The organism is Actinoallomurus sp. CA-142502, from assembly GCF_050936355.1.
Classification (GTDB): domain Bacteria; phylum Actinomycetota; class Actinomycetes; order Streptosporangiales; family Streptosporangiaceae; genus Actinoallomurus; species Actinoallomurus iriomotensis.
In genome coordinates this window covers 6,994,483-7,106,306 of record NZ_JBNJMY010000001.1, presented here as the reverse complement: position 1 = coordinate 7,106,306, position 111,824 = coordinate 6,994,483, and the positions used below count along the sequence as shown (strand labels likewise).

Genomic DNA, 111,824 nt, shown 5'->3' with positions numbered 1-111,824 from the left:
GTCGTACGGAAGGTCAGGTACGCCCCGTCCTCGTCCTGCGTGACGCCGGTGCAGCGGTGGTCCAGGGCGACGGCGCCGGGGCCGAGCCGGTCGCGTACGGCGGCCAGGAGCACGGCGTGCAGGCGGCCCCGGTGGATGGAGTACTGCGGATAGCGATAGCCGGCCGCCCGTCCGCTCGGCTCGCGGTAGATGAGCTGGCCGAACCGGTTGAAGAAGACCGACTCCGCGGTGAGCACGGCCTCCGCGGTCAGCGCCTCCTCAAGCCCGAGCCCGCTGAGCACCTCCGACGCGTGCGGCAGGATGTTGATGCCCACGCCGAGCGGCTTGATCTCCGGGACCGCCTCGTACACCCGGCAGGGGACACCGGCCTCGTGCAGCCTCAGCGCCAGGACGAGTCCGGCGATTCCCGCTCCGACGATGGCGATGTCCATGCTGGGCGACTCCTCGTGTCCGCGAGCCCCGGACGCTCCGGGCGCACCGGTGGCGATCATGTCACCGCCGCGTTGCTACGTGAAGGCGCCGATCTCCGTCGTTCAGGATCCGGTTCGCCGGATCTCCAGCGGTGTCCGGCCGAACTCGCCGCGGAAGGCGCGGCTGAGGTGACCGGGTTCGGTCATGCCCCAGCGGGCGGCGATGGCGGCGATCGTCCGGTTGGCGAAGGCGGGGTCCGTCAGGTCGCGGCGGATACGGTGGAGCCGCTCCCGCCGGACCCAGGCACCGAAGGAGACACCGCGGTCACGGAGGAGTTTGTGCAGGTAGCGCGTTGAGATGCCGTGCCGGCGCGCGACCTTCTCGGCGCAGAGCCCGGGGTCGGAGAGGTTGGCCGCCGCGTACGCGAGGATCCGGCCGGCCAGGTCGCCGGTGTCCGTGCGTTCGGGCGTGGTGTCGGTGAAGGCCGAGATGATCAACGAGACGAGGGCGTCGGAGAGGCGGAGGCCGTTCAGGCCGGACAGGGCGTCGACGTCGCGGCCGAGGCCGTACAGGAAGGCCGCGATCACCGCCTGGACCCCGCGGTCGCCCGGCAGCGCGACCGCCGTGCGCCGGCCGATCAGGTCGGCGCTGGGGCCGAGCATCGCGCGCGGGACGCCGGCCACCACGAGGTCGCACACGTCCGTGCCGATCAGCCGGTACGGCCGAGAGGTCTCGTACGCGACCAGGTCGCCGGGCCGGACGCGGCACTGCCGGCCGTCCTGGATGACGATCATCGAGCCGCTGAGGTGGAGGGTCACCTTGAGCAGTTCGGTGTCGGTGGACGTCACGCACCGGGCGTCCCGGTTCACCATCGCGGGCGTGCTCGTGATCCGCGCGACGACCACCGATCCCATCCGCGCGCTGTCGCCCCCCGCTTCGAAGCGGTCCTCCGCCGGTACTCCGATCCTCAACGGCACGAAGATCGACGAGGTGGCCTTCTGGGGTTCCTGCGGATCGTCCAGAAGAGCCGGGGCTGCACCGACACGCATGACCAAGCTCCTTGTTCTCCATCGCGACAGGGGGAGCGGGGCTTCCTTCATAGTGCGCGCGTTGGTCCCGAATGCCGTGCTGGGACGAGGATGGGACGCGCCGCAGGCCGCTTCGACGGTGAAACGCGCAGGTCAGCCGGTGGGGCGTGCTCCGCGCCGGGCGACGGGATGAGACGGGCTGGGACGCCTCGCGGGAGCCCGGGTCCGGTGGAGGCGCCGCCGCGGCGACCCGCCGTACGGACGCGTAACGCCAGGTCGGCCGCTGGACGATGCCATGGCACACTGATACCTGGTCGTCGGTGAGCCGAGGTGACATGGCTGGCGGAGAGCGTCGGGCCGCGGGTGCGCTCGAGGCCGAGGTGATGACCGTCCTCCAGCGGGCCGGCCGCCCGCTGAACGCCGCCGACGTGCAGTCCCTGCTGGCCGATGACCTCGCCTACACGACCGTGGTGACGATCCTGACCCGGATGCACGCCAAGGGCCTGCTGACGCGTGAGAAGGACGGCCGGTCGTTCCGCTACGCGCCGGTCAGCGACGAGCCGGGCCTGGTCGCCCGCCGCATGCACCGGACCATGGCCGCCGAGCCCGACCGCCAGGCCGTCCTCGCGCGCTTCGTCGACAGCCTGTCCGACCAGGACGAGCAGCTGCTGCGCGACCTGCTGGACGGTCGTTGACCGTGGACCTCGACGCCTACCTGCCCTTCGTGGTCCCGGCGGTCGCCGCGCTGGCCGCCCGCCCGCTCGCCGAGCGTCTCCCGCCCCGTACGGCCTCGTGGGTGCTCACCGTCCTCGCGGCCGGGCTCGCGATCGCCTCCCTCGTTCCGCTGTTCGCCCTGGCCCGGGGCGATCTGTTCGCGGCCCTGCTGTTCGCGGCCGCGGTGGCCGGAGGGGCGGTCGCGGCGTACGGCCAGGGGCGCGCCCTGCGAACGGCCCGCCGGCAGGCGCGTGACCTGCCCGGCGACGGCGTGGTCGCGGTGGTCGCCGACGACCGGATCGACGCCTACTCCGTTCCCGGCCGGGTGGTCGTGTCGACCGGCATGCTGGGCGCCTTGGACGCCGGCGAACAGCGGGTGCTGTTCGCGCACGAGATCGCCCACCTGAGCGGCCGGCACCATCTCCTCCGCGCCGTCGTCCGCGTCGCGTCGGCGGCCAACCCGCTGCTGTGGCCGATGCGGCGTGCCCTCTGGTACGCCACCGAGCGCTGGGCCGACGAACGGGCGGCGGCGGCGGTCGGCGACCGCGTCATGGCGGCGCGGGTGATCGGCAAGGTCGCCCTGGCGTCGGGCACGGCCCCGTCCGTCCGGATGGGCATCGGCACCACGCGCCCCGGACCGGTGCCCCGCCGCGTCGCCGCCCTGCTGGGCCCGCCGCCCCGCCGCGGCGCCGTCCTGACCGTGGCCGCCCTGGGCCTGCTGCTGTGCTCCGGCCTCACCGCGCCGGACCTCGTCGGCGACCCGCACCACGCGCCCGTGAGCGGCATCGTGGTGGTGGCGGGCCCGCGACGCTGAGTCGGTGGTCCAGTCTCACCGGGTAGGTCGGGAAGCACGCAAGCGGGCTTGGAGGCGGTCCAGGATGCGTTCGGCCTCGCTGTCGGCCAGTGACGATCGTTGATGGACGCGTGGGCCGAGCCGTTGGTCTTCGACAGCGGACGATCCCACGCCCTGTTCATGGCCCAGGAGCACGAGTGTGGCCACGAACTCATCTGATGGAATCAGGGTCTCATGGAATTTTCCAGCCGGAATATAGTGCATATCTGACGCGTCAACCTCGCGATCCTGCTCCTGTCGAATGTACAGGGTGCCATCCTCGGGTGTTATTCTTCGTTTGTTCCCGGGCAACACCTCGACCCGGTAAGGGGCGACCGGACGCCAGTCTCCGGGACCTGGGTGTTCCGCACTGTCGCTGTAGAGCACGTCACGGTAAGTGCCGGTCAGTACCAGGCTCGCAAGATGCCAGCCGTGGCGATGGATACGTGGCCCCCACGGCCGGGTCTTACGGTTCTCGTCGGGCCAGACGTGTAACCGTAGCTTGCCGAGTTGGGGCACGGTGTGGAGATACCAGATGGCGAAACCATAGGGATGCCAGGTGCCGCCTGAAAGGGTCTTTGTGACGCTAGGTAACGCGCTTCGCGCGAATTCTTTGAGTGTAGGCTCGGCGGATTCCCTGAAACGTCGGAATTGATCATCTTCTGGAGAGTCGCTCACGACGGTCAGCCCCTTTCACGGTCAGTACTCGGGACCGGGTGCGCGGATGCTGGAGGCGACCGCTGAGATGGCCAGTAAGCCATCCCTTGTCGGCCAGGTCTTCATTGCCGTGTCGCCATACTGGAAGTAGCTTCCCTTGAACGACTTTATTAGGGCATCGAAACCCCGTCGCACCACATCTTCGTGATCAAAATATGCGGCGGATGCCATGCCGGCCAGCGCGTGTGCATCGCCGAATCGGATGATGGAGTGCCCGGTGGGCCGATCAATCGTCGATTGCCAGCCGCCTTCGTCATTTTGCTTCTGGCGTAAGAAATCACCGGATTCCGCGGCGAATTCGCGTAGGCCGATCTCGGTGAGGCAGAACATCGCCAGTCCAGAGACCGCCGGTTGAGAGGCTCGTCCGGCCTGGGAGCCCCAACCGCAGTCATCGTTGCGCGTGTCACGCAGCCACGACAGGCCCGAAGTGATCGCGTCCCTGAGTCCGGGGCGCTCGCCGAGAACATCGTTCGCGACACTCAGTGCGTGCAGCGCATACGCCGTGGAGGCGGTCCAAGCGTCTTCGTCGCTGGTCCGCCAGGCCCATCCGCCTGAAGGCTGTTGCCGGTTCAGTAACCAGTCGATCAGATCGTCACTGGTCGTCTCCGGCTCCCAGCCGGGAATGACCCGCTGCATCTCCGCGCATGCGAGTAACGCCTGAGCCGTCGCGTCCGTGATCGACGGGTCACCCGGGATGACAAGAGGAACGCCGCCGTCCCGGTTGCGATTGTCCAGCACCCAGGTGAGTGTTCGCCTGAGCCAGTGAGCGCTGGCGGGCGTGCGCTGCCGGCGATTGATGGCATACACCATTCCCGCGCTCGTCCACGTGCAGCTCGACGTGCCGTCGGCGTCGGATGGAAGACCGCCGTCCCGGTTCTGTATGGAAGAGACCCAACGCTCGGTGACCCGGAGAATCGAATCTATCCGCGACAGAGTTCGCCGTTCCCATGGGCTGATCTCACGTGGTGCGGAAGATGTGGTGGTGAACGGTCGGCTCGTACGAAGCCCGCCCGGCGGCCCAGGCGGTTCGCCTCGTATGCCGGCGGCGAGACGATCAAGCTGATGGGGGGTGATTCCGGACCGGAGGTCGATATAGGTGAAACGGCGTAAGAACTGCGGGATGAGGTTGTTCGCATCTGGTCCTGCTCCCGGCAGTAACAACGGGATCACGCGTCGTTCATCGGGTTTCTCCGCGAACAGGTCGATCGCGGTTCGAAATTCCTCGTGGTGCCACGCGCCGACGCCATGCTTGCCCAGGGCCACCAGCATCACATCGCAGTTCGATATGGCGGCCTCTATTTCGTTTTGCCACGCTCGCCCCGGAATCAGGGACCAGACGTCGAGCCAGCAGAAGATTCCCTTGTCCTGGACAAGCCGCCTGGCTATTTCGTGAACGATCTCGCCGTCCTGCGAGTTATAGCTGATGAAAGCGTGGTGGCTGACCATCTAGGTCTCACAGAAACCGAGTATCATGTCTGAGTCCAACGTTTCGACGACGATGTCAGCGGCTTCATTCAAGCCTTGTTTGGCCTGCGCCGACCTTGCGATGCCGACCACGAAGAGCCCGGCGTCGCGGGCCGATGCGGCGCCGACCCGGCTATCTTCGATGGCGAGGCAGTCGGTTGGCTCTCGTCGCAGCTGCCTGCACACTTCCAGGTACAAGTCCGGGGCGGGTTTCGGCCGCGCCACTTCGGTGCGGCAGACCGTCGTTGTGATGAGCCCGTCTAAACCGGTGACGGCCAGAGCGCGATTGAACTCCGGGCGTGGGGTCTGGGTGGCGATCGCCAGATCGATCCCGTTCTTCTGCAACTCCTGTGCGCAGGTCACGGCGTCGGGAAAGCGAACGATCTCCGCTTGGACTCTGACGGGGAAGTCCTTGCGGAATTCGCGCTCGACCTTTTTGGGGTCGACCGAAAGCCGCTGCGAGAAGTGGTGAAGCACATCGGGGAACGCGCGGCCCACGGCGTATTGCAGTTCACGGCCTGTTATTTTACGCCCTGCGGCGGCCAGCGCGACGCGCCAGGAGTCGAGGTAAGCACATTGCGAGTCCACCAACGTGCCGTCCCAGTCGAATACCACTGCTTTCACGCAGGCTCCCCATCGAACGCCGGTTCAAATATGCATCTCGCTCCCTCGTGCAAGCAGAAGAGGATGCCTTTTTAATCCGTTAGCGGGTTGCTATCGTAACAGCTTGCCGTCTATCGGACCATCGGCAGCGGCGATGGCTTGACCGAAATGTCGTGTGCCGCCTCGGTGTCACCTGAAGTAGAGCGCACTGGTCGAGTAAAGGTCTGGCCGATATCGATCGATCTGCACAAGGTGCGTGCCGCTCCTGTTCAACTCATGGCGCATTGTCACGCTCCATGCGTCGAGTTGATCTTCCCCGAAGCAGTACACATCTGGCCTGAATCGCAACGTGCTCCGCATGTCGACGTCGGGATCGGGAGCGCCGACGACCACATCGTGGACGAGGTCGGTACGCAGAATATTGGCCTTGCGCATCTGATGCGGCATGATCGGATCGCGTAGCTTGAGTCTTTTTACGGTAATGTCGTGCACCAGGAATACGGTCAGTCTGCCGTAGTCGTTGCATCGCTCGAGAAAGTGTAAATGTCCAGGGTGTAACGGGCCGTCAAATGTTCCCCAGGTGGCTACCCTCCTGCTGGTCATGGCTGATCCTACGACGCGACCCCCGATCTCCGTCCGCGCTCGCTGAACCGCATCGGCGTCGACGGTCCGCTCGCCATTTCGTTGATCGGTCCCGAGACCCGTGGACTGCTTGCGTCGGCGTGCTCATCGTTGTCGGCCGGCACGGACGGTTCTCAGACGCCGACGAATCGCAGCAGCACGTGCAGGTCGTGTACGGCGTCGGACAGGGACCAGATCGCGGTGCCCAGCACGGCCGCGGTCGCCAGGGCCGGGATGGCGCGCATCGCCGCCGGCGGTCCCAGCAGGGCGGCGACGCGGCGGGGGACCGGGCCGGCGCCGCGGATGCCGAGCGCGGCGTTCTCTGGGCGGCCCCGGCCCCGGCCGGCGGCCAGCGCGGCCTTGCCGACCGCGTGTGCGACGCGTCGGCGGTCGCCGGTGACCGCCGCGGCGCGCTCGTCGGCCCAGCGTTCGACGGTGTAGGCGACGGCCGTGGCGAGCGGGCGCAGCAGGGGATTGGCGGCGGCGCCGAGCTGGGCGAGGGCGACGAAGGCATAGTGGTGGCCGGCGAGGTGCGTGCGCTCGTGCGCGAGCAGGATGGCGCGTTCGCCCGGGTCGAGGGTGTCGAGCATGCCGGTGGAGACGACGACGCGGCCGGGCAGCCCCGGGAGCGCGTACGCGTCCGGCACCGGGTCCTCGACGATCACCAGGTCGTCCGTGGCGGCCAGGCATGCGGCGTCCATGGCGGCGCGCGCCAGGGTCCGGCAGCGGAGGGTGAACAGGCGCACGGCGGCGACGGTGGCCAGGGCGAGCAGCAGGCCCGCGGCGACCGCGACGGACAGCTCGACCGGATCCCGGCGCGCGGCTAGGCGGAGCGACCACTGCCCGAGGGCGGCCAGCGGTGGGACGCGCAGCAGGCCGGTGAGGGCGAGCAGCCCCAGAGAGAAGGTGCCGGCGGCGGCCAGCACGAGCGCGGAGAGGGTGAGCAGCCAGGTGGCCAGGCGAGGTTCGCAGCGCGCGGCCAGCAGCCGGGCGCCGGGCGCGGCGAGCAGCGTGAGCAGCAGCGGCAGGTAGACGGCGACGCGCATCGCGGGTCCTAAAGGTTCCGTCCGAGGGCAGGGACGCGACCGCCGCGGCGAGACGTCACCCGGACGCCGTGTCGCAGGACGGCGGGGCGGTGGGACAGGTCTTGGGGGTGGGTCAGGGGGCGGTGCGGGGTGGTGGGGTGGCGTGGCTCATGGTCGCGGGAGTCGGCTTGGTTCGCCCGGCGATCGGCGGGGCGGTGCGACGGGTCTTGGGGGTGGGTCAGGGGGCGGTGCGGGGTGGTGGGGCGGTGTGGCTCATGGCGGAGGGGGCCGGCCTGGTTCGCCCGACGACCGGCGGTGGCGCGGCGAGGCGGCGGATGGGACACCGCTAGCGGCCGGGGTCGAGAAGTTGCCGGATCAGGTCCTCGTCGTCGGGCGTCAGGTCGCCGACGAAACGGCTGAGGACGGCCGCGCGGTCCGGTCGCTCGTCCAGATACCCGCGCATGCGCCGGGCGGCGAGTCCCGCCTCGTCGGCGACGGGTGCGTACGCGTAGGCGCGGCCGTGCTGCGTGCGGGTGAGCTGACGCTTGGCGTGCAGGCGCGTGAGGATCGTCACCACGGTGCTGTAGGCGAGGCCGCTGCCGAGGCGTTCGATGACCTGCCCGGTGGTCATCGGCCCGTCGGCCTGGTGCAGCACGGTGAGGATCTCGGCTTCGAGCTGTCCCTTGGCGCGTCGTCGGCCCTGATCGGGGGGATAGGTCATGGTTTGTGCTCCCCTGGGAGTACCTTCTACAGTGCTGTAGAAATTCTATTGCATTGTAGAAGACGGAAGTCCGAGTGTGCCACGGGCCCGGGAGCGCGGCGCGGGCGGGGGAGGACGGGAAGTGCAGATCACTTTTTTGATCCACAACGCCTACGGCATCGGCGGGACGATCCGTACGACGTTGAACCTGGCCGCCGCGCTCGCCGACCGCCACGACGTGGAGATCGTCTCCATGCTCCGCCACCGTGCGCGCCCCCGGTTCGCGGTCGATCCGCGCGTACGGCTGGTTCCGCTGGTGGACCTGCGCGAGGGCTCGCCCGACGCGGCGGACCCGCGGCTGCATGAGCCGGCCGTCGCCTTCCCGGCCGCCGAGAAGCGGTACCGGCAGTACAGCCGGCTCACCGACCTGCGAGCCGAGGAGTACCTGCGCCGCTGCACGGCCGACGTGATCATCGGCACCCGGCCCGGCGTCAACGTCTACCTCGCCCGGTTCGGCCCGCGCGGTGCGCTGCGCATCGCGCAGGAGCACCTCACCCACGACGCTCACAGCAAGAGGCTGCGCGCCGAACTGGCCCGTCACTACGCCGACCTGGACGCGGTGGTCACCACGACCGAGGCGGACGCCGCCGTCTACCGGGCGCGGATGCCGTTGCCCGGCGTCCGCGTGGTGGCCGTGCCCAACGTCGTACCGGAACCGCCGGTCCCGCCGTCGGACGGCGCCGCGCCCGTGATCGCGGCCGCCGGGCGGCTCGTCCGCGGAAAACGCTTCGACCTGCTGATCGACGCGTACGGGCAGGTCGCCGCCAAGTACCCCGAGTGGACCCTGCGGATCTACGGCGCCGGGCCGGAGCGGGAACGCCTGACCGAGCTGATCGGGGAGCGCGGCCTCGACGGGCAGGCGAGGTTGATGGGGGCGCGCTCGCCGATCGAGGCCGAGTTCGCCCAGGCCGCCATCGTCGCGTCCGCCTCCACCGCGGAGTCCTTCGGGATGACGCTGGCCGAGGCCATGCGCTGCGGGGTGCCGGTGGTGAGCACGGACTGCCCGCTGGGTCCCGCGGAGATCATCACGCCGGGTGTCGACGGCCTGCTCGTCCCGGTCGACGACGGTCAGGCCCTGGCCGGCGCGCTCCTCGAACTCGTCTCCGACGAGACGGTCCGCCGCCACATGGGGCAGGCCGCGCTGGTCTCGGCCCGGCGCTTCGACCCCGGACCCATCGTCGGGCGGTACGAACGGCTCTTCGCGGAACTGGCCGAGAGCCGCCGCACCCGGAGCCGTTCCACGGTGTGGCGCCGGCGTCTCCGCCGCGTCCTGCGCCGCTGACGGGAGCCCGTACGACGGTCGATCAGCGGGCGGGCGGCGGCGGTGGCGGCGTGCCGTACGGCGGGACCGGCGGCGGGGGAGTGGCGGTCGCGGGGCGGGGCCGGTTCAGTACGTCGGTGATGCCCTCGATTCCCCGGCTGACGCCGAGACCGACCAGCGCGGCGAGGCCCACGACGAGCGTTCCGACCCAGGAGGTGGCGCCGTTGTAGGCGATGATCCACTGGAGCAGCGCGATGATCGTGACCGCGAACAGGGTGCCGAACACCCCGGCCCGGCGTCCGAAGACGCTGACCCCGCCCAGCAGCACGGCGGCGAGGGCGAGCGTGGTCAGGCTCGCGCCCTGCGAATCGGCCGCCTGAAGACGGATGAGCATCGGAACGGCGGCCAGCCCGGCGAGGAGGCTGGATCCGGTGAGCCCGGCGACGACGCCGAGACTGCCGCGCGGGTCGGTCCACCGCGCGGGGTCGCCGGTCCTGCGGGCGGTGCCCAGCGCGGTGCGGACCCCGGGGACGAGCCACAGCGCACCGCCGCCCACCGAGACCACGAGGAAGATCCCGTACCACATGGCGGTCGAGTACGAGCTGTGGAACGGCATCGGGATCAGCACGCCATGGGTCAGCTTGAGCACGATCGCCTGGATGACGGCGGCGGCTCCGAGCGTCAGCGCCCAGGACGGCACCGACAGCACGGCGACCAGGACGCCGAGCACGAACCCGATGAGCGTGGCGAGGACGATCGCCACGAGCACGGCGGGAAAGGTGCCCCAGCCGTGCGCGGTGGCGAGGTAGGCGGCCAGCGTGCCGGTGAAGCCGGTGATGGTCCCGGCCGCGAGGTTCGGCGAGCCGGTGCGAAAGGAGAACGCCAGCCCGGCGGCCAGCAGGCCGAGATATCCGGCCTGGCCCAGGGCCGAGGTGACGCCGTGCGGGGAACTTCCGGCGGCCACCCCGATCATCAGGAGGACGGCGATGACCAGGAGCACGCCCTCCCAGATCAGGTGGGGGAGCAGCCGGTCACGGCCGGCGGACGCGTCCGGTGCGACCGGTGCGGTGGACGGCCGCGGCGGCGGACCGCCCGGCGCCTGATGCCCGTAGGCCCAGGCCGGCTGCGGAGGCTGGTACGGCGGCGGGGGCGGTTGCTGCGGCATCCCGGGCGGCGGAGGCGCCGCCTGTCCCTGCGCCCACCACGGCGCCGCACCCTGCCCTGGGGGCGCACCCGGCACCCCCGCAGGTGCCTGCGGCGCGGGCTGCCCGCCCCCACCGAACCCAGGTTGTCCGGTGGTGCCGGAGGCGGGTTGCGAGGGTTGCCCGGTCCCGCCGGAGACGGGTTGTCCGGTCCCGCCGGACGTGGGTTGCCCAGCCCCGCCGGACGTGGGTTGCCCAGCCCCGCCGGACGCGGGTTGTCCGGTGGTGCTGGAGGCGGGTTGCGAGGGTTGCCCGGCTCCGCTGGAGGCGGCCTCGTGCGGGCGGTCGGTCCGGGTCGCGTCGGCCGGGCCGTCGCCGGGGCCGTCCGGACGGCCGGACGTGGGCTCGCTCTCCGCGGATCCGCCCGACGGAGACTCGTCGGCCGGGGACTCGCCGGGGGGTTGACTCACTGCCGCCTCCTCTGGAGCACGTCCATCCGCGGACATGATTCCACCCGGGCGCGCCGATGATCGACAGATCGGCGGAAAGTGGACGCACGCCGGAAAGCCCGCCCTGGCCGCGGCGTCGGTCACGGCGCCGGCGGCGTCCGTAGCGGGTCGCTCAGTGGGGCAGTTTGACGACCGACACGAAGAAGTCGTCGATCTGGCGGACGATGCGGATGAAGTCGTCGAAGTCCACCGGCTTGGTGACGTACGCGTTCGCGTGCAGGTCGTAGCTGTTCAGGATGTCCTCGTCCGCCTCCGACGTCGTCAGCACGACGACGGGGATGGAGCGCAGGTCCGGGTCGGCCTTGATGTCGCGCAGGACCTCCCGGCCGTCCTTACGCGGCAGGTTGAGGTCGAGCAGGATCAGGTCGGGCCGGGGCGCGCCGGCGTGCGGACCCTGCCGCCGCAGGTAGGCCGTCGCCTCCTCGCCGTCGCTGACGACGTGGAGGTTGTTGCTGACCTTGTTGTCGTCGAACGCCTCCTTGGTCAGGAGCACGTCACCGGGGTCGTCCTCCACGAGGAGGACCTCGATCGAGCGTGCGCCGTCAGCCATCGTTCTCTCCAGCGGGAAGGGTCCAGCGGATGGTCGTGCCGGTACCACCGCCGGCGGTGGTACCGGAGTCGTTCGGGTCATCGGAGTCGTTCGGGTCATCGGAGGCGGACGCGGAGGTGTCGAGCCAGATCCGGCCGCCGTGATGCTCGACGATCTTCTTGCACATCGCCAGGCCGATGCCCGTCCCCGTGTAGACGTCCTGGGGATGGAGGCGCTGGAAGATGAGAAAGATGCGTTCACCGTACTTGGCGTCGATCCCGATGCCGTTGTCGGAGCAGGAGAACTCCCAGAACGCGCCGTCCCGGCGGGCGCCGATGTGCACGCGTGGCGGCTCGTCGCCGTGAAACTTGATCGCGTTGCCGATGAGGTTCTGCAGCAACTGGGTGTACTGCGTCTGGTCGCCCGGCAGCCGCGGCAGCTCGTCGGCGGTCACCTCGGCCTCGGTCTCCTCGCGCAGCTGGGCGAGGCTGAACAGCGCCCGCTCCAGGCACACCCGCAGGTCGATCGTTGCCTCGCGGCGCTCGATCCGTCCGACGCGGGAGAAGCTCAGCAGGTCGTTGATGAGCACCTGCATGCGCTTGGCGCCGTCGACCGCGAAGTCAACGTACTGCTTGCCGCGGTCGTCCAGCTTGTCGCCGTACTTCCGCTCCAGCATCCGGCAGAAGCTGGCGACCTTCCGCAGCGGCTCCTGCAGGTCGTGGCTGGCGACGTACGCGAACTGCTCCAGCTCGGCGTTGGACCGGCGCAGCTCGGTGGCCTGTTCGTCCAGCCGGCGCCGGGCCTCGGAGGTGAAGCGCCACTCGTCGATGAGGCGCTGCCGCATGCCGTCGACGATGGCGGCCAGCTCGACGAACTCCGCCGAGCCGCGGAGTTCGAGCGAGTGGGTGAGGTCGCCCTGCGCCACCGCCCGTACGTTGGTGGCCAGTGACGACAGCGGGCGGAGCACGCCCCGCCGGATCAGCCACGTGAGACCGGCCGCCGACAGCACGGTGATCAGTACGGCCAAGGCCAGGGACCAGTAGACCTCCTCGACCCGATCGTCCAGCCGGCGGGCGAACCTCTGGTACAGGGCGGTCTGGTCCTTCTGGAGCGACGCGTTGGCGGCGCGGATCCGCGAGAAGGGCGCCTCTCCGGTGTCCGGCGCGGAGCCGCGCCGGGCGGCGAGGGGCTCGGCGTACCCGGCGCGCCAGTCCGCGGCGGCCCGGTCGAGGGCGGCGATGTCGGCGACGGAACGGCCGGAGCCGCCGACCTCGCTCAGCAGGCGCCGCATGGTGGCGGACGCACGGGCCTGTTCGGCGATCTTCTGCCGGTACGTCGCGAGCGCGGCGCGGTCGCCGGAGGCCGCGTACTGGCGGATCGCCGTGTCCTGCTGGCCGATGGCGCCGCTCAGCTGCGACTGCAGCAGCGCCGCCGGGACGATGTGACCGGTGATGAGCTCGCGAGTGTGCGACTGGCGGTAGATCGCCGCGCCCGACTGGGCGAGGGAGGCGATGAGGAGGATCCCGAGGATCAGCCCGCCGAGCCCGAACCACTGACCGATCCGTACGCGGCCGAGCCGGCTCTTCGGCACCGTGGGCACGAACGGAGCGATGACCGGCGGATCGGCGGGCGCGGAGTCGCCCGCGTCGGGCCGGGGAGACGCGTCGTCGGTGGTCTCGGGGGCGGCGTCGCCGTCCGCGGTCACGGGCGTTCTCCGCTGAGCAGGAGGATGGCGAGGTCGTCGGTGAGCCCGCCGCCGTTGAGGTTCTCGGCCTCGGCGACGAGGGCGTCGAGGAGGTCCTGCCCGGTCAGGCCGTCGTCCAGCGCGTCACGGGTGAGGCCGAGCAGGCCTTCGGTGTCGAGCCGCTGGGGACCGTCGCCGACGCGTCCTTCGATGAGCCCGTCGGTGTAGAGCATCAGGGCCCAGTCGCCGGGCAGCGCGACGGTGGCCGCGGGCCACTCGGCGTCGGGGAACAGGCCGAGCGCGGGGCCGCAGTCGTCCTCCGGGAGCGCCTCGACGGTGGCGCCGCCGAACAGCAGGGGCCGGGGGTGCCCGGCACGGTAGACGGTGGCGTGGGTCTGGTCGGGCGCGATGGTGATCATGCAGAGGGTGGTGAAGATCTCTTCGGTCCACCGCTCCAGGGTCAGGACCTCGTCGAGAGTGGTGAGCAGGTGACCGCCCGTGAGACCGGTCAGGACGAGCGTGCGCCAGGCCATGCGGAGCCGTACGCCGAGCGAGGCCTCATCGGGGCCGTGGCCGCTGACGTCGCCGATCATGAGGTGGACGGCGCCGTCGGGGGTCTGGATGGTGTCGTAGAAGTCGCCGCCGAGCAGGGCGCGGCGGCGGCCGGGACGGTAGCGGGTGTGGTGGCGCAGCCCGCCGTCCCGGAGCCGCGGGACCGGGAGCAGGCCCTGGGCCAGGCGGGTGTTCTCCCGGCCGAGCAGACGCGCCTCGACGAGTTCGCGCTCGGACGCCTCGGCGCGTTTCCGCTCGAGCGCGTAGCGCAGCGCCCGCGCCAGCAGCGCGGGCTCGACCTCCTGCTTGACCAGGTAGTCCTCGGCGCCGGCGGCGACCGCCGCCACCCCGACCTGCGCGTCGTTCAACCCGGTCAGCACGAGCACGGCGGCACGCGGGGCCAGGGAGAGGACCTCCCGCAGCAGGTCCAGGCCGTCGGCGTCCGGCAGCGACAGGTCCAGCAGCACGCAGTGGAAGTTCGGCGCGCCGGCCAGCATCTCGCGGGCCTCGGCGAGGCTGCGGGCCACGGACAGGCCCGCGTCCAGGTCCGTCTCGTCGAGGAACTCCTGGACCAGCACCGCGTCGCCCAGGTCGTCCTCGATCAGCAGGATCCGCAGCGCGTCACGCCCCACCACCGGAACGTCCGCCGCCGACGACGCACCAACGGTCCTCACCGGGCTCCCGGCCTTTCACGAGACGTGTGCGGGGCCGCGCCCGAGGGTCCGTCCGCCCCACGAACCATGGTCACTCGCACACTCCCGCTTCTTGAGCGGGAAGCCCGCTTCGATGGTGGTGTGCCACGATACCGGCCGTAATTGCCGAGCGACAACGGACCGCCCCGTATGCGCCACACGGCTCATCGGCGCCACCGAAGGACCTCACGGGCGCCGTGCGTCTGCGGCCGTGTCCTTCGGCGGGCGGAGGTCACCGCTGTCCTGGCGGACCTCCGTGGCCGGCAGGCCCTCGGCCGCCTCGTGGCGCGTGGCCCCGATCCGGGCCGGGGCCACGCGCCGGAGTCACGACCGCACCGTCAACCGCATCGCGCCGATGCCACTGATCGATGTGTCGATGAGGTCGCCCGGCCGGATCGGGCCGACGCCAGGAGGCGCCCCGGTGAAGATGAGGTCGCCGGGCACCAGCGTCATGACCCGGGAGGCGTAGGACACGATCGCCGGTACCGGGGTCAGCAACTCCTTCGTCGTCACGTGCTGGCGGTGGTCGTCGCCGTTCACGACGAGGTCGATCTGGAAGGCGGTCGGGTCGGTGGCCTCGTCAGCGGTGGTGATCCACGGGCCGACCGGGCTGAAGGTGTCATAGCTCTTGCGACGCGAGCGGTCGCCCGTGCTGCGGACGGTCATGTCGAGCCCGAGCGTGTAGCCGAACACGTGGGCGAGGGCGTCCTCCTCCGGAATGTCCTTGCCGCCGCGGGCGACGACGATGACCAGCTCGGACTCGTGGTGGATCTCGTGACCGGCGGCGACCTCCGCGGCGGGCAGGACGATGGCGTCGCGAGGCCCGCTGATCGACGACGGCGCCTTCAGGAAGACGTCGAAGTTCATCATCCACGACTCGACCTTGCCGAGCGTCCGCTCCTGGACCCCGTGCATCTCCTCCACGTGCGCCGCGTAATTGCTCGCGCACGCCACGATCTTCGACGGGTTGAGCGCGGGCGCCAGCAGCCGTACCTCCGCCACGGGCACGGCCGATCCCGCCGCGGCGGCCTCCTCCAGCGCCGGTCGTACGGCGGGGAAGTCCCGGCACAGCCGGCGCCACCACCCGGCCGTCAGCGGGTCGGTTTCGTGCGGCCACGGCAGGGCGCCGGTCACGTCGGTGACCGTCTCACCGGTGACGACGCCGAGCCGGTGGTCGTCGAACAGGGCGAGCTTCACAGGACTCCTTGCTGGGGGACGAAGGTGGACGTGACGGCCTGCGCCGCGGCGAGCGTCTCCTCGCGGTAGATGCCGAGCGCGCGCAGGACCGGGGCGTCACTGATACCGAAGAGGTCGGCGTTCTCGGCGGCGTGGTGCTCCACGGCCGACCACGACGGCACGACGAACATGTCGCCCGGTTCCCAGTCGAACCGTTGTTCGTCGATCACGCTGTGCCCGACGCCGCGGTGCACCACGAAGATCTGGTTGCCGGACCGCCGGCACGGCGTCGTCGAACGGCCGGCGATCAACCGACGCACGCCGCAGGCGAGCGTGGGCAGCACGCTCGCGCCCGACCGCGGGTTGGCGAACTCCACCGCGACCGTGGGGGCGTCGGGGCGTTCGGCCGCACGCCGGTCCAGTTCGGCGGCAGTGTCGTTCCAGCGGTAGATGAGCAGCGGCGAGGGCTTCGGATCGAGCGCGCCGGTGACCTGTTCGTCGGCGAACCGCCCGGACGAGGCGCCGTAGGCCGCGACAGACCGGTTGCGCTCCCCGTCGACCGGCTGGCTGGTGGCCGGGTGCGGCTCGAAGAAGATGCCGTCCAGCGCTTCGATCATCGGCAGGTCGAGCCCGTCGAACCACAGCATCGAACCGTCAGTGGTGCTGGAGTGGTCGTGCCAGGCCCAGGCCGGGGTGAGCACGAGGTCGCCGGGCCGCATGTCGCAGGCGTCGCCGTTGACCGTGGTGAACACGCCCTCGCCTTCGAGCACGAACCGGATCGCCCCAGGGGTGTGCCGGTGCGCCGGTGCGGTCTCGCGTCCACCGAGGCACTGCACCGCTCCCCACAGCGTGCCCGCGGCGTACGGGCGTCCGCCCAGCCCGGGGTTGCGCAGGCTGAGCACCCGGCGTTCGCCGCCGCGCTCGACCGGGATGAGGCCGATGGCACGTTCGGCCAGTGGCCGGTAGGTGCGCGCCGACCACAGCCACGGCACGGCCTTCGGCCGTGGCGTCGGCGTGAGCAACTCGCCGGTCACGGTCCACAGGGGGGCGAGACCGACCGCGTCGACGTCCCGGTAGAACGCCTCCAGCGCCTGGTCGATGTTCACGGTCACGAGGATTTACCTCCCTCTCAGGTGAGCGAGTCGGCGGCCACCGGCGCGGCCACCATTCCCGGGCGGCGGCCCAGGCCGAGCGCGACCAGCGCGCCGAGCGCGGCGGCCACGGCGACGGCGACGAACAGCACCGTGTTGTCGTCGTGGAACCAGCCGAGCAGCCACCCGCCGGCGTACGGGCCGAGGATCGCCCCGACCCGTCCGACGCCGAACATCGCGCCGGTCCCGGTGCCGCGCACATGCGTCGGGTACGACTGGGCCGCCAAGCCGTTCAGCACGAACTGGCCGCCGACGATGCCGAACCCGGCGACCGCCACGAGCACGACGTCCACCACCGTGCCGTCGACGGCCGCGATCAGCGCGACCGCGACGGTGCTCACCGCGAGCAGGTAGACGAGCCCGCGTCGCATGCTGGTCCACCCGCGGTCGTCCAGCAGCGCGACGAACAGGCCGCCGACGACGCCACCGATCTGCAGCAGCGCGCCGAAGGAGAACGAGGTGCCGAAACCGTTGCCGCGCGCCTCCATGAGCGTCGGCATCCAGCCGGACAGCCCGTAGATGTCGAACAGCACGAGGAAGGCGCAGGCCCACAGCGCGATGGTCGTCCGCCGGTACCGGTCCGACAGCAGGATCGCGACGATCTCCACGGTACGGGCACGGTCGCGAGGCCGCCCGAACACGGCTCCGGCGTACGCTCCGGCCCGGTCGGGGCGTACGCGGCCGAGGACCTCGGCGGCGTCCTCGTGCCGGCCGCGCATCACCAGGAACTGCACCGACTCCGGCAGGGTGAACCACAGGACAATCGCGATCGGTACGGACAGGCCGCCGAGCCAGTAGAGGATCTGCCAGCCGTGGCCGGGGGTGAGCCAGATCCCGGCAGCCGAGGCGAGCACGCCGCCGAAGGCGTATCCGGAGATGCCGAGCGTGCCCATCCGGTTGCCGCTGGCGGCCGGGGTGAACTCGTTGATGTAGGCGGTGCCCAGCGGCATGATCACGCCGAGGCTCAGCCCGGTGACGCCGCGGAGCGCCACGAACGTCGTGAACGAGCCGGCCAGTGCGGCGGTCAGCACGCTGAACACCCCTGCGAACAGCAGTGCGGACAGCAGCACCGGCCGCCGGCCGTACCGGTCGGCGACCGGCCCGTGGGCGAGGGCGCCGACCGCGAAGCCGATCAGTCCGGAGGAGACGAGGAACCCGGCCTCGCTGTGACTCAGGCCCCACGGCTTGACCACGTAGTGGATGACGTACGACGGGTTGAGCGTGTCGTAACCGTCGAAGACGGTCGCTGCGATGATCGAGGCGATGAGCGTCCAGTGGAACGGCGTCAGTGACGCGGACCGGAGTTCTTCGCGGGCGTCCAGCGGCGGGCCGGACTCGATGGCGGCCATGGGAGCCTCCTGGGCCGAGGGGTGAGGGTCAGGACAGGGAAGGTTCGGCCAGTCGGTCACGGAGTTCGGCGGCGGGTACGCCGATGCCGAACCTGCGCACGCTCTCCAGCAGCGAGACGCGCCGCAGCCATACACGGGCGCGGCCGGGATCGGCGGCGATGGCGCGCAGTTCGGCCTGGTTGCGGCGGCGGAGCGTCTCGTCGCGCTCGCGCATGCGCTGCGTGTTGCGCTCGGTGTCGGCCTGCACGTACTCCAGCGCGATGCGGCGGCGACACTCGGCGAAGGCGTCGAACTCCTCCTCGCCCGCCTCGCCCCGGCGGACCCGTACCATCCGGCGCGTCAGGTCCATGGCGTCGTGGATGCCGCTGTTGAGCCCCACACCTCCCATCGGGCTGTTGATATGCGCCGCATCGCCGATGAGGAAGGCGCGACCGCGCCGGAAGACGCTCGCGACCCGCTGGTGCACGCTGTAGATCTGGTGGTCGACGATCGGGTAGCCCTCCGGGCGTGGCGCGACGCCCCGCAGGCGCGCCTGCATCACGTCCGGCCGGGTCGCCTCCTCGGCCGGCACCCGCGCCGGCACCGGCCACAACACCCGCCACGACTCCGGGGTGCGCAGGATGAACAGCCACTCGTCCGGGTCGGCGATGTAGTTGACCTCAGCGATGCCGGGGAGCTGTTCGCGCATGTCCACCGGGGTGCTGACGATCAGGAAGCGCTCGGTGTAGGTGTGGCCCTCGAACGGGATGGCCAGGGACCGCCGGACCGTGCTGCGCGGGCCATCGGCACCGATGAGGTAGGCGGCGCGCAGTGTCCGCGGCCCTTGCGGGGTCTCGATGGTCACGGTCACGGCGTCGCCGTCCTGCTCCGCGCCGATGAACCGCGACCCGAACAGCAGGTCGGCGTCCGGCTCCCGGTGCAGCCGCTCGTACAGGAAGCGCACGAGGTGCTGCTGGTTGAGCTGGAGCCGGTACGGATAGCGGGTCTCGTCGGCGAGGAGCCCGAGGTCGAACTCGGCGACGAGACCCTCGGCGCGGTCACGGAACTGGTACCTGGGCACCACCAGGCCCTCGTCGTGCATCCGCCCGGTGATGTCGATCTCCTCCAGCAGCTCGAGCGTCGCCGCGTGGAAGGTGGAGGCGCGCCAGTCCGGGCTCGGCCGCGGGGCGGTCTCGACGACGACCACGGGCACGTCCTGCCGTACAAGTGAGGCGGCGGCGGTCATCCCGACCGGGCCCGCTCCGATGACGACCACCGGGAGATCGGTTCTGTTCGGCATGTCCGGGACACTACGAAATCGTTCTTCCTATGGGAATAGTTCTCTATATAGTTCCGCTATGTCGAATTCTTCGGTGGACAACGCACTCCGGCTGCTGCAACTGGTGGGGGAGCGGAAGGTGATTCGCGTCGCCGAGGCGGCCGAGACCCTGGGCACCGCACGCTCGACCGCGCACCGGCTGCTCGCCGCGCTGCTTCGGCACGGGTTCGTGGTCCAGGACAAGCCGAACGGCGTCTACCGTCCCGGGCCGGCGCTGACCGAGATCGGTGCCGCCGCCATCGGCGGTATCGACATCCGCCGTGTCGCCCGCCCCGTCCTGGAGGACCTGCGCGAACGCACCCAGGAGACGATCAGCCTCAGCACGCTGGAGGGCCGCGACGTCCGGTTCATCGACTGCGTGGAGAGCCCGCGCGCGGTCCGTGTCGGCAGCCGTACAGGTGTGGTGTTGCCGGCCAACTGCACGGCGGGCGGCAAGTCGCTCCTGGCGGCGATGCCACCCGCCGATCTGAGTCGCCGTTACGCCGGTCACGACCTGCCCGCGCGCACGTCTTCCTCGGTCGCGGACTGGGAGGACCTGCTGGCAGAGCTGGCCGAGATCCGGCGTACCGGCTACGCGCTCAACGTTGAGGAAGGCGAGAGCGGCATCTGCGCGGTGGGCGCCGCGATGCGCGACCTGACCGGAGCCCCGGTCGCCGCCATCGCCGCCGTCATCCCTTCGAGCCGGATGCCGACCGTCGAGGCCGGCCGTGCCCTCGCCCCCCTCGTGACCGAGGCGGCGCGCGCCGTGGAGGACCTGCTCCATGCCGCGGTGTGAGTCCGTCTCCACGTGCCGTCGGTGCACGGTGTGGCCGGGTGCGAAGCCGGTTCGGCGAAGTACTCCCCTGGACAGGCCGCCGGTTGACGACTTTCCTGATCTCGGCGGGACACGGGCCGAGGCAGAGGGGAAGGCGATCGGGTGGACGCGGGTACGGAGCTGACGCGTGAACGGTGGGAGGCCAACGCCGCGTACTGGGTGAAGATCATCCGGGAGGGGCGGGACCGCTACCGGACGGAGCTCACCGACGACGCCCTGCTCGGCGCGGTCGGGGAGTGCGCCGGGCTGCGGGTCCTCGACGCCGGGTGCGGCGAGGGGTATCTCACCCGCCGGCTCGCGGGACTCGGCGCGCACGTCGCCGGGATGGACGTCTGCCGGGGGCTGGTGGAGGCGGCGGCCGGGCTCGGCGGCGCGTACGCGTCCGCGAGCGTCGACGCCCTGCCCCTCCGCGACGGCACCCTTGACCTGGTGGTCTGCAACCACCTGTTCAGCCACCTGCCCGACCCGTCGGGCGCGATCGGTGAGTTCGGTCGGGTGCTGCGGAGCGGCGGGCGGCTGGTCGTCCTCACGCTGCACCCGTGCTTCTACAACGAGGCCTCCGAGCGCGGCGCCGCCGACAGCGTGCCGGCGTCGCGGTACTTCGCCGCGCGTGGCATCGACCAGCACTTCGTGGTGGACGGGCTGGAGTCGCCCTCGGTCATCACGTCATGGCTGCGGCCGCTGGAGTACTACTCCGCGACGTTGCGCGACGCCGGGTTCGTCATCACCGACATCCGCGAGCCCCGCCCGGACGAGGAGCAGGTGCGCGCCGACCCGTGGTGGCACGAGGGCTTCCCGACCGCCCTGTTCATCCTGCTGACCGCCGAACGGCGGTGAGCGCCGCCTCCGGAGCGCGGCGGGGTTTTTGAGACGGGCCCTACGGCTTGCGGCCGACGCCGCCGGCCATCCAGATGCCCTTCGGCGGCGCGGTGTCCACCGGTCCGTCGGGACGCCAGTCGCGGAGCGGCACCAGGCCCGGCTCGGCGAGTTCCAGGCCGTCGAAGAAGGGACGCACCTCGTCGAGCGTACGGGCGGCGTTGGCGCCGGGCCGGTCCAACAGGGCCCGGTAGACGTCCTCGACCGGGGTGACGGCGTCGGGGCGGTTGTCGAACACGGCGTGGGACAGGACGAGGTGGCTGCCGCCCGGCAGCAGGTCGCGCAGGAGGGCGACGCTCTTGAACGGCTCGTCCGAGTGCGGGATGAACTGCAGCGCGCCGAGGATGACGACCGCGACCGGCCGGCCGAAGTCGATCAGCCCGTCGTCCCGGCAGCGTTCGACCATCTCCCGTGGACGCAGGATGTCGCCCTCGACCACCGAACTCGACGCGCTGTCGACCAGGATGGCGCGGGCGTGGGACAGGACGACGGGATCGCTGTCGACGTAGACCGTCACGCTGCCGGGGCCGTGGGACCGGGCGACCTCGTGGGTGTTGTTCCGCGTCGGCAACCCGGCGCTGACGTCGATGAACTGCCGGATGCCGCGCTCGCGGAGATGCCGTATGGCGCGGCCGAGGAACCGCCGATTCTCCACGACCATGCTCTTGATCTCCGGAGCGATGGCGAGGAGCCGGTCGGCGGCGTCCCGGTCGGCGGCGAAGTTGTCCTTGCCGCCGAGGAAGTAGTCGTTCATGCGCGCGATGTTGGCGACACTCGTGTCGAAGCCGCCGGGAGCCCGGTGGCGCGGGGAGCGGCCGGACGTCATGGCAGCGGCGCGTCCGAGCCGGCGACGTGGAGCGGGACGCCGCGCGTGCGCAGCGCCGCGAGCTCTTCCTCCGGCGTGCCGGAGTCGACGATGACCAGGTCGAAGGCGGTCAGCGGCGCGAGCTGGTGCAGGCCGTTCTTGGCGAACTTGCTGTGGTCCACCAGCAGTACCCGCCGGTCGGCCGAGTCCATCAGCGCGAGCTTGACGGCGACGGTCTCCTGCGACTGGTGGTAGCAGTGGCCGTTGGTGATCGCGGTCGTGGACATGAACAGCACGTCCGCGTGGAGGGACCGGATGGCGTCGCAGGTGCGCAGCCCGAGGAAGGCGTCGTACGCCGGGTAGTACGCGCCGCCGAGCGCGATCAGGTCGATGTCGGGCTTGCCGGCCAGCAGGTTGACCGCGGCCAGGAAGTTCGTGATCACGGTGAGCGGGCCGCGCGAGGGCAGGAGCTCGGCGACGGACAGCCCGGTGGTGCTCTCGTCGATCATGATCGAGTCGCCGGGGGAGACCAGTCCGGCCGCCGCGTCGGCGAGTTGCCGCTTGGCCTCGGCCATCGCCTGGAGCCGGTGCCGTACGTCGCCGTGGTACATGGCCGACGGCTGCGCGGTGGCGCCGCCGCGGATCTTGCGCAACCAGCCCTTGCTCTGCAGCACGTCGAGGTCGCGGTGGATGGTCATCACGCTGACGTCGTACGCCTCGGCGAGCGCCTTGATCTGCACGAACCCCTCGTCCGCCACGCGCTGGCGGATCTTCTCGCGGCGTTCACGCGAGGCCGCGCCGTCGCTGACGGCGGGTGCCGTCGCGTCCTCTGTCACCTGGGCTCCTTCCCCCCGTGTACGCCGCAGTGTGATGTTGGCGTGGAAAGTAACATACACCCCGCTTCGCCGTCACAGGGGGGATACGGCGTGCTGGCGACCTGCCGCGGCGACCCGGACCTCGTACTTCTTAACAGCTGTTAACAGTAATCGATGTTAAGTACGCCGAGAATCTTGACATTCTTCGCACCAGAGGTGTTGTGTTCATCACGTCAACCAGGCGGTGACCCGATGGCCGCCGTGCCTCCTCGTCCCCCTTCGCCGGAGGAGAACGTGAAGAAGCTCCTGCCCAGAACGGCCGCCGCGGCCGCGGCCGCCCTGCTCGCGCTCACCGCGGCGGCGGCCTGCTCGTCGAACGGATCCGGCGGGTCCGGTGGTGGTGGCAAGGACGCGAAGATCGCGTTCTTGATGCCGGACATCGCGTCGACCCGCTACGAGCTGTACGACGCGCCGCTGTTCAAGGCCAAGATGAAGCAGCTGTGCCCCGGCTGCACCGTGCTGTACCAGAACGCCGGCGCCGACGCCGCGAAGCAGCAGCAGCAGGCCAACTCCGTGCTGGCCCAGGGGGTCAAGGCCATCGTCATCGACCCGGTCGACTCGGCGGCGGCCGCCACGATCGTGCGGAACGCGCAGTCCCAGGGCGTCAAGGTCATCGCCTACGACCGGCCGATCCCCGCGACCAAGGCCGACTACTACGTCTCCTTCGACAACCAGAAGATCGGCGCGCTGATCGCCCAGTCGCTGGTCGACCATCTCAAGGAGAAGAAGGCCAAGGGCGGGATCCTGGAGGTCAACGGCTCGCCGACCGACGCCGCCGCCGGGCTGATCAAGAAGGGCATCCACAGCGCCGTCGACACCAGCGGGATCAAGCTGCTCGCCGAGTACGACACGCCGAACTGGGACCCCGCCAAGGCGCAGGACTGGGTGAGCGGCCAGATCAGCAAGTTCGGCGGCCAGATCGCCGGCGTGGTCGCGGCCAACGACGGCACCGGCGGCGGCGCGATCGCCGCCTTCAAGGCCGCGGGCGCGGACGTGCCGCCGGTGACCGGGAACGACGCCGAGCTCGCCGCGGCACAGCGGATCATCGCCGGCGACCAGTACAACACGATCTCCAAGCCGATCAAGATCGTCGCTGAGGCCGCCGCCACCGTGACGTACCAGTTCGTCCAGGGCAAGCCGCCCGCGGCGCAGACCACCCTGTTCAACACGCCGTCGCAGCTGTTCACGCCGACCGTGGTCACCCAGGACAACATCGCCAAGGTCCTGCTCGGGCCGGGCGGCGCGCTCAAGCCCTCCGCCGTCTGCACCCAGACGTACGCGGCGGCCTGCGCCAAGCTCGGCATCAAGTAGGCGGGACGAGTAGGAGTCCAGTAGGAAACGTCATGTCCACATCGCCCTCCGACGCGGGCACGCTGCTGTCCCTGCGAGGTATCACCAAGACCTTCGGCGCCGTCGCCGCGCTCACCGACGTCGACCTCGACGTGGCGGCCGGCGAGGTCGTCGCCGTCGTCGGTGACAACGGCGCCGGGAAGTCCACCCTGGTGAAGGTGCTGTCGGGCGTCCACGCGCCGGACGCGGGCACCATCACCTTCGAGGACCGCGCGGTGACGATCCCGAGTCCGGCCGCGGCCCAGTCGCTCGGGATCGCCACCGTGTTCCAGGACCTCGCGCTCTGCGAGAACCTCAACGTGATCGAGAACCTGTTCCTCGGCCGCGAGCTGCGGGCGCTGCGGCTCAACGACGTGGCGATGGAGGTGCGCTCCCGCGAGCTGCTCGACCAGCTCTCGGCGAAGATCCCGACGGTGCGCTTCCCGGTCGCCGCGCTGTCGGGCGGCCAGCGGCAGACCGTCGCGATCGCCCGTTCCCTGCTCGGCGATCCGAAGATCGTCATCCTCGACGAGCCGACCGCCGCGCTGGGCGTCGCGCAGACCGCCGAGGTGCTCAACCTGATCGACCGGCTGCGCGAGCGCGGCCACGGAGTGATCATGATCAGCCACAACATGGCCGACGTGCTCGCGGTCGCCGACAAGGTGGCCGTGCTGCGCCTGGGCCGCAACAACGGCGTCTTCGACGCGCTGGAGACCACCTCCGAGGAGATCGTCACGGCGATCACGGGCGCCACCGACAACGCCGTGACCCGGCGCGCCCGGCGTGGGCGCCGCGCCACCGAAGCGGTGAAGGAGGCCGACGATGAGTGACCTCGGCACGGCGCCCGCGCCGACGCGGGGCGAGACGACCGTGGAGGAGTACGGCGGCGGGCTGCGCGCGCTGACGAGCCGGTTCCGCGGTGGCGACCTCGGCGTGCTGCCGGTCGTCGTCGGCCTGGTGGTGATCTGGACGGTGATGCAGATCCTCAACCCGGTCTTCCTGTCCAGCACCAACCTGGTCAACCTCACGCTGGAGTGCGTGCCGGTCGGCGTCATCGCGCTGGGCGTCGGGTTCATGCTGCTCGTCGGGCAGATCGACCTGTCGATCGGCTCGCTCAGCGGGATGGCCGCGGCGGTCACCGCGATCCTGTTCGTCGGCCACGGGTGGTCGCCATGGCTGGCCGTGCCGGCCGCGGTGGTGATCTCCGGGGCGGTCGGCTGGCTGTACGCACAGGTGTTCAACCGGCTCGGCGTGCCCAGCTTCGTCATCACGCTCGCCGGCCTGCTCGGCTTCCTCGGCATCCAGCTGTGGGTGCTCGGCGCCGCGGGCTCGATCAACCTGCCGTTCGACTCCGGACTGGTCGCCTTCGCCCAGCTCGACTTCGTGCCGCAGTGGCTGTCGTACACGCTGATCGTGGTCGCGGCGGCCGGGCTGTTCGCCAGCGGCTACCTGCGGGCGCGCGAGCGCCGCCGGGCCGGGCTCGCCGCGGCGTCGATCCAGGGCCTGCTGCTGCGCAGCGTCGTGCTGCTCGCCGGGGCCGGCGTGGCCGTCTGGTACCTGGGCCGCACCCGCGGCGTCGGCTGGATGTTCGTGCTGTTCCTCGCCCTGGTCCTGGTGACGCACTACGTGCTGACGCGCACGAAGTACGGCAAGTCGATCTACGCGGTGGGCGGCAACGTCGAGGCGGCCCGCCGGGCGGGCATCAACGTCAAGGCCGTCTACACCTCGGCGTTCGTGCTGTGCACGACGCTCGCCGCGATCGGCGGCGTCCTGGCCGCGGCTCGTCTCGCCGCGTCGAACCAGAGCAGCGGCGGCGGTGACGTCAACCTCAACGCGATCGCCGCCGTGGTGATCGGCGGTACCAGCCTGTTCGGCGGGCGGGGCAGCGCGTTCGCCGCGCTGTTCGGCATCGTCGTCATCCAGTCGATCTCCAGCGGGCTCACCCTGCTGAACCTCGACTCCTCCTACCGCTACATGGTCACCGGGGCGGTGCTGCTGCTCGCGGTGGCGCTCGACGCGGTGGCCCGCCGATCCCGCGCGTCTCACGGCCGCGCCTGACGAGAGGAGAAGGACACTCATGGCCGTCGTCTGCGTCGACGCGGGCACCACGATGATCAAGGCGGTGGGGTACGGCGAGGACGGCGCCGAGCTCGCGGTCGAACGCCAGGCCACCACGGTGCGCCACCCCGCGCCCGGCCACGCCGAGCAGGACCTGACCGAGGTCTGGCAGGCGGTCGTCCGCGGGGTGCGACAGGTGGCCGAGCGCCTGGACGCGCCGGTCACCCACCTGGCGCTGACCGCGCAGGGCGACGGCAGTTGGCTCGTCGACGCCGCCGGGGAACCCACCGGGCCCGCCATCCTGTGGAACGACGGGCGGGCCGGCACGTTCGTCGAGCGGTGGTCCCGCGACGGCGTGTTGGAGCGTGCCTTCCGCAGCAACGGGTCGCTGACCTTCGCCGGCCTGCCCAACGCGATCCTGAGCTGGCTGCGCGAGCACGACCCCGACCGGCTGGAGCGCTCGGCCGCCTCGCTGACCTGCGGCGGCTGGATCTTCGCGCGGCTCACCGGCGAGCTGGTCGCCGACGAGTCCGACGGCTCGGCACCGTTCATGGACATCCGCGCGCGCCGCTACTCCGACGACCTGCTCCGCCTGTACGACATGGAGTGGGCACGGCCACTGCTTCCCGAGCTGCGCGGCGACGACCGGCGCGCCGCACCGCTGACCGCCTCCGCCGCGGCCGAGCTCGGCCTGCCCGAGGGCATCCCCGTCGTGCTCGCACCGTACGACGTGGCCGCCACCGCGATCGGCGTCGGCGCGGTCGGTCCCGGCCAGGCGTGCACGATCCTCGGCACCACGCTCTGCACCGAGGTCATGATGGAGGAGCCGCAGCTCGACGGCACGCCGTCCGGCCTGACGGTGGCCCTCGGCGGGCGCTACCTGCGGGCGTTCCCGACGCTCGCCGGCGGCCAGGTGGTCGACTGGGCCTGCCGCATGCTCGGCCTGGGCGACGACCCGGCCGCGCTGTCGGACCTGGCCGCCCGGTCCGTACCGGGCGCCGACGGACTGGTCTTCCTGCCGTACCTGTCGCCGGCGGGGGAGCGGGCGCCGTTCCTCGACACGCGGGCACGCGGCTCGTTCCTCGGCCTGTGCGTCGACCACGACCGCGAGCACCTCGCCCGCGCGGTCCTCGAAGGACTGTGCCTGGTGATCCGCGACTGCCTGGCCGCCTCTGGGGCGCGGCCGGTCGAGCTGCGGGTCAGCGGCGGCGGCTCGGCCAGCCCGCACTGGCTGCGGATGCTCGCCGACGTCACCGGCGTGCCGGTGGTCCGCACCGCCGACGCCGAGGCCGGCGCACGCGGCGCGTTCCTCGTCGGAGCGGTGGCGACGGGCCGGGCGGCGAGCGAACAGGAGGCCGCCGAGACCTACATCCGGACCGGTGACACCTTCGCGCCCGACCCGGCGAACGTCGCGTACTACACCGACGCGTACGAGGCGTTCCTCACGGTGCGCGCCGCGACGGCGCGGTCCTGGCCGACGCTCGCGAACCTCCGCGACGGAGCGGCATGACGGGCGGCGAGGAGATCTGGCTCGGCATCGACCTGGGCACGCAGAGCGTGCGCGCGCTCGCGGTGACGGCCTCCGGCGCCGTCGTCGGGCGGGGCACGCACCCGCTGACCGGCCGTCGCGAGGGCCAACGACACGAACAGGACCCCGAGGAGTGGTGGCGGGCGACCGCCGCGGCCTGCCGGAGCGCGCTCGACGGCGTGCCGGCCGGCGCCGTCCGGGCGGTCGCGGTGGACGGCACCTCCGGGACGATCCTGCTCACCGACGGCGACGGCCGGCCCCTCACCCCGGGCCTGATGTACGACGACACGCGCGCGGCCGACGAGACCCGGCGCGTCAACGAGACGGGCGCCGCGGTCTGGGACGAGCTCGGCTACCGGCGTATGCAGCCCGCCTGGGCGCTGCCGAAGCTGCTGTGGCTCCTCGGCCGGCACGAGGGCCCGGTCCACCTGGCCCACCAGGCCGACTTCGTCAACCGGCGGCTCGCCGGGCACGCCGTGCCCGCCGACCTGAGCAACGCGCTGAAGACCGGCGCCCACCTGGTCGAGGAGGACTGGCCGGCGGACGTCCTCGACACGCTCGGCGTGCCCCGCGAGGTGCTCCCGCCGCTCGTACGCTCCGGCACCCCGATCGGCACGGTCTGCGCGTCCGCGGCCGAGGCCACCGGCATCCCGGCGGGCACGCCGATCGTCGCCGGCATGACCGACGGCTGCGCCGCGCAGCTCGGCGCCGGCCGGCTCACGCCCGGATCGTGGAACTCCGTGCTGGGCACGACACTCGTGCTCAAGGGCGTCACCCGCGAGCCGCTGCACGACCCGTACGGCGTGGTGTACTCCCACCGGGCGCCGGACGGCGCGTGGCTGCCCGGCGGCGCCTCCAGCACGGGAGCCGGCGCCATCTCCCGCGACTTCCCCGGACGCGATCTGGCGGAGCTGGACCGGCGGGCCGCGGACCACGAGCCCGCGCGGGCCCTGGCGTACCCGCTGGTCTCCCGCGGCGAGCGGTTCCCGTTCGCCGCGCCGGACGCGGAGGGCTTCCTGCTCGGCGGCACCGGCGACGAGGCCGACGACTACGCCGCGCTCCTGCAGGGCGTCGCCTACCTGGAGCGCCTGTGCTTCGACCACCTCGACCTGCTCGGCGCGCCGGTGGACGGCGACCTGACGTTCACCGGCGGCGCGGCGCGCAGCGCGTACTGGTGCCGGCTCCGCGCCCGGGTGCTCGGCCGGCCGGTGATCCTCCCGGCCGACCCGGAACCGGCGCTCGGCGCCGCCGTGCTGGCCGCGTCACCCGGCCGCCGCGTCGCCGAGGTGGCCGCCGCGATGGTCGCCGTACGCGAGACGATCGATCCGGGCCCGCGTGACGGCCGGTTCGACGAGGGATACCTGCGGTTCGTGACGGAACTGGAGCGGCGCGGGTGGCTTCCCGAGCCCACCGCCGAACACGCGCGCACACGCACCGATGAAGGGAACGAACGTTGACAGACCTCGTACTGGTCCGCCATGGGGAGACGGAGTGGCACGCGGAGAACCGCTACGCGGGTGTCAGCGACATCGCCCTCACCGCACGCGGACTCGAGCAGGCCCAGCAGCTCGCCGCCTGGGCCGCGACCGCGGGCCTCGCCGCCGTCTGGACCTCGACACTGACCCGCGCCCAGCTCACCGCGACCGCCTGCGCCGAGGCGATCGGCGTGCCGCTGAACGTGGACGAACGCCTCCGCGAGCTGGACTTCGGGCACGGCGAGGGCCTGACCTCCGCCGAGATGCACGAGCAGTTCCCCGAGGCGCTGCGGGCGTTCCGCGCCGACCCGGTCACCGACCACCTGCCCGGCGGGGAGGACCCCACCGACGCGGCCCGCCGGTTCACCGGCTGCCTGTACGACCTCGCCACGCGGTACCCGGACGACCGGGTCCTCGTCGTCGCGCACTCCACCGCGATCCGGCTCGCGCTGTGCGAGCTGATCGGGGTGCCCATGCGCGACTACCGCCGGACCTTCCCGTCGCTGCGCAACTGCGGGCTGACCGAGGTCCGGCTCACCGGCGGGCAGGGTGGCGGGGCCGCCCTCCTCGAGTACAACACGCCCATCGAACGCACCACCGCAGTCCAGGAGATCTCATGACCACCCGCGTGCTCGCGGCCGGAGACCACTTCGTCCTCAACCGCCTCCTCATCGACGCCGTACGCGAGCAGGTGCCGGAAGGGCTGGAGTTCACCGAGCTCACCCTCGACTGGCCGCTCGTGCCGTTCGGCCGGGTGGCCGAGGTGGACGAGGCGTCCGGCACCGAGGACCAGCTCATCGAGGCGCTCGACGGCGCCGAGATCTGCCTCACCCAGATGGCGCCGCTGACTCGTCGCGTCATCGAGGCGAGCCCGCGGCTGCGATTGATCGGCATCGGCCGCGGCGGGCCGGTCAACGCCAACCTGAAGGCCGCCGCCGAGCACGGCGTCGCCGTCTGCTGCGCGCCGGGCCGCAACGCGGGCGCCACCGCCGAGCACACCCTCGGCATGATCCTCGCCGCCGCGCGCCGCATCCCGCAGACCCACGCCGAGCTGACCGCCGGCCGGTGGCGCAGCGACTACTACCGCTACGACGAGGTCGGCATCGAACTGCGCGGCAGCACCATCGGCCTGGTCGGCGGCGGAGCGGTCGGCAACCGGGTCGCCGAGATGCTCGCCGCCCTCGGCGCGCACGTCCTCGTCCACGACCCGTACGTGACCGAGTCCGCGGTGGCCGAACTCGTCTCCCTCGACGAACTGCTGGCCCGCTCGCAGGTCATCACGCTGCATGCCCGCGTCACACCGGAGACCACCGGGATGATCGGCGCCCCGCAGATCGCCGCCATGCCGGCCGGCGGGATCATCGTCAACTGCGCCCGCGGCGCCCTGCTCGACTACGACGCCGTCTGCGACGCGATCGACGGCGGGCACCTGTTCGGCGCCGCGTTCGACGTGTTCCCCGAGGAGCCGATCCCGGCCGGGTCGCGGCTGCTGTCCACCCCGGGGGTGACGCTGACGCCGCACCTGGCCGGCGCCAGCCGGCAGACCGCCGCCAACGCGGCCGCCATCCTCGCCGAGGACGTCGCCCGCCACCTGCGGGGAGAGCCGCTGGCCCACCCGGCGTGACGGTCGCCAGGGGATATCGGGTGGACGTCACCGCAGGTGAGCGTCATAGCATGCGGCGCATGACGACACCGGCCGACGAGACGATCCGTCCCTTCCGCATCGACGTCCCCGAGGCCGACCTGGCCGACCTCCACGAGCGCCTCGACCGTACCCGGTGGCCGGACGAACTGCCCGGCGCCGGCTGGGCGTACGGCGTGCCGCGCGACTACCTGCGGGAGCTCGTACGGTACTGGCGGCACGAGTACGACTGGCGTGCCGCCGAGGCGCTGCTGAACCGGTGGCCGCAGTTCACCACCACCATCGACGGCGCGAACATCCACTTCGCGCACATCCGGTCGCCCGAGCCCGACGCGACACCGTTGATCATCACGCACGGCTGGCCGGGCTCGATCGTGGAGTTCACCGAGATCGCCGGCCCGCTGACGGATCCCCGGGCGCACGGCGGGGATCCGTCGGACGCCTTCCACCTGGTGATGCCGAGCATCCCCGGGTTCGGGTTCTCCGGGCCGACGCGCGAGCGCGGCTGGGAGCTGCTCCGCGTCGCCGCCGCCTTCGGCGAGCTGATGCGGCGTCTGGGCTACCACCGGTACGGCGCGCAGGGCGGCGACTGGGGCGCGGCCATCTCCCGCGAACTCGGCCGCACCCACCCCCAGCAGATCATCGGCGTGCACCTCACCCTGATCCCCGGCACGGGGGCGTCCTCTGAGCCGACGCCAGAGGAACTCGCCGCGCTCGATCCGGCCGAACGCGCGCGCACGCTCGCCTCCTGGGCCCGGATGTGGGAGTGGGAGAGCGAGCGCACGGGATACGCCGTCGTCCAGTCCACGCGCCCGCAGACCCTCGCGTACGGGCTGACCGACTCCCCGGTCGGGCAGCTCGCCTGGATCGTGGAGAAGTTCAAGGAGTGGACGGACTCCGACGAGCGGCCGGAGGACGCCGTCGACCGCGACCGGCTGCTGACGAACGTCATGCTGTACTGGCTGACCGGCACGGCCGGCTCTTCGGCCCGGATCTACTACGAGCGGGCGCACGCCGACTACTGGGGAAAGCCGCCCGAGCCCTCCACCGCACCCACCGCGCTCGCCGTCTTCCCGGAAGAGAACTTCATCGTGCTGCGTCACCTCGCGGAACGGGCGGACGAGATCGTGCGGTGGAGCGAGTTCGACCGCGGCGGCCACTTCGCCGCGATGGAGGAACCGGACCTGCTGGTCGGCGACGTCCGGGCGTTCTTCCGCGAGCTGCGGACCGTCACATAAGGTGACGGAATCTGTCTTCTCCGTGTATTCGCGATCTGTCCGGGTAGGGGGCCTGTCCAGGCGGGGCGGCCCGGTCCGTTCGCGCCCGGAACCGGCGCCTACCTCCTCGGGCCGGGCCGCCCCGTCGCGTCGTATCACATTCGCGGCCATAATGTGTGACCAGGCGAGAGGAAGCTGTCGCCGGGGAACGGTTCCGGGGTGGCCACCACGGGAACACCCGGGCGGCGCGGATCGTCAGTGATATGCCGGGAGTCATTGGAGGACGGCATGGAGTTCAGCGTCGAGCACACCGTGACGGACGACGGCATCGTGAGCGTGACACTGGCCGGGGCGCTCGACGTCGCGACCGCGCCCCGGGTGCGCGATCTGCTGATCCGCCTCATCGACGAGGGGCACCACCGCCTGGTGCTGGAGCTGAGCGACGTGGACTTCGTCGACTCCATCGGCCTGGGCGTCTTCGTCGGCGTGGTGCACCGGCTCCGCCCGTACGACAGCTCCCTCGCGGTGGCGGCGCCGTCCCCGCAGGCCCAGAAGGTCTTTGAGATCACCCAGCTGGTCCGGGTCCTGCCGATCTACGACACCTCCGACGCCGCGACGGAGGCCGTCCGCAGCGGCAAGGCCACGGTCGGGGCGCGCGGCTAGGGACCGGTCGACGGCCGCCGTTCGTTCGGCGGCCGCTCTCCGCGGAGATATCGTGTGCGTGCCGTGCCACGTCCCGGCTCGTCGACCCCTGCGCGGAGAGTTCATGGCCCCCGAATCCCGTTCGTCTTCCCTGGTGGAGCCCGCCGAGGAGGCGGACACCGCGCCCGCAGAGGAGGTCCCCGGCGCGGTGGAGCGGGTGCCGGCGGAGGGATGGTCGCGGCTGACCACCCGGCGCTGGCTCCAGATCGGCGTGGGCGCCGCCCTCGCGGTGCTGGCGATCCTGGGCGGGCTGGGCGTCTGGGTGTTGAGCCACGAGGGCGCGGTCACCGACCAGCTGGTCGACCGGCAGTCGTCGGCGCTCATCGCCTCGATCCACTACGAGGCGGCCATGCTGGACCAGGAGACCGGCGTCCGCGGATACGGCCTGTCAGGCCGCTCCGACTTCCTCGACCCCTACAACGAGGGCCGTGCCCAGGAGGCCACCGCGCTGCGGGCGCTGCGCACGCTGTCCGTGGGTCCGCGAGAGCGCGCCGACCTGGCGCTGGTGATACACCGCGCGGAGATCTGGCGGGCGTGGTTCGCCGACCCCATCGTCACCGGGAAGGGCGACGCGGTGACGCGCCTGGCGAGCGAGCGGGCGTCCGAGGGCAAGGCCGAGTTCGACGCGCTGCGCTCGGCGATGGCCGCCCAGCAGCAGCACCTGACGCAGGCCCGCGCCGACGGGCGCGCCGACCTCCGCACGGTGCAGACCGAGCGGAACGCCGTCTTCGCCGGCATCGCGGTGGTCATCCTCGTGCTCGCCGTGCTGATGTTCGTCGGCCTGCGGCGCGGGATCACGGTGCCGTTGGAACGGCTCGCCGCCGACACCGGGCAGGTCGCCGACGGCGACTTCGGCCACGTGATCACCGGTTACGGCCCTGCCGACCTGCGGCGGCTGGCCACCGGGGTGGAGGCGATGCGGCAGCGCCTCACCGAGGAGCTGGTCTTCTCCGGAGAGGCACGGGACCAGCTCGCCGACCAGGCCGAGGACCTGCGGCGTTCGAACGCCGAACTCGAGCAGTTCGCCTACGTCGCGTCACACGACCTGCAGGAGCCGCTGCGCAAGGTGGCGAGTTTCAGCCAGATGCTGCGGCGCCGCTACAGCGAACAGCTCGACGAGCGGGCCAACCAGTACATCGACTTCGCCATCGAGGGCGCCAACCGCATGCAGGCGCTCATCAACGACCTCCTGCAGTTCTCCCGCGTCGGCCGGGTCCACGTGGCCCGCGTCGACGTGGACCTCGAAGAGGTGTACGCCACGACGGTCAGCACGCTGAGCATCACGATCGAGGAGGCCGGCGCCCGCCTGTCCCACGATCCGCTGCCCACCGTCACCGGGGACCCCGGGCAGTTCGGCCTGCTGCTGCAGAACCTGCTGTCCAACGCGGTCAAGTTCCGCTCGCCCGACCGTACGCCCGAGATCCGGGTGACCGCGGAGCAGCAGGACGACATGTGGCACTTCGCCGTCACCGACAACGGCATCGGGATCGGCCCGGAGTACGCCGAGCGGGTCTTCGTGATCTTCCAGCGGCTGCACACCCGCGACGCCTACCCGGGCACCGGGATCGGGCTGGCCATGTGCAAGAAGATCGTGGAGTTCCACGGCGGCACCATCGGGGTGGACCCCGACCACGAGCCCGGCGCCAGGATCACCTTCACCCTGCCGGCCCGGGAGAGCTCGCCGGAGCCGGCCGAGGAGGTCGAGCAGGCCGAGCAGGCATAGGGGCCTCAGCTGCCGTTGCGCGGGTCGCCCGGCAGGTGCTCGGCGAGCTCCCGGTAGAAGGTGTCGATGTTGCGCACGGCCTCGATGAAGTCGTCGAGGTTGACGGGCTTGACGACGTAGGCGCTCGCGTGGGTGGCGTACGCGGACGCCACGTCCTCGTCCGCCGCGGACGTGGTGAGGACCACCACCGGGATGGCCTTGAGCGCGGGCTCCTGCTTGAGGATCTTCAGCATCTCCGCGCCGCTCATCCGCGGCATGTTGAGGTCGAGGACGATGAGGTCCGGGCGCGGCTGAGCGGGGTCGCGCAGGTACTCCAGCGCGGCGACGCCGTCGGACATCTGAACGAGGGAACGATCCCCCTCGGAGCCGTCGAGCAGGGCTTCCTCGACCAGCAGCGCGTCCGCGGGATCGTCTTCGACGAGCAGAATGCGGTAGGGGCGTACTGGCGCGTGGGCGGCCATCGCGACTCCTGTCATGGCGGGCTCACACCGCGAGCCCACAGCGGGTATGGGGGCGCGCCGGCTTTCAGAGTCGTCCGGCACGGTCAGGTCCGATTCTAGGGGCGCACCGGCGCGTGGTGACGCCGTGTGGCCGTAATTGTTGTCACACGGCAATAAAGTCGGCGCGGCGTCGTACGGGAGGGCCTGCGCCGTGCGCCGTCCCGGAGGTACGGTGCCGCTCATGACGACCGTGCGGAGACGGGGATCCTACGGCGTGGACGCACCGTACGTCGTGTTCGGTCTGGCGTGCGCCGTCGTCGGGATGGTGTTCGCCGGGATCGGCGTGACGTTCGGCTTCGGCATCGCGTTCGGCTGGATCCCGTTCGCGGTCGCCGCGATCGAGCTCGTCAGCGTCGCGTTGTACCTCCACACGACGCGGCGGGGAAAGTTCGTGGTCTGGTCCGGGCTCCTCGACGACCTCGGCCTGCGCGGCGACGAGCGGCTGCTCGACCTCGGCTGCGGCAGGGGAGCGGTGCTGCTGATGGCGGCGGAACGCCTGCCGGCGGGCGAAGCCGTCGGCGTCGACCTGTGGCGCACCGTCGATCAGTCCGGCAACGCGCCCGCGGTGACCGAGCGCAACGCCGAGGCCGAAGGCGTCCGCGACCGGATCGAGCTGCGCACCGGCGACATGACAGCGCTGCCGTTCGACGACGCGTCCTTCGACGTGATCGTCTCCAGCCTGGCCATCCACAACATCAAGAACCCCGGCGCCCGGACCCGCGCCATCGACGAGGCCGTACGCGTCCTGCGCCCCGGCGGGCGGTTGCTGATCGCCGACATGGCGGCGATCGACGACCACCGGCGCCGGCTGGCGGACCTCGGCCTGACGGACGTCCGGGTCCGCCCGCTGGGCTGGCGCATGTGGTGGGGCGGGCCGTGGATGGGCACCCGCGCCCTCAGCGCCGGCAAACCGTCCTGACCCGACCGCGTGAATTCTGCGTTACACGCCGTGTCGACTTGATCCCACCCTGTCGCTAGAAGGGAGAATCTTCGTGCATATCCCCCTGTACGAGGAGTCTCCCCATGCTCAGGCGTTCGCCGCTGTTCGGTCACAAGACCCGCGTCACCTTCAGGCTGCCCCTGGACGAGCCGCCCGGTGTCGTCAGCGTCGTCGGTGACTTCAACGGCTGGGAGCCCGGGCGGCACGAGCTGCTCCGGCGGCGTCGTGGCTTCCGGAGCGTCTCGGTGACCCTCACGCCGGGCACTCACCGGTTCCGCTACCTGGCCACCGGCGGTGTCTGGTTCGACGACGAGACGGCGGACCACACCGACGACCACGGCTGCGTCATCAAGGTCTGACCGGTCAGGCCGGGACCAGCCCGGTCCCGGCGGACAGCCGCCGGTGCGACGCCTCCCGCAGATGCGAGGCCCGGCGCGCGGCCGGCCCGGCCAGGCGGCCCGCGTGTTTGACCACCTCGCCGTCGATGATCACCGTGTCGACGTCGGCGGCGCGCGACTCGAGCACGACGGCGGCCGGGTCCCGCCAGGGCGCCATCGGCCCGTCCACGATCGTCAGGTCGGCGCGCTTGCCGGGGCTGATGGTGCCGATGCGGCCGCCGAGGCCCAGCGCCGCGGCGCCGGCGACGGTCGCGAACCGGAGCGCGTCCCGCGCGGTGAGATGGACCGGCGTCTCGCCGTGCGTGGACGCGACGGCGATCGCGCGCTCCCGCTCGCTCGCGAGCGCCCTGCGCATCTCCCCGAACAACCCGGCGCTGCCGTCGGCCGCCAGGTCGGTGCCGAGGGCCGGCAGTAGCCCGTGCGCGACCGCGCGGCCGGTGACGGGGAACCGGCCCGTCCCGGTCGCCCTGGCCATGGACACGTCGGCCATCGGGCAGGCGACGACCGATCCGCCGGTGGCCGCGATCCGGTCCAGGTCGGTGCCCGAGAACCGCACGCCGTGGGCGTGGTGCACGTCGGGGCCGAGCAGGCCGAGCCGGTCGAGGGTGTCGATGGTCCGGGACCGGCCCAGGTACGCCGGGAGCCCGGAGCGGATGCTGATCGGCACGCCGAGTTCGCGCGCCAGTCCGAAGTCGGCCGCGGTGACCTCCGGAGTGGAGAACTCCGGTCCCCGCAGGGCCAGGCCCATCGTGACCCGCGCGGTGTCGTCGCAGAGCAGTTCGGACCGTACGCGCCGGACGTCCGCCGGGTGCCGCACCGTGCTCTCCGCGAACCACTTCATCACGTCGTCGCCGATCGGCGGCCCGTACAGGAACAGCGCGCGAATGCCGGAGTCGCGCAGGGCGCGCACGTTCTCGTCGGCGTGGGCGGGCGTCGTGATGATCTGGGACCAGTCGGCGACCGTCGTGACCCCGGAGTCGATCGCCCGCAGGGCGCCCCGGAGCACACCGGCGTAGACGTCCTCGGGCCCGTACCGGTCGGGCGGTTCGGCGAGCACGGCCCCGAGACAGTTGTCGGGAGACGCCTCGCCGCTGATCGCGCTCTGCCAGACGTGGCGGTGCGCGTCGACCAGGCCGGGGATGACGATCTTCCCGGCGGCGTCGACGACTCTCGCGCCGGGCGCCTCCAGCCCCCGGCCGACCGCCGTGATCGTGTCGCCGTCGATCAGCACGTCCCCGTCGGGGATCTCGCCGATCGACTCGTCGAGGCTGGTCACATGGCCGGAGCGTATGAGTAGGGTGGACATGTTCCTCCAGGTGGATCAGGGTGTGCGCCGGTCTGTCCGCTGCGGCCCCATGAGTTCGATGTTTCGCCCACTCGTCCATCGATGTCCAACATCAAAGTCGGATGGCCCGATCCGGATCAGAGATGGCGGGATGACATGGAGACGCGGAAACTCGAGGTGTTCCTGGCCGTCGCCGAGGAGCGGAGCTTCACCAGGGCGGCCGAGCGCCTGCACATCGTGCAGTCGGGCGTCTCCACGTCGGTGCGGTCCCTGGAGCGCGAGCTCGGGACGCCGCTGTTCGACCGCATGGCGCAGCGCATCACCCTGACGGAGGCGGGGCGGGCGCTGGCGCCCGAGGCCCGGCGGGTGCTGGCCGCCGTACGGCACGCGCGGCAGGCGGTGCAGGAAGCCGGCGGCGGGCTGCGCGGCACGCTGGAGCTCGGCGTGCTGTTCGGCGTCACACCCGATCACATACGCGAGTCGCTGGCCGTCTTCCGCGAGCGGTTCCCCATGGTTGACATCCGGCTGCGGGCGCCCGAGGCGCGCGGGGCCGCGGGCCACATCGAGCGGCTGCGCGACGGCAGCATGGACCTGGCCGTGCTGATCACCATCGGCACGGTGCCCGGCATCGACCTGTACCCGCTGACGGACGGCGAGGTGGTGCTGGCGTGCCCGCCCGGCCACCGCCTCGCCGACGCCCCGTCCATCGGCCTCCACGACGTGGTCGAGGAGACGTTCATCGACTTTCCGCCGGGCTGGGGCGTACGCGGCGCGGTCGACCGGGCGTTCGTCACCGCCGGGATCCAGCAGCGGCACATCACCTTCGAGACGGGCGACATGTCGAGCATCCTGGACCTCGTCCGCCTCAGGGCCGGCATCGCGTTCGTGCCGGTGCCGATCACGGCGGACGTCAAGGACCTGCGGTTCGTCCCGGTACGACCGCGCCCGCCGACGTACCAGATCGCCCTCGCCGCCTCCCGCGTACGCCGGCCGAGCCCGGTCTCCCGTCAGTTCCTGCGGACCGTGCTGGCCAGCGACGACGACACCGCGGCGGCGGCCTGGCGCCGCCGTCGCGGCGCTCACACCGACGAGTAGTCCCGCAGCTCGATCCCGGTCGCGAACCGGTCGGTCAGCTTGAGCATCATCCGCAGCATGAGCGTGGAGTTGAACATCCAGTTCCGCATGCGCATCCGCAGCGCGCTCGGCGGCGCGAGGAACGGCCCGGCGTTGCCCTTCCTGGCGATCGCCGCATAGTCGCGGAACCCCTCCTCGTACCGCGCGAACGCCGTACGGTGGTCGCCCCGTGCCGCCAGGAGCTCACCGGCCAGGACGTACGCGCCGACGATCGCCAGCCCGGTGCCGAACCCGCCGAGGGTGTTGGCGTACGCCGCGTCGCCCAGCAGCACGACCCGGCCACGGGAGTAGTGCTCCACCTCCACCCGGCTGATCGAGTCGAGGTAGAAGTCCCTCGCGCCGGGGATCCGGGCCAGCACCTCGGAGGTCCGCCAGCCGCCGCCCTGGTAGGCGTCGATCAGCAGCTTCTTCTGCCCGTCGACGTCGAAGCGGTCGTAGTCGAGGCGCTCGGAGGCGAAGACCAGGAACGCCGGCGCCTTCGGCCCGCCGAGCGAGACCATCCGCCCCGGTTCGTTGTACATGGCGGGGTCGCCGTCGAGCCCGACGTCGGCGAGCGCGTAGTAGTGGCCGAGGAAGTGCACGAACTCGCTCTCCGGCCCGAACGCCAGCCGCCGGACGTTGGAGTGCACCCCGTCCGCGCCGACGACGAGGTCGAACGTGCGCGGCGCGCCACGCTCGAAGGTGACCTCGACACCGCCGTCGGTCTCGGTCAGCGAGGTGATCGAGTCGCCGAAGACGTACTCGCAGCCGTCCGCGGTCCGTTCGTACAGCAGCCGGGCCAGGTCGCCGCGTCGGATCTCGATCTCCCCGCCGGTGAACTCGCCGGGGATGACGGCGAGACGCCGGCCGTCCGCGTCGACCACCGTCTGGTCGCGGCCGCCGGTCCGCAGCCGCCGCACGTCCTCCAGGATGCCCATGCGCTCCAGGACCGTACGGTGCGTCGCGCCCTTGAAGTCGACGGCCTGGCCGCCGGGCCGCAGGGCGGGTGCCTTCTCGACGACGGTGACGTCGCAGCCGTACCGGCGGAGCCAGTACGCGAGAGCGGGACCGGCGATGCTCGCGCCGGAGATCAGGACGCTGGTGTTGGTCAGCCCGTTGTTCGTCATACCGGTGATCGTCGGGGGAGCCGCTGACCGGCCACTGATCATCCGCTGACCGTCGCTGACGAGCCGCCGGCCGCATCCGGTGACTCTTTGCTTTGCTGCTTGTTACGACACTGTGTCATGAATAGTCTGAGGCGGACCTGACCCCCCGTGCCCCGTCGAGGAAGGCCCCGCCATGGCCCACCGCACCCCTGCCCGCATGCTGACCTGCGCCGCAACACTCGCCCTCTCGGCGGTCGTGGTCCCGACGGCCTACGCCGCACCCCATCCCCTCGCGCAGACCGTCCTGCACTACGACGACAGCCAGGCCGCGGAGTTCCGCAGCGCCGTCGTCGCCGGCGCGAACTCCTGGAACGCCGGTCTCCAGAACGTGCGCCTGGTCGAGGCCACCACCGGCCAGACCGCCGAGATCAAGATCGTCGCCTACGACGGCTGGCCGGAGACGACCCTCGGCCCGGCCCGCCCCGGCGGCCGGCACAGCACGGTCTACTTCGGCCGCGAGGCGGTCAACGAGGGCTACAACACCATCCGCATCGCCGCCCACGAACTGGGCCACAGCCTCGGCCTGCCGGACAACAAGCCGGGCCCGTGCTCCTCGCTGATGTCCGGCTCGACCGGCGGCGTCTCGTGCACCAACGCCACACCGAACGCCGCGGAGCGCGCCGCCGCGGACGCCAACTACGCGAGCCCCGCGGCCGTACCGCCGGCCTCCCTCGCCCTGATCGTCGACGCCCCCTGAGCCGGCCGTCGCGCCCGCCGTCCCACCCTGAGGACGGCGGGCGCCGCGATCTTCGACCTGCCGGGACGATCACGGCCTGATCATGCCCGTCCCCCCTGTGGCCGGGCGGATCGCCGGTCGCGATGCGGCACGATGTTCTCCGTCAAGTCGCGGGCGAAACGGTCGGGGTCGGAGATGTTGCACCTGCGGGCGATCACGCCCAAGGATCGGACGGATGACGTGTGCGGGCTGCTCGGCGAGAGCCCCGGCGTCACGAACGTGGTGGTGCTGCCCGAAGCGGCACGGCAACCGATCGGCGACCTGGTCATGTGCGACGTCGCCCGCGAGGCGGTCAACGAAGTCATCGACGGGCTGCGCCGCCTCGGGCTGGAGGATGAGGGGTCGATCGCGCTGGAGCGGGTCGACGTGTCGATCTCCCATGTCGCCGAGGCGGCAGAGGAGAACGCCCCGGGACATGGGGACGACGCGGTCGTGTGGGAGGAGATCGACCAGCGTACGGAGGAGGAGACCCGATTCACATGGTCGTTCGTCACGTTCCTGGTCCTGGCGACGATGCTCGCCGGGATCGCCGCGATCATCGACAGCTCGATCCTCATCGTCGGTGCCATGGTGCTCGGACCGGAGTTCGGCGCGATGGCGGCCATCTCGTACGGCCTGGTCCGCGGTGACTGGCGGCGGATCGGGCGCGCCCTGGGCGTTCTGGCCGCCGGGTTCGCCGTCGCGATCGTGGTGACGTTCGTCTGCGCGCTGGTCGGTCGGTGGACGGGCGTCATCGCGGTGGATCAGCTGCCGGCCCACCGGCCGCAGACCGGGTTCGTCTACCGGCCCGATCGGTGGTCGTTCATCGTGGCGGTGCTCGCCGGCGCGGCCGGGGTACTGTCATTGACGGCCGGAAAGGCCTCGGCGTTGGTCGGTGTCTTCATCTCGGTGACCACAGTGCCCGCCGCGGGCAACATCGCGGTCGCCCTCGCGCTCTCCCACAACGGCGAGATCTGGGGTTCGGCCGTCCAGCTCGGCGTCAACCTGTCCGGAATGGTCATTGCCGGCGCGGCCATCCTGCTGGTCCAGAAGGCCGCCTGGGCGCTGGTGCACAAAAGACGCACCACGTAGCACATGAGAACGTGCTTTGGAGGGGATCACGGAGTTCGCCGCAATCACGCGAGCCGCGCGGTCATCCCGTCGGCCTCCCTCGTCCTGATCGTCGACGCCCCCTGACCTACCCGGTGCGCCCGTCGCGCCCGCCGTCCTACCCTGATCACGGCGGGCGCCGCGTGAAGGGCGGTGTGTCCGACGAGGCCGAGGAGCGCGCGCGATGGACGTCAGGAACTTACGGTCGCCGCTGGGTTGCGCCGCGGTCCTGATCGGGATGGCGGGCCTGGCCTACGCATGTGGCCCGGACCGGTTCCGGGGTGCGTCATCGTGCGCGCCGCCGGCGCTCGAGTTCCATGTCGGCTTCTCCACCCGGCAGACCGGTGGCTGCGCCGGCGTGTACGGCTATCTGGGGCTGGTGAAGCTGAAGACCGGCCGTGTCCTCACGGCCGAGGTCCCGGGGGCCCGTCCCGCGGGCCCGCTGCCCGAGAGCAGCGCACCGGCGGTCGTCTCGGTGGTCTCCCGCTCTTCCAACGGGCACACGGAGAAGCTCAAAGCCGTCGCGGAGGGCGCCGCCGACCTGATCGTGCGCACTCCGATCTGTCATGAGGAGGATTTCGTCACGACGCCCTCGCCCCGGTTCGTCGGCTCGAAGGCGGTGAGCGGCCCCTGCCGGGTCCTGCGGATCGAGGTCACCGGAGGCTGAGGTCACCCGCTTCGCCCCCGCCACCGCATCTCCCGGCCCGGCCGTGCGCGTCAGAAGCCGCGTCTCACACCCAGGAGGGAAGAACCCGTGGACGTCATCCACGACGTTCCCGCACAGGCGGAATGCGTCTTCTGCGAGATCATCGCCGGACGCGCGCCAGCCGCGGTGGTCCGCGAGTGGCCCGAGGTCATCGCGATCCGGCCGCTCCATCCCGTCACCCCCGGGCACACGCTGGTCATCCCGCACGCCCACGTCGCCGACGTCGGAACCGACCCGGCCGTCTCCGCTCGCACGATGGCGGCCGCCGCGCAGCTCGCCGGCGAACTCGCGTCCGCGAACGTCATCACCAGCCGCGGTGCGGCCGCGACCCAGACGGTCCGCCACCTTCACCTGCACGTGGTACCCCGCCGGCGCGGCGACGGTCTGCCGCTGCCCTGGACGCCCCAACGCACCGCCCGACAGACCGGAGGCACCCGATGACCGGGCCCCTGACGCTCGTATGGGCCCGCGAGCCCATCCCCGCGGGCGGAACCAGCGTGTTCCTGGCCGGCCCCACCCCACGCCGCAGCGAGGTGCCGTCCTGGCGACCCGCCGCCGTCGAGGCACTCGCCGCGCAATGGACCAGGCCCGAACCGCTGACCGTGCTCACGCCGGAGTCCCGGGACGGCATCCGCGCCGCCCACTACGACGACCAGGTCGACTGGGAGACCGAAGCCCGCGCCACGGCCTCAGCGATCCTGTTCTGGATCCCGCGGGACCTGCGCACAATGCCGGGCTTCACCACCAACGTCGAGTTCGGCCTCGACGTCAGCACCGGCCGAGCCGTCCTCGGCTGCCCACCCGACTGCCCCGACCCCGAGCGGAACCGGTACCTGATCTACGTCGCCCGACGCCACGGCGTCCCCGTCCGCGAGACCTTGCCCGACACCGTGGCCGCGGCACTCGCCATCGCCACCGGCAGGGACTAGGAGAGCCACTGATGACGATCAACGATTACTCGGTGTCTCCCTCGTGCTTGGATATCCAGAAGTCCCATTCCTCATAGTCGGGACGGTCCGGACCGATGGCGATGAGAGCATCGCCGATTATTCCGTTGGTTTCGGCTCGCATCGGCACCGTCAGCGAGCAGCCTTCGGTGCCTCTCCTTGGCCGCAATCGGCCAGAGACGACCCGCCGTCGCAGGGAGACGCCGGTCCTTGATCAGCGCCAGCGACTGATCAAGGCATTGTGGCGGCAATGATGACCGCGCCGAGAAGGCAGAAGAACACTCTTTAATGATCTTGAAACTGTTAGCGTCGCTTCTGCCGTTTTGGCGCCTTTGGGAGCGCACTGCCCGGTGGGCGGCAGCGTCCCCATGGAGACACCCCCATCGAGGATGAGGAAAGGCACCGTTGAAACGACTTTCCAGGTCAGTGGTGGCCGCGGCGGCCACCCTGTGCGCCTGCGCCTTTGTGACTCAGTCCGCGTTCGCGGATGGTTCTGACCCCGCCGGCGTGGTGCGGGTATCGGGTGGCAGCGCGCTGCCGGCGGGTTGTGGACTGCCCGAGGGCGACGGTTACGTGCTGAACCCGAACACCGAGGTCCAGCCCATGGTGGCGCGGGATCCGAAGCGGCCGGGGCACCTCGTCGCGGTGTACCAGCAGGACCGGTGGAACCGGTACGGCAGCAACGGGGCCGTCACCGCCGTATCCGCCGACAACGGCGCGACGTGGCATCCGTCGGCGGCCCAGCCCGCGTTCTCCCGGTGCAACGGCGGTACCGCCGCCAACGGCGGGGACTACGACGTCACGACGGACCACTGGGTGACGGTCACGCCGTCCGGTACGGCGGTGGCCGCGTCGTTCTCGCTGTCGCGTACGGGCGAGGTGACGGCGATGCTGGTGTCGCGGTCCGGCGACGGCGGTGAGCACTGGGGTGCCCCGGTGACCCTCCAGCGGGACGACGACCCGGAGTTCTTCAACGACCGACCGGCGGTCACCGCCGACCCGTACCACCCGGGCGTGGTCTACGCGGTGTGGGACCGGGTCGACACCCAGCCGAACGGCGACTGGGTCCAGCCGGTCTACCTGGCGAAGTCGACCGACGACGGGCGTACCTGGACCACGAAGAAGGCCTACGACTTCCCGGCCAACAGCGGCGCCATCGGCACCGAGCTGGTGCCGATGGCCGACGGGACGCTGTTGATCGGCATGCACCAGGAGACCAACACCACCGCCGCCACCCAGGTCATCCGCTCGACCGACGGCGGCGCCACGTGGTCGGCGCCGACGCTGGACGTGGCGGCCCCGTTCACCGTGGGCACCAAGATCCCGGACCCCGACAACTCGGGCGACCCGGTGCGGAACGCCACGCTGCCGCTGCTGGCGGCCCGGCCGGACAGCAAGGTGGTGAACGCGGTCTGGCAGAGCCAGGACGCCGACGGCACCTTCCACGTCGCGTACGCGCGGTCCACTGACGACGGGAAGACCTGGTCCAGCCCGGTCCGCGTGGACAGGACGCCCACCGGTTCGGCCGCGGTACCGGCGATCGCCGTGTCTCCCGCCGGCACCGTGGCGGTCACGTACTACGACTTCCGGAAGAACACCTCCGCCGCCACCCTGCCCACCGACTTCTGGGCGGTCACCTGCTCGGCGGACTGCACGAAGCCCGCGTCCTGGCGCGAACGGCACATCGAGGGCTCGTTCGACGCGCGGACGGCGCCGTCGACGAGCTCCGGCCGGATGATCGGCGACTACACCGGCCTGGTCTCAACGGGTTCGGCCTTCGTGGCCGTGTACGGCGTGACCACCGGCGACACCGCCAACCCGGTGGACATCCACAGCGCGACCTTCTACAACTGACCGCCCGGCTGCGACCCGCCGACGCACGTAGCGCCGGCGGGTCGCCCCGTACGTGACGGCCGAACCGCGACAAAGCCAGGCCGGAAACCGGCGCTCGACGGACCCGTACTTCGCCGACAAGGCCACGATGTCGCGATTTCGAGGCGTGGTCGCGGACACCATCAGTGTGACCGGCCCGGGATCAGTCGGACCGCCTCGGTCACTTGCCCGGGGCGCCCAGCGTGTCCGGAGCGAGATCACCCGGAGTGATCAGATTCCGCTGTACGGACGCCGATGCCGAACGGTCGTGTGCCGCGATCGTGTTGATGATCCACGGCAACTCGGGTGACACCTTGGTGAGAGCGTCTCGGTTGATCGCACCGTTCGGCCCCACCGAACAGACGTTCGGTATGAGGTTCCCGGAACCGTCCTTGAACGACGAGGCGTTCATAATGGCGTTCTGGATCCCGAACACCACCGGCTGCGACCGTCGCCGTTTGGTCACCTTGTCCAGCACCTGCAGTGTCAGAAACTCCGGCGAACCGGAATCGCCGAAACAGGCACCGGACTTGCCGTCCTTGGACGGCACCAGGCACATCATGGTGGCCGGCTCCATGAGTTGGGTTCCCGACGGGCTCAACAGATCGCAGACGTGATCGTCGACTCGCTTCATGGACAGTTCCTGCAGGTGCTCCGGTTTGGACTTCCAACACGGGTCCGTTGAGTCACCGAGAAGGTCGTCGCAGGTGAGGCCCCAGCCCTGAAGGGTTCCCGGCGTGGTCTTCGGTTGCTCGAACGCCGCCAACGGCAGCGGTTGGGAGTGAGCCGGCTCCGCCAGCTGTACCAAGCCGCCGTCGTTGTTGAAGCGGGCGCCGGTGGGGTCCGAGGCCGGATCGCGGAACACCGCCTTGATCGGGATGGCTTCGCCACCCTCCTTCCAGGAAAGCGAATTCAGTCGAGCCTGACCCGTCGTATACGGGATGCAGTGCCCCGCCGTGAGGACCCAGGTCGGGGCTATCAGCACGCCGCCGCATTCGAAGTTGGCGGTGGCCTCGGCACCGTCGGCTCCGCCGGAGGTGGTACTCGAGAAGCTCTGCAACGAAGTCGCGTATGGAGTCGTCGCCGGAACGCCGCCGACGATCGCCGACGCAGGTGTCGCCATGTCAAGAAGTAGCACAGTGCCGGTTGCTGCGGCTGCTATTGCTGCTGAAAAACGTTTGATGAACACAAACGCCCTTTCATCGTTCTAGCAACGAAACCCTCTCGGAGTGGATGAGCCTAGAGCTTGGAAGCGTCCCCCGCCAAGAACTATTTCCGTGGCCTTATCGCAACTGACCGTGAAGAAGTCATCGAGGTCGAGGTCATCGCCACGCTCGTGCACCGCGCCACAGATCTTCCACCAAAGTGGTATATACACCTGCCTTGTCGTGCAGTTTACTTGCCTCAATATGTAACCGGGTAATTGAGGCTCCGGCGAATGGCGGCGGCTCACTCAATCCACTCGATTTCCCGCCGGGACGACTCAACGAAGGATTCGAGTTCCGCTGCGCAGCGATAGAGGAGCTCAGTCGCGCAGGGTGCGTTCGAGGCGGTGTACGGCCCACGTCAGGGCGGCGGTGCCGAGGAGCGCGAGGTAGGCCACCGCGACGGCGAGGTGTGCGCTGGTCGTGCCCAGGAAGGCCGCCCGGGTCAGTTCGATGCCGTGGTACAGCGGCAGGGCCTCGACGAACACCTGGATCGGGCGCGGGTACACGTTCAGCGGGAAGAACGTCGTCGCGAACAGGAACATCGGCAGCATCACGAGCTGGATGAGCTGGAAGTCCTGCCAGCTCCGCAGGAACGTGACCACGAGCAGGCCGGTCGAGGCGAACGTGAAGCCGATGAGCAGCGCGCTCGGCACGACCAGGAGCGCCGCCGGCGTGTGCACCAGGCCGAACGCGCTCACCACCGCCAGGAACGCGGTCGAGACGAGCGTGCCGCGCAGCAGCGCCCAGGACACCTCGCCGAGCGCCACCGAACGTACCGACATCGGCGTGGTGAGGATCGACTCGTACGTCCGGTCGGTGGTGAGCTTGGCGTACAGGTTGAAGGTGGTCTCGTTCATCGCCCCGTTCATCGCGGCGGTGGCGAGCAGCGCCGGCGCCACGAACTCCGGGTACGGCACGTCGCCTCGCAGTCCCGGAACATGGCCGACGAGGGCTCCGATGCCGAGGCCGAACGCCAGCAGGTACAGCAGCGGCTCGAAGATCTCGGCGAGGATGACCGGCCACGTGTGCCGGTAGATCATCAGGTTGCGTTCGACCATCGTCCAGGGCCGGCCGTGGCGCGGCCGTACGGGCGGGTTCGCGGTCACCGTCACGGGGAGCTCCAGGTCAGACGTGCAGCGTACGGCGGTAGTTGCGGCGGGCGACGAGCAGCCCGGCGACGGCCATGGCGGTCAGGTAGCCGACATGGACGAGCACGCGGAACGGTGTGGCGGTGCCGAGGGCGACGGCGCGGCCGAGGTCGACGCCGTGCCACAGCGGGGTCGCCCAGGCCAGCGGGCGCAGCCACGACGGCAGCTGTTCGACCGGGAAGAACGTGCCGGAGAACATGTACAGCGGCAGGACGGCGAACCGGAAGACGGCGCTGATCTGTGAGGGCCGGGTCACGGTCACCGACCAGGCCGCCGCCGGCGTGGCGAACGCGACCGCGACCAGCAACGCGATCGGCACGAGCAGCGGGGCGCGCGCCGGATCGACCGCGCCGAACACCACGCTGATGCCGGTGAACAGGACGGCGTTCTGCACCGCCCGCAGTGCCCAGAACATCAGGTGCCCGTACAGGATGTCCTCGGGCGAGAGCGGGGTGGCGGCGGCCGCGCGGTAGTTGCCCCGCTGCCGCACGCTCTGCAGGACCGGGCCGGCCGCCTCCAGGAACGCCGTCTGCATGACCGCGGCGACGAGCATGCCCGGCAGGATGAACCGCAGGTAGGACTCCCCGTGAAGCGCGCCGTCGCGGTCGACCAGCTTGCCGAGACCGAGCCCGAGGGCGGTGAGGAAGAACAGGGGGTTGGCGACGCTGATCACGATCGAGCCGCGCCAGGTGCGGCGGTAGCGGAACAGCCAGTAGCCGAGCTCGCGGAAGGCCGGTGCCGACGTGCCCATCAGTCGACCAGGGAGCGGCCGGTGAGGGTGAGGAAGACGTCCTCGAGCGTGGAACGCCGGATCAGCGCGGTCCGCGGCCGTACGCCGCGCGCGTTCACCGCCGCCAGGGTCTCCTCGCCGTCGTCGGTGTAGAGCAGCAGCCGGTACGGGAGTTCTTCCATGCGTTCGGCCAGGCCACGGCACTTGTCGATCATGACCTGCCGTTCGTCGGCGGCGAACTTCAGCTCCAGCACCTCGCGGCTCGTGTGGCGGGCGATCAGCTCGGCCGGGGTGCCGGACGCCACGATTCTCCCGGCGTCCATCACCACGAGCCGGTCGCACAGTTGCTCGGCCTCGTCCATGTAGTGCGTGGTGAGCAGCAGGGTCACGCCGTCCTGCTTGAGCCGGTACAGGCGTTCCCAGAGCAGGTGACGGGCCTGCGGGTCCAGGCCGGTGGTGGGCTCGTCGAGCAGCACGATCTCGGGCTCGTTGATGAGCGCCCGCGCGATGGTGAGCCGCCGCCGCATGCCGCCGGACAGCGTCCCGACCGCGTCGCCCGCCTTGTCCTCCAGCCGCGCGAACTCCAGCAGCCGTGCGCTGCGCTCGCGCAGGACCTTCCAGGACAGCCCGAAGTAACGGCCGTAGATCAGGAGGTTCTCGCGTACGGTCAGCTCGCCGTCGATCGTGTCGTCCTGCGGGACGACGCCGAGCCGGGCCCGGATCGCGGCCCCATCGGTCGCGCTGTCCCGGCCGAGGATGCGCAGGCTGCCGGCGGTGACCGGCGAGACGCAGGCGATCATCCGCATGGTGGAGGACTTGCCGGCGCCGTTCGCGCCGAGCACCCCGAACGCCTCGCCGCGGCGTACCTCCAGGTCGATGCCGTCGACGGCGGTGAACTCGCCGTACGTCTTGGTCAGGCCCTCGGCCAGGATCGGCACCGGGCCCGCGGTCATGTGGTTCCCCTGACGCTCGGCAGCATGATGTAAACTTACCGATCTCGCGCAGGTTCTTGCAATGAAATATCGTTGAGCTGAAGCGCTTTCGTCCGCCAGTTGCGCAGGCGTCCGGGGATGGAGCGGCGATGGGCTCGTCGATGTTCTGTTCACCCGCGGATTAGAAAAGGTCCATGTCCTGTCGTGCTGATTATCTGGCGTTCGCCCGGTAGCTCTTCGGCGTTTTATTCGTATGCCTTGGCCATGGCGTGGAAGGACCGTTTGGGGGCGAGGCTGCCGTCGGGCATGAGTTTGCATACCCCGTAGGAGGCCATGTCGAGATCGAAACGCGGATCCGTGCGATGTGGAAACTCGTAGCCGGCGAAGGTGAACCAGAAGGCGGTGTCCACGCCTTCCTTCTCGAATACTGCCATCATCTCGCGCAGATAGCGGGCCTGTTCCTCCTCGTCGCGGACGTAGTTGCCGTCAAGGCGAGGCGGATCGGCTTCGTAGTCGACGATGGCCCAGCCGAAACCGCCGCGCTCAGCCGCGCCCCGGTACGTGCAGCAGCCGAACTCGGTCGCCGCGAGCGGCTTACCGTGCCGGAGGTATTCTCGCAGGCCCTGGCGGAAAGCGTCGCTGGCGTCGCCGTAGGCGTCGACGCTCACGATGTCGAAGGGCGCCCAATCGATCTGTTCCCACGTTCCGGCGGCGTAAGTGACCTTGCCGCGGAACCGTTCGCGCACCGTCGCCGCGACGTCGGCCAGAACGGTGTCCAACCGGGCAGCGATCTCGGCGAGCCGGGCCGCTGCCTCGGTCGCGTCGGGGTTGTCGCCGGCCACGGCATTGATCCTGGCGAAGGTGTCGTCTCCAGGGAGGAAACCGGCGGCGAACAGGCTCAACTCACAACCCGCGACGAGGACATCCGCTCCTACTTCCTGGGCGCGGTCCGCGCAGTCGGCGAAGTAGGGCACCAGCTCCCTTGCGGACAGTTCGCAGGGGAACGGGGAGAACCAGACCTCCAGTCCGGCGTCGGCGGCGTGCTCGGCGGCGAGCGCCAGCCGCGCGGGGTCGCCGCCGGTGATCCGCACGGCATCGCAGTGCAGATCGTCGGCGATGACCCGGATCTCCCGCCGCACGGCCTCAGCGTCGAAGACGGGCCGCGAACTCCGCCCACCGGGAGTGAAGCCGGTGTCGTAATTGATGCCTTTGGCGCGCATGTCATCGCTCCTCACCAGGCCGCCGCAAGCGCGGTCATTCTGCGATATCGGCTTTTCGCGTAGTAAAACGGTTCCAGGGTGTCCGGCCCCGTCCGGGTGCTGTCGTTCGGCTACCGGATCCGAAGGTTAGGTAAGCCGCGAAACACCGGTCAACGACGCCTCTCCCGGATTCACAGCGTCTTCGCTGTTCAGTGCCACTATGGGTGATTGCAATGACGATGCCGGATAATGCAACATTGAGGCCACTCGTTGCAACGGCCGGCGACTGGCTCGCATACTGGTGTCCAGACAACCGAAGCCGAGGAGCCGGCCGGATGCCAGGACGCAGGCTGACCAGAGTCGACCGGCAGCAGATCGCCGAAGGCTTGGCGCAGGGCCTGGACTACGCCGGGATCGCCCGCCGCCTGGGCCGTCCCACCTCGACGGTGAGCCGCGAGGTCGCGCGCAACGGCGGGCCAGGCCGCTACCGCGCGGACCTGGCCCAGCTCGCCACCCTCCACCGCGGCCGACGCAGCCCCCGCCCGCCGGCAGCCGCGCGACGGGCCGGCGAGCGCAGCGGCCCCGACCCCGACGCGGCGGCCACATTCATCGCAGACCTCACCGCGGCCATCATCGAGACCGGCATGCCGCGCACCGCCGCGAGCGTAATGGCCTGTCTGTTCACCTCCGAGACCGGCAGCCACACCGCCGCCGAACTGGCGCAGTACCTGCAGGTCAGCGCGGCGACAATCTCGCACGCGGTCGGCCTGCTACAACAGCACGGGCTGATCCGCCGAGACCGCGACAGCCAGAGCCGGCGCCACAGGTACTTCCTCGACGAAAGCGCGGGCCTTCGCTCCGCGGTGGTCGGCGTCCGCGCCAACCAGCAACTCGCCGCCACCGCCCTGCGCGGCGCCGACATCTTCGGAACCGACACCGCTGTCGGAACCCGGCTCGCCACCGCAGGCTGATTCCTCGAACAACTCGGCAACGACATCCTCCGTGCCGCAGAAAAGCACTGGCGCGCCACCGCGCCCACCTGGCCCAAGCACACGCAGACAACCCACTCAACGACACCATGAGGAACGCCGCCAAACACTGACCGTTGATCATCACAACCCACACCGTCCGGTCGGCTTCGCGTGCCGTTCTAGATCGTCCGCCGCCACCGCAAGGCAATCGGGTCGGCATGACGGCTGCTCATTTCGGGGCGACAAGCGCTGGTGCTGCCTCGTTAAGGCCAGCGCCGCCTACAGAACTACGAGGTCACCCGAGGATGAAAAAGGGTCGGTGATACCGTCCCACGACGCGGCGAATCGCGATCCCCGGGTCTTCCCCGAGCCGGAGCGAATGGATTTCGCACGCCACCCGAACCCTCACCTTGCCTTCGGGTACGGCATGCATTACTGCGTCAGCGTGCACCTCGGCGGGCTCGAGGTCCGTACCGCGATGCGGTTGCTGCTGCGGCGACTGCCCGGCCTCCGGGTGGGAGTCCCCTCCGCGAACGTGCGATGGAAGCACGGCCAGACACTGACGAGCCCGGTGCCCTGCCCGTCATCTGGTGATGACGCCGTAGAAGGTGACGCCACGCCCGCCGTCTTTGCCGCGGACGGGGGCGCCCGACGTGGCTGGCGATGACGGGTGGATGACCGATGAGCCGGGCAGTGCGTGATCTCCGCCTTCCACGCACCGCGGCCACGGGCTCGAGCTGCGGATCTGCTGCGACTACATCGCCGATCCGGCCTAACTGTTCAAGATTGCCTATGGCTCCGGGCCGGAAGGCCCGGCGGAAGCGGTCACGTCGTCGAACGCCGGTCCGGGTTCACGACCGTCCAGTCGTGGAGTGCGCGCATGAGCTGGGCGGCCTTCAGGTATCTGACGCGTGGGTCGTCGTAGGCGAGGGTGGCCGGTCCCAGGCAGATGAGACTCCGGCCGCGGGGTTCGTACAGGGTGCCGGACACGGCGACGAGTGGGGCGTCGCGGACCCGCAGTGCCAGCGCGCCGCGGCTCCGCAGGTACGGGCAGGCGCGGCGTGACGTTCCCGCGCAGCGTAGGCAGACCGGGGGATGGCCGGTGACGTCCTCGTCGGACCAGCCGCGCCCGGCGTCGCCCACGAGCCAGAGGACGCCTCGTTCGTCCCGGTCGGCCGGTTCGCCGCAGACCTGGCAGAGCAGGTGTCGCATGGCGTGACGCTGCCGGTACGGGTGCACCCCGCCGAACTCGGGCACGCCCTCGCCCGGCGCGTGGACGTAGCGGCTCCACAGCACCCCGCGTTCGTCGCGGTCGCCGGGCCGCTCACTCGGATAGCCGATGCCGGAACGGCCTTTCGTCACCACCGGCGTCCGGACCGGCCGCTCGCCACTCCAGCGGACGATGTACGGAACCAGCCCGGCGCGGACCAGACGGCTTTCATTATCGGAATTGTCGTTCATGGGGTATTTTCGCCTTATCTGATTGCCGGTGTTTCTTTGCAAAGAATGGCGTGCCTCCAATAGCCTGTGAAGTGCTCCGGTGCGCACGAATGACAAGTGCGAGGTAGGTAAAGGACGAGCGCGAGAGGGTGTGAATCTCGATGTCAGCACGCATGACAGGAAGAGAGTTCTTCGGGCGGCGGCTTCGCATCGCCCGAGAGCAGCAGGTCCCGAAGCTGAGTCGCCGTGCCATCGGAGAGCGGGTCCGAGTGTCCGACTCGGCCGTCGCCGCATGGGAGTCGGGGCGTAACATCCCCGACCCTGACACGCTGAAGAATGTCGAACGCATCCTCGACACGGGCGGCCTTCTTCAGGACATCCTCGAGAACATGGTCACGGGGGAGAAGCCGCAGGAGTTTCAGGGGCAATGGGCGCAGACCGAGGCTCAGGCAACGCTGCTCTTACGATTCTCGTTCGACCTCGTCCCCGGCCTCCTTCAAACTGAAGAGTGTGCGCGAGCGATTCTGCGCAACGAAGATCACGTCAAGGTCCGCATGTCACGTCAACAAGTGCTGACGAAGGAGAATCCGCCAGTCCTCGTCGCACTCATCGACGAGAGCGTGCTGCACCGCAATGTCGGTGGCGCCCAGGCCATGAGCGATCAGCTCAATCACCTAGTGGAGATGGCGGGTTATGAGCATGTGGTGATTCAGGTGATTCGCCTGAGTTCTACCATCGGGTCTCAATACACCGGTTCGTTCACGATCGCCAGTTATAATGGCGAGCCTGAGGTTGCTCACATAGATGATGCGATCAGCGGTGACGTGGTGGAGAGTGCCGATGAGGTGTTCAGGCTCCGGCGCATGTTCGAGCTCCTCCGGAAGCACGCGCTGAGCGAGCAAGAGTCGGTCCATCTCATCAAGGAAGTGGCGGAGTCGTGGAGCAGCAGGGTCTGAACTGGCGGAAGTCCTCGCGTAGCAACGCGAATGCCAGTGAGTGCGTCGAGGTCGCTCGGGTCGATCGCGACGAGGAGCTGTAGCGAGCGGTAGTTCGTGAAGGTCGGGCTCGTTTCCGGGCCCGGCCTTCGTGGCTCTTCGAAGTTAAGCGGGCTTGAGGTGTCCGCGGTGGCGTGGGGTGGTCGCGAGCAGGTCGAGGAAGTTGCGGTCGACGTGTTTGCCCGGGGAAGCGCGCAGCCGAGCGGGTCAGCCAGTTACGCATCCGCCATTCCGGGTCGGTGCCGCGGCCGCGATGCCCGCGCTGGGTGAGCGTGATCCGGTGGCGGACCTCGTCGACGCCGAGCACCGCGACTGGCTCCGGCTCGTTCGGCAGCACGCTGTTCGCGTGGGTGGTGAACGTGTCCGCGACGACTGGCCAGGAGACGCCGTGATCACGGGCCGACTGCACGATCGTGCGGCCGGCGTCAGCGACCGCCGGCCCAGCCGCCTGCCGTAGCCGGGTGGTCAGCCGGGCGCGGGCCGGGACCTGGTCGACCTGCTCGGTGAACGACTGCCGCGGACAGGCTGCAGTCGGGCAGTACCAGCGCCGTTTACGCCAGCGCAACCGCACCGGCCGCCCAGCGACCAGCAAATCCCGCGGCCGGGTCGTGGTTCATTGCTTGACCCGTACTGCCTTCTGCCCGCACTGCGGGCAGCATCGTGCCTGCACAGACCCGGTGGACAGGTCCACCACCGGGAGCAGCGGCGTCCAGCTCGACCCGCTCAGCGACAAGGTCGTGCAGGCCCAGCAGGCGGGTCGTGTCGTTGGCCATACTCACAGCTCTTCAGTGTGGCCATCCGATTAGACACTCAGATGATCGCTGAGGGGCCGCGAGCCTGCCCCCTCCCCGGCTGCCTCCCTAGCATGACTGCCGTTGGACGGTTTGCCGTATGTGTTCCTGTAGGGCGGTCTCGGTCGTGGGGTCGAGTTGCGCCATTGCGGCAGGAAAGGCGTTGGTGAGGTCGATGAGGAGGTCAAGGACGGTTTCGTCGGCGATGGCGGCTTGGTTTTCGCCCACTTTGGAACGGGCGGAGGCGAGGCGTATTGGGTTGACCATGTGCTCGGCGATTGCGAGCAGGTCTGTTGGCGTGAGCGGGGCGTCGGCGTTGAAGGGCCGACTCTGGTCAAAGCGTTGCTCGTCGAACTCGGCGATCTTGCGTTTCAGGATCGATCGTTTGGCGGGCGGCAGCGACTGGTCGGCGCGGATGACGATGCCCTCGGCGAGGTTGTCCGGCAGGGGCGGTAGCCCGAGCGTCGCGGGGATGGTGGTGACGAATCTTGTCGACACCGTGTCGAGGTCGGGCAGTCGGCCGCGTCGCAGCAGCGGCACGACGTCGAGCCCGGCGGAGCCTGCGATGTCGCGGACCTGTGCGTACGGCAGGTACACACCCTCGTCGCCGCTGGTTGTCTGCATGAGTACGTCGAAGAGCGCGAACCGTAGGTCGGGGGAATACCAGATTCCGGTCTGCACGGCGGTGGCCCCTGGCGCCGGGGGGACGTCGGGATGCGGGTAGGCGCCTCCATACAGTTCGCCGTAGAGCCGCACGGTGCTGCCCGGCCCCGGTAGCGCGGCCTCGGCCGCCGCTGACAGCCGGTCGCGCAGCAGTTGCCATCCGAAGAAAGGTTCGTCGTCGGATAGCCATGCTTTCCGCTTGCCGACCCGCGTTGTATGGCCATCCGCCGCAACGACCAGCTGTGCTCCGTGGATCTTCTCGGTGGCGATCCACGGACCGGCGATGTCGTCGGCGCTCGTCGTGGCAATCTTCGGGTACTGGGTATGCTGCACTCGATCATTGTCGGCACGGTCGTCGTCGATATCATCCGGATTTCTCGTTCCTACGCCCGGCCGCTCTGGTGGCCCAGGAACTCGACCTGCTCGTCGAACGGATTGGCCCGCTGTTTGCCCGCCGGGAACGTCCGCACCAAGCGGAGAAGCATGTACGTCGGTTGATGTGACCTGCCGCGTATGAACGCTACCCTGCCCCATTGCTGCCGAACGCCGCCACCTGCTGGACCAGGCCGTTCGAGATGACCGTGATCCGGCGTCGACCGGGCAGGTCCACAAAGGGGCACCCGTCCGGCCCCTCCCGCAACGTGGCCGACTCGTCGCCGGGTTCGAGCCACAACAACTTGCCGGACCGCAGCCAGTCGGTGAGCTCGAAGTCGTACTGTGAGACCCGCGGCCGGTCCCAGTCCCAGCCGCGGTTAACGCCGTCCCGGTACACCGGATACGTGTTCTCGCCCCAGAGATTCACAAGCGTGACGCCTTTGGGCTTGGGTCCGAAGTAGCTGATCGTCCAGCCGGTGTGCGCACCCACCGACACTTCGGCGACAACAGCTCGCACGCCTCGGCTGTTGAGGATCCGGGGCACGACGAACGGCACATCCGGGCCCGGGACCACGGCGAACGGCGGATGCTCGACCGGATTGGCCAGCCGCATCGCTCCGGTCATGGCAAGCCAGCCGAGTGGCAGAGGCGAAGGCGGGCGGCGGATGGAGCTCACGTAGTTCCAGAAACGGCCGTCGAGGCCGTATACCTCGATCGGCCAGCGCACCAGCCCGCCGTTGTCCGGGCAACGCGCGACGGTGACCTCGGGCAGCAGCGCACGGTACCAGCGGTTGACCTCCCTGACGCGATTCGGGTCCGGCGACTTCTGCGCGAGCAGCCGAAAGCTCTCGGACGTCAGCCGCGCCCGCTCGGCGACGGGGTCGTCGGCCATCAGTCTGGCCTTCCTGCGGATCGGGCCCACGGTCCCCAGTTCGTCCACAGCAGCGTCACCGTCACCACAAGTCCTATCGGTCGGCCGGGGGCGAAACGTAATAAGCCCACGCCGCCGCCACGTTCGTGTTGTCCTACGAGCTTGTCGCGCATCTCTTCGTGCGGATCGTCCGGGTCCCAACGCACGACCGCGCCGTGCATTACGCCGAATCTCCCTCTTTTGCACATATCTGCGATCAGCAGATCGTACTTGGCCTGGGCTGTCCAACGCCGACAGCAGGTGCACCTGCCTCCCGTCGCTACATCGGAGCGCCACGCAGCGTCTTGCCGTCCACGACGATCACGATGCGCCGCTGCTGCCGGCCCCGCTTAACTTCGAAGAGCCACCTTCGTTCGTGTCAGCCGTCGGGGCGGAAGCGGGTGCGGTAGGCGGCCGGGCCGAGAGTGAAGAAGTGCCGGAAACGGCGGCTGGCGTAGTTGGGGTCGTGCCAGCCGACGAGTCTTCCGATCGCCGCGACGGGCAGATCCGTCTCGATGAGAAGGGCCGCGGCGCGTTCCGCTCGCAGCCGGCCCAGATAGTTCATGGGCGGGACGCCGAGCTGTGCGGTGAACAGACGCGTCAGGTACGGCGGTGACACGCTCACGGTGGCTGCGAGTTCGTCCAGGTTCCAGGCGCGCTGGATGTCGTTCTCCAGTAGCTGCGCCGCGGCCAGTACGGCGGGGTGGACCTGACCAGTGGCGTCCTCGGAGACGGCCGTGCCGCCCAGCAGGCAGAGCAGGATTCCCACCCGTACGGCATAGACCGGTCCGGCATGAGCCGCGGTTTCGGCCAGGCCGGTCTCGACGATGCGCAGCGTGGCGGGGTCTAGCCGCAGCGGGCGGTCGGATCGCCCGTGCAGTATGCGGCCCAGGTGCGGGGCGGCGCGTATCCACGCCAGCTCGCGCCGGAACGCCTCCGGGCTGACGTACAGGTTGTAGACGACCAGACGGCGGCAGTCGCGGTAGCCGTGCCAGTCGCCCGGCCGGAGCATCGTCACCGCGCCGCGGTCCAGGGGCTGTTCGCCCGCGGCCGAGACGTGCGTGGCGGTGCCGTCCGTGACGACGGCGAGCTCGATGAAGTCATGGCTGTGGGCGGAGGTGTCGCTCCGCAGCTCGTACCGTTCGGCGGTGATGGGCGGCCCGCCCGGCGGGAAGATCTCCGCTAGCCGCACGCGATGCATCGGGCCTCTCCTCGCCGGATCGCTGTCAAGATCGTGCTACACCTGTCGGGCTCTCGTGCTAGCCCCATGGTCGAGGCGACGGCGACAGTTGTCGAGACGGCAATCCACGAAAAGGTAAGGAAGACGAGCATGACTGTCGCTGCCGAAAACCCGCGCACCACGCCGGGCGACCTCTCCGAGCACGTCGTGTCGGCGTACCGCCGGGATGGTTTCGTCCACCTGCCCGGCGTCATCTCCCGTACGGACGCGGCCCGGTTCGCCGAAGCGGCGTTGGCCGCCCGCGACACCGTACGGGACCACCACGACGGGGCGATCTTCACGCAGCTGCTCCAGCTGTGGCGTCACGACGAGACCCTGCGCGAGCTCACCCTGAACCCGGACCTGGCCGCCATCGCGACCCGCCTGGCGGGGATCCCGCTGCGGTTGTGGCACGACCAGCTGCTGATCAAGGAGCCGCGCAACGGAGCCGCGACGGAGTTCCACCAGGACCAGCCGTACTGGCCGCACGCCGGTTCACGGCATGCCCTCTCGGCCTGGGTGGCGCTGGTGGACGTGCCGGTCGACCGTGGCTGCATGACGTTCATTCCGGGCTCCCAGCACCTGGACGGCCTGCGGCCGCAGGATCTGTCCGACCACGGCGACATGTTCACCGTGGCGCCCGACCTGCAGTGGGAACAACGCGTCACCGTCCCCCTGCGCGCGGGCGACTGCACGTTCCACAACTCACGCCTCGCCCACAGCGCCACACCCAACTTCACCGACGACCCTCGCATCGCCCATGTCGTCATCTACGCGGACGCGGACCTGACCCTGGCGGCCGAACCCGCCCACCCCGTCACCGACCCGCTCGGCCTGACCGTGGGCCGGTCCCTTCCCGACGAGCACTTCCCACGCTTCGCCGACCACGCCAAGGGGCCGGGGGAGTCCGCGCCGACAGCGTGAACGAGTCGAACCAGTTGATCGTTTGACAGTCGCTCAGCACAGAGCTCGCATGGTGCGGTAGCGAAGCGTCTCGTCCGTGATCGTCTCGGCGTCGCGCCACGCTGCCGCACTGACCTCTTCGGTCTGGAGCGCACCTACCTCCGCAGAGCTGCGGAAGAGGAAGCGAAAGTCGATGTGCTGGTGCTCAGGCTCGCGCTTGGCGTCGTTCGCCGGGATGGAGTGGACGTCGATCTGGAGCGGGCGCAGTCCTTCAGGAACGACGGCCGAGGCGGGAATTCCGGTCTCTTCGGTCAGCTCGCGTTGCGCCGCGTCGACAAGCCGTACGTCATCGACCTCAAGGTGCCCGCCCGGCAACAACCAGCGGTCGAGGGTGAGATGGTGAATGTGGAGCACGCGGCCGTCGGGGTTGACAAGAAGCGCCCCTGCCGTGGCATGTCCCCGGAACTCTTTGCGTGAGGTGAGGTCGGCTCCTGCGTCGATGAGGCTGACGACCGGTTCGAGCAGGCCATTCTCCTCGGGGTGGGCGTCGAGGTAGGCGACGAGGGTCTCGCGGAGGTGCGCGGTTGTAATGGGCACAGGCTTTTGTCCTTATTGGTGGAAGTGGTCTAGCCACGTCGTGGCGATGGCTGCGCGATCGGACGGGCTGACCTCGTGTATACCGGGGTCCAGTTCGCCGCGGGCGAGCATGGCAGAAGCAGCCAGTATCTCCGCCTGAACGAGGAAGATGAACGGTCCCACACTGGCGCCGTGCAGGAAGTTCACGGCATTTCCGCCATTGAGCAGGTAGAAATAGTGGCCAGCGGTCAGGTACCTGGTGACGTGCTTGTCAACGTGAACCCGCTCGTAAACTTCCGGTAGGTCATCGAGTTCAAGCTCGTCCTCACTGCTGGTCACGGTTGCCACGTATGCACCATTTCGCAGCCGTGGGAAGTCCTCGCCGCGCAGCGACAGCGAGCCGGTGGCACACAGCACGAGACCGGCGTGCTCCAGGCCGCCGGCCCGGTCACGGACCACGGTGAAACTTCGCGATAGGGCCTGTGTGCGCCGCACGGGGTCGATATCGAAGATGATCACTCGTACGCCTTTTGCATGCAGGAGATGGGCGATGGAACTACCCAACCTGCCGAAGCCGATCACGAGTGCGGTACGTCCGTGCAGTATGTCGCCGCGGCCGCGCATAAGCGCCTCGGTGGAAAACACGACTGACTGCCCGACGAGGAAGTCCTCAGGAGCTTTGAGCGGTGAACGGGCCACAGAGACGACGGGGCAGGGAAGTTTGTTCAGTTCGGCGTACCGCCTATGTCCATTTTCGGTGTCCTCCACCACACCCAGGACATGGCCTGAGAAGCGATCGCTCAGCGCGCTCAGAGCCGGGGCGAAGTACCCGCCCACGTCGAGCAGCACGGTTGTGCGGCCAGCAGCGCGGGTCTCCACATAGCGCACGGCGCGGTTGGAATCGGCGAACATCTCGCGCGTCAGCCCGTCGCACGGATGTCCGTCGGCCTCAACTTGGCGCCGCGCCCCGGCTTGTACGGACTTCGGTTTGGGCAGCACGACCCGCAGATCGGTCACACGCGCCACGCCCCGTACGAACGCCGGCCGCTCCGGCAGTAAGTGCGTGATCAAGAACGATGCTGGGCGCTCCTGAGGTGCGAAACGCGCGGCGATGCGTCCGAAGTAGGCGTCAAGACGGGCGCTTTCGAACGTTTCCATCCGTGCATCTCCTCCTTACGGCGATCTCGGGTTGTCCACTGGAACCGACCGGAGGCTGTTCGGACGACCGGCGCACTGCGCGTGGGCCGATGGCCCTCTGGCGAGTTCCATGGACCAAGCGTCGTTTCGAACTGACGGCCGCGAAATGACCGGGCGTTGTACTTCTGTTGCACTTCCCGGCCGCAGCCATCACGCAGCGTGCTTCCATGTAACCTGAGGGAGGCAGCCCGTGATCGGCGTGCAGCAGTGGACCGGCCGCGAAGCAAGCGCCCTGCGCGCAGCGCTCCGGATGAGCACACGCACGTTCGCTGAACACCTGGGTGTCGCACTGCGCACAGTCGCGAAATGGGAGAAGCTCGGCCCGCACACCCGTCCGCGGCCAGATACGCAGGCGATCCTCGACACTGCTCTCGCGCGAGCCGATACGGCAGCGCGAGTGCGATTCGAGACGCTGCTTTCCGATCTCGCGGACAGATTCGCGTATGCCGACCCCGTCTGCGCAGCGGACTACGAGACGTGGGCGGAGGACATTGACCGCGTCCTCGTGTGTCTTGGCCGTCAAGACTTCTCGTTCGCCTCAATTTTGTTGAACCGCTGGCTCGATAGAGACGACCCGCGTGCTCTCGATGACAGGGGTCGGTACCTCTATGGCCGGTCGCTCGTACTCCTTGGCGATTTGCGACGGGACCAAGGGGTGACCCTCGGTCCTCTCTCGGCGCAGCATTCCTACAAGGCTGCACACGGCCTGTTCAGCGAGCTCGCCATTCCCCGGCGGGTCGCCCAGACCGAGTTGTCACTCGCTGTGATCGACGAGATGTCCGGAAACCTGGAAATCTCCGCCCGGCATTACGAGCGATTGGCGACCGACGACCGGCTCAGCGCGCGCGATCGGGCGCGAGCCCGGCTATGGATAGGGACGGCGCTGAGCAAGTACGGCGAGAACGAGTACGCGGTCAAGGCGATGATGGAGGCGACTCGCGGCTTCGAGGATCTCGCGGAACCCGACGACTGGTCTGTCGCTCACCAGAAGGTCGCTCTCGCCTACCGAGGGAGCGGTGACCTTACCCGGGCACTCCACAACATCGACATCGCGCGTTCGACTGGGATCGTAGAAACGCCGATGCAGCGAGTGCGGCTCGACACCGCGCACGGGCACATCCTTCTGTCGGACCCCGCCACCCGAGATGATGGGCGATCCGTCCTCGACGGCGCGGCACAAGTGGCGAGGCAATATGGGCTCAGCCACCAGCTTCGCAGCATCGAGGGTATCCGGCGGTCGTTCGGTGATCCCTCAGCCGCGCTGTCGACTTAGGTGGCCAGCGAGCATGAAACAAGGAGTCTGCGTGCCTGACCGTGAGCAGCGTTTCCACATCACCGACACGCAGTGGGACGACGCAAGGTTGATTTGGAACTATCACCAAATGGGGCATGAGCCCCGCCCCTGCTCGGCGGCGATCGGCTTGGGCAGCCACGATCTCGGCGTCGCGACCACCGCAGCTGACCTTTATCGCGCTGGTCTGTTCCGGGTGATCGTGTTCAGCGGGGGGAACAGCCCGACGACGGCAGCCCGTTTCCCCCGCGGTGAGGCGGTTCACTATCGAGAGCATGCGCTCGCGCTGGGCGTGCCCGACGAAACGATCCTGATCGAGCCCAACGCGGGGAACACGGGCCAGAACGTCACCTTCTCGCGCGAGATACTGTCCGAGGCCGGTGTCGAAGTCGACTCACTGCTCCTGATCTCCAAGCCGTACATGGAGCGTCGTGCTTATGCCACATGCCGCAAGGTGTGGCCCGAGGTCGACGTCGTGTGCGCTTCCGAGCCGCTGCTCCTCGACGACTATGTGAAGGCCATCGGCGACGAGAAACTCGTCGTGGACATGCTCGTCGGCGACCTGCAGCGGGTGATCGAGTACCCGAAGTTCGGGTTCGCCATCGAGCAGGGGGTACCAGAGGACGTCCTTGCCGCCTATGAGCGCCTTCTGCGTGCCGGATTCGACGGCCGTCTCCTCAAACTCTGAGCCGAACCCGTTCCGGGCCTTGGCTTCGGTGTTCATCGTGTCGCCCGCGTCGGTGGCGGGGTTGGACCCGCCGCTGTCGGACACCGCGCCCACAAGGTGAAATGAAAAAGGGGACGGATCCCCGAGGGGATCCGTCCCCGATTTCGTTCGGTCAGGAGACGTGGACGACGAAACTCGTCGAGGCCGTCTTCCCCTTGTAGTGGACCCTGGCGGTGACCATGGCGACTCCGGCCCCGACCGTACGGATCGTGCCGTCGGCGTCCACCCGCACCACCTGCGGGCGGTCGCTGTGGAACGTCGTCGTCAGGCCCTGCGGCAGCGGGACGCTCGCGCCCTTGGTGACGTAGCCGTAGACGCTCTCGTCCGCCGTCGACACGGTCAGGTGCGGGTCGATGGTGGTGCCGCGGTCGAACATGACGCGCTGGACGATCCCCTGCGCGGCGTCACCGGCCTGCGCCGGCTTGGCGGTGACGACCGCGGGGGTCGGCAGCAGCGTGCCGCCCACCTTGACGGACGTTCGCGCGGCGACGTCGGAGCTGGAGGTCGCGAGTTGCAGCTCGTACTTTCCGGGGTCGACCTTGTACCGCTTGGCCGCCTCGTCGTAGAAGGCGAACTGGGACACCGGCACCGTGAACGACACGTGCTCGGTCCGGTGCGGCGCCACCGTGACCTTCCGGAAGGCCTCCAGGCGCTTGACCGGACGCTGCGCCGACGCCGGCTCGAACGGTGTCGCCACGTAGAGCTGCGGCACCGCGTCACCGGCCCGCGAACCGCGGTTGGTGACGTCGGCCGTGACCCGGAGCGTGTCGTTCGCGTCGGCCTTGCCGTGGTCGACCCGCAGGTGCGAGTAGGTGAAGTCGCTGTAGCTCATCCCGTACCCGAACGGGTAGGTGACGTCGCCGGTGAAGTACATGTACGTACGGCCGGCGGTGGTCGCCGTCGGGCGGATGGCGTAGTCGCCGATCGCCGGGAGCTGGTCGAGACTGCGGTACCAGGTGAACGGCAGGCGGCCGCTGGGGTTCGCCGTGCCGAGCAGGACATCGGCGAGTGCCGAGCCCTGACGCTGCCCGTTGTAGGAGCTCCACAGCAGGGCCGGCACCTGGGACTGGAAGTCACCGGTGTCGACCTGGCCCATGGTCTCCAGGTACGTGATCGTGTGCGGGTTCTGCGCCGCGACCTGGCTGATCAGCGAGGACTGGGCGCCGGGGAGCGCGAGCGTGCTGCGGTCGGCGCCCTCGTCGGCGGTGTTCTGGTCGGTGCCGGCCACCACGATCACGACGTCGTAGTTCTTCGCCGCCGCGACGGACGCCGGGTCGACGGTGTCCAGCTTCGCGCCGGTGACACCCGGGTAGTAGTCGACGGTCGCGTCGGGGTCGGCCTTCTGCACGGCCGCCTTCACGCCCTGGTAGGCGTTGACCTCCTTGGCCACGCCCGCCGGGCCCTGGTTGCTGGAGTAGCCGCCGAGGTACAGCGACGACGGGTTGGCGTACGCCCCGATCACGGCGACGCGGTAGGCGCCGGAGGCGGGCACCTTCAGCGGCAGGAGGCTCTTGCCGGCGACCGCCTCGTTCTTCAGCAGCACGAGGCTCTGGTCGGCGACACGCTGGTCCAGCGCGAGCCGGTCGGCCGTCTCGGTCACGGCGTTGTTGGCGTCCGTGTTGGTCCAGGTGCCCGGCGCCAGGCGCTTACGCGCGTCGCGGACCCACGGCACGGTGTTCTCGGCGTCGAACTCACCGGTCTCGATGCGCGCGGTGAACAGCCGAACGAGTGAGACGTCGACGTCGCCCTCGTTGTACACGTCGGTCTGGGTGGTGATGTGGTTCGCGACCGCGGTCGGGATCGTGTTCGCGTAGCTGTAGGAGTCGTGGTAGCCCTGGTTGCAGTCCAGGTCCTCACCTGCGGCGTTGGCGTACGCCGTCCGGCCGTACTGGTCCAGCGGCGCGGGCGCGCCCGGCGGTTGCCAGTGGTGCCCGGCCTGGATCTCGTACACCGCGTCGCAGTCGGAGGTGAAGTAGCCCCCGAAGCCGAACGTCTGGCGAGCGAGCGTGTCCATGAGCTGCACGTTGGCGGCGGCCGGAACGCCGTTGACGCTGTTGTAGGAGCTCATGATCGAGCCGGGGTCGCTGCTCTTGATGATGTCGCGGAACTGGGCGGTGTAGTACTCGCGCAGCGTCCGCTGGTCCATGTCCGAGGATCCGGTACGCCGGTTGAACTCGCTGTTGTTCGCGGCGAAGTGCTTGATGGTGGCGATGGCCTTGAGGTAGCCGCCCGCGGACGCGGGCAGCCTGCCGTTCTCATCCTGCCCCTGCAGCCCGTTGACGTACTGCGAGGCGAGCACGCCGGTGAGCGTCGGGTCCTCGCTCCACGTCTCGTCGTTCCGGCCCCAGCGCGGGTCCCGGGCGAGATTGACGGTGGGGGAGTAGTAGTCGAGGTCCTGGGTGTTGTTCCTGGCCACCTCGCGGGCCTCGTCGGAGATCCGGCCGGCCTCTTCGTGCACCAGGTCGGGGTTCCACGTGCTGCCCAGCGACAGGTCCACCGGGTAGGACGTCGTGTTGGTGAGGACCGGTGGGTTCGCGCCCGTGTTGGTCTGCTCCCGGGCGACGCCGTGGGCGGCCTCGTTCCACCAGCCCCAGGCCGCCACGCCCAGCTCGGGGATGGCCGGCGCCGCGCTGCTGTTCATCTGCTGGGCCTTCTGGACCAGCGTGAGACGTGAGACGAGGTCGGCGGCGCGCTCCGCGGGCTGGTAGTGCGGGTTCAGGTAGATCGGCGTGGCCGACGCGCGGGCCGGCCCGTTCGCCAGCGCGCTCGGTGCGGCCGCCACGACGGTGCAGCTCAGCGCCGCTCCGGCCGCCACGATCGCGAATGCTCGTTTGTGCATGGCACTCCCCATTGCGGGTGATTCTCACCGGCACGCCCCCGATGCCCGGTCAATCGACATCCGGACTCTAAGGATCAGGGTTTATTCGCGTCAATGAGTAACTTGCCGGAAATGTCGCGTGAGTTTCTCCGAAGCTCGGCATAACTCCTCTAACCTGGCGACATGACGAGCGCCCCCGGCTCCCTCGAGTCCCTGCGATCCCGCAACCGCCTCCGCGTGCTGGAAACGGTGCAGCAACGCGGCGCCATCACCCGCGTCGACATCGCCCGGACGACGGGACTGTCCCGTACGACCGTCTCCAGCCTGGTCACGGAGCTGCTGTCCGAGGGAGTCCTCAGCGAGCTCGCCGAGCCGCTCACCTCCTCACCCGGCGGCGGTCGCCCGGCCACCCTGCTCGCCCTCAACCCGGGTGGTGGCGGCGTGCTCGGCGTCCACCTGCGGCACGACGGTGTCCGCGTGGTGCTGGCGGACCTGTCCGGCCAGGTGCTCGGCGAACGGCAGCGCACGATCGACGTCGACCACCGGCCCGCCGACTCGCTCGCGTACGTCGCGGACGCGGCGCTGGAGCTGGTGGCGGACTGGGGGCGCGGCATGCGGCGCGTCATCGGCATGGGCGTCGCGGTCTCGGCGCCCGTGCAGCGCGTGTCACACGCGCTGCGCAACCCCTCCATGCTGCGTGACTGGGGTGACGTCGACATCGCCGCGCGGCTGCGGGAGCGCGTCGGCGTACCGGTCCACGTCGGCAACGACGCGAACCTGGGCGCGATCGCGGAGTGGACGTTCGGCGTCGGCCGGGGCGCGGACGACCTCATCTACGTGATGCTGTCCGACGGCGTCGGCGCCGGCCTGATCTTGAACGGCCGGCCGTACGAGGGCGCCGCCGGCGCGGCCGGCGAGCTGGGTCACGTCACCGTCGTGGACGGCGGCTACGTCTGCCGGTGCGGCAACCGCGGCTGCCTCGAGACGGTCGTCGGCACCCGCGCGCTCGTCGCGGCGGTGGCGCACAGCCGGGGCCCGGACACGACGCTGGCGGACGTGGTCGAGCTGGCGGTGGCCGGCGATCCCGGATGCCATCGGGTCGTCGCCGACGCGGGCCGCACGATCGGCCGGACCCTGTCGGGCCTCTGCGCCGTGCTCGACCCCAAGCTCGTGATCGTCGGAGGCGGCATCGCCGCCGCGGGCGCGCCGCTGCTCGACGGTGTACGGGAGGTCCTCGCCAGGCGGCTCCCACCGGCGATCAGCCAAGGAGTGGTGGTCACCGCCAGCCGCCTCGGCGACCACGCCGAGGTGCTCGGCGCCGTCGCACTCGCCACGCGCCGCACCTCCGCGCACCTGCTCGCCCCTTCGTGATCAAGGTGGCGGGGCGCCCAAGGCCCCTAGCCATTTACGGGTGAATGTGCCAAGTTTTTCTGGCAGGCGTAGTAGATACGCAGGCCCTGGTGCCGGCCTCGGGGTGTGATGGCCTGCATCACACCCCTGGAACCGGCGTTGACGTGCCGCACGATGACTGTGCGCTTGTCAGGGGCGGGCTGCTGTGTCGAGCGCGTGCTGGAGGTCTTCCCACAGGTCTTCGGGGTGTTCGAGTCCCACACTGAGTCGGAGCAGGCCGGCGGGCACAGCCTCTTCGCCTGGCCATCGCTGGCGGCGATCGATGGTGGTCTCGACGCCTCCGAGGCTGGTTCCGCCGACGATGAGTTCAAGTGCCCCGGTGAGGCGGTCGGCGATTTCAGCATCGGCTACTTCGAACGAGATGATGGCTCCGAACCCGCTCATCTGGGCGCGTGCCCGGTCGTGGTTCGGGTCGCTGGACAGGCCCGGGTAGCGGACGGACGTCACTGCCGGGTGGTTGGTAAGGCGCTCGGCGAGTTCTTGCGCGGTTCGTTGTTGCTGCGCGAAGCGCAGTGGCAGAGTCCGCAAGCCGCGCAGCGCGAGGTAGGTCTCCATGACACCGGGGATCGCACCGTGCAGCGTCCGGTGCGTGAGGAGCGATGCTCGTCGGTCCTCGTCGGCGGTGATGACGGCGCCGAGTAGCAGGTCAGAGTGGCCGCCGATGTATTTGGTGGCGGAGTGGAGGACGGCGTCGGCGCCCCAGGCGAGCGGTTGTTGCAACAGAGGCGTGGCGAAGGTGTTGTCCACCACCGTCGTCACTCCGGCTTCGCTCGCGGCGGCGAGAATCGGCCGGAACTCGATGACACCAAGCATGGGGTTGGTCGGGGATTCGAGCCACAGCAGTTCGGTCGAGGCCAACGTGGCAAGGACGGCGCTGGTGTCGGTCACCTCGACCGGCTGCAGCCGCACCCGGCCGCGGTTCTCCAGGTCGCGTAGCAACCCCCGAGTGCCCAGGTACGCGTCTGCTGGAACAGTCACCATGGCGCCGACCCGCAGGGGCTCGATCAACGCTGCGATCGCGGCCTGGCCGGAGGCGAACGCCACAGCATGTCCGCCCTCGAGCAGGCCTAGTGCCTCCTCGAATGCCGTCCAGCTCGGATTTCCCCATCGTCCGTACCCGACGGGGCCACCATCACGGTAGGTAGAGGCGAACGTCGGGGGGATGTTCAGGGGCGCACCCGGCGAATGATTACGACCCGCCGTCACTGCAAGCGTCTGTGGCCGCCACCTTCTGGGACTCCTCACTTACTCCACCTCCAGGACGCCGGCACGTGGCGGCGCCTCACCGTTGTCACGGAGTGAACCGCCGACCGGGCACGCGTCACCGTCGCAGCGCATGTGGTCACACAGCCGGCACACGGTGCGTGCCCGATCTGCGGGCAGCGCGGCATGCCGAAGAATCTTGTCGACGAGGGTGGCGAACTGCCGTCGCTCGCTGTCGGTGAGTGGGGCGAGTATCCACTCAAGCGTGTGCAGCCGGCGGCGCTGGAGGTTTTCGGCGAGCTGTCGCCCAGCGTCGGTGAGCCGTGCCATGACCGACCTGCCTTGCCCCGCGTACCGCCGCACGAGCCCGTCGCGTTCGAGCCGGTCGAGCAGCCTTACCGCCCCGGACCCGGTGAGTCCGAGAACATTCGCCAGTTCACCGACGGTCGTGTCCGGGAAGTACGACAGCGTCAGCACAGCGGCCATCGCAGTGCCGCTGTGCTCGGCCGCCGCCTCCGCGATGCCGCCGTCCACGGCGGACGCCAACGCTCCCAGCCAGTTCGCCGCAAGTTCCTCACGCATGGACCTATGATGACTGACTCAGTCATATATAGCTAGGCCCCGCCCGAGTGTCCGGGCGCCTGGACGCCGCGTGGTCCGCCTGCCACGTGCGACGCGCGCCTTCTGCTCCCTTTCTGCTCAAGAGGAGAAGAAGTCGAGCCAGAAGCCGACCAGGAACAAGAAGATGCCCGCCCATCTCAAGCCGTGATCCGGCTTCGGCTTGTCCAGCAGCGAGGCTACGAGACTTGCGGCCCTCTCCAGCATCCAATACAGCACCCTGTGCATGACTCCCGCTCGGAAGAACAGAGGAGGGACGACGATGCAGGCGATCAGAACTGAGATCACAGCGTATCCGGGTGCATGGCCGACGAGAGCGAATATCAGCATTGCGCCGAGAAGGATGACGTAGAGGGCTACGATGCCGCTGCCATCCTCCTTGCCCTTACGCCGAAGCAACTCCGCGTCTGACTCTTCGAGGCGATCGAGAAACAGGTCCCGGATAAGCCTGTCCAGGAAGTGGCGTTGTTGCTCACAGACGTCCTGGTGGTCTTTCCTGGTGCAATCATGGTTGAGCTGTCTTTCTCGGCTGAACCGAGAACGCAGGGCGCGATAGTCCTCCATCGAGTACGGGGAGCCCGGCGGTAGGCTCTCCACCCCGTCCTTCCGGAGGTAGGTGTAGGTGATCGATGGCATGTCGGGGACGCTCTCGATGCTGTTGGTCTCCGTGATCAGCTGCCGCAAGAAGGCTTCCTTCGCAAGAAGCGATTCGACGGCGACCGCATCGGAAAGATTTCTCATGAGCCCCGTGCGTATCGCCTTCGCCTTCCTTCCGAGCGCCCGCAGGTCATCCGGTTCCACGACATCGAGGAGTGCCAGCAGGCCGGCGAGGAACTGAAGGAACTTCCCGATCCTGCCCCACCAGATGACCGGACAATTCAAAAAGCGGAGCGTGCCGGCTGATCTGCCGCTCAGGAAAGTATGGTCGATCGCCTGGAAATAGGCCCCAACAAAGATCGTGCAAGCGATGGCGGTATAGAATTTCCAGCTTTTGAGTAGCCGCATGCCGCAGAGACCTCATGTGGGGGAGAACGTCCGTCGTGGCGAGATGGCCAGTATGCCGTCCCGGTCCCGGCGAATGTCAGAGATCATGCGAGGAAGCGAAAGGCGGACTTGGAGAGTCCGCCTTTCGCTTCGCCAGGGGGGTGGACTAGGCCACCGGTGTGCCGTAGACGCCGACCTCGGTGAGGTGGAACGTGGCGTTGGCGGTGTTGCCGAGGCCGATCACCCGGACGTACCGGGCCTTGGCCTCGGTGTTCATCGTGTCGCCCGCGTCGGTGGCGGGGTTGGGCCCGTTGCGGCCGCCGAGGGTGAACCAGTGCGTGCCGTCGACGCTGCCCTCCAGCCGGTAGGTGTAATAGCGCGTGCCGTCGACGTAGTTGCGGACGTTGACCCGGGACACGTCGTTGACGGCGCCGAGGTCGACGCGCCACCAGGTCTGGCCGTAGGTCATCGGGCCGCCCCAGTACGGCGAGTTGGCGCGGCTGCCGTCGTTGGCGGACTCCGGCGGGCGGCCCGACTCCGAGGACAGGGCCGTCACCGGCTTGTGGAGGCTCTGCAGGACGTCACCGGACCCGTCGCGGGACGTGTCCGTCGCGGCCGCGATGCCGCCGTCGAACAGCGCGATCGCCTCCTGCGACGTGTGGCTGTTGACCGCGCTGACGAACATGCCGACGTCCTGCGTGGCCGACGCGCCGGTGACCGTGCCGGAGCCGATCACGGTCCAGTTCTTGTCGTCGGAGCTGCACGAGCCGGTCACGCGGCCGCCGTCCGTGCGCAGCCGCACGTACAGGTCGCCGGCGGTGAATCCGCCGACCTCGGTCACGTGGTCGAGCCTGCCGTCGCCGTCGGCGTCGTAGGAGAAGACGCAGCCGTGCTCCGGGGTGACGGCGATGTCGGCGTACCCGCCGGACCCGGTCTTGGACAGGTCGTTGCCGACGACCAGGCCCGCGCGGCTGTACGGGGACGCGCCGTCGAGCTCGGTCACCTTCGTGGACACCGCGTGACCCGAGGTGAGCCCGCCGCTCTGGTAGACGGTCGCGAGCTCGTTGGTGGCACCCCACACGTCCTTGCCGCCGGCGGCGATGCCCGTCGTGTCGCCCGTCCGGGCGAACTCGGCCGGGGCGGAGGCGGCCGTCTTGTAGGGCGGCGAGACCGTGCTCCCGCCGACCATCAGGAGGGAGTGCGCGGTCGCCCGGCCGGATTCGCCCCCGGTGGTACGCCAGGAGACCGTGGCCTCCAGGTCGGGCAGCGAGCCGGCCGCCGCGTCGGCGGGGGCGGTCACCGTCCAGGTCGCGGTCGCGGTCTTGGCCGGATCGACGTCGCCTCCGGTGGAGCCCGACGCGGGGCGGACGGTGTAGCCGTGCGGCGCGGTCAGCTCCAACCGCACCTTGTGCGCGGTGTTCAGCGTCGAGTCGTTGGTGAAGGTCGCGGTGACCTGGACCGTACCGCCCGGGGTGACGCCCTTCCGGTCGGAGGTGAGGGCCAGCGCGCCGGACGGCTCCTCGGCCACCTGGGTGGCCAGGCGGTACGCGTCGCCGTGCGGCTCGGCGGCGTAGCGGGTGCCCGCGTGCGCCCAGTTCTCGGCGACCGCGCGCCAGTCGATCGGCTGGGGCTCCTCGCCCGTCTTCAGCGAGGTCTTCAGCACGTCGAAGAACATCTTCCAGCGCTTGGCGTAGTAGCCGCCGACCAGGCCGTTGAAGTCACGCCGTGCGTAGTCCTGAAGGCCGGGGCTCTCGGTCTGCCACAGCGTGACCAGCGACTTCAGGTCGTAGTCGAGGGTCGCGGCCTCCTTCGGGTTCGCGGCCTGGCGGGCCGCCTCCCGCTGCCACGTGCCGAGCAGGAAGTTCGGGTCGGTGCCGAGCACCTCGTCCATCAGCTTCATCTCGCCCATCCACCGGTCGGTGAGCCGGCCGAAGGCGGCGCCGTCGCCGTCGCGGTAGGCGGCGAGGATCTGCGGCAGGAGCGCCCGGCTGCGGTTGGCGAGCACCTGCCGGGCGACGTCGACCAGGTCGTAGCGGTACGCGTCGGAGCGGCGCAGCCGCGGGTCCACCTGGAGCAGTTCGCGCAGCGCCTTCTCGAACTCGACGGGGTCGTACTGCAGCGCCGCCTGCCCGGTGTCGGTGAGGCTCGGCTGGTCGTCGAACAGGGCGGTCACGTGCCGGGTGTCCTTGCCCGCCGGCCAGGAGTACGCCGTGTGCTCGATGATCTTCCAGGCCGCGAGGGCGTGAGGGTCGGCGGCGCCGTAACGGGCGGTGGCGTACTCGGCGAACCAGGCGTCCAGGTCGACGGGCCCGTTCTCCCACGGCATGTCGGCGAAGAACGCCACCGCGGCCGGGTTGTTGTCGATGGCCTCGGGCATCAGCGCGATGCCGTTCATGGCGTTACCGGGCTTGGCCTGCCAGGCGTGGAACTTCTCGTTCCACACGCTGAGGCCGGCGCCGAAGTTCTGGTGGCCGCCGAAGTTCCAGATCGTCCCGAAGGCGTACTGCGTGCCGAGGAAGTCCTTGTCGCGGTCGGTGACGGTGGGCTGCTCGCTGAGGCCGTCCACGATGAACATCTTCGACCGGTCGACCGCCTGGAGCGTCTCGGTGCGGGGGTTGCTCTGCCAGCCGAGGATCACCCAGATCGCGCCCGGGTGGGCGGCCTCCAGCGCGTTCTGGACGGCCTTGGACGCCGGGCCCACCGGCACGGACCCGGCCGTGCCGCCCTCGTGCAGCAGGTCCATCTTGTACATCGTGCTGTCGCCGTACAGCTGGGTCTGGGCCTGGTAGAACGCCGCCGCCACCTTGCCGAACTCCGGCCCGGTCGGGTCGAGCCAGTCGGGCCGCTGTAGACCGTTCCAGGTGCCCTGCGGGACGGTGTTGGCGCCCGGGTTCCGCTTCGCGAAGTCGGTCGGGACGGTGCCGTAGTAGCCGGGCAGCACCGGTGTCATGCCCAGCTCGCGCAGCCGGTCGACGATGCGCCGGGCGAGCACGGTGCGACTGTCGATCAGCTGCTGGGAGATCGGCGAGCCGGTGCAGCACATGTTCTGCAGCAGCCACCACGCCTGGTGGGCCGGCTCCGGGATCCACTCGCGCATGTCGGCGGCGCTGTAGCCGAACTGCTGGAAGGCCTTCTGGTAGACGGCCTCCTGCCCCTCGTACACCAGCACCTGGTTGATGCCGAGCAGCGCGAGCACGTCGATGCGGCGCTGCCACTCCTGCCAGCTCAGGTACGCGCCGGCGTATCCCTCGTTGGTGTCGTTGAGCGCGAACCGGTTGGCGACCGACGCGTCCTCCGCGATCGGCGCGGACGGCAGCGGCAGCCGTGCGGGCAGGTCGAGCTGCGTCCCGCCGATCGCGACGTTGGCGTGCGCGACCTTGCGCAGGTACCAGCCGAAGCCGGTGAGCTGTACGGCCGGGGAGGTGCCCGCGACCACCAGGTGACCGCGCTCGGCGGAGATCTGGAAACGGTCCGCGCCCGTGCCCTTGTCGATCGTCCGCAGCGTGACCTGAGCGGCCCGGCCCTTTCCGAGGACGCGCTCCAGCGCCTGGGCCGCCGGTCCGGTGTCGTGCGCCGCGACCGGCGCCTGTGCGGGATTCGTCCGCGCCGCCGCCGGCGGCGCCGCGGCCAGCGGTACGGCCAGCACCGCGGCCATCGCGGCGATGAGCGCCCGGGATCGGCGCCCGGTGCCCGGTCGTCTTCGTAGTCGTCGGCCCAACATCATGGGGGCACCTCCACCGGAAAAGGGGGGTTTATTAAAGTCCTTACAAAACCGGCCGATTCATAATGTCCGTGCGGGATCCTTCGGTCAAGGGGGTCCGATGGATCTTCCGGAGGGAGCGATGGAAGAAGAGCACGCGGTGGGCACGCCCGTTCTGCGCCGCCTCAACACCGCTTCCGTGCTGCGCGCGGTGCGCGAGTGCGCGCCCGACCCCATCCGGCTGGCCGAACTCGTCAAGCTGACCGGTCTCACCCGCCCCACCGTGGGCCAGGCGGTGGAGGACCTGGTCGAGGCGGGCTGGCTCCAGCACCACCACCCGATCGCCGCCTCGCGGAAGGGCGGCCGGCCGGCCGTACGGGTCTCCCTGCGGGGCCGCGCCGCGCCCGTGCTGGGCCTCGACGTCGGCCCGCACACGGTCAGCGCGGGCATCGACGACCTGGCCGGCCGCCGCCTGGCCGCCGTACGCCGATCGGTCGACCGCAACCGGGCCAGCCGTCTCCTCACCGTCGTCGACGGGGTCATCGCGCGGGCCCTGGAGGAGGCCGGCCTCGAAGCGGACGAGATCGCCGCGCTGGTCGTCGCCACGCCCGGAATCGTCGACGCCGGCTCCGGCCGGATCCTCCTGGCGCCCAGCGTGCCGGGGTGGACCTCGGTGAACCTCTCCGATCACCTCCGCGACCGCTTCCGCTGCCCGGTACGGGTGGAGAACGACGCCAACCTCGCCGCCCTGGCCGTCGCGCGGGAACGCGCGGGACCCGGCACCCTGCTGGCCGTCCAGTGGGGCGAGCGGCTGGGCGCCGGCGTCGTGATCGACGGCCGCCTCCACCGGGGCACCGGAGCCGCGGGCGAGATCGGCTTCATCCGGCCGTCCGGCCGCGTCCCCGACACCGATGACGGCAGGGGCCCGCTCGAACGCGCCATCGGCGCCGAAGCCATCGCCGAACAGGCCCGGCGGGCCGCCGGTGCGCATCCCGAATCGGCTCTGGGCGGCGGCCCGATCGACGCCGCCGCCGTGTTCGCCGCGGCCGCCGCCGGCGACGCGGTGGCCGAGCGGGTCGTGGACGACGTCGCCCGGACCTTCGCCCACGCCATCGCACCGGCCGTCCTGGTGCTGGCCCCCGACGCGGTCGTGATCGGCGGAGGCGTCGCCCGCGCCGGACCCGTCCTGCTCACGGCCATCACCCGGCACCTGACCGACCTGACCCTCACCCCGCCCGACGTCGGGATCTCCGGCCTGGCCGAGGACACGATCCTGACCGGCGCCCTGAGCCTGGCCCTGGACGAGGTCTGGCACCAGCTCCCGGCCTGATCCCGCCGGGCGCGGCCAGGACCGCGATCGGCGGGTCCGGACGGTCAGGCCGGGCGGAGCACCGCGACGCCGTTCGGCTCCAGGCGCAGCGAGGCGGTCGGCTCGGCGCCGGCCAGCACGTCGCGCATGGGCGCGGGCAGCGGTACGTCGGCGGCCGTGGCGCCGTGGTTGAGGACGATGTACCACCGGCCCTCCTCCGTCTCTCGCGCACGCGCCTGGACGCCGTCCGGCAGACCGGGCAGGACGGGTGCGACGCCGGCCGCCTCGCGGACACGGTCGAAGAGGCCGCGCATGGCCGCCGGGTCGGGGCGGGTGGCGAGGTACCACGCCTCACCCCGGCCGAAGCGGTGCCGCGTCACGGCCGGTTCGCCCGCGAGCGGTCCCGTGGTGAAGTGCGCGACCGCCTCGGCGCCCTCCAGCCGTACCTCCTCCGACCACACCGTGCCCGACCCGTCCGTCAGGCCCACCGACGCGTCCTCGGCCAGCGGGTGGAACTCCTCGACGGTCAGGCCCAGCATCGCGCGGAACGGGGCCGGGTAGCCGCCCAGGTGGACGCGGTCGTACGGGTCGACGATGCCGGAGAAGAACGACATGACCAGCGTGCCGCCCTCCTCGACGTACCGGGTCAGGGCGCGCGCGGCCTCATCGGAGGTCAGGTAGAGGTTCGGCACGACCACCAGCCGGTACGCCGACAGGTCGGCGTCCGCGCGTACGACGTCGCACGCCACGCCCGCGTCGAACAGCGGGCGGTGACACGACCACGCGGCGTCCAGGAAGCGCACGTCCGTGCTCGGGTGGGCCGGGCCCTCCAGCGCCCACCAGCTCGGCCAGTCCAGCACCATCGCCACGTCCGCGCGCGGCGACCGCGCGCCGGCCAGGTCACGGACGGCCCCCAGCTCCCGGCCCAGCGCGCTCACCTCGCCGAACAGCCGGGTCGACGGCCCGCCGTGGGGGACCATCGCCGAGTGGAACTTCTCGGCACCGCCCCGCGACTGCCGCCACTGGAAGAACATCACCGCGTCCGCGCCGTGCGCGACCGCCTGCCAGCTCCACAGGCGCATCGCGCCGCGCGGCTTGGCGGCGTTGCGCGGCCGCCAGTTGACCCCGCCCGGCGCCTGCTCCATCAGCAGCCACGGCTGTCCGCCGCGCAGGGAGCGCATCACGTCGTAGGAGAAGGCGACCTTCTGGGCGGCGTCGGCGTCGAGCGGGTCGGGGTAGGCGTCGTAGCCGATGACGTCCACGTGCGGCGCCCAGGTCCACTGGTCGACCGGCCGCAGCGACGGCGGGAAGTTGGTGGTCACCGGCACGTCCGGCGTGACGCGGCGCAGGACCTCCTTCTCCGCGAGGTAGCAGGCCAGCAGCTCGTCAGAGGTGAACCGGGCGTAGTCCAGCGCGTGCGCCGGATTGGCGAACGGCGCCGGCGAGCGCGGCGGCAGCACCTCCTCGAACGAGGAGTACCCCTGCGCCCAGAACCGCGTCGACCAGGCGTCGTTCAGCCCTTCGACGGAGCCGTACCGGTCCGCCAGCCAGCGCCGGAATGCCGCCGCGGACACGTCGCAGTGACACGGGATGACGTTGCCGTACTCGTTGTTCACGTGCCAGATCGCCAGCGCCGGATGATCGGCGTAGCGCGTGGCGACCTGCTCGGCCAGCCGCACCGCATGCGAACGGTAGACCGGGCTGGAGGGGCAGTAGTGCTGCCGTCCGCCCGGCGAGATGGTCGACCCGTCCGCCCGTACGGTGAGCATCTCGGGATGGCGTGTGGTGAGCCAGGGCGGCGGTGAGGCCGTCATGGTCGCCAGGCACGCGGCGACGCCGCCGCCCGCCAGCCGGTCCATGACGCGGTCGAGCCAGTCGAAGTCGTACTCCCCGGGCCGCGGCTCGACCGACGCCCACGAGAAGATGCCGACGCTGACGAGGGAGACCCCGGCCTCCTTCATCAGCCGCAGATCCTCCTCCTGCACCTCATCGGGCCACTGCTCGGGGTTGTAGTCGCCTCCGTAGGCGATCCCGACGCGCTCCCGCAGCGCATCCATACGGTCGTTCACGAGCCCTCGCGGAGGAGAGACCAGGGGTGCGTGTTCGTCGATTCGTTCGCTGCGCTCACTCATGCACCCTCGATCCGGTCGAGCGGCAGCGACAGCCGCAGGTCGCGGTGGGTCGTGGTGATCTGGTCGTCGGGGACGGCCCGTGCGAAGATCCGCACGTCGGCGATGGAGCCGTGGAAGCGCTGGACCCCGTCGAGGCGCTGGCCGACGTCGATGCCGTCGATGGCGAACTCCCGGCCCTCGGTCACCGAGCCGCCCGGGTCCGCGACCGAGGCCGACTGGCCGTCGACGCCGAGCGTCAGCGTCCCGCCGGAGCGCCGCAGCACGACGTCGTGCCACTGGCCGTCGTTGTACGGCTGCGTCGTGGTCACGGTGGCGGTGCCCGCGCCGGTCCCGACGGTGCCGATGAGCCGCTTGTTCGCCGGTTCGGCCCGGAGCCAGATCTGCGGCGCGCCGCTGCCGACGCGGTACGCCCACAGGATCGAGTGGGTCCCGCCGGTGTCCGTGTAGCGGATCCGCGCCGACCAGGTGAAGTCACCGGCGCCGAGGTCGAGGGAGCGGTTCCAGGGCACCTGGACGTAGTCGTCGACGCCGTCGAACTCGCTCGGCGACGTCATCCCGCCGCGGACGTACCCGTCGTTGCGGTGCCCGGACAGGTCGGGCGTCGTGGGGCCGGGAGCGGGCGGCTTGGGCAGGCCCGGGGGAGTGCCGTTCGGCGTCGCCAGGTACGCCTCGTTGAACCGCGCGAACCGGATCCCCTCGTACGGGCTCGCGTCGCCGGCCTCGTACGTCAGGCCGATCTCGCCCCCGCCGAGGTCGACGAGGTCGGAGTAGGCGGCGGGACCCCAGTGGACGACCTTGCCGACTGATCCGAAGTTCCGTCCGTCGTCGGAGGAGGACCGGATGGCCATGACCTCGCGGGTGACCGGATGGGCCTCGTCGGACAGCAGGACCTTCTTGCCGACCTTCAGGACCGAGCCCTGCGACTTCGGCGCCGACACCTTCGGTGTCGGGGTGAACGGCCGGTCGAAGGTCAGCCCGCCGTCGCTGCTGGTCGCGATGTCGCGGTTGCCCGGCTCGGTGCCAGTGTTGTCGCGCGCGTTGGCGTAGATCCGGCCGTTGCCGAGCTCGGTGATGCTGAGCTCCTGCGGCGTGATGTCGTTGGTCGTACGGGTGTCGTCGGCGCCGATCTTCCAGGTGGTGCCGCCGTCGTCGCTGTAGAGCAGGTGGCCGCCCTGCGGTCCGCCCTTGAGCGCCCCGCCGTCGCCCTCGTGGCTCGCGCCGACGACCAGCCGCCCCTTGTGCGGCCCGCTGGACAGCTGGATGCCGTGACCGGGCCCGGTGGCGTACCAGGAGTTCCAGGCGGGCTTGGTGACCTCGCCGGTGATGTCCCGCGCGGTGGACCAGGTGGCGCCGTCGTCGTCGCTGTACTGCGTGAACTCGCGCCGCTCAGTCTGGTCGGCGGCGGGGTTGTAGCTGGTCATCAGGACGATCCGGCCGGTACGGCGGTCCACGACCGGCACCGGGTTGCCGTGCGTGTCGCCGTCGCCGGGCAGGACGACCTGGAGCGGTCCCCAGGTGCGGCCGCCGTCGGTCGAGCGCTTGAGCACCAGGTCGATGTCGCCGGAGTCACCGCAGCTGTTGACGCGCCCTTCGGCGAAGGCGAGCAGGGTGCCGTCGTTCGCGCGGATGACGGCCGGGATGCGGAAGCAGTAGTAGCCGTCGGTGTGCTGGGCGAAGATGACCTGTTCGGTGAACTCCGGCGCGGTCTTGGCCGCCGCGGCGCCGGCGGTCGCGATGGGGAGCACGGCGGTGACGAGCGCCGCGGCGGCGGTAAGGGGAAGACGGAAGTGGGGCACGAGGTCCTCCGGTCAGGAGCCGATCCGTTCGAGCGGCAGCCACAGCCGCAGATCGCGGTGGGTGGTGGCGATCTGGTCGTCGGGGACGGCGCGGGCGAAGACCCGCACGTCGGAGATGGAGCCGTGGAAGCGGTAGACGTTGTCGAGGCGCTGGCCGACGTCGATGCCGTCGATGGTGAACTGCTTGCCGAGGGTCGTCGATCCGCCGGGGTCGGCGACCGAGGTGGCCTGGCCGTCGACGCTGATGGTGAGCTTCCCGTCCGCGCGGCGCAGGACGACGTCGTGCCACTGCCCGTCGTTGTAGGCCTTCGTCGTGTCGGCCACGACCTGGCCGTTCTCGGTCGTGATCACGCCGCGGATGTGGTTGCTCGCGGGCTCGGCCCGCAGCCAGATCTCCGGCGCACCGCTGCCCACCCGGTAAGCCCACAGGATCGTGTGGGTCCCGGTGGTGTCGCTGTAGCGGAACCGGGCCGACCAGGTGAAGTCGCCGGCGCCCAGGTCCAACGACTTGTCCCAGGGCACCTGGATGTAGTCGTTGACGCCGTCGAACTCACTCGGCGACGTCATTCCGCCGCGGACGTATCCGTCGTTCTTGTATACGGACTGGTCTGGCGTTGTCGGGCCGGGCTCGGGTGGCTTGGGCAGGCCCGGGGGAGTGCCGTTGGGGGTGGCGAGGTAGGCGGTGTTGAACCGGGCCCAGCGGATCTCCTCGTACGGTCCGGCCTGTCCGGCCTCGTACAGGAGGCCGAGTTGATCGCTTCCCAGGTCGACGAGGTCGGAGTAGGCGGAGGGGCCCCAGTTGATGACCTTGCCGATCTTCTGGAAGTTCTTGCCGTTGTCGGTCGAGCTGCGGATCGCCATGACCTCGCGGGTGACCGGGTGGTCCGGGACGGACAGGTAGATCTTCTTCCCGGCGCGCAGCACCGAGCCCTGCACCTTGGGGGCGTCGATCTTTGGCAGGGTGCGGAACGGGGCGTCGAAGGTAAGCCCGCCGTCGCTGCTGGTGGCGGTGTTCCGGTTGCCGGGGTCGGTGCCGGTGTTGTCCCGGGCGTTGACATAGATCCGCCCGTCGGCCAACTCGGTGGCGCTCAGCTCGCCGGGGCTGACGTCGTTGGTGGTGCGGGTGTCGTCGGCGCCGATCTTCCAGGTGAGGCCGCCGTCGTCGCTGTAGTTGAGGTGACCGCCCTGCGGCCCGCCCTTGAGCGCCCCACCGTCGCCCTCGTGGTTGGCCGGGACGATGAGACGTCCCTTGTGCGGGCCGTGCTGGAGCTGGACCGCGTGGCCGGGACCGGTGGCGTACCAGGAGTTCCACTGCGGCTTGACCAGCTCAGCGGTGAGGTCACGCGCGGCTGACCAGGTCGCGCCGTCGTCGTCGCTGGTCTGCACGAACGGGTGCCGGATGGTGTCGTCGTTCCCGGGGTTCCAGGTCGTCATGAGGACGACGCGCCCGGTCCGCCGGTCCACGACCGGGGCCGGGTTGCCGCGGGTGTCGCCGTTGCCGGGCAGGACGACCTGGAGCGGTCCCCAGGTGCGGCCGCCGTCGGTGGAGCGTTTGAGCACCAGGTCGATGTCGCCGGCGTCACCGCAGCTGTTGACGCGGCCCTCGGCGAAGGCGAGCAGGGTGCCGTCGTTCGCCCGCACGACGGCGGGGATGCGGAAGCAGTAGTAGCCGTCGGTGTGCTGGGCGAAGATGACCTGCTGGGAGAACTCCGGCGCGGTCTTGGCGGAGGCGGCGCCGGCGGTCGCCAGCGGCAGCGCGGCGGCGAGGAGCCCCACGGCCACCGCCCGTCTGGGGGATCTGAGATGGGCCACGGTGTCCTCCGGTCAGATGAGGGCGGCTTCGGAGAGGAATTCCTTGACCCGGGCGATGTCGTCCGCGTCGAGCGGGATCTGCGGCAGAGCGGTGGTCGGGTGCTCGATGACGCCGCGAAGGAACAGGGCGGCCTTGAACGCGCCCAGGGCGGAGGAGCTACGGCCCATGTGCGGGCCCCCGACGTTCACGAGGTGGAACAGCCGGAACAGGCGCTCCTGCTCGGTCCGCGCGGCCTCCCAGTCGCCGCGCGAGGCGGCCTGGTAGAGCCGGACGTAGCCGTGCGGGTCGACGTTGCCGAGGCCGGGGACCACGCCGTCCGCGCCCATCCACAGGGCCGAGTCGACGGTCAGCTCCGAGCCGGTCATCACCGCGAACGACGGCAGGTCGCGGTCGCGGCGGCGCAGGATCACCTCGCGCAGCCCGGCCTCGTCGCCGCTGGAGTCCTTCAGGCCGGCGAGCACGCCCTCGGCGGCGAGTTCCAGCAGCAGGTCCGCGGTCAGCTTGCTGTGCACCGAGATGGGCAGGTCGTAGGCGTACACCGGGACGCCGCCCGCCTGCGCCGCGATGGTGCGGAAGTGGATCGCGATCTCCGCCGGATGGGTGCGCGCGTAGAACGGCGCGGTCGCGACGATGCCGTCCACTCCGGCCTTGACCGCCACGCGCACGTGGTCGACCACCCGGGGCGCGGTCATGTCGATGGAGCCCGCGAGGACCGGCACCCGCCCCGCGACGTGGCCGAGCACGGTCTCCAGCACGATGCGGCGATGCTCGTCGGGCAGGAACGCGACCTCCGAGGTGGAGCCGAGGACGAACAGTCCGTTCACCCCGCCCTCCAGCAGGTGGTCCACCAGGCGCGTCAGCGAGGCGGTGTCGACCTCGCGGTCCGGGGTGAGAGGGGTGCACACCGGGGGGATGACGCCGGACAACGGGGCGGCGTGGGTCATGAACGCTCCTGTGCTTGGCTGATCAGTTCGCGGTCGGTGGCGCCGGAGAGCACCGGGTGGTAGCAGCGGAAGAGGCCGTCTCCGTCCTTCTCCGCGGGGGGCATCTCGGTGGCGCAGACGTCGTCGGCCTTCCAGCAGCGGGTGCGGAAGGGGCAGCCGCTCGGCGGCCGGGTCGCGGACGGGACCGGACCCACGAGAGGGATCGGGTCGATCGGGGACAGCAGGCCGGGCGTGGCCGAGAACAGCGCCCGCGTGTACGGGTGCCGGGCCGCGCCGGGCACCGCCGCGGCCGGGGTCTGCTCCACGATGCGGCCGAGGTACATCGTCACGACCCGGTCGCTCATCCGCCGCACCGTCTGGATGTCGTGGGAGACGAACACCATGGCGAGCCCGAACTGCTCCTTCAGGTCGCCCAGCAGGTTGAGGATCTGCGCGCGGACCGACACGTCGAGCGCGCTGGTCGGCTCGTCGGCGACCAGCAGCCGCGGCCGCAGCGCCAGCGCGCGGGCGATCGCGACCCGCTGCCGCTGCCCGCCGGACATCTGGCCGGGCAGCAGGTCCGCCGCGCCCGGGGGCAGGCCCACGAGGTCGAGCAGTTCGCGGACCCGCTCGTCGCGCTCGTCCGGGGTGCCGACGCGGTGGACGTCGAGCGGGTCGCGGAGCACCTGGCGGACCGGCAGTCTGCGGTTCAGCGCCGTGGCCGGGTCCTGGAAGATCATGCCGATGCTCGTCCCGATCGCGCCGCGGCGTTCGGCGCCCGGCATCGACCAGACGTCGCGTCCCTCGAAGTGGACCGTGCCCGAGGTCGGCCGCTGGAGCCCGATGAGGACTCTGGCCAGCGTGGACTTGCCACAGCCGGACTCGCCCACGATGCCGACGGTCTCGCCGGGCGCGACGGTCAGCTCGGCGCCGGTCAGCGCGTACACGCGGTCCCGGCTGAACAGGCCGCCCGAGCGCGCCTTGTGCACGACGTGGACGTCGGCCAGCTCGACGAGCGACTCTCCCGCCTGTGTCATGAGCCCTCCTTCGGAGCAGCGGAGGCGGACAGGGAGGTCGGGATGTCGACCGCGGGGTGGTGGCAGGCCACCGAGTGCTGGTCGTCCCGGCCCGCGAGGCGTGGCGTCTCCGTACGGCAGACCTCGGTGGCGGCGGGGCACCGGTCGGCGAACCGGCAGCCGCTGGGGAAGTTCGCGGGGGAGGGCACCACGCCGTGGATCTGGGTGAGGCGGTCGGCGCCGGCCTCCATGGAGAGCACCGAGCCCAGCAGCCCGCGGGCGTAGTGGTGCGCGGGCGCGCCGACCAGCGCGGACGTCACCCCGATCTCGGCGATCTGCCCGCCGTACATCACCGCGACCCGGTCGGTCACGTCGGCGACCAGGGCCAGGTCGTGCGAGACGAGGATGAGCGCGAAGTCCAGCTCCGCCCGCAGGCGCAGCAGCAGCTCGATCACCTGAGCCTGGACGGTCACGTCGAGTGCCGTCGTGGGCTCGTCGGCGATGATGAGCTTGGGGTCGCGGGAGAGGGCCATCGCGATGAGCACCCGCTGCCGCTGGCCGCCGGACAGCTCGTGCGGGTACGACGAGAGCGTGCGCGCGGGGTCGAGCCCGACCAGCTCCAGCAGCTCGGCGGGGCTGCGTTTGCCTCCTCGCCGGACGACCTGCTTGAGCTGGGCCTTGATGGTCATCGCGGGGTTCAGCGACGACAGCGCGTCCTGGTAGATCATCGCCATCTCGTGGCCGAGCAGGCGTCGCCGCGCCGACCGGGGCAGCTCCAGCAGGTCCTTGCCGTCGAAGCGGATCTGGCCGCCGACGCGGGCGCCGGCGGGTTCCAGGCCCATGATCGTCAAGGCGGTCAGCGACTTGCCGCAGCCGGACTCGCCGACCAGGCCGAGCACCTCGCCCGGCCGTACGTCGAAGCCGATGCCGTCGACGACGTTCACGCCGTTGTGGCGATCTTCGAAGGCGATGGTGAGGTTCTCCACGCTGAGGACCGGCCGGCCCTCCGGCAGGGGCCGGGCTCGCTGGGCCAGGCGGCGTGCGGCCTCGGTCAGGCCGGTCAGTGCCGCCTGCTCGGCCGCCGGCGCGGCGACCGGCGACCGGTCCGCCGGCGTGCCGGGTGTGTCCGAGCGCCGCTCGGCCGGCGCCGCCCAGGCGTCGGAGACGCCCTCGGCCAGGACGTTCAGCGCGAGCACCGTGACGAGGATCAGCAGGCCGGGGAAGACGGTGGCCCACCATCCGCCGAGCAGCACCATGTTCCGGCCGTCGGCGATGACACTGCCCCAGGAGGGGTTGGGCGGGCGCACGCCCGCGCCGATGAACGACAGAGACGCCTCGAAGACGATCGTGTCGGCCACCATCACCGTGCAGAACACCAGCACCGGGGCCGCGCAGTTGATCGCGATGTGCCGGAGCAGGATGTGCGGGGCGCGGGCGCCGATGACCCGCTCGGCCGCGACGTAGTCCTCGCCGTACTGGGCCAGGACGTTCGCCCGCACCACCCGCGCCACCGGCGGCATGTAGAGGAAGGCGATGGCCAGCACCAGCACCAGGATGCTGCCGCCGAAGACCGCGACCAGCACGGCGGCGAGGGCGATGCCCGGGAACGCCATGATGACGTCCAGCGTGCGCATGATCGCCTCGTCGACGGACCGGCGGGAGGTCGCGGCGACGGCGCCGATCAGCGCGCCGCAGACCAGCGCGATCGCGGTGGAGCCGAGGCCGATCACCAGCGACCAGCGCGCGCCGTACAGCAGCCGCGAGAGGATGTCGCGGTTGGCGCTGTCCAGGCCCATCCAGTGCGAGGCGCTCGGCCCGCCGCCCGTGGCCTCCTGGACGTACGGTGAGTGCGGCGCGAGCACCGGGGCGAAGATCGCGGCGATGGCGACGACCACCACCACGCCCAGGGCGACCCAGGAGGCGGGGCCCAGCCGCCGGAAGCCGATGCCCGCTCGCGACAGTCTTCTGGCCAGTCCGCTGCGCATCAGCCGGCGCTCCTCAGTCGGGGGTTCACCAGGAGATAGAGAACGTCGATGATGAGGTTGACCACGACGAAGCCGGTCGCGATCGTCAGCACGACGCCCTGGACCACCGCGGGGTCGCCGTTGCGCACCCCCGTGATCATGAGCTGGCCCATGCCGGGCAGCGCGAAGATCGTCTCGATGACGACCGCCCCGCCGAGCAGGTAACCGACCCGCAGGCCGAGCACGGTCAGCGGGTTGATCAGCGCGTTGCGCAGCACGTTGCGGCCCACCACGACGATCGGCGGCAGACCGCTGCCGATCGCGGTCCGCACGTAGTCCTTGTCGAGTTCCTCGACCATCGACGTGCGGATGATCCGGGTGAGGTAGGCCGCGACGGGCAGCGACAGCGCCAGCGCCGGCATGGTCAGCGACCGCAGCCAGCCGCTGACGGAGTCCGCCGGATTGATGTAGCCGCTGGTCGGGAACCAGCCGCGGTCCACCGCCAGGTACTGGATCATCAGCAGCGCCAGCCAGAACGCCGGCGCGGCGACGCCGATCAGCGACACCAGCCGGATCAGCTGGTCCGGCCACCGGTCCCGGAAGATCGCCGCGATGACACCGAAGATCACTGCCAGCACGATCGCGATCACCACGCCGAACAGCGTCAGCTGCAGTGTCAGCGGAAGCGCGGTCGCGATCGAACTGCTCACCGGCGCCTTGGTGAGCGCGCTCGTCCCCATGTCACCGCGGATGAGCTGGCCGACGAACCGCACGTACCGCACCGGCAGCGGATCGAGCAGGCCGTTGTCCACCTGGAACTGGTGAATCTGCGCCGGGGTGGGATTGGAGCCTTCAAAATACGCGTACTCCGGTTTGTTGTCGGAGAACCGCATGATGATGAAGACGAACAGAACGACGCCCAGCAGCAGGGGAATCAGGATGAGGACGCGGCGCACCAGCATTCTGGCGATCGCTGCCACGGATGCCTCCTGGGAGATCGGGTCGGGGTGCGGCGGACGGTCAGAGGCGTTTCGCCTGCAGCAGGGTGACCCCGGGGTAGGCCTGGGCGCGCACGCCGGTGAGCTTCTTGGGGTTCCACGCGGTCATCAGCTCGGTGTGCAGGACCGGGTAGAGCACCGCCTGCTCGGCGATGACGTCGATGTACTGGTGTACGAGCGCCAGCTTCTTCTGCTTGTCCGGCTCCTGGGTGGCCTTGTCCATCAGCGCGAAGAGCGACTTGGCGTCAGAGCTCTTGTCCCACTTGGTGTACTTCATCCAGGTGCCGCCGGACGTGTAGTTGTACCGGAGGATCAGGTCGGCGTCGAGGCCGAACTGGTTGGGGTTCGAGGCCGCCGCGACCACCTGGTACGACTGCGACTGGTCCATCTTGGTGAACAGCGCGCTGGTGTCCTGCGGCTCCAGCGAGGTCTTCACGCCGATCGCGTTCCAGGAGTTGGCGATCGTCGGCAGGCAGTCGGCCACCCAGCTCACGTTGACCGCCATCAGGTTGACCGACAGGTTCTTGACGCCCGCGGCCGCGAGGAGCGACTTGGCCTTGTCCGGGTTGTAGTCGTAGACCGTCTTGGCCCGCGTGTACGCCGGGTTCTCCTGGTTGAGGAAGCTGCTCGCCGGGGTGCCGTGCCCCTTCAGCGCCACTTCGATCATCTTCTTGGTGTCGATCGCGTAGAACAGCGCCTGGCGGACCCGCACGTCGTCGAACGGCTTCTGGGCCGTGTTGAACATCAGGAACATGTGGTTCATGCCCTTGCCGCCGTCGACGGTCAGCCCCTGCTTGCGCAGCTGGTCGATGTTGGCGTACGGCACGTTGTCGGCGATCTGCGCCTCCGCGCTGCCACCGGAGATCTTCGCCACGCGGGCGGAGGCGTCCACGATGGACAGCCAGTTCATCTTCTTGATCGCCGGCTTGCGCGGGCCGTTGTAGGCGGGGTAGGCCTCGAACGCGGTGTTGGACTTGGGGTTGTGCGCGGTCATCTTGTACGGGCCCGAACCCACGGCCTTGCCGTTCTTGGCCGCGTCCCAGCCGCCCGGCGCGCCGAACACGTGCTTCGGCATGATCTTGGCGATGGTCAGGCGGGGGAGCGCGTCCGGGAACGGGAACTTGAAGACGAGCTCGACGGTGGTGTCGTCGACCTTGCGGACCTCTTTGAGCCAGGTGTTGAAGAACGAGGACGCCAGCGTCGACGGGTCCATGACGCGGTCGAAGGTGAACAGGACGTCGTCCACGGTGACCGGCTTGCCGTCGTGCCACGTCGCCCCCTGACGCAGCTGGAACTTCCACGACGTCGCCGAGGTGTCGGACGGCAGGGCGGTGGCGAGCGCGGGGTACGGCGCGCGGGTGATCGGGTCGGTGTCGACCAGGCCCTCGTAGATGTGGTTGATGCCGGCCATGGCGAAGGCCGACGCCGTCATGCTCGGGTCCCAGGTCTGGTCGTTGCCGTAGCCGATGACGACGGTGACGAGGTCCTTGTTGCCGCCGGAGCCGGCCGAACCGGTCGAGGCGGGGCCGCCGCACGCGGAGATCGTGGTGGAGATGGCGGCCGCGGCGCTCAACGTCCCGCTGTAACGCAGGAAGTCGCGGCGGCTGAAGGCGGATCGAGGGGCGCTCACGGTGTCTCCCGGTGTCGACGGTCAGGAAGGCGGCGGAAAATTTTGGGGGCAGATATGGGACGTCCCACGTCCTATCTCCTGTAGCGTTGGAGATTAGAAGTCGGTTCTGTGCCAAGTCAAGAGCAGATGATCAGGAGATTTCCGTGACGTTGCGCGACGGTCGTCGTCACCTCCCCGAGGCCGGCGGGCCGCCCCTCTCCCGGAGTCGCAGGCTCAGCCGCGCGATCGAGGTGCAGGAGGCGGTCAAAGAGATCATCGTTCGGCGCGGCCTGGCCGCCGGCGATCCGCTGCCGACCGAGTCCGAGCTCATGCAGGAGCTGGACATCGGGCGCAACTCTATCCGCGAGGCGCTGAAGGCTTTGCAGGCCGTCGGCATCGTGGACATCCGCCACGGCTTCGGCATGTTCGTCGGCGAGATGTCGCTGAACGGCCTGGTCGACGAGCTGGCCTTCCACAGCCGGATCTCCCCGCAGGACGAGCCGAACCACCTGGGCCACCTCACCGAGATCCGCGAGATCCTGGAGAACGGGCTCGCGTGGCGCCTGATCGACCGGCACGGCGGCGCCGACCTCGCCGAGACGCTGTCCCCGGTCCGCGAGGTGATCGAGCGGATGGAGCAGGAGTCGCTCGTCGGCGCGGTCGCGCCCGAGACCGACCGGCTCTTCCACGACCTGCTCTACCGGCCGCTGGGCAACCCGCTCGTGGGTCGCCTCCTCGGTGCCTTCTGGCAGGTCTACCACCAGCTCAGCGAGGAGCTGGGCACCCCGGACGAGACTCCGGAGCAGGTCGCCCGCAAGCACCGCGACATCTACGAGGCGGTCGTCGCTGAGGACCGCGAGGCGGTCACGGCGGCGATGAGCGCGCACTTCGCCGGCATCCGCACCCGGCTCGCCCGCCTGCGCAGCGGCTGACCTCACCAGGTCCGCCGGCACGAGTCGGGCCCGGGGCGCCTCGCCCCGGGCCCGACGGCTCTCCCGGGAACCCGTGAGGGTTCCCGGGGCGGCGGCTCAGGACAGGTCGCGCAGATCGATGCGGCGGAAGGTGATCGTCTCGTTGGCGCCCGTGTTGCCCGTCTCGTACAGCAGGCCGACGGTACGGGCGTCGACCTGGACGAGGTCGGAGTAGGACGCCGGCAGCTGCGAGAGCGTGAGCGCGGACTGCCATGTGACGCCGCCGTCGTGGCTCGCGCGCAGCGTCATGACCGCCCGCTTGGCCGGGTCGGCCGGGCCGGAGAAGAGCAGCGGCGCCTTGGGACCGAGCGCCTGCAGCACGCTGCCCTCGACGACGGGTCCGACGAGGGCCGGCTGCGGCTGGAACGGTCGGCGCAGCGTACGGCCGCCGTCCAGGCTGTAGGCGTCGGCGCGGTTCCCGGCCGCGGTGCCGTTCTGGTCGCGCGTGTTGAAGTAGACGCGCCCGTCCGGCAGTTCGGTGGCGGTGGTCTCGTTGACGTTCACCTCGCCGTCGGTGTTGTCGTCGACGTACCCGATGTGCCAGGTCCGGCCGTTGTCGTCGCTGTACAGGTCGTGCCCGCCGTAGTACTTCGCCTCCGAGCCGAGGTCGGTGGAGCCCGTCGGCGGCGCGATGGAGTGGTTCGCCGGGACGACGAGCCGGCCGCGGTGCGGGCCGTGGGTGAGCAGCGTCGCGTGCCCGGGGCCGGTGGCGTACCAGCGCCAGTTCGGGAGCTTGGCGGACGCGGTGATCTCGCGTGGCGCGGTCCAGGTGGCCCCGTCGTCGTCGCTGTACTGCGTGAACACGCGCCTGCCGTCCTCGGCCGGCACCTGGCCGCGCAGGATCTGCGTCTCGGTGGCGGTGCCCGCGTTGTACGTGGTCAGCAGCACGATGCGGCCGCTCGCGGTGACGACGGGCGCGGGGTTGCCGGAGGTGTTGGGGCCGCTGTCCTGCACGACCCGCAGCGGTTGCCAGGTGCAGCCCCCGTCGGTCGAGCGCTTCACGACCGTGTCGATGTTCCCCGCGTCGCCGAGCCCGTCCGACCGGCCCTCGGCGAACGCCAGCAGGTCACCGGACTTCGTGGTGATGACCGCCGGGATGCGGAACGCGCTGTACCCCTCGGTTCCGGCCGTGTACGGAACGGACACCTCGCATCCGCGCGGTGCCGCCTGAGCCGGTGTCACGCCGGCGGTCACGGCCGCGAGCAGGGCCGTGACTCCTGCGGCGGCCGCCGGGCCGCCGCGTTTGTGCAGACGCATCAGTTTCCCCAATCTGGACATAGGACGTCCTATGTCCCGGGAAAGCTAACGGTGCCCGCGGAGAGCGTCAAGACCGCGCCGGCCCTCGACGCGATGTTCCGCGGGAAGGCCGTCGTCGCGGGGCCCGGCCATCCGGTGGACACGGCGTTCGCCCAGGATCTGCTCCGGGAACATTCGACGTACTACGTCCCGTACCTGCGAGCGGACGAACTGCGTGAAGCACTGCGGACGGGAGGTCCGGGGCTCACCGGCAATGAGCGAGTGACCCGGCCGTACGGTCAGAACAGGCTCAGCGGCTCGATCGGCGCGGGCTCGGGCAGCGGCTCGAGTTCCGGCACGCGCGCGCGTACCTCGTCGTGGAAACGGCGGGCGAGTTCGGGTGCGTCGGCGTTGTCGGGGGTGTGCACGAACACGGTGGGGGAGCGGCCCTCGCGCAGCCAGCCGGCGACCGTGCCGACCCACTCCTGCCAGCCCTCGACCGTGCGCTCGGTGGCGTCGCGGCCGAGGTAGCGGACGATCGGGCGGTCGGTGAGCGCCGTCGTCCTGCGTGGCACACGTGGCTTCTTCAGCCACGCGTCGCGTTCGGCGTCGCTGGTCGGCGGGCTCTCGAACAGCGTGACGGTGTCGAACGGCACCCACTCGGCGCCGGGACCGGCGAGCGCCCGCTCCAGAAGCCGGGCCGCCCGTGCGTCCTCGAAGAACGCCGGGTGGCGGACCTCGACCGCGGAGCGGTACGTGCGCGGCAGGCGGCGCAGGAAGCCGGCCAGGACACCGGCGTCACCCGGCGCGAACGACTTGGGCAGCTGCACCCACAGGGCGTGGATCCGCGGCCCGAGCGGCTCGATCGCGGTCAGGAAGGCTCGCAGCTCCTGCTCGACGTCCCCGAGGCGGCGCTCGTGCGTGATCGTCTTGGGCAGCTTGACCACGAAGCGGAAGCCGGGATCGGTCTGCTCCGCCCAGGTCCGTACGGTCTCCCGCGCCGGCGTCGCGTAGAAGGTCGTGTTGCCCTCCACCGCGTTGCACCAGCTCGCGTACGACCGCAGCCGTTCCCGTGAGGAGGCGGGCACGAACCGCCCCTGCCACGACGTGTGCGTCCACATCGCGCATCCCACATGAAGCCGCATGCGAAAGACGCTAGTGCACGGCCGAGGCGAGGGCGTCGATGACGCTGAGCAGGTGGCGGCGGGCGGCGCGTTCGGCCGCCTCCGGGGCGCGGGCGCAGATCTCGTCGATGATGGCGAGGTGCTCGGCCAGCGAGACGTGCGGCCGTCCGGGGATGAGGGAGAGCCGGAACTGGTGGCGGACGTTCTGCGCGCGGAGCCGCTCCAGCACCCCGGCGGCGGTCGACTGGCCGCTGATCTGCCGGATCCGCCCGTGGAGCCGCTGGTTGAGCTCGGAGTAGCGCATGACGTCGCCCGCCGACACGGCCGCGCGCATCGCCGAGCCGAGCGCGCGCAGCTCGGTGGCCTGCTCGTCAGTGATGCGCTCGGCGGCCTTGGCCGCGCACAGCCCCTCGACCACCATGCGGACCTCGGAGATCTCGATGGCCTCCTCCAGCGTGACCGCGCGGACGCGCGCGCCGCGGTTCTGGACGCGCTCGACGACGCCCTCGTTGGCCAGCTCGAACAGCGCCGCGCGCACGCTTCCGCGGCTCGCGCCGAACCGCGCGGACAGGTCCGCCTCGACGAGGCGCTGGCCCGGCCCGAACTCGCCGGTGAGGATCGCTTCGCGGATCGCCCCGAGCACGCCGTCGCTCCCGGCGCCGCCCGTCAGGGGAGCCGGGCGCCCCTCGGCGGGCACGCGCGGTGTCGTGGTCACCGGTCCGGCGCCGGCTCTCCGGCGAGCTGGTCGAGCCAGGCGCGGCTCGCGTCGCTGATCCGCGCCGGCACGTCCAGCTCGCCGAGCAGCTGCGACGCGGCGCGCATCTCCTCGGCCCGGCGTACCGCGTGCCGGTGGCTGCCCGTCTCCAGCCGTTCGGCGAACTTCTCGTCGGCGGAGGCGAGCTCCTCGGCGATGTGCCGCCGCAGCCAGTCGTCCAGCCCGGCCTCGCGGGCGGCGTGCAGCGCCTCGACCACGGCCGCGGCCATGCCCTTGAAGAACACGCTGCGCAGCAGCTTCCGGGTGGCCGCCTCCCCGGCGGGACCGTCGAGCGTGGTGACGCGCGCGCCGACCGGGCCCAGCAGCTCGGCGTACGCGCGGGCGGCCGGGCCGGACACCAGCATGGGCGTGAACAGTCCCTTGCCCGGCACGGGCGCCATGAGCGACACGTCGGCGAACGCGACCCCGGCCCCGGCGGCCACCTCGCCGAGCCGGCGCTTGAGCGCGGGCGCGGCGGTGTTCAGGTCCGCCCACACGGCGCCCTCGCCCACTCCGGCCAGGCCCGCCCGCAGCGCGTCCTCGGCGGCCTTCGCGCTGTTCACACTGAGGACCAGGTCGGCGCCGCGCGCCGCGTCGGCCTCGTCCGTACAGGAGATCAGGCCGTCCGCGGGCAGCGGCAGCGGGTCGTAGGCGCGCACGCGGACGCCCGCGGCGGCCAGGTCCCGGGCGATCGCGCCGCCGGCCTCGCCGAGGCCCAGCACGGCGACGCACCCCGCGGCCGTCATCGGGTGTCCTCGCCCGCGACCCGGCGGCTGTTGGCGACCGCCATGGTCTGGATCTCCTCCTCGGAGAACCCGTCCTCCAGCAGCGTGTCGGCCATGATCGCCAGGCCGTCCTCGACCGGCGGGTTGAACGGCTGCCCCAGGTCGCTGGAGAGCACCGAGTGCTCCGGCCCGACGGCCCGGATGTTGTCGAGCAGCCGCCGCCAGGTGACCTTGCCGGTGTGTGCGGTGGTGAAGCAGCGTTCGAGGAGGGCGCCGCGTTCGGCGAGGCGGCGTTGCACGTCCACGGGGAGACGCTGCGAGGTGAACTCCGGGTGCGTCACGACGACACAGCGTACGCCCGCGTCGAAGGCGGCGTCGGCGACGGCGACGATCTCCGCCGCGTTGAGGTGCCCGGTGGCGAGGGTCATGCCGTGCTTGGCGATGACGGTCAGGACGTCGCGTACCGCCCCGGTGACCGCGCCGTCGGCGTCGACCACGTCGACGGCGGGCGGCTCGATGCCGGCGGACCGCAGGTCGTCCTGCAGAGCGGCCCACATCGGCGGCTTGGCGCCCGCCGGGTCCTTCGCCCGGCTGTCCCGCTGGTTGCGGCTGTCCACGGTCGGCATCCACACGACGCGTGTGTCCAGGCGGCCGGCGATCTCCACCGCCGACGGGTTGAGGCCGCCCACCGAGCCGTTCAGCGTGATGGCGCCCAGGACGCGGACGCCGGGCACCACCTTGCGGACGACCTGGGCCCGCTCCGCGGTGGGCACGTAGTGGGACTTGAGCACGAAGCCCGCCATCCCCACGTCGGCGAACCGCCGTGCGAGGTCGACGTCGTCGATCCGGCGCTCCATCACGTCCGGGGCGACGTGGATGTGCGTGTCGTACGCGCCTTCGACGAGGGCGCGCGCTCGCGAGGACGGGGGCGAGGCGTTGGTCATGTTCGTCTCCGGATGTACGGCAATAATGTTGACAATCTAGCCTCACTGGGGCCGGACCTGCAATGCCGGTACCGTGAGGGCCGCGCCCGTACGGTGCGAGAACGTGCAGCTAGATCAGCCTGAAGGGAAGGAAGGTCTGCGGTGGACCCTTGACAGTCGCGGTCCGTCGTCCCACGATTGGCCACACGATTGTCAACAATTGGAGCTCGCTTGCTCGCCTGCTCGGCACGGGCTCCGGACTTGGTGCTTCATGACCTCGACCCCGCCCGCCCCCGCCCCCGCCCCCGACGCCGCCCAGCGAAGAGCCGCCGTGATCGGCGGAGCGTTCGGCTTCTTCGTCGACATGTTCGACGTCTACCTGCCGACCATCGCGCTCGCGCCCGCCCTGTCCTACTTCGTGCCGGCCTCGGTTCCCTCCGGGACCAAGGCGATCATCACCGCCGGCGTCTTCGTCTCCACGCTGATCGGCCGCCCGCTCGGCTCGCTCATCTTCGGCCGGCTCGCCGACCGCGTCGGCCGCCGCCGGGTGACGCTGCTGTCGGTGGCGGGCTGCGCCGTCACCACCGGGATCATCGCCGCCCTGCCCGGCCACGCGCAGATCGGCCTGTGGGCCGTCGCCGCGATGATCCTGCTGCGCTTCGTCGACGGCGTCTTCCTCGGCGGCGAGTACACCGGCGCCATCCCTCTCGCCATGGAGATCGCCCCGCGAGGCCGCCGCGGTCTGTACGGAAGCCTGGTCAGCATCGGGTTCCCGCTGTCGTACTGCGCGATCTCGCTGCTCAGCTTCCTGATGCTGCACCTCGCCCCGGCGGGCGGCCCCCACTCGGCCTACGCCGTGTGGGGCTGGCGGATCCCCTTCGTCGCCGGTGCCCTCCTCGGCGTGGTCTTCCTCTTCTACTACTCGCGTACGGTGCGCGAGTCGGCGGTCTGGCTCGCCTCCGCCCGCGACAAGAAGCGCGAGAACCCGGTCAAGACCGTGCTGTTCGGCTCGGCGCGGCGCAGCTTCTGGCAGGTGTTCGTCCTCATGGCCGGCGTCTGGTTCGCCTCCAACATGGCCTCCGGGCTGCTCCCCGCGCTGCTCGGCTCCCAGACGACGCTGACCCCGACGCAGGTCACCGGCACGCTGGTGCTGGCCCAGTTTGTCCACACCCTCTGCTTCCCACTGATCGGCGCGCTGACGGACCGGATCGGGCGCCGCACGTTCTTCATCGCCTGCGGGGTGAGCGTCGGCGTCGTCTGCGCCGCAGCGTTCGCGTTCCTGGCCGCGGGCCCGTGGTCCGGCCTGCCGCTGGTGTTCGGCCTGACCCTGCTGATCCGGCTCAGCGGGGCCAGCATGTTCGCGGTGACGCCGTCCTACATCTGCGAACGGTTCCCGGCCGCGGTCCGCGGCAGCGGCTTCGGCATGGGCTACAGCCTTCCGCTGCTGGTGACGGCCGGTTACGCCTACTACCAGGACTGGCTGAAGCACCTCGTTCCCTACGCGTACACGCCCGTCGTGCTGCTCGTCCTGGGCGGGGCGCTGATCCTGACGGGCGCGTTGATCGGGCCCGAGACCCGGGACGTCGACTTCGACGCGAACGCCGAGCCGGCGGCCGCGCCGAGCGCCGTCTGAGATGCACACCGAGATGAAGGAGGATTCATGACCGAGCCGGAAGGCGCCCTGCTGGTGGTGAGCGCCCACGCGGGCGACTTCGTGTGGCGCGCCGCGGGCGCCATCGCGCTCGCCGCCGAACGCGGGCAGCGCGCCAAGGTGCTCTGCCTGACGTACGGCGAGCGGGGGGAGTCGGCCCGCGCCTGGCGCGAGGGCAAGTCGCTGGAGCAGATCAAGGCGCAGCGGCGCGAGGAGGCCGAGAACGCCGCCGCGGCCCTCGGCGCCGAGATCGAGTTCCTCGACGCCGGCGACTACCCGCTGCGCCAGACCGACGAACTGGTCGACCGCATCGTGCGGGTCTACCGCGAGGTCGACCCGACGGTCGTGCTCACCCACCCGCTGACCGACCCGTACAACGGCGACCATCCCGCCGCGGCCCGCATGGCCCTGGAGGCGCGGGTGCTGGCGCAGGCGATCGGCTACCCGGCGCCCGGCGAGCCGCTCGGCGCGCCACCCGTGTTCTTCTTCGAGCCGCACCAGCCGGAGATGTGCGACTTCAAGCCGCAGGTCCTGCTCGACATCACGAGCGTGTTCGAGCGCAAGCGCCGGGCGATGGAGTGCCTGCCGGCCCAGCAGCACATGTGGGACTACTACACCGACCTGGCCAAGCGGCGCGGCGTCCAGCTCAAGCGCAACGCCGGGCCGAACCTCGGTCTGCCCCACGACACGCGCGCCGAGGCGTACATGCGCCTGTACCCGCAGGTCACGAGGGAGCTTTCATGAGGAAGGTGGTCGTCACCGACATCGCGCGCACCGACCTGGCCCTGGTCGACGACCTCGCCGGGTACGGGGTCGCGACCGTGCACGAGGCCCTGGGCCGGATCGGGTACCTGGGCACGGGCCTGCGCCCGATCCAGCGCGGCACCCGGATCGCCGGAAACGCGGTGACCGCACTGTGCGCCCCCGGCGACAACCTGATGATCCACGCGGCGGTCGAGCAGTGCACGGCCGGCGATCTCCTCGTCGTCACGACCACGTCGCCGTGCACCGACGGGATGTTCGGCGAGCTGCTCGCCACGTCGCTGCGCTCCCGCGGCGTGCGGGGGCTGGTCATCGAGGCGGGCGTCCGCGACGTCGCCGAGCTGAACGCCATGGGCTTCCCCGTCTGGTCCGCCGCGGTGAGCGCCCAGGGCACGGTGAAGGCGACCGCCGGCGCGGTGAATGTGCCGGTCGTCGTGGGCGGCGGACTCGTCCGGCCGGGCGACGTCATCGTCGCCGACGACGACGGCGTCCTGTGCGTCCCGCGCGCGGACGCCACCGAGGGCGTACTGAAGGCGCGGGCGCGGATCGAGAAGGAGGAGGCGACCCGCGAGGCGCTGGCCGGCGGGCAGCTCGGCCTCGACCGCTACGACCTCCGGTCGCTGCTGCGGGAGCAGGGCGTGGAGTACCTCACCGCCGCCGAGTACGCGGAGGAGGAGTGACTCGGCGAGATGACTGGCGGCCCGGCATGAGCACCCGAGAGGATGACGGCTCGGCACGGTGATCGGAGGGACGCTGGTGGCCAAGCGTGAGGTGTACGTCTCTGTGGACGTCGAGGCCGACGGGCCGATTCCGGGGCCGTACTCCATGCTCAGCTTCGGGATGGCGGCGTGTGGGGCCTTCGACGGAGCCGGGTTCACCGCGGGCGATCCCGCCGAGCGGACGTTCTACGCGGAGCTGAGGCCGATCAGCGACGGCTTCGACCCGGAGGCGCTGGCGGTCAGCGGGCTGGACCGGGACCGGCTCGCCCGTGACGGCCTCGACCCGGCCGAGGCGATGAACGCCGCGTCCGCGTGGGTGAGCGAGGCCGCCGCGGGCGCGACGCCGGTCCTGGTCGCCTACCCGCTCGCCTATGACTGGATGTGGCTCTACTGGTACTTCGTGCGGTTCGCCCGCTCGGGCTCGCCGTTCGGCCACTCCCGCCATCTGGACGTCAAGACGCTGTACGCGGTGAAGGCCGGTGTCCCCGTCGCGCGTGCGACGAAGAGGCAGATGCCGCCCGAGCTGCTGTCCCGGCGCCCGCACACGCACAACGCCCTCGACGACGCGATCGAGCAGGCGGAGCTCTTCCAGAATCTGATGACCTGGCCGGGCGGGTCCTGAGCGGCCGTTCATTCGAACCATCGCGGCGACGTCGTCTTCGGGGGTGTGAGCGCGGCCCGCGCGACGACGAGCCGCGGCCCCGGGTCGGCGAGCGCCTCGGTGAGCGCGCGGGCGAGTGCCTCGCCGACCCCGTCGACGACGGCCGGCGGGACGCCGAACGCCTCGCCCAGACGTTCCCAGTCCGGGTTGCGCAGGTCGGTGCCGCGGATCTGGTCGCCGGCGACCTCCTGGTCATAGCGCAACATGCCGTACCCGCCGTCGTCGAGGACCAGGACGGTGACCGGCAGGCGGCGCTCGGCCAGCGTCATGAACTCTCCCAGGGCGAACATCAGGCCGCCGTCGCCCGCGATGACGAGTGCCGGCCGCCCGTCCGTGGCGGGTCCGATCGACGCGGGCAGGGCGTAGCCGAGCGTGCCCCAGCCGACCGGGTACTGCAGCAGGCGTCCGCCCGCGACCCGTCCGTAGCCGCCGTACCAGTAGCCGGGGATGGCCATGTCGCAGACGATCACTGTCTCGTCGCCGACCGCCGACTCCACGCTCGCGAGGAACCGCATCGCCTCGGCGGTGCGCGGGTCGGCGGCCAGTCGTCCGCGGACCGCCTCGCGCAGCGCCGCCGGCCGTGGGGCCGTCTCCCGCCGCTGGGGCTTCAGGACGCCGAGCAGCTCGGTCAGCACGGTGCGGACGTCGCCCAGCACGGCGACGTCCGGGGTGAGGTTCTTGGTGAGGTCCTCCTCGGCGCAGTTCACGGCGGCCAGCCGGCCGGGGAGGGGCATCCGCCAGTTCCTGGTCATCATCCCGTCGAAGTCGGTGCCCAGCGCGAGCAGCAGCCCGGCCGTGCCGATCAGCTCGGCCACCTCCGGCTCGTGCGGCGGCAGGCCGACGAGAAGGGGATGGCCGGCCGGGAGCACGCCGCGCGCCGCGTAGGTCGTCACGACCGGCGCGTCCAGGCGCTCGGCCAGGGCGAGCAGCTCCGCCTCGGCGCCCGACTGCACGACGCCTCCGCCGGCCCAGATCACGGTGCCGTCGCCGTCGTCGCCGAGCAGTGCCGCCAGGCGCTCCACCTGCGGCGGGGCGGGGGACAGGCGGGCGGGCGCGGGAACCTCGATCGGCCCGAGAGGCCGATCGAGCACGTCGGTCGGGATGTCGACGTAGACGGGGCCGCGGGGCCACGACAGTGCGGTCCGGATCGCGTCCGCGACCGCCGCGCCGGCCTCGTCCGCGGTCCGCGGCCGGTAGACGGCCTTGGCGAGCGGCGCGAAGATGCCGGCCTGGTCGCGCGACTCGTGCAGGAGGCCGCGTACGGTCCCGGGCCGGCGCAGCGCCGTGGACACCTCGCTGGCCACCAGGACGACCGGCGAGCCGGCCGCCGCCGCCTCGCCGAAGGCACCGGCGGCGTTCGCCGCGCCGGGGCCCGTCGTCGTCAGGGCGACGCCGAGCCCCCCGGTCGCCCGCGCCAGCCCGTCGGCCGCGTAGACCGCGGTCTGCTCGTGCCGCACGCCGACGATCTCGGGCGTGCCCGGCCCGGCGTCACGCCAGAACGCGAGGTTGTGCACCCCGGGCAGCCCGAACGCATGCCGTACGCCCGCCCGCTCGAACGCCTCGAGCACCCGGCGGGCGACCGATGTCTCCGTCACGGTGACTTCCTCTCCGGTCCGGACGCAGGCGGACCTGACAACCGCTTACTCGAACACAAACGGCCAGCTCACAGGGCTACTGTCTCTCGATGGGCGATTCGCCCAGGAGAGTCGGTGACAGCCACCCTAAATTGACGGCTGGGCGAATCAGCGACGGCCTTCGTTCCGACCTCGCTCGGTGGGACGCGTATTTCGGCCGACGGCCGAGGAGGCGACGCTGGCGATCATTTACCACGCCGAGCACGACGCCTACCAGTCCGTCGAATAGGTAAGGCCGCTTCAGGCGGCCTACGCGGTTGTGGCGATGCCGCCGTCGACGGGGATCACAGCGCCCGTTAGGTATGCGCCTGCCCGGCTGGCGAGAAACACGGCGACACCCGCCATGTCGTCGTCGCGGCCGATCCGGCGTAGTGGGGCCGACGCCGCGATCGCCTCGCCGAACTCATCGAGCGTCGCGGCCATCATCGTCGACGGGAACGGTCCCGGCGCCACGGCGTTCACTGTGACGTGCTGCGGTCCTAGTTCCTTGGCGAGCACTCTGGTGAGTTGATGCAGTGCGGCCTTGCTGCTGGAGTAGGAGTAGTTGGGCCGCTGGGGGATGTGGATGGCGGCGATGCTGCCGATGTTGATGACCCGCGCGGGGTCGTCGGCGGTGCCCGCCCTGCGAAGTGCGGGCAGCAATGCCTGGACCAGCCAGAACGGCGACTTCAGGTTGAGGTCGACGACTGTGTCCCAGGCCGCGTCCGGGAAGGTCGCCAGCGGCTCGTCCCACATGGCGCCCGCGTTGTTGACGAGGATGTCGAGACGTTCGGAGTCGGCGGTGACGAGGTCGGACAGTCGCCGGCACTCCTCGTGGCGGGACAGGTCGGCGGGGATGGCCCGCACCTCACCGAATTCGGACAGCTGCTCCTGCGCCTGAGCGCACGCTTCCGCGTTGCGTGAGCTGATGACCACGCGGCCGCCCGCCTGGAGAAGGCCACGCGCGATCATCATTCCGATGCCTCTGGTGCCACCGGTGACGAGCGCGCGCTTTCCACTCAGATCGAAAAGTTCTGCATGCGTTGTGAATTGGTTGTCCACCACTTGCGGTCCTTCCAGGTGTACGGGAGGGCTTGGCGGAGGACCAGCAGGTCGATGTGTTCGACGCCGAGCTTGCCGGCTGACTTCTCGAAGCTGTGCAGGGTCTCTCCGCCTTGCCGGGTCCCTCCCACGAAACCCGTATTCGTGCGTGGGTGGGAGTTCCTGCTCTTCCGGGTAACGGCAGTACCTCCCGGCACACCGCCGCACGACCTACGGTGGTGATGTGACCGACAGCGAGAGGCATGAGCGGGCCGGCGAGGTGCGGGAGTTCCTCAGTACTCGTCGCGCCCGCATCACGCCGCAGCAGGCAGGGCTGCCCGTCTTCGGTGGCAATCGACGTGTGACCGGGTTGCGCCGGGAGGAGGTGGCACTGCTGGCCGGGATGAGCATCGACTACTACATCCGCCTCGAGCGCGGGAACTTGAGCGGCGCCTCGGACTCGGTGCTGGACTCCTTGTCCCACGCACTTCGGCTCGACGATGCCGAGCGGGCCTACCTCTACGACCTGGCCCGCGCGGCCACGGCGTCCGAGCGCCGGCCACCCGCTGCGTCTGGGCGGATCCGACCGGTGATTCTGCGGATGCTCGACGCGATGACCGGCCTGCCGGCCTACATCCGCAACGGACGGTTCGACATCCTCGCCGCCAACTCTCTCGGCCGGGCTCTGTATGCCCCGGTCTACGATTCGCCGTTGTTCGCGAAGCGTGGTCCGGTCAACACCGCGCGGTTCCTGTTCCTCGATCCTGGTTCCGCCGATTTCTGGTCCGAGTGGGAGAAGGCCGCCAGCGACTCGGTCGCCTTCCTGCGCACCGAGACCGGCCGCTCGCCGCGAGACAAGGGCCTGACGGACCTGATCGGCGAGCTCTCCACGAAGAGCGACGAGTTCGCCCGGCGTTGGGCCAGGCACGACGTGAAGTTCCCCCGCTCCGGCGTGAAGCGACTCCACCACCCGCTCGTCGGGGACCTGGCCCTGCCCTACGAAGCCCTCGATCTGCCCGCTGACCCCGGGCTCTGTATCACCATCTACTCGCCCGCGCCCGACTCACCCGAACGCCAGGCACTCGATCTTCTGGCCAGTTGGACCGGCTCGACCGCACTTCAGCGCTGACAATCGTCACCCCGCTAGTGTCCTGCGCCTGAAATTCGTTGCAGATATCGGGCGAGGGAGTCGAGGATCTCTTCGGCGGTCTTCTTCCACACGAACGGTTTGGGGTTGGTGTTCCACTGAGTGATCCAGGCGCGAACGTCGGCTTCGAGAGCTTGGACGCTCTTGTGGACGCCGCGCCTGGTCAGCTGGTCGGTGAGGTGGCCGAACCAGCGTTCGACCTGGTTGATCCAGGATGAGCCGGTAGGTGTGAAGTGGACGTGGAAGCGGGGATGGCGAGCGAGCCATTCGTGGATGAGCGGTGTTTTGTGGGTGGCGAGGTTGTCGCAGACCAGGTGTACGTCCAGTTCGGCGGGGACGGCCTTGTCGATGGCGACCAGGAACTTCTTGAACTCAGTGGCGCGGTGCTTGCGGTGTAGTTCGGTGATCACCGTTCCATCGGCGATGTTGAAGGCGGCGAACAGGCTGGTGGTGCCGTGCCGGGCGTAGTCGTGGGTGCGACGCTCGGGCATCCCCGGCATCATCGGAAGCACCGGTTGCGACCGATCCAGTGCCTGCATCTGGCTTTTTTCGTCCACGCACAGCACGACCGCTCGCTCTGGCGGGTTGTGATACAGCCCGACCACGTCCACGACCTTCTCCACGAACAACGGATCCGTCGACAGCTTGAACCCATCGACCAGGTGCGGCTTGAGGTCGAACCGCCGCCAGATCCGCCCGATCGTCGATCTGGACAACCCCGTCCGTTCCGCCATCGACGCCCGCGACCAGTGCGTCGCGCCGACCGGTGTCTGCTCCAGCGTCAAGGTGATCACCTCCTCGACCTGATCGAGCAGAATCGAGGGCGGCCGGCCCGGCCGCGGCTCATCGGCCAACCCGGCCAGCCGGTGCTCGATGAAGCGTTTACGCCACTTGCCGACCGTCGCAGCGGACACGCCGGCATCCGCCGCGACCTGCGCGTTCGTTGCCCCATCCGCACACGCCAGTACCACCTTGCATCGCAACGCGAACGCCTGCGTCGACGTCGCCGCCCGTGCTCCACGCACCAACTCCGCCCGTTCGGCATCACTCACCGTCAACGGAGCCTTCGGCCTGCCAGTCCTCGCCACTTGCCAAGCATAGAGTTATTTCACCTAATTAAGGCGCAGGACACTAGGGCCTGTTTCAACGCAACCGGGCCGTCGCGACGCGATATGACAAGCTCGCGCGCCTCGGTGACCAGGTCCCGGCCGTACTTCTCCAGCGCCTCGTACGCCGCCTCGGGTGTGGCGGAGGTGACCCGCTGTGTTCCTTCTCGACCGCGTGGGGCTGGGCGGACTTCAGGGCCTGCCGTGACTTCTCGGTCAGCTTGTCGATGTCCATGTTCGGTCCCCCAGACGTCTCGGACGATGCTGCATGGCCGACTCCAGCGCGGCGATGCGGTCGAGCAGCTCACACACCAGGCCGAGAGAGGCGTAGTTGAGGGGGAAGGCGGACCGCAGCCGGCGGATCCGGCCGACCTCGGCGATCTGGGCGGGCATGAACCACAGGTCCCCGCGGGCGTCCCGTTCGGCCTCGACCAGCTCCAGGGCGACGAGCCGGCGGATCAGGTCGGGATGGGCGCCGCACAGCCGGGCGAAGGAGTCCAGGTCCAGACGCAGTGGCCGCATCAGTGCGTAGGTCATCGCCGCTCCCGGGGATCGAAGGTGGAGACCGCGGCGAGCCGTTCGAACAGCCGCCGCTCCTCGTCGGTCAGGTGCGGGGGCACCACGGTCTGGATCTCGGCGAACAGGTCGCCGGGCGCGCCGCGCTGGTTCGGCAGGCTGCGGCCGCGCAGCCGCGACCGCCGCCCCGACGAGCTGCCGGTCGGGATCTTCACCCTGGCCTCGCCGCCGGGGGTCTCCAGCGGCACGGTCGTGCCCAGAGCCGCCTCCCGCAGCCGCAGGAAGATGGCGCGGCCCTCGACCCGGTACCGCTCGTCGGGCCGGATGGAGACCACCGGGTACAGGTCGCCGGACGGCCCGCCGTCCGTCCCGTGGCCGCCCTGCCCGGCCAGGTGGATCCGCTGCCCGTCGGTGACCCCGGCGGGGATGTTCACCTCCACGGTCCGCGTGCCCTCGGGCCCGGAGATCGTCAGTTGCCGGCGCGTGCCCCGGTAGGCCTCGGCGACCGACAGCTCGACCTGGGCCTCCTGGTCCGCGCCCGGCGTCGGCCCCCAGCCGCCGCCGTACGGCGTCCGCCGGGCGCCCGCGCCGCGGCCGGCGAAGACGTCCCCGAACAGGTCCTCGAAGTCGATCCCGCCGAACCCTCCGGCGGCTCCCGCCCCGGCACGGGCCCGGCCGGCTCCGGTACGGGCGCGCGCCCACGTCTCGGGATCGACGTCCTCGGGGACCCGCCGGAAGTCGGGGCCGAACGCGTCGTAGCGTCTGCGCTGCTCGGGGTCGGACAGCACCGAGTACGCCTCGGAGGCGTCCTTGAACCGCTCCTCGGCCTCGGGAGACTTGTTGACGTCGGGGTGGTACCGGCGGGCGAGCCTTCGGTAGGCGCGCTGGATCTCGTCCTGGCTCGCGGTGCGCGGCCCCCCGAGGCCGGCGTAGAAGTCACGGGGCGGCGCCATCGGACTGCTCCCTGGCGACCACCACCTGCGCCGGCCGCAGCTGCCGCGGCCCCTCGCCGTAGCCGGGCAACGTCACCGCGACGACCGTCCCCTCGGGCGCGCCGGTGCCGGCCAGCGTGCTCACCGCCTCATGCCGGAACGGGTCGAACGGCACGCCGACGTCGTCCTGGCGCGGGTAGCCGAGGCGGGCGATCACGTCACGGGCCTGGTCGAGGACCGCGCGGACGCCCTGGACGACGGCACCGGGTTCGGCGTCGGCGTGTTCGACGGCGCGTTCGAGGTTGTCCAGGACCGGCAGCCATCGCGCGGCGGTACGGGCGCGCTCGGCGTCGCGTTCCTCGTCCAGGGCCCGGACGGTGCGTTTGCGGTAGTTGTCCAGGTCGGCCAGCGCCCGCCGCCACCGGTCCTCCAGCTCCGCGACCTTCGCCGCGATGTCCTCCCCGACCTCTCCGGCGTCCTCCATCGGCCCGGCCGCTTCGGCCGGCGCCTCAGCGGGCGAGACCGCGGGGTCCGGCGGCCAGGTGCGCGGTTCGCGCGGCGGAGGACCGGCCTCGCCGGTGCCGCCGCCTGCCGTCTCATTCATCGGTGGTGAACTCCGCGTCGATCACGTCTTCGCCGCCGCCGGCCGGCGGCGGCTGTCCGGGTCCTGCCGGACCACCGGGCGCGCCCGGCTCTCCGGCGGCGGCGGTGGCGGCCAGGCCGTGGTAGATCTGCTGCAGTTCGGTGGTCAGGGAACGGAGCCGGTCGATCGCGGCCTCTTCCTTGATCGCCTGGCGGGCGTCGTCGATGAGTATCCGCGCCCGCGCCCGCTCGTGTTCGGGCACCCGCTCGCCGAGCTCGCCCAGGCGCCGCTCGACCTGGTAGGCGACCGAGTCCAGGGTGTTGCGGGCGTCGATGGTCTCCTTGATCCGGGCGTCCTCGTTGCTGTGCGCCTCGGCGTCCCGGATCATCCGGTCGATCTCCGAGGGATCGAGGTTGGTGCTCTCACTGATCGTGATCGCCTGCTGGGCGCCGGTGTCCTTGTCCCGCGCCGAGACGTTCAAGATCCCGTTGGCGTCCACGTCGAAGGTCACCTCGATCTGCGGCTCGCCGCGCGGAGCCGGACGGATGTTCTCCAACCGGAACCGGCCCAGCGTCCGGTTGTCCGCCGCGCGCTCCCGCTCGCCCTGCAGCACCACCACGTCCACCGCCGTCTGGTCGTCCTCCGCGGTGGAGAAGGTCTCACTGCGCCGCGCCGGGATCGTGGTGTTGCGGTCGATGGTCCTGGTCATCACCCCGCCCAGGGTCTCCAGGCCCAGCGACAGCGGCGTGACGTCCAGCAGCACGACGTCCTCGACCTCGCCCTTGAGCACCCCGGCCTGGATCGCCGCGCCGATCGCGACCACCTCGTCGGGGTTGACCGTCATGTTCGGCTCCCGGCCGCCGGTCAGCCGCCGTACGAGGGCCTGGACCGCCGGAATCCGCGTCGACCCGCCGACCAGGATCACCTCGTCGATGTCGTCGGACGTGATCTTGGCGTCGCCCATCGACTGCCGCAGCGGCCCCTCACAGCGCGCCAGCAGATCCGCGATCAACTGCTCGAACGTCGAGCGCATCAACGTGGTGTTCAGGTGCTTGGGGCCGGAGGCGTCCGCGGTGACGAACGGCAGATTGATCGTCGTCTGTGTCACCGAGGACAGCTCCACCTTCGCCTTCTCGGCCGCCTCGAACAGCCGCTGCAACGCCTGCGGATCGTCCCGCAGGTCGATCCCGGTGTCGCGCTTGAACTCGTCCGCCAGGTGATCCACGATCCGCCGGTCGAAGTCGTCCCCGCCGAGGTGCCCGTCACCGGACGTGGCCCGGACCTCCACCACGCCGTCCCCGACGTCGAGGATGCTCACGTCGAAGGTCCCGCCGCCCAGGTCGAACACCAGGACCGTCTCGTTGCCCTTCTTGTCCAGCCCGTAGGCGAGTGCGGCGGCGGTCGGCTCGTTGATGATCCGCAGCACCTCCAGCCCCGCGATCCGCCCCGCGTCACGGGTCGCGTGCCGCTGGGCGTCGTTGAAGTACGCCGGGACCGTGATGACCGCCTCGGTCACCCGCTCGCCCAGGAACCTGCCGGCGTCATCGGCCAGCTTCCGCAGGACCAGCGCGGAGATCTCCTCCGGCGCGTACTGCTTGCCCCCCACCTGGAACCGCACCGCGCCGTCCGGCCCCGCGACGACGTCGAACGTCACCGCGGTCAGCTCACTGGCCACCTCGTCGAACCGCCGCCCGATGAACCGCTTGGCCGAATAGATCGTCCCCTTCGGGTTCAGGATCGCCTGACGCCGCGCCAGCTGCCCCACCAGCCGCTCACCCTCGGGCGTGAACGCCACCACCGACGGCGTGGTCCGCGACCCCTCGCTGTTCGGCACCACCGACGCATGGCCCTCCACCATCGCCGCGATCACCGAGTTCGTCGTGCCCAGATCGATCCCCGCGGCCTTCGGCATGGCCCACCTCCGTACTGTCCCCTTTCGGACGACGCTCCTCGCCGTCGGCACCGGCCGCATCCTCAACCTTGGTAGACCGGGTGGCGCCGGTCGCCGCGACGGACGGTTCCCGGGCCGTCGATCGCTTCCGGCCGGGCTTCTCGCTGTTCGTTTGCGCCGCGGAACCTCGGGGGAGGGGCCGTTATAGCGGTCTGGGGACGCTGCCGAACTCCCAAGGAACGGGGCATCGGGATGACTCAGACGGGATATTCATCGTTCGACACCACGCTGCACAAGACGAATCGCATGCTGCGCCAGATCGAAGAGTCGTGCGGCTGGCCGAAGGAGCGCCGGAACCAGTCGTACAACGCCATGCGCGCGGTGCTGCACGCGGTGCGCGACCGCCTGACCGTCGACGAGACGGCCCATTTCGCCGCCCAGTTGCCGCTGCTGGTGCGGGGCGTCTACTACGACGGGTGGAATCCGAGCGAGGTGCCCATGAAGATGCACCGCGAGGAGTTCCTCGACCACATTCGCCGCGAGATGCCGCCGTACGAGGTCGAAGGCGGAGTCGAGAAGCTGGTGAGCTCGGTGACCCAGGCGCTGCGGCTCTACGTCACCGACGGTGAGTGGGAGGGCGTCAAGGCCGAGCTGCCCAAGGACCTGGCGGAGATGCTGCCCTGACGGCCGGCACGGGAAGCCGTGGGCGCTGCTCCAACGCCCTGCGGCGATGGTGCTGTGCGTGGCTCATCACCTGGTCCAGGGATGTCGCGTGCTCGCCGCTCCGTCGGTGGCTTCGCCGCGGGTGAGGATCGGTGAGGGGTGGTGCATGGAGTACTCCGGATTCCTCCAGATCACGCAGAGTGAGGCCGGTGGCGACTCCGCGGAGACGGAACGCGCCGCGCGTGCGGTCCTGACGACCCTGGCCGAACGCCTGTCCCGCGGCAGGGCGCACGACCTGCTCCGGCAGCTCCCCACGGAGATCAAGCCCTGGCTGGACACCGAGCGCTCCGCCGAGCGTTTCGACCACGCCGAATTCCTCCGCCGGGTCGCCGAGCGCGAGGGCGTGGACCCCGAGTCCGCCGAACGCGACGCCCGCGCCGTCTTCGCCGCCCTCGGGCGGGCGGTGAGCGACGACGCGATCGCCGCCGTCGCCGAGGAGCTGCCCCGCGACTTCGAACCGCTGATCACCGAGGCCCGGAGCCGTTTCTCCCAGGTGATGCCCACCGAGCGGTTCGTGGCCGCCGTGGCCGAACGCGCCCGCCTGGACCCGTCGGCGGCCCGCCGTGCGGCCGACGCGGTCCTGGAGGCGCTCGCGCACCGCGTCACCGCGGTGGAGATCGACGATCTGATCCCGCGGCTCCCGTTCGAGCTGCGGGAACCGTTCCGGCGGGGCGGCGGGACGGCGGAGCGGATGACGCTGGACCGCTTCCTCGCGCTCATCGGCGACATCGAGGGCGTCGAACCGTTCGAGGCGAGTGAGCACGCCCGCGCCGTCTTCGCCGTCCTCCGCGAGGCGGTCGGTGACGATGACTACTTCACCCTGACGGCCGGGCTCCCGCCGGACCACAACGTGCTGCTGCCCCCGCCGTGACTCACAGGCGCCGGCGGAGGAACTCCTTGCCCTGCTCCGCGCCCTTGCGGCTCTCGGCCTGGGCACGGCGGAACAGGTCGGCCAGTTCCGAGTCGCCCGACCGGTCGGCGTCGGCGATGTAGGTCTCCAGCCGCAGCGCGTTCTTCAGGCACGTCTCGGTGAACCAGATCAGGTTGTATTCCTTGTCCGGAGTGCCGGTGATCTGCCCGGTCTCCTCGTGTCGCACAGTCATGAGCGCCCCCTGTCGGCTGTTCGTGCGAAGAACCGCGTACTGCTCCACTACCCGGCTTGACCTGGGCATAGTCGAGCCCGAGGCGACAGGCCTCACCCCTCGCCGGGCAGCTCGGACGAGGTGCCGCCGGCCGGCAGCGGCGCGTGCGGATAGTGCAGGTCGAACGCCGGCCGGTCGGACCGGATGCGGGGGATCTCCTGGAAGTTGTGGCGCGGCGGCGGGGACGAGGTGGCCCACTCCAGCGAGTTGCCGTATCCCCAGGGGTCGTCGGCCATGATCTTCGGCGAGTGCCGGGTGGTCCAGTAGACGTTGTAGATGAACACCAGCGTGGACAGGCCGAGCAGGAACGCCCCCGCGCTGGAGACGGCGTTCAGCGTCGTGAACGGGCTCCAGTAGTCGGGCACACGCCGTTGCATGCCGATCGCGCCGAGCCAGTGCTGAACGAGGAACGTCGTGTGGAAGCCGATGAACAGCATCCAGAAGTGGATCTTGCCGAGCCGGTCGTTCAGCATCCGTCCCGTCATCTTCGGCCACCAGAAGTAGAACCCGGCGAACATGGCGAACACCACGGTGCCGAACAGGACGTAGTGGAAGTGCGCGACGACGAAGTAGGAGTCGGTGACGTGGAAGTCCAGCGGGGGAGACGCGAGGATGACGCCGGTCAGGCCGCCGAACAGGAAGGTCACCAGGAACCCGACCGACCACAGCATCGGTGACTCGAACGACAGGTGCCCCCGCCACATCGTGCCGACCCAGTTGAAGAACTTCACACCGGTCGGGATCGCGATGAGGAACGTCATGAAGGAGAAGAAGGGCAGCAGCACCTGCCCGGTGGCGAACATGTGGTGCGCCCAGACCGTGGCGGACAGGCCGGTGATGGCGATCGTCGCGCCGACCATGCCGACGTAGCCGAACAGCGGCTTGCGGGCGAACACCGGGATGATCTCGGTGACGATGCCGAAGAACGGCAGCGCGACGATGTAGACCTCCGGGTGGCCGAAGAACCAGAACAGGTGCTGCCAGATCATCGCCCCGTACGAGCTGGCGTCGAACACGTGCGCGCCGAGCTTGCGGTCGGCCTCTAGGACGAGCAGCGCCGCGGTCAGCACGGGGAACGCCAGGAGCACCAGGATGCCGGTGAACAGGATGTTCCACGTGAAGATCGGCATCCGGAACATCGTCATCCCCGGCGCGCGCATGGCGACGATGGTCGTCATGAAGTTGACCGAGGTCAGGATCGTGCCCAGGCCGGACAGCACCAGGCCCATGATCCACAGGTCCCCGCCCATCCCGGGCGAGTGGACCGAGTCGCTGAGCGGCGTGTAGGCGGTCCAGCCGAAGGCCGCCGCGCCGTTCGGGGTGAACATCGACGCCAGCACCATGAGCCCGCCGAACAGGAACAGCCAGTAGCCGAGGGCGTTCATCCGCGGGAAGGCGACGTCGGGCGCCCCGATCTGCAGCGGCACCAGGAAGTTGGCGAAACCGCCGAACAGCGGGGTCGCGAACAGCAGCAGCATGAGCGTGCCGTGCAGCGTGAACAGGCTGTTGTAGCGGTTCTCGCCGACGAACTGCAGGCCCGGCGCCGCGAGCTCCGCCCTGATGATCATCGCCAGCAGGCCCGCGATGAGGAAGAAGACGAAGGACGTCGTCAGGTACAGATAACCGATCACCTTGTGGTCGGTCGTGCTGAGCACGGAGACGATGCGTCCGCCCTGGGCGTGCCGGGGCCGCGCCGGAGCGATCGGTGGGGTACGCCCCGTAAGTACCATGACGGGTCTCCAGTGCCGTCCGGCATCGCCATCCCCAGCCGTTCCCACTGGGCTTGGCGGCCAACCTCGCCGCGTCGCACCAGGCCAGAGGCTTCGTATCCGGGAGAGCCTGCCCAAGTTTTACCTTGGGCCGTTTGATCTGGTGAGCCTGAAGAGGTGCCCTGGAAGGGGAGGCGCGTCACGCTCCGTGTCCCGGTCCGGCATCCGCGGACGGGGGGAGGACGTCATGAACGAGGCACGCCATCGCAAGGACGACCGGCCGCCCCGCGCACTCGGCTGGACCAGCCTGCGGCTGGGGGCCGCCCAGCTCGCCGCGCCGGGCGCCGTCCGCCGGCTCGCCGGAGTGGACGACTCCGCGTGGGCCCGCCTGCTGGTGCCGCTCGCGGGCGTACGGGAGCTGTGCCACGCGGCCCTGCGGTACTCCCGCTGGGCCGTCCGCGGACCGGCCGGAGGTACGGTCGAATGGGACGCGGAGATCGTCGAGGACCGGTCCGGCGAGGTCGTCGCCTGGCGCTCGTCCCGCGGCGCCGGAGTGACCGGCGGCGGCGAGGTGCGGTTCGCCGACGCGCCGGGCCGCCGGGGGACCGAGGTGCGGGTCCGGCTGCGCTACGAGCCGCCGTACCGCGCGGCCGGGGCGACCGTCGCCCGCCTGCTGGGCGAGCATCCCGAGCAGCGGGTACGCGACGACCTGCGGCGGTTCGAACAGGTGATGGAGACCGGCGAGGTGGTGCGCTCCGAGGGCGCCCCGGAGGGCGCGCATGCGATGCGCCTGCTCCGTCGGCGTCCCGCGCGACCGGTGGCGACAGGAGGTGCGCCGTGAGGGCCAACTGCTGGATGGGCCGGAGTCACGTCGAGGTCCAGGACGTCCCGGATCCGCGGATCCTGAACTCCCGGGACGCGATCGTCCGCATCACCTCCACGGCGATCTGCGGGTCCGATCTCCACCTCTACAACGGCTTCATCCCGACGATGGAGAAGGGCGACGTGCTCGGCCACGAGTTCATGGGAGAGGTGGTCGAGACGGGACCGGACGTCACGGGCCTCAGGGTCGGCGACCGTGTCGTGGTGCCGTTCCCGATCGCCTGCGGCGGCTGTGACGCATGCGAGCACGGCCTGTTCTCGGTCTGTGAGAACTCCAATCCGAACGCCGGCGTGGCGGAGAAGATGATGGGCTACAGCCCGGCGGGCATCTTCGGCTACTCGCACATGCTGGGCGGCTTCCCGGGCGGTCAGGCGGAGTACGCACGGGTGCCGTTCGCCGACGTCGGGCCCATCCGGATCGACGACGGCCTTCCGGACGAGCAGGTGCTCTTCCTGTCCGACATCTTCCCGACCGGCTGGATGGGCGCGGAGATGTGCGACATCACGCCGGGCGATGTCATCGCGGTCTGGGGCGCCGGCCCGGTCGGGCAGTTCGCCATCGCGTCGGCCTTCCTCATGGGCGCCGAGCGGGTGATCGCGATCGATCGCTTCCCTTACCGGCTGAGAAAGGCCGAGAGCTCCGGCGCGGAGGTCCTCGACTACGAGCGGACCGACGTCCGCGAGGCGCTGCGCGACATGACGGCCGGCCGGGGGCCGGACGCGTGCATCGACGCGGTCGGCGTCGAGGCGCACCATCCCGCTCCGCTGATGTACGGGTACGACCGGGCCAAGCAGGCGGCCAGGGTCGAGACCGACCGGCCGTTCGCGCTGCGCGAGGCGATCATGGCCTGCCGCAACGGCGGCGTCGTCGCGGTCGTCGGCGTCTACGGCGGCTTCGTGGACAAGTTCCCGATGGGCTCGCTGATGAACCGGTCGATCACTCTGCGGGGCGCACAGTGCCACGTCCACCGCTACCTGCGCCCGCTGCTGGACCGGATCCGTGCCGGGGACATCGATCCCGCCTTCGTCATCAGCCACCGCATGCGGCTGGAGGACGCCCCGTGCGGCTACGAGATGTTCCGGCAGAAGGAGGACGACTGCCTCAAGGTGGTCCTCACTCCGTAGCGCCCGCACGGGAGGAGCCGACCATGATCATCGATCTGGTGAACACGACGACGGTCAGGATCGAGGAGGCGCTCACCGCGGTACGTCACCGGGTGGGCGGTCCGGCGAGCGGCAAGGTGCTGACGCTCGTGATCGTCACCGACGAGGTGGGCCAGTACGACGCGCTGCGGTTCTCGGCCGAGGCGTCGCGGGACAGCCCCAGCCGCATCCTCGCCGTCATCCGGCGCGGCGGCGAGGAGCCCCGGCTGGACGCGGAGGTCCACGCCGGCGACACCGGCCCCGGTGAGACCGTCCTGATGCGGATGTACGGGTCGCTGGCCCAGCACGCCGAGTCGGCCGTACTGCCCCTGCTGCTGCCCGACACGCCGGTCATCACGTGGTGGCCCGGTGAGGCCCCGAGCCGTCCCGCCGACGAACCTCTCGGTGGCCTCGCCCAGCGGCGTGTCACCGATGTGACCGGCAACGCCGACCCCCTCGACGCGCTGACCCGGCTGGCGCTGGCCTACCGGCCCGGCGACACCGACCTGTCCTGGACCCGGCTCACGCCGTGGCGCTCGCTGCTGGCCACCGGGCTGGACAAGCCGCACGAGGAGATCACCGCGATCTCCGTCGAGGCGGCGACCGGCAACCCCAGCGCCGTGCTCCTCGCCTCCTGGCTGTCCGCGCGGCTGGTGGTGCCGGCCGAGGTGGGCTGGTCCGGCGGGCCCGGCGTGACGTCGGTCGCGCTGGAGACGACGGGTGGACGCCTCTCCGTGACGCGCCCGGACGGGCGGGTGGCGACGCTCAGCCGGCCCGGCCAGCCCCAGCGGCAGGTGGCTCTGCACCGGCGGCCGAAGGCCGAGCTGATCGCCGAGGAACTGCGCCGCCTCGAACCCGACGAGGTCTACCGCGAGGCCCTCGTGGGCTGGCCGGAGAACGTCGCCCTCCGCGTCCCCGCCGGCGTGCCCTGAGCGGCGTCCGGCCGCGCCGGCCGGTGAGACCCACGG

The 111,824-nt window shown here is 70.4% G+C and carries 102 protein-coding genes and 1 pseudogene (1 of these 103 running past the window's edge); 43 read left to right on the top strand and 60 right to left on the bottom strand.

The annotated features are described in order from the left end of the window. Positions 1-431, bottom strand: the 5' end (the start) of a protein-coding gene (locus tag ACQEV1_RS33500) for a flavin-dependent oxidoreductase (RefSeq protein WP_433399034.1). The gene continues 811 nt to the left of window position 1, outside the view; only the first 431 of its 1,242 coding nucleotides appear in the window; the start codon lies at positions 429-431; its stop codon lies off the left edge, out of view. Positions 432-533: 102 nt separating this feature from the next. Further along, a complete protein-coding gene (locus ACQEV1_RS33495) occupies positions 534-1,460 on the bottom strand; it encodes a helix-turn-helix domain-containing protein (RefSeq protein WP_433399031.1) in 927 nt (308 codons plus the stop codon). 314 nt (positions 1,461-1,774) lie between these two features. On the opposite strand from ACQEV1_RS33495, the gene ACQEV1_RS33490 reads away from it, so the two are divergent. Both ACQEV1_RS33490 and ACQEV1_RS33485 read left to right on the top strand, forming a co-directional pair. Beyond that, the gene (locus ACQEV1_RS33490; protein ID WP_285572729.1) at positions 1,775-2,134 is read left to right on the top strand and encodes a BlaI/MecI/CopY family transcriptional regulator; all 360 of its coding nucleotides are present in this window, start codon (positions 1,775-1,777) and stop codon (positions 2,132-2,134) included. A gap of 2 nt (positions 2,135-2,136) precedes the next feature. Further along, complete coding sequence (locus tag ACQEV1_RS33485) at positions 2,137-2,967, top strand: M56 family metallopeptidase (RefSeq protein WP_433399028.1); 831 nt, start codon at positions 2,137-2,139, stop codon at positions 2,965-2,967. A 15-nt stretch (positions 2,968-2,982) separates the two neighbouring features. Here the strand turns inward: ACQEV1_RS33485 and ACQEV1_RS33480 are convergent, their stop codons facing one another. The 6 genes from ACQEV1_RS33480 to ACQEV1_RS33455 form a co-directional block, all read right to left on the bottom strand. Further along, positions 2,983-3,663: a hypothetical protein gene (locus tag ACQEV1_RS33480; RefSeq protein ID WP_433399025.1), complete on the bottom strand. Its 681-nt coding sequence runs from the start codon at positions 3,661-3,663 to the stop codon at positions 2,983-2,985. A gap of 21 nt (positions 3,664-3,684) precedes the next feature. Further along, positions 3,685-5,148 (bottom strand): TIR domain-containing protein, encoded by a 1,464-nt coding sequence (locus ACQEV1_RS33475; RefSeq protein ID WP_433399022.1) that lies wholly within the window; start codon positions 5,146-5,148, stop codon positions 3,685-3,687. Continuing rightward, entirely contained in the window at positions 5,149-5,790 is a 642-nt protein-coding gene (locus ACQEV1_RS33470; protein WP_285630180.1) for an HAD family hydrolase, read from the bottom strand. It lies immediately after the preceding gene. A 168-nt stretch (positions 5,791-5,958) separates the two neighbouring features. Next, complete coding sequence (locus ACQEV1_RS33465) at positions 5,959-6,372, bottom strand: hypothetical protein (RefSeq protein ID WP_285630182.1); 414 nt, start codon at positions 6,370-6,372, stop codon at positions 5,959-5,961. Between the two features lie 152 nt (positions 6,373-6,524). After that, positions 6,525-7,436: a M56 family metallopeptidase gene (locus tag ACQEV1_RS33460; RefSeq protein ID WP_433399017.1), complete on the bottom strand. Its 912-nt coding sequence runs from the start codon at positions 7,434-7,436 to the stop codon at positions 6,525-6,527. A gap of 325 nt (positions 7,437-7,761) precedes the next feature. After that, on the bottom strand, positions 7,762-8,136 hold the full coding sequence (locus ACQEV1_RS33455) for a BlaI/MecI/CopY family transcriptional regulator (protein ID WP_433399014.1): 375 nt from the start codon (positions 8,134-8,136) through the stop codon (positions 7,762-7,764). Positions 8,137-8,257: 121 nt separating this feature from the next. Between ACQEV1_RS33455 and ACQEV1_RS33450 the strand changes: the two genes are divergently transcribed. Beyond that, positions 8,258-9,457 (top strand): glycosyltransferase family 4 protein, encoded by a 1,200-nt coding sequence (locus tag ACQEV1_RS33450; RefSeq protein ID WP_433399011.1) that lies wholly within the window; start codon positions 8,258-8,260, stop codon positions 9,455-9,457. 22 nt (positions 9,458-9,479) lie between these two features. On the opposite strand, the gene ACQEV1_RS33445 is transcribed toward ACQEV1_RS33450, so the two are convergent. From ACQEV1_RS33445 to ACQEV1_RS33410, 8 genes are all read right to left on the bottom strand, one after another. After that, positions 9,480-10,601 carry an ABC transporter permease gene (locus ACQEV1_RS33445; RefSeq protein ID WP_433399008.1) on the bottom strand — a complete coding sequence of 374 codons (1,122 nt, stop codon included), beginning with the start codon at positions 10,599-10,601 and terminating at the stop codon, positions 9,480-9,482. 598 nt (positions 10,602-11,199) lie between these two features. Then, the gene (locus ACQEV1_RS33440) at positions 11,200-11,637 is read right to left on the bottom strand and encodes a response regulator (protein WP_433399005.1); all 438 of its coding nucleotides are present in this window, start codon (positions 11,635-11,637) and stop codon (positions 11,200-11,202) included. Beyond that, positions 11,630-13,321, bottom strand: a complete 1,692-nt coding sequence (locus ACQEV1_RS33435; RefSeq protein WP_433399002.1) for a sensor histidine kinase — start codon at positions 13,319-13,321, stop codon at positions 11,630-11,632. Before ACQEV1_RS33435 ends, ACQEV1_RS33440 begins: the two co-directional genes overlap by 8 nt. Further along, complete coding sequence (locus tag ACQEV1_RS33430; protein ID WP_285630197.1) at positions 13,318-14,526, bottom strand: PP2C family protein-serine/threonine phosphatase; 1,209 nt, start codon at positions 14,524-14,526, stop codon at positions 13,318-13,320. Before ACQEV1_RS33430 ends, ACQEV1_RS33435 begins: the two co-directional genes overlap by 4 nt. A 342-nt stretch (positions 14,527-14,868) precedes the next feature. Next, positions 14,869-15,741 carry a fumarylacetoacetate hydrolase family protein gene (locus ACQEV1_RS33425; RefSeq protein ID WP_433398999.1) on the bottom strand — a complete coding sequence of 291 codons (873 nt, stop codon included), beginning with the start codon at positions 15,739-15,741 and terminating at the stop codon, positions 14,869-14,871. Further along, entirely contained in the window at positions 15,738-16,832 is a 1,095-nt protein-coding gene (locus ACQEV1_RS33420) for a cupin domain-containing protein (RefSeq protein ID WP_433398996.1), read from the bottom strand. Before ACQEV1_RS33420 ends, ACQEV1_RS33425 begins: the two co-directional genes overlap by 4 nt. A gap of 17 nt (positions 16,833-16,849) precedes the next feature. Further along, positions 16,850-18,220: an MFS transporter gene (locus ACQEV1_RS33415; protein ID WP_433398994.1), complete on the bottom strand. Its 1,371-nt coding sequence runs from the start codon at positions 18,218-18,220 to the stop codon at positions 16,850-16,852. 28 nt (positions 18,221-18,248) lie between these two features. Further along, positions 18,249-19,499, bottom strand: a complete 1,251-nt coding sequence (locus tag ACQEV1_RS33410) for an FAD-dependent oxidoreductase (RefSeq protein ID WP_285630206.1) — start codon at positions 19,497-19,499, stop codon at positions 18,249-18,251. A gap of 58 nt (positions 19,500-19,557) precedes the next feature. On the opposite strand from ACQEV1_RS33410, the gene ACQEV1_RS33405 reads away from it, so the two are divergent. Then, the gene (locus tag ACQEV1_RS33405) at positions 19,558-20,313 is read left to right on the top strand and encodes an IclR family transcriptional regulator (protein ID WP_433398990.1); all 756 of its coding nucleotides are present in this window, start codon (positions 19,558-19,560) and stop codon (positions 20,311-20,313) included. A 141-nt stretch (positions 20,314-20,454) separates the two neighbouring features. Beyond that, positions 20,455-21,189 carry a class I SAM-dependent methyltransferase gene (locus tag ACQEV1_RS33400; protein WP_433398987.1) on the top strand — a complete coding sequence of 245 codons (735 nt, stop codon included), beginning with the start codon at positions 20,455-20,457 and terminating at the stop codon, positions 21,187-21,189. Positions 21,190-21,229: 40 nt separating this feature from the next. Here the strand turns inward: ACQEV1_RS33400 and ACQEV1_RS33395 are convergent, their stop codons facing one another. Both ACQEV1_RS33395 and ACQEV1_RS33390 read right to left on the bottom strand, forming a co-directional pair. Continuing rightward, entirely contained in the window at positions 21,230-22,054 is an 825-nt protein-coding gene (locus ACQEV1_RS33395) for an SAM-dependent methyltransferase (RefSeq protein ID WP_285630215.1), read from the bottom strand. Then, the gene (locus ACQEV1_RS33390) at positions 22,051-22,869 is read right to left on the bottom strand and encodes a DeoR/GlpR family DNA-binding transcription regulator (protein WP_285630217.1); all 819 of its coding nucleotides are present in this window, start codon (positions 22,867-22,869) and stop codon (positions 22,051-22,053) included. The genes ACQEV1_RS33395 and ACQEV1_RS33390 overlap by 4 nt, the downstream gene beginning before the upstream one ends. Positions 22,870-23,142: 273 nt before the next feature. On the opposite strand from ACQEV1_RS33390, the gene ACQEV1_RS33385 reads away from it, so the two are divergent. The 10 genes from ACQEV1_RS33385 to ACQEV1_RS33340 all read left to right on the top strand — a co-directional run bounded on the left by ACQEV1_RS33385 (position 23,143) and on the right by ACQEV1_RS33340 (position 34,582). Continuing rightward, positions 23,143-24,219 carry a substrate-binding domain-containing protein gene (locus ACQEV1_RS33385; RefSeq protein ID WP_285572688.1) on the top strand — a complete coding sequence of 359 codons (1,077 nt, stop codon included), beginning with the start codon at positions 23,143-23,145 and terminating at the stop codon, positions 24,217-24,219. Between the two features lie 32 nt (positions 24,220-24,251). After that, positions 24,252-25,067, top strand: a complete 816-nt coding sequence (locus ACQEV1_RS33380) for an ATP-binding cassette domain-containing protein (RefSeq protein ID WP_433398982.1) — start codon at positions 24,252-24,254, stop codon at positions 25,065-25,067. Continuing rightward, the gene (locus ACQEV1_RS33375; protein WP_285630221.1) at positions 25,060-26,295 is read left to right on the top strand and encodes a sugar ABC transporter permease; all 1,236 of its coding nucleotides are present in this window, start codon (positions 25,060-25,062) and stop codon (positions 26,293-26,295) included. Before ACQEV1_RS33380 ends, ACQEV1_RS33375 begins: the two co-directional genes overlap by 8 nt. A gap of 19 nt (positions 26,296-26,314) precedes the next feature. Further along, the gene (locus ACQEV1_RS33370; RefSeq protein ID WP_285630223.1) at positions 26,315-27,805 is read left to right on the top strand and encodes an FGGY-family carbohydrate kinase; all 1,491 of its coding nucleotides are present in this window, start codon (positions 26,315-26,317) and stop codon (positions 27,803-27,805) included. Further along, complete coding sequence (locus tag ACQEV1_RS33365) at positions 27,802-29,280, top strand: FGGY-family carbohydrate kinase (protein ID WP_433398977.1); 1,479 nt, start codon at positions 27,802-27,804, stop codon at positions 29,278-29,280. The genes ACQEV1_RS33370 and ACQEV1_RS33365 overlap by 4 nt, the downstream gene beginning before the upstream one ends. After that, positions 29,277-29,918: a histidine phosphatase family protein gene (locus tag ACQEV1_RS33360; protein ID WP_285572680.1), complete on the top strand. Its 642-nt coding sequence runs from the start codon at positions 29,277-29,279 to the stop codon at positions 29,916-29,918. Before ACQEV1_RS33365 ends, ACQEV1_RS33360 begins: the two co-directional genes overlap by 4 nt. Next, positions 29,915-30,922, top strand: a complete 1,008-nt coding sequence (locus ACQEV1_RS33355; RefSeq protein ID WP_285572671.1) for a 2-hydroxyacid dehydrogenase — start codon at positions 29,915-29,917, stop codon at positions 30,920-30,922. The genes ACQEV1_RS33360 and ACQEV1_RS33355 overlap by 4 nt, the downstream gene beginning before the upstream one ends. Positions 30,923-30,981: 59 nt before the next feature. Beyond that, positions 30,982-32,178, top strand: a complete 1,197-nt coding sequence (locus tag ACQEV1_RS33350) for an epoxide hydrolase family protein (protein WP_433398972.1) — start codon at positions 30,982-30,984, stop codon at positions 32,176-32,178. A gap of 267 nt (positions 32,179-32,445) precedes the next feature. Then, positions 32,446-32,820: an STAS domain-containing protein gene (locus tag ACQEV1_RS33345; RefSeq protein WP_285630231.1), complete on the top strand. Its 375-nt coding sequence runs from the start codon at positions 32,446-32,448 to the stop codon at positions 32,818-32,820. Positions 32,821-32,923: 103 nt separating this feature from the next. Next, entirely contained in the window at positions 32,924-34,582 is a 1,659-nt protein-coding gene (locus tag ACQEV1_RS33340) for a sensor histidine kinase (RefSeq protein WP_433398968.1), read from the top strand. 5 nt (positions 34,583-34,587) lie between these two features. On the opposite strand, the gene ACQEV1_RS33335 is transcribed toward ACQEV1_RS33340, so the two are convergent. Continuing rightward, a complete protein-coding gene (locus ACQEV1_RS33335; RefSeq protein WP_433398966.1) occupies positions 34,588-35,043 on the bottom strand; it encodes a response regulator in 456 nt (151 codons plus the stop codon). A gap of 220 nt (positions 35,044-35,263) precedes the next feature. Between ACQEV1_RS33335 and ACQEV1_RS33330 the strand changes: the two genes are divergently transcribed. Both ACQEV1_RS33330 and ACQEV1_RS33325 read left to right on the top strand, forming a co-directional pair. Continuing rightward, positions 35,264-36,001 (top strand): class I SAM-dependent methyltransferase, encoded by a 738-nt coding sequence (locus ACQEV1_RS33330; protein ID WP_285630237.1) that lies wholly within the window; start codon positions 35,264-35,266, stop codon positions 35,999-36,001. Between the two features lie 104 nt (positions 36,002-36,105). Continuing rightward, positions 36,106-36,381 (top strand): isoamylase early set domain-containing protein, encoded by a 276-nt coding sequence (locus tag ACQEV1_RS33325; RefSeq protein ID WP_285572662.1) that lies wholly within the window; start codon positions 36,106-36,108, stop codon positions 36,379-36,381. Between the two features lie 4 nt (positions 36,382-36,385). Here ACQEV1_RS33325 and ACQEV1_RS33320 read toward each other — a convergent pair whose 3' ends face one another. Then, complete coding sequence (locus ACQEV1_RS33320) at positions 36,386-37,726, bottom strand: amidohydrolase family protein (protein ID WP_433398961.1); 1,341 nt, start codon at positions 37,724-37,726, stop codon at positions 36,386-36,388. A 135-nt stretch (positions 37,727-37,861) separates the two neighbouring features. Between ACQEV1_RS33320 and ACQEV1_RS33315 the strand changes: the two genes are divergently transcribed. Beyond that, positions 37,862-38,800, top strand: coding sequence for a LysR family transcriptional regulator (locus tag ACQEV1_RS33315; RefSeq protein ID WP_433398958.1), 939 nt, complete (start codon positions 37,862-37,864; stop codon positions 38,798-38,800). On the opposite strand, the gene ACQEV1_RS33310 is transcribed toward ACQEV1_RS33315, so the two are convergent. Further along, entirely contained in the window at positions 38,785-39,945 is a 1,161-nt protein-coding gene (locus ACQEV1_RS33310) for an FAD-dependent monooxygenase (protein WP_433398955.1), read from the bottom strand. The genes ACQEV1_RS33315 and ACQEV1_RS33310 overlap by 16 nt on opposite strands. Positions 39,946-40,117: 172 nt before the next feature. On the opposite strand from ACQEV1_RS33310, the gene ACQEV1_RS33305 reads away from it, so the two are divergent. The 6 genes from ACQEV1_RS33305 to ACQEV1_RS33280 all read left to right on the top strand — a co-directional run bounded on the left by ACQEV1_RS33305 (position 40,118) and on the right by ACQEV1_RS33280 (position 45,316). Further along, positions 40,118-40,681 (top strand): snapalysin family zinc-dependent metalloprotease, encoded by a 564-nt coding sequence (locus ACQEV1_RS33305; RefSeq protein WP_433398952.1) that lies wholly within the window; start codon positions 40,118-40,120, stop codon positions 40,679-40,681. Positions 40,682-40,813: 132 nt separating this feature from the next. After that, positions 40,814-41,791, top strand: coding sequence for a DUF389 domain-containing protein (locus tag ACQEV1_RS33300; protein ID WP_285630248.1), 978 nt, complete (start codon positions 40,814-40,816; stop codon positions 41,789-41,791). A gap of 202 nt (positions 41,792-41,993) precedes the next feature. Then, positions 41,994-42,476, top strand: a complete 483-nt coding sequence (locus ACQEV1_RS33295) for a hypothetical protein (protein WP_433398948.1) — start codon at positions 41,994-41,996, stop codon at positions 42,474-42,476. A gap of 87 nt (positions 42,477-42,563) precedes the next feature. Beyond that, the gene (locus ACQEV1_RS33290) at positions 42,564-42,956 is read left to right on the top strand and encodes an HIT family protein (RefSeq protein ID WP_285630251.1); all 393 of its coding nucleotides are present in this window, start codon (positions 42,564-42,566) and stop codon (positions 42,954-42,956) included. Continuing rightward, complete coding sequence (locus ACQEV1_RS33285; protein WP_433398944.1) at positions 42,953-43,444, top strand: nucleoside 2-deoxyribosyltransferase domain-containing protein; 492 nt, start codon at positions 42,953-42,955, stop codon at positions 43,442-43,444. Before ACQEV1_RS33290 ends, ACQEV1_RS33285 begins: the two co-directional genes overlap by 4 nt. A gap of 525 nt (positions 43,445-43,969) precedes the next feature. Beyond that, positions 43,970-45,316 (top strand): sialidase family protein, encoded by a 1,347-nt coding sequence (locus ACQEV1_RS33280; protein ID WP_433398941.1) that lies wholly within the window; start codon positions 43,970-43,972, stop codon positions 45,314-45,316. A gap of 199 nt (positions 45,317-45,515) precedes the next feature. Here ACQEV1_RS33280 and ACQEV1_RS33275 read toward each other — a convergent pair whose 3' ends face one another. The 5 genes from ACQEV1_RS33275 to ACQEV1_RS33255 form a co-directional block, all read right to left on the bottom strand. Then, positions 45,516-46,457, bottom strand: a complete 942-nt coding sequence (locus ACQEV1_RS33275; RefSeq protein WP_433398938.1) for a S1 family peptidase — start codon at positions 46,455-46,457, stop codon at positions 45,516-45,518. A gap of 402 nt (positions 46,458-46,859) precedes the next feature. Further along, entirely contained in the window at positions 46,860-47,654 is a 795-nt protein-coding gene (locus tag ACQEV1_RS33270) for an ABC transporter permease (RefSeq protein ID WP_433398935.1), read from the bottom strand. A gap of 13 nt (positions 47,655-47,667) precedes the next feature. Then, a complete protein-coding gene (locus ACQEV1_RS33265; protein WP_433398932.1) occupies positions 47,668-48,441 on the bottom strand; it encodes an ABC transporter permease in 774 nt (257 codons plus the stop codon). Continuing rightward, positions 48,441-49,373: an ABC transporter ATP-binding protein gene (locus ACQEV1_RS33260; protein ID WP_433398929.1), complete on the bottom strand. Its 933-nt coding sequence runs from the start codon at positions 49,371-49,373 to the stop codon at positions 48,441-48,443. Before ACQEV1_RS33260 ends, ACQEV1_RS33265 begins: the two co-directional genes overlap by 1 nt. Positions 49,374-49,597: 224 nt before the next feature. Beyond that, the gene (locus ACQEV1_RS33255) at positions 49,598-50,572 is read right to left on the bottom strand and encodes a hypothetical protein (RefSeq protein WP_433398926.1); all 975 of its coding nucleotides are present in this window, start codon (positions 50,570-50,572) and stop codon (positions 49,598-49,600) included. A gap of 314 nt (positions 50,573-50,886) precedes the next feature. On the opposite strand from ACQEV1_RS33255, the gene ACQEV1_RS33250 reads away from it, so the two are divergent. After that, the gene (locus tag ACQEV1_RS33250) at positions 50,887-51,522 is read left to right on the top strand and encodes a helix-turn-helix domain-containing protein (protein WP_433398923.1); all 636 of its coding nucleotides are present in this window, start codon (positions 50,887-50,889) and stop codon (positions 51,520-51,522) included. A gap of 825 nt (positions 51,523-52,347) precedes the next feature. Here ACQEV1_RS33250 and ACQEV1_RS33245 read toward each other — a convergent pair. Continuing rightward, a complete protein-coding gene (locus ACQEV1_RS33245) occupies positions 52,348-52,983 on the bottom strand; it encodes a hypothetical protein (protein ID WP_433398920.1) in 636 nt (211 codons plus the stop codon). Between the two features lie 140 nt (positions 52,984-53,123). On the opposite strand from ACQEV1_RS33245, the gene ACQEV1_RS33240 reads away from it, so the two are divergent. Both ACQEV1_RS33240 and ACQEV1_RS33235 read left to right on the top strand, forming a co-directional pair. After that, entirely contained in the window at positions 53,124-53,918 is a 795-nt protein-coding gene (locus ACQEV1_RS33240; protein ID WP_433398917.1) for a helix-turn-helix domain-containing protein, read from the top strand. After that, positions 53,900-54,001: a DUF397 domain-containing protein gene (locus ACQEV1_RS33235; RefSeq protein ID WP_433398914.1), complete on the top strand. Its 102-nt coding sequence runs from the start codon at positions 53,900-53,902 to the stop codon at positions 53,999-54,001. Before ACQEV1_RS33240 ends, ACQEV1_RS33235 begins: the two co-directional genes overlap by 19 nt. A gap of 497 nt (positions 54,002-54,498) precedes the next feature. On the opposite strand, the pseudogene ACQEV1_RS33230 reads toward ACQEV1_RS33235, so the two are convergent. The 4 genes and pseudogenes from ACQEV1_RS33230 to ACQEV1_RS33215 all read right to left on the bottom strand — a co-directional run. Beyond that, a pseudogene (locus ACQEV1_RS33230) lies at positions 54,499-54,555 on the bottom strand (hypothetical protein); the annotation flags it as partial. Between the two features lie 262 nt (positions 54,556-54,817). Next, positions 54,818-55,744, bottom strand: coding sequence for an RNA ligase family protein (locus tag ACQEV1_RS33225; protein ID WP_433398911.1), 927 nt, complete (start codon positions 55,742-55,744; stop codon positions 54,818-54,820). A gap of 187 nt (positions 55,745-55,931) precedes the next feature. After that, a complete protein-coding gene (locus ACQEV1_RS33220; protein ID WP_433398908.1) occupies positions 55,932-56,726 on the bottom strand; it encodes a hypothetical protein in 795 nt (264 codons plus the stop codon). Positions 56,727-57,075: 349 nt separating this feature from the next. Continuing rightward, entirely contained in the window at positions 57,076-57,897 is an 822-nt protein-coding gene (locus ACQEV1_RS33215) for a helix-turn-helix domain-containing protein (RefSeq protein WP_433398905.1), read from the bottom strand. Positions 57,898-58,026: 129 nt separating this feature from the next. Between ACQEV1_RS33215 and ACQEV1_RS33210 the strand changes: the two genes are divergently transcribed. After that, entirely contained in the window at positions 58,027-58,839 is an 813-nt protein-coding gene (locus ACQEV1_RS33210; RefSeq protein WP_433398902.1) for a phytanoyl-CoA dioxygenase family protein, read from the top strand. A 33-nt stretch (positions 58,840-58,872) separates the two neighbouring features. Here ACQEV1_RS33210 and ACQEV1_RS33205 read toward each other — a convergent pair whose 3' ends face one another. Beyond that, positions 58,873-59,415, bottom strand: a complete 543-nt coding sequence (locus tag ACQEV1_RS33205) for an NUDIX hydrolase (RefSeq protein ID WP_433398899.1) — start codon at positions 59,413-59,415, stop codon at positions 58,873-58,875. 12 nt (positions 59,416-59,427) lie between these two features. Continuing rightward, on the bottom strand, positions 59,428-60,552 hold the full coding sequence (locus ACQEV1_RS33200) for an NAD-binding protein (RefSeq protein ID WP_433398896.1): 1,125 nt from the start codon (positions 60,550-60,552) through the stop codon (positions 59,428-59,430). Between the two features lie 229 nt (positions 60,553-60,781). Between ACQEV1_RS33200 and ACQEV1_RS33195 the strand changes: the two genes are divergently transcribed. Both ACQEV1_RS33195 and ACQEV1_RS33190 read left to right on the top strand, forming a co-directional pair. Then, positions 60,782-61,864: a helix-turn-helix domain-containing protein gene (locus ACQEV1_RS33195; RefSeq protein ID WP_433398893.1), complete on the top strand. Its 1,083-nt coding sequence runs from the start codon at positions 60,782-60,784 to the stop codon at positions 61,862-61,864. A gap of 31 nt (positions 61,865-61,895) precedes the next feature. Then, the gene (locus tag ACQEV1_RS33190; protein ID WP_433398890.1) at positions 61,896-62,570 is read left to right on the top strand and encodes a YdcF family protein; all 675 of its coding nucleotides are present in this window, start codon (positions 61,896-61,898) and stop codon (positions 62,568-62,570) included. 151 nt (positions 62,571-62,721) lie between these two features. On the opposite strand, the gene ACQEV1_RS33185 is transcribed toward ACQEV1_RS33190, so the two are convergent. Beyond that, positions 62,722-65,448, bottom strand: coding sequence for a glycoside hydrolase family 3 C-terminal domain-containing protein (locus ACQEV1_RS33185; RefSeq protein WP_433398887.1), 2,727 nt, complete (start codon positions 65,446-65,448; stop codon positions 62,722-62,724). A 162-nt stretch (positions 65,449-65,610) separates the two neighbouring features. Here ACQEV1_RS33185 and ACQEV1_RS33180 point away from each other — a divergent pair, with 162 nt between their 5' ends. Then, positions 65,611-66,798: an ROK family transcriptional regulator gene (locus ACQEV1_RS33180; RefSeq protein WP_285623493.1), complete on the top strand. Its 1,188-nt coding sequence runs from the start codon at positions 65,611-65,613 to the stop codon at positions 66,796-66,798. Between the two features lie 168 nt (positions 66,799-66,966). Here the strand turns inward: ACQEV1_RS33180 and ACQEV1_RS33175 are convergent, their stop codons facing one another. The 4 genes from ACQEV1_RS33175 to ACQEV1_RS33160 form a co-directional block, all read right to left on the bottom strand. Further along, positions 66,967-68,043, bottom strand: a complete 1,077-nt coding sequence (locus tag ACQEV1_RS33175) for a trans-sulfuration enzyme family protein (RefSeq protein WP_433398884.1) — start codon at positions 68,041-68,043, stop codon at positions 66,967-66,969. Positions 68,044-68,082: 39 nt separating this feature from the next. Then, positions 68,083-68,622, bottom strand: a complete 540-nt coding sequence (locus ACQEV1_RS33170; protein ID WP_433398881.1) for a MarR family winged helix-turn-helix transcriptional regulator — start codon at positions 68,620-68,622, stop codon at positions 68,083-68,085. A gap of 117 nt (positions 68,623-68,739) precedes the next feature. After that, positions 68,740-69,663 carry a hypothetical protein gene (locus tag ACQEV1_RS33165; RefSeq protein WP_433398878.1) on the bottom strand — a complete coding sequence of 308 codons (924 nt, stop codon included), beginning with the start codon at positions 69,661-69,663 and terminating at the stop codon, positions 68,740-68,742. 145 nt (positions 69,664-69,808) lie between these two features. Then, positions 69,809-73,366, bottom strand: coding sequence for an alpha-N-acetylglucosaminidase TIM-barrel domain-containing protein (locus tag ACQEV1_RS33160; RefSeq protein WP_433398875.1), 3,558 nt, complete (start codon positions 73,364-73,366; stop codon positions 69,809-69,811). A gap of 97 nt (positions 73,367-73,463) precedes the next feature. Here ACQEV1_RS33160 and ACQEV1_RS33155 point away from each other — a divergent pair, with 97 nt between their 5' ends. Beyond that, positions 73,464-74,672: an ROK family protein gene (locus ACQEV1_RS33155; RefSeq protein ID WP_433398872.1), complete on the top strand. Its 1,209-nt coding sequence runs from the start codon at positions 73,464-73,466 to the stop codon at positions 74,670-74,672. A gap of 44 nt (positions 74,673-74,716) precedes the next feature. Here ACQEV1_RS33155 and ACQEV1_RS33150 read toward each other — a convergent pair whose 3' ends face one another. The 8 genes from ACQEV1_RS33150 to ACQEV1_RS33115 are packed head-to-tail and all read right to left on the bottom strand — an operon-like array spanning position 74,717 to position 86,923. Next, on the bottom strand, positions 74,717-76,783 hold the full coding sequence (locus ACQEV1_RS33150; protein ID WP_433398869.1) for a beta-galactosidase: 2,067 nt from the start codon (positions 76,781-76,783) through the stop codon (positions 74,717-74,719). Continuing rightward, positions 76,780-78,579 carry an exo-alpha-sialidase gene (locus tag ACQEV1_RS33145; protein WP_433398866.1) on the bottom strand — a complete coding sequence of 600 codons (1,800 nt, stop codon included), beginning with the start codon at positions 78,577-78,579 and terminating at the stop codon, positions 76,780-76,782. The genes ACQEV1_RS33150 and ACQEV1_RS33145 overlap by 4 nt, the downstream gene beginning before the upstream one ends. Positions 78,580-78,591: 12 nt before the next feature. Next, positions 78,592-80,391 carry an exo-alpha-sialidase gene (locus ACQEV1_RS33140; RefSeq protein WP_433398863.1) on the bottom strand — a complete coding sequence of 600 codons (1,800 nt, stop codon included), beginning with the start codon at positions 80,389-80,391 and terminating at the stop codon, positions 78,592-78,594. Positions 80,392-80,403: 12 nt separating this feature from the next. Continuing rightward, entirely contained in the window at positions 80,404-81,336 is a 933-nt protein-coding gene (locus ACQEV1_RS33135; RefSeq protein ID WP_433398860.1) for a dihydrodipicolinate synthase family protein, read from the bottom strand. Further along, positions 81,333-82,352 (bottom strand): oligopeptide/dipeptide ABC transporter ATP-binding protein, encoded by a 1,020-nt coding sequence (locus ACQEV1_RS33130; protein WP_285623467.1) that lies wholly within the window; start codon positions 82,350-82,352, stop codon positions 81,333-81,335. The genes ACQEV1_RS33135 and ACQEV1_RS33130 overlap by 4 nt, the downstream gene beginning before the upstream one ends. Further along, positions 82,349-84,316, bottom strand: coding sequence for a dipeptide/oligopeptide/nickel ABC transporter permease/ATP-binding protein (locus ACQEV1_RS33125; RefSeq protein WP_433398857.1), 1,968 nt, complete (start codon positions 84,314-84,316; stop codon positions 82,349-82,351). The genes ACQEV1_RS33130 and ACQEV1_RS33125 overlap by 4 nt, the downstream gene beginning before the upstream one ends. After that, entirely contained in the window at positions 84,316-85,275 is a 960-nt protein-coding gene (locus ACQEV1_RS33120) for an ABC transporter permease (RefSeq protein ID WP_285623463.1), read from the bottom strand. The genes ACQEV1_RS33125 and ACQEV1_RS33120 overlap by 1 nt, the downstream gene beginning before the upstream one ends. 40 nt (positions 85,276-85,315) lie before the next feature. Next, positions 85,316-86,923, bottom strand: a complete 1,608-nt coding sequence (locus ACQEV1_RS33115) for an ABC transporter substrate-binding protein (protein WP_433398854.1) — start codon at positions 86,921-86,923, stop codon at positions 85,316-85,318. Positions 86,924-87,066: 143 nt separating this feature from the next. Between ACQEV1_RS33115 and ACQEV1_RS33110 the strand changes: the two genes are divergently transcribed. Then, positions 87,067-87,834 (top strand): FadR/GntR family transcriptional regulator, encoded by a 768-nt coding sequence (locus ACQEV1_RS33110; RefSeq protein ID WP_285623459.1) that lies wholly within the window; start codon positions 87,067-87,069, stop codon positions 87,832-87,834. 96 nt (positions 87,835-87,930) lie between these two features. Here the strand turns inward: ACQEV1_RS33110 and ACQEV1_RS33105 are convergent, their stop codons facing one another. The 5 genes from ACQEV1_RS33105 to ACQEV1_RS33085 all read right to left on the bottom strand — a co-directional run bounded on the left by ACQEV1_RS33105 (position 87,931) and on the right by ACQEV1_RS33085 (position 92,656). Beyond that, positions 87,931-89,130: a sialidase family protein gene (locus ACQEV1_RS33105; protein ID WP_433398850.1), complete on the bottom strand. Its 1,200-nt coding sequence runs from the start codon at positions 89,128-89,130 to the stop codon at positions 87,931-87,933. 278 nt (positions 89,131-89,408) lie between these two features. After that, entirely contained in the window at positions 89,409-90,254 is an 846-nt protein-coding gene (locus ACQEV1_RS33100; protein ID WP_285623455.1) for a DUF72 domain-containing protein, read from the bottom strand. A gap of 10 nt (positions 90,255-90,264) precedes the next feature. After that, the gene (locus ACQEV1_RS33095) at positions 90,265-90,948 is read right to left on the bottom strand and encodes a GntR family transcriptional regulator (RefSeq protein WP_285623453.1); all 684 of its coding nucleotides are present in this window, start codon (positions 90,946-90,948) and stop codon (positions 90,265-90,267) included. Beyond that, on the bottom strand, positions 90,945-91,733 hold the full coding sequence (locus ACQEV1_RS33090) for a DUF1932 domain-containing protein (RefSeq protein WP_433398846.1): 789 nt from the start codon (positions 91,731-91,733) through the stop codon (positions 90,945-90,947). Before ACQEV1_RS33090 ends, ACQEV1_RS33095 begins: the two co-directional genes overlap by 4 nt. Beyond that, positions 91,730-92,656, bottom strand: a complete 927-nt coding sequence (locus ACQEV1_RS33085) for a DUF6282 family protein (protein WP_433398843.1) — start codon at positions 92,654-92,656, stop codon at positions 91,730-91,732. The genes ACQEV1_RS33090 and ACQEV1_RS33085 overlap by 4 nt, the downstream gene beginning before the upstream one ends. Positions 92,657-92,906: 250 nt before the next feature. On the opposite strand from ACQEV1_RS33085, the gene ACQEV1_RS33080 reads away from it, so the two are divergent. The 4 genes from ACQEV1_RS33080 to ACQEV1_RS33065 are packed head-to-tail and all read left to right on the top strand — an operon-like array spanning position 92,907 to position 96,389. Further along, entirely contained in the window at positions 92,907-94,268 is a 1,362-nt protein-coding gene (locus tag ACQEV1_RS33080; RefSeq protein WP_285623446.1) for an MFS transporter, read from the top strand. Between the two features lie 27 nt (positions 94,269-94,295). After that, positions 94,296-95,030 (top strand): PIG-L deacetylase family protein, encoded by a 735-nt coding sequence (locus ACQEV1_RS33075; RefSeq protein WP_433398840.1) that lies wholly within the window; start codon positions 94,296-94,298, stop codon positions 95,028-95,030. Further along, positions 95,027-95,728, top strand: a complete 702-nt coding sequence (locus ACQEV1_RS33070) for a 4-carboxy-4-hydroxy-2-oxoadipate aldolase/oxaloacetate decarboxylase (RefSeq protein ID WP_433398837.1) — start codon at positions 95,027-95,029, stop codon at positions 95,726-95,728. The genes ACQEV1_RS33075 and ACQEV1_RS33070 overlap by 4 nt, the downstream gene beginning before the upstream one ends. A 58-nt stretch (positions 95,729-95,786) precedes the next feature. Then, entirely contained in the window at positions 95,787-96,389 is a 603-nt protein-coding gene (locus tag ACQEV1_RS33065; RefSeq protein ID WP_433398834.1) for a 3'-5' exonuclease, read from the top strand. An 8-nt stretch (positions 96,390-96,397) separates the two neighbouring features. On the opposite strand, the gene ACQEV1_RS33060 is transcribed toward ACQEV1_RS33065, so the two are convergent. Next, positions 96,398-98,023 carry a thiamine pyrophosphate-binding protein gene (locus tag ACQEV1_RS33060; protein ID WP_433398831.1) on the bottom strand — a complete coding sequence of 542 codons (1,626 nt, stop codon included), beginning with the start codon at positions 98,021-98,023 and terminating at the stop codon, positions 96,398-96,400. 288 nt (positions 98,024-98,311) lie between these two features. Further along, positions 98,312-99,106, bottom strand: coding sequence for an SDR family oxidoreductase (locus ACQEV1_RS33055; protein ID WP_433398828.1), 795 nt, complete (start codon positions 99,104-99,106; stop codon positions 98,312-98,314). A gap of 220 nt (positions 99,107-99,326) precedes the next feature. On the opposite strand from ACQEV1_RS33055, the gene ACQEV1_RS33050 reads away from it, so the two are divergent. Continuing rightward, positions 99,327-100,211, top strand: coding sequence for a helix-turn-helix transcriptional regulator (locus tag ACQEV1_RS33050; protein WP_433398826.1), 885 nt, complete (start codon positions 99,327-99,329; stop codon positions 100,209-100,211). A gap of 14 nt (positions 100,212-100,225) precedes the next feature. Here ACQEV1_RS33050 and ACQEV1_RS33045 read toward each other — a convergent pair whose 3' ends face one another. The 5 genes from ACQEV1_RS33045 to dnaK form a co-directional block, all read right to left on the bottom strand. Then, complete coding sequence (locus ACQEV1_RS33045; RefSeq protein WP_433392269.1) at positions 100,226-101,317, bottom strand: IS630 family transposase; 1,092 nt, start codon at positions 101,315-101,317, stop codon at positions 100,226-100,228. 234 nt (positions 101,318-101,551) lie between these two features. Continuing rightward, on the bottom strand, positions 101,552-101,872 hold the full coding sequence (locus ACQEV1_RS33040) for a chaperone modulator CbpM (protein ID WP_433398823.1): 321 nt from the start codon (positions 101,870-101,872) through the stop codon (positions 101,552-101,554). Further along, entirely contained in the window at positions 101,869-102,804 is a 936-nt protein-coding gene (locus tag ACQEV1_RS33035; RefSeq protein WP_433398820.1) for a DnaJ C-terminal domain-containing protein, read from the bottom strand. The genes ACQEV1_RS33040 and ACQEV1_RS33035 overlap by 4 nt, the downstream gene beginning before the upstream one ends. Then, entirely contained in the window at positions 102,788-103,387 is a 600-nt protein-coding gene (locus ACQEV1_RS33030) for a nucleotide exchange factor GrpE (RefSeq protein WP_433398818.1), read from the bottom strand. The genes ACQEV1_RS33035 and ACQEV1_RS33030 overlap by 17 nt, the downstream gene beginning before the upstream one ends. Continuing rightward, the gene (gene dnaK / locus ACQEV1_RS33025) at positions 103,380-105,278 is read right to left on the bottom strand and encodes a molecular chaperone DnaK (protein ID WP_433398816.1); all 1,899 of its coding nucleotides are present in this window, start codon (positions 105,276-105,278) and stop codon (positions 103,380-103,382) included. The genes ACQEV1_RS33030 and dnaK overlap by 8 nt, the downstream gene beginning before the upstream one ends. Positions 105,279-105,509: 231 nt before the next feature. Here dnaK and ACQEV1_RS33020 point away from each other — a divergent pair, with 231 nt between their 5' ends. Both ACQEV1_RS33020 and ACQEV1_RS33015 read left to right on the top strand, forming a co-directional pair. Next, positions 105,510-105,941: a DUF2267 domain-containing protein gene (locus tag ACQEV1_RS33020; RefSeq protein WP_285572539.1), complete on the top strand. Its 432-nt coding sequence runs from the start codon at positions 105,510-105,512 to the stop codon at positions 105,939-105,941. A 145-nt stretch (positions 105,942-106,086) separates the two neighbouring features. After that, the gene (locus tag ACQEV1_RS33015; protein WP_433398814.1) at positions 106,087-106,851 is read left to right on the top strand and encodes a DUF2267 domain-containing protein; all 765 of its coding nucleotides are present in this window, start codon (positions 106,087-106,089) and stop codon (positions 106,849-106,851) included. 1 nt (position 106,852) lies between these two features. Here ACQEV1_RS33015 and ACQEV1_RS33010 read toward each other — a convergent pair whose 3' ends face one another. Continuing rightward, complete coding sequence (locus ACQEV1_RS33010) at positions 106,853-107,083, bottom strand: hypothetical protein (protein ID WP_285623419.1); 231 nt, start codon at positions 107,081-107,083, stop codon at positions 106,853-106,855. Positions 107,084-107,175: 92 nt separating this feature from the next. Beyond that, positions 107,176-108,852: an aa3-type cytochrome oxidase subunit I gene (ctaD, locus tag ACQEV1_RS33005; protein WP_285623416.1), complete on the bottom strand. Its 1,677-nt coding sequence runs from the start codon at positions 108,850-108,852 to the stop codon at positions 107,176-107,178. A 226-nt stretch (positions 108,853-109,078) separates the two neighbouring features. Between ctaD and ACQEV1_RS33000 the strand changes: the two genes are divergently transcribed. From ACQEV1_RS33000 to ACQEV1_RS32990, 3 genes are read left to right on the top strand one after another with little or no spacing between them, the layout of a single operon-like run. Further along, positions 109,079-109,672 (top strand): SRPBCC family protein, encoded by a 594-nt coding sequence (locus ACQEV1_RS33000; RefSeq protein ID WP_433398809.1) that lies wholly within the window; start codon positions 109,079-109,081, stop codon positions 109,670-109,672. After that, complete coding sequence (locus tag ACQEV1_RS32995; RefSeq protein ID WP_433398806.1) at positions 109,669-110,838, top strand: zinc-dependent alcohol dehydrogenase; 1,170 nt, start codon at positions 109,669-109,671, stop codon at positions 110,836-110,838. Before ACQEV1_RS33000 ends, ACQEV1_RS32995 begins: the two co-directional genes overlap by 4 nt. A gap of 23 nt (positions 110,839-110,861) precedes the next feature. Beyond that, positions 110,862-111,788, top strand: a complete 927-nt coding sequence (locus ACQEV1_RS32990) for a glucose-6-phosphate dehydrogenase assembly protein OpcA (protein ID WP_433398803.1) — start codon at positions 110,862-110,864, stop codon at positions 111,786-111,788. The last annotated feature ends 36 nt before the right edge of the window (positions 111,789-111,824 follow it).

What these genes read in the sequence shown, in the direction of transcription:
- ACQEV1_RS33455 (WP_433399014.1), bottom strand. Translation starts at nt 8,136, where the DNA reads ATGACCTATCCCCCCGATCAGGGCCGACGACGCGCCAAGGGACAGCTC.
- ACQEV1_RS33320 (WP_433398961.1), bottom strand. Translation starts at nt 37,726, where the DNA reads ATGTCCACCCTACTCATACGCTCCGGCCATGTGACCAGCCTCGACGAG.
- ACQEV1_RS33245 (WP_433398920.1), bottom strand. Translation starts at nt 52,983, where the DNA reads ATGAACGACAATTCCGATAATGAAAGCCGTCTGGTCCGCGCCGGGCTG.
- ACQEV1_RS33300 (WP_285630248.1), top strand. Translation starts at nt 40,814, where the DNA reads ATGTTCTCCGTCAAGTCGCGGGCGAAACGGTCGGGGTCGGAGATGTTG.
- ACQEV1_RS33345 (WP_285630231.1), top strand. Translation starts at nt 32,446, where the DNA reads ATGGAGTTCAGCGTCGAGCACACCGTGACGGACGACGGCATCGTGAGC.
- ACQEV1_RS33070 (WP_433398837.1), top strand. Translation starts at nt 95,027, where the DNA reads ATGAGGAAGGTGGTCGTCACCGACATCGCGCGCACCGACCTGGCCCTG.
- ACQEV1_RS33255 (WP_433398926.1), bottom strand. Translation starts at nt 50,572, where the DNA reads ATGCGCGCCAAAGGCATCAATTACGACACCGGCTTCACTCCCGGTGGG.
- ctaD (WP_285623416.1), bottom strand. Translation starts at nt 108,852, where the DNA reads ATGGTACTTACGGGGCGTACCCCACCGATCGCTCCGGCGCGGCCCCGG.
- dnaK (WP_433398816.1), bottom strand. Translation starts at nt 105,278, where the DNA reads ATGCCGAAGGCCGCGGGGATCGATCTGGGCACGACGAACTCGGTGATC.
- ACQEV1_RS33305 (WP_433398952.1), top strand. Translation starts at nt 40,118, where the DNA reads ATGGCCCACCGCACCCCTGCCCGCATGCTGACCTGCGCCGCAACACTC.
- ACQEV1_RS33370 (WP_285630223.1), top strand. Translation starts at nt 26,315, where the DNA reads ATGGCCGTCGTCTGCGTCGACGCGGGCACCACGATGATCAAGGCGGTG.
- ACQEV1_RS33325 (WP_285572662.1), top strand. Translation starts at nt 36,106, where the DNA reads ATGCTCAGGCGTTCGCCGCTGTTCGGTCACAAGACCCGCGTCACCTTC.
- ACQEV1_RS33080 (WP_285623446.1), top strand. Translation starts at nt 92,907, where the DNA reads ATGACCTCGACCCCGCCCGCCCCCGCCCCCGCCCCCGACGCCGCCCAG.
- ACQEV1_RS33000 (WP_433398809.1), top strand. Translation starts at nt 109,079, where the DNA reads ATGAACGAGGCACGCCATCGCAAGGACGACCGGCCGCCCCGCGCACTC.
- ACQEV1_RS33410 (WP_285630206.1), bottom strand. Translation starts at nt 19,499, where the DNA reads ATGCCGAACAGAACCGATCTCCCGGTGGTCGTCATCGGAGCGGGCCCG.
- ACQEV1_RS33125 (WP_433398857.1), bottom strand. Translation starts at nt 84,316, where the DNA reads ATGCGCAGCGGACTGGCCAGAAGACTGTCGCGAGCGGGCATCGGCTTC.
- ACQEV1_RS33285 (WP_433398944.1), top strand. Translation starts at nt 42,953, where the DNA reads ATGACCGGGCCCCTGACGCTCGTATGGGCCCGCGAGCCCATCCCCGCG.
- ACQEV1_RS33405 (WP_433398990.1), top strand. Translation starts at nt 19,558, where the DNA reads ATGTCGAATTCTTCGGTGGACAACGCACTCCGGCTGCTGCAACTGGTG.
- ACQEV1_RS33135 (WP_433398860.1), bottom strand. Translation starts at nt 81,336, where the DNA reads ATGACCCACGCCGCCCCGTTGTCCGGCGTCATCCCCCCGGTGTGCACC.
- ACQEV1_RS33240 (WP_433398917.1), top strand. Translation starts at nt 53,124, where the DNA reads ATGTCAGCACGCATGACAGGAAGAGAGTTCTTCGGGCGGCGGCTTCGC.
- ACQEV1_RS33210 (WP_433398902.1), top strand. Translation starts at nt 58,027, where the DNA reads ATGACTGTCGCTGCCGAAAACCCGCGCACCACGCCGGGCGACCTCTCC.
- ACQEV1_RS33335 (WP_433398966.1), bottom strand. Translation starts at nt 35,043, where the DNA reads ATGGCCGCCCACGCGCCAGTACGCCCCTACCGCATTCTGCTCGTCGAA.
- ACQEV1_RS33380 (WP_433398982.1), top strand. Translation starts at nt 24,252, where the DNA reads ATGTCCACATCGCCCTCCGACGCGGGCACGCTGCTGTCCCTGCGAGGT.
- ACQEV1_RS33315 (WP_433398958.1), top strand. Translation starts at nt 37,862, where the DNA reads ATGGAGACGCGGAAACTCGAGGTGTTCCTGGCCGTCGCCGAGGAGCGG.
- ACQEV1_RS33295 (WP_433398948.1), top strand. Translation starts at nt 41,994, where the DNA reads ATGGACGTCAGGAACTTACGGTCGCCGCTGGGTTGCGCCGCGGTCCTG.
- ACQEV1_RS33310 (WP_433398955.1), bottom strand. Translation starts at nt 39,945, where the DNA reads ATGACGAACAACGGGCTGACCAACACCAGCGTCCTGATCTCCGGCGCG.
- ACQEV1_RS33265 (WP_433398932.1), bottom strand. Translation starts at nt 48,441, where the DNA reads ATGGGCACGTCGGCACCGGCCTTCCGCGAGCTCGGCTACTGGCTGTTC.
- ACQEV1_RS33445 (WP_433399008.1), bottom strand. Translation starts at nt 10,601, where the DNA reads ATGCCGCAGCAACCGCCCCCGCCGCCGTACCAGCCTCCGCAGCCGGCC.
- ACQEV1_RS33350 (WP_433398972.1), top strand. Translation starts at nt 30,982, where the DNA reads ATGACGACACCGGCCGACGAGACGATCCGTCCCTTCCGCATCGACGTC.
- ACQEV1_RS33440 (WP_433399005.1), bottom strand. Translation starts at nt 11,637, where the DNA reads ATGGCTGACGGCGCACGCTCGATCGAGGTCCTCCTCGTGGAGGACGAC.
- ACQEV1_RS33365 (WP_433398977.1), top strand. Translation starts at nt 27,802, where the DNA reads ATGACGGGCGGCGAGGAGATCTGGCTCGGCATCGACCTGGGCACGCAG.
- ACQEV1_RS33415 (WP_433398994.1), bottom strand. Translation starts at nt 18,220, where the DNA reads ATGGCCGCCATCGAGTCCGGCCCGCCGCTGGACGCCCGCGAAGAACTC.
- ACQEV1_RS33475 (WP_433399022.1), bottom strand. Translation starts at nt 5,148, where the DNA reads ATGGTCAGCCACCACGCTTTCATCAGCTATAACTCGCAGGACGGCGAG.
- ACQEV1_RS33150 (WP_433398869.1), bottom strand. Translation starts at nt 76,783, where the DNA reads ATGAGTGAGCGCAGCGAACGAATCGACGAACACGCACCCCTGGTCTCT.
- ACQEV1_RS33260 (WP_433398929.1), bottom strand. Translation starts at nt 49,373, where the DNA reads ATGACCGCGGGCCCGGTGCCGATCCTGGCCGAGGGCCTGACCAAGACG.
- ACQEV1_RS33165 (WP_433398878.1), bottom strand. Translation starts at nt 69,663, where the DNA reads ATGCGGCTACTCAAAAGCTGGAAATTCTATACCGCCATCGCTTGCACG.
- ACQEV1_RS33200 (WP_433398896.1), bottom strand. Translation starts at nt 60,552, where the DNA reads ATGGAAACGTTCGAAAGCGCCCGTCTTGACGCCTACTTCGGACGCATC.
- ACQEV1_RS33075 (WP_433398840.1), top strand. Translation starts at nt 94,296, where the DNA reads ATGACCGAGCCGGAAGGCGCCCTGCTGGTGGTGAGCGCCCACGCGGGC.
- ACQEV1_RS33375 (WP_285630221.1), top strand. Translation starts at nt 25,060, where the DNA reads ATGAGTGACCTCGGCACGGCGCCCGCGCCGACGCGGGGCGAGACGACC.
- ACQEV1_RS33020 (WP_285572539.1), top strand. Translation starts at nt 105,510, where the DNA reads ATGACTCAGACGGGATATTCATCGTTCGACACCACGCTGCACAAGACG.
- ACQEV1_RS33090 (WP_433398846.1), bottom strand. Translation starts at nt 91,733, where the DNA reads ATGACGGCCGCGGGGTGCGTCGCCGTGCTGGGCCTCGGCGAGGCCGGC.
- ACQEV1_RS33495 (WP_433399031.1), bottom strand. Translation starts at nt 1,460, where the DNA reads ATGCGTGTCGGTGCAGCCCCGGCTCTTCTGGACGATCCGCAGGAACCC.
- ACQEV1_RS33160 (WP_433398875.1), bottom strand. Translation starts at nt 73,366, where the DNA reads ATGATGTTGGGCCGACGACTACGAAGACGACCGGGCACCGGGCGCCGA.
- ACQEV1_RS33330 (WP_285630237.1), top strand. Translation starts at nt 35,264, where the DNA reads ATGACGACCGTGCGGAGACGGGGATCCTACGGCGTGGACGCACCGTAC.
- ACQEV1_RS33040 (WP_433398823.1), bottom strand. Translation starts at nt 101,872, where the DNA reads ATGACCTACGCACTGATGCGGCCACTGCGTCTGGACCTGGACTCCTTC.
- ACQEV1_RS33180 (WP_285623493.1), top strand. Translation starts at nt 65,611, where the DNA reads ATGACGAGCGCCCCCGGCTCCCTCGAGTCCCTGCGATCCCGCAACCGC.
- ACQEV1_RS33100 (WP_285623455.1), bottom strand. Translation starts at nt 90,254, where the DNA reads ATGCGGCTTCATGTGGGATGCGCGATGTGGACGCACACGTCGTGGCAG.
- ACQEV1_RS33395 (WP_285630215.1), bottom strand. Translation starts at nt 22,054, where the DNA reads ATGACGTCCGGCCGCTCCCCGCGCCACCGGGCTCCCGGCGGCTTCGAC.
- ACQEV1_RS33340 (WP_433398968.1), top strand. Translation starts at nt 32,924, where the DNA reads ATGGCCCCCGAATCCCGTTCGTCTTCCCTGGTGGAGCCCGCCGAGGAG.
- ACQEV1_RS33010 (WP_285623419.1), bottom strand. Translation starts at nt 107,083, where the DNA reads ATGACTGTGCGACACGAGGAGACCGGGCAGATCACCGGCACTCCGGAC.
- ACQEV1_RS33030 (WP_433398818.1), bottom strand. Translation starts at nt 103,387, where the DNA reads ATGAATGAGACGGCAGGCGGCGGCACCGGCGAGGCCGGTCCTCCGCCG.
- ACQEV1_RS33185 (WP_433398887.1), bottom strand. Translation starts at nt 65,448, where the DNA reads ATGCACAAACGAGCATTCGCGATCGTGGCGGCCGGAGCGGCGCTGAGC.
- ACQEV1_RS33355 (WP_285572671.1), top strand. Translation starts at nt 29,915, where the DNA reads ATGACCACCCGCGTGCTCGCGGCCGGAGACCACTTCGTCCTCAACCGC.
- ACQEV1_RS33275 (WP_433398938.1), bottom strand. Translation starts at nt 46,457, where the DNA reads ATGGCGACACCTGCGTCGGCGATCGTCGGCGGCGTTCCGGCGACGACT.
- ACQEV1_RS33130 (WP_285623467.1), bottom strand. Translation starts at nt 82,352, where the DNA reads ATGACACAGGCGGGAGAGTCGCTCGTCGAGCTGGCCGACGTCCACGTC.
- ACQEV1_RS33170 (WP_433398881.1), bottom strand. Translation starts at nt 68,622, where the DNA reads ATGCGTGAGGAACTTGCGGCGAACTGGCTGGGAGCGTTGGCGTCCGCC.
- ACQEV1_RS33035 (WP_433398820.1), bottom strand. Translation starts at nt 102,804, where the DNA reads ATGGCGCCGCCCCGTGACTTCTACGCCGGCCTCGGGGGGCCGCGCACC.
- ACQEV1_RS33155 (WP_433398872.1), top strand. Translation starts at nt 73,464, where the DNA reads ATGGATCTTCCGGAGGGAGCGATGGAAGAAGAGCACGCGGTGGGCACG.
- ACQEV1_RS33250 (WP_433398923.1), top strand. Translation starts at nt 50,887, where the DNA reads ATGCCAGGACGCAGGCTGACCAGAGTCGACCGGCAGCAGATCGCCGAA.
- ACQEV1_RS33105 (WP_433398850.1), bottom strand. Translation starts at nt 89,130, where the DNA reads ATGCGTCTGCACAAACGCGGCGGCCCGGCGGCCGCCGCAGGAGTCACG.
- ACQEV1_RS33215 (WP_433398905.1), bottom strand. Translation starts at nt 57,897, where the DNA reads ATGCATCGCGTGCGGCTAGCGGAGATCTTCCCGCCGGGCGGGCCGCCC.
- ACQEV1_RS33015 (WP_433398814.1), top strand. Translation starts at nt 106,087, where the DNA reads ATGGAGTACTCCGGATTCCTCCAGATCACGCAGAGTGAGGCCGGTGGC.
- ACQEV1_RS32990 (WP_433398803.1), top strand. Translation starts at nt 110,862, where the DNA reads ATGATCATCGATCTGGTGAACACGACGACGGTCAGGATCGAGGAGGCG.
- ACQEV1_RS33490 (WP_285572729.1), top strand. Translation starts at nt 1,775, where the DNA reads ATGGCTGGCGGAGAGCGTCGGGCCGCGGGTGCGCTCGAGGCCGAGGTG.
- ACQEV1_RS33085 (WP_433398843.1), bottom strand. Translation starts at nt 92,656, where the DNA reads ATGACCAACGCCTCGCCCCCGTCCTCGCGAGCGCGCGCCCTCGTCGAA.
- ACQEV1_RS33460 (WP_433399017.1), bottom strand. Translation starts at nt 7,436, where the DNA reads ATGCGCGTCGCCGTCTACCTGCCGCTGCTGCTCACGCTGCTCGCCGCG.
- ACQEV1_RS33465 (WP_285630182.1), bottom strand. Translation starts at nt 6,372, where the DNA reads ATGACCAGCAGGAGGGTAGCCACCTGGGGAACATTTGACGGCCCGTTA.